The organism is Nocardia violaceofusca NBRC 14427 (assembly GCF_963869435.1).
Lineage (GTDB): Bacteria > Actinomycetota > Actinomycetes > Mycobacteriales > Mycobacteriaceae > Nocardia > Nocardia aobensis.
The window spans coordinates 1-115343 of sequence record NZ_CAWMPM010000014.1; the positions used below are offsets into that span (position 1 = coordinate 1).

General features: G+C 67.1%; 107 protein-coding genes, 2 tRNA genes and 2 pseudogenes (1 of these 111 running past the window's edge). 60 read left to right on the plus strand and 51 right to left on the minus strand.

Annotated features, from left to right (window positions below; genetic code table 11):
- Both AC5592_RS13725 and AC5592_RS13730 read right to left on the minus strand, forming a co-directional pair.
- Positions 1–240: pseudogene (locus AC5592_RS13725) on the minus strand (transglycosylase SLT domain-containing protein); the annotation flags it as partial.
- 581 nt (positions 241–821) lie between these two features.
- Positions 822–2216, minus strand: a complete 1395-nt coding sequence (locus AC5592_RS13730; protein WP_036505091.1) for a cystathionine beta-synthase — start codon at positions 2214–2216, stop codon at positions 822–824.
- 106 nt (positions 2217–2322) lie between these two features.
- Here AC5592_RS13730 and AC5592_RS13735 point away from each other — a divergent pair, with 106 nt between their 5' ends.
- The 4 genes from AC5592_RS13735 (at position 2323) to AC5592_RS13750 (ending at position 5612) form a co-directional block, all read left to right on the plus strand.
- Positions 2323–2775 (plus strand): hypothetical protein, encoded by a 453-nt coding sequence (locus tag AC5592_RS13735; RefSeq protein WP_232329356.1) that lies wholly within the window; start codon positions 2323–2325, stop codon positions 2773–2775.
- A 168-nt stretch (positions 2776–2943) separates the two neighbouring features.
- The gene (locus tag AC5592_RS13740) at positions 2944–3816 is read left to right on the plus strand and encodes an SGNH/GDSL hydrolase family protein (protein ID WP_063064409.1); all 873 of its coding nucleotides are present in this window, start codon (positions 2944–2946) and stop codon (positions 3814–3816) included.
- Positions 3817–3894: 78 nt separating this feature from the next.
- The gene (locus AC5592_RS13745; protein ID WP_036505095.1) at positions 3895–5115 is read left to right on the plus strand and encodes an acetyl-CoA C-acetyltransferase; all 1221 of its coding nucleotides are present in this window, start codon (positions 3895–3897) and stop codon (positions 5113–5115) included.
- Between the two features lie 161 nt (positions 5116–5276).
- A complete protein-coding gene (locus AC5592_RS13750) occupies positions 5277–5612 on the plus strand; it encodes a DUF1330 domain-containing protein (protein ID WP_063064410.1) in 336 nt (111 codons plus the stop codon).
- Positions 5613–5728: 116 nt separating this feature from the next.
- On the opposite strand, the gene AC5592_RS13755 is transcribed toward AC5592_RS13750, so the two are convergent.
- Both AC5592_RS13755 and AC5592_RS13760 read right to left on the minus strand, forming a co-directional pair.
- Positions 5729–6580 carry a Bax inhibitor-1/YccA family protein gene (locus tag AC5592_RS13755; protein WP_063064411.1) on the minus strand — a complete coding sequence of 284 codons (852 nt, stop codon included), beginning with the start codon at positions 6578–6580 and terminating at the stop codon, positions 5729–5731.
- A 129-nt stretch (positions 6581–6709) separates the two neighbouring features.
- The gene (locus tag AC5592_RS13760) at positions 6710–7861 is read right to left on the minus strand and encodes a class I SAM-dependent methyltransferase (RefSeq protein ID WP_036505101.1); all 1152 of its coding nucleotides are present in this window, start codon (positions 7859–7861) and stop codon (positions 6710–6712) included.
- A gap of 72 nt (positions 7862–7933) precedes the next feature.
- Between AC5592_RS13760 and AC5592_RS13765 the strand changes: the two genes are divergently transcribed.
- The 3 genes from AC5592_RS13765 to AC5592_RS13775 are packed head-to-tail and all read left to right on the plus strand — an operon-like array spanning position 7934 to position 9805.
- Positions 7934–8524: an AMIN-like domain-containing (lipo)protein gene (locus AC5592_RS13765; protein ID WP_036505104.1), complete on the plus strand. Its 591-nt coding sequence runs from the start codon at positions 7934–7936 to the stop codon at positions 8522–8524.
- A 53-nt stretch (positions 8525–8577) separates the two neighbouring features.
- Positions 8578–9111 carry a DUF6153 family protein gene (locus tag AC5592_RS13770; protein WP_157121840.1) on the plus strand — a complete coding sequence of 178 codons (534 nt, stop codon included), beginning with the start codon at positions 8578–8580 and terminating at the stop codon, positions 9109–9111.
- A 52-nt stretch (positions 9112–9163) separates the two neighbouring features.
- Positions 9164–9805, plus strand: a complete 642-nt coding sequence (locus AC5592_RS13775; protein WP_063064413.1) for a DUF305 domain-containing protein — start codon at positions 9164–9166, stop codon at positions 9803–9805.
- A gap of 123 nt (positions 9806–9928) precedes the next feature.
- On the opposite strand, the gene AC5592_RS13780 is transcribed toward AC5592_RS13775, so the two are convergent.
- The 3 genes from AC5592_RS13780 to AC5592_RS13790 form a co-directional block, all read right to left on the minus strand.
- Positions 9929–10216 (minus strand): hypothetical protein, encoded by a 288-nt coding sequence (locus tag AC5592_RS13780; RefSeq protein WP_036505109.1) that lies wholly within the window; start codon positions 10214–10216, stop codon positions 9929–9931.
- Positions 10217–10416: 200 nt separating this feature from the next.
- Positions 10417–11763 carry a lipase family protein gene (locus tag AC5592_RS13785; protein ID WP_063920306.1) on the minus strand — a complete coding sequence of 449 codons (1347 nt, stop codon included), beginning with the start codon at positions 11761–11763 and terminating at the stop codon, positions 10417–10419.
- A complete protein-coding gene (locus tag AC5592_RS13790) occupies positions 11760–12887 on the minus strand; it encodes an esterase/lipase family protein (protein ID WP_063064414.1) in 1128 nt (375 codons plus the stop codon). Before AC5592_RS13790 ends, AC5592_RS13785 begins: the two co-directional genes overlap by 4 nt.
- A 187-nt stretch (positions 12888–13074) precedes the next feature.
- Here AC5592_RS13790 and AC5592_RS13795 point away from each other — a divergent pair, with 187 nt between their 5' ends.
- From AC5592_RS13795 to AC5592_RS13805, 3 genes are read left to right on the plus strand one after another with little or no spacing between them, the layout of a single operon-like run.
- Positions 13075–14304, plus strand: coding sequence for a PucR family transcriptional regulator (locus AC5592_RS13795; RefSeq protein ID WP_063064518.1), 1230 nt, complete (start codon positions 13075–13077; stop codon positions 14302–14304).
- 22 nt (positions 14305–14326) lie between these two features.
- Entirely contained in the window at positions 14327–15556 is a 1230-nt protein-coding gene (locus AC5592_RS13800; RefSeq protein WP_051024984.1) for a PucR family transcriptional regulator, read from the plus strand.
- An 18-nt stretch (positions 15557–15574) separates the two neighbouring features.
- Positions 15575–16213, plus strand: a complete 639-nt coding sequence (locus AC5592_RS13805; RefSeq protein WP_063064415.1) for a hypothetical protein — start codon at positions 15575–15577, stop codon at positions 16211–16213.
- Here the strand turns inward: AC5592_RS13805 and AC5592_RS13810 are convergent.
- The 3 genes from AC5592_RS13810 to AC5592_RS13820 all read right to left on the minus strand — a co-directional run bounded on the left by AC5592_RS13810 (position 16126) and on the right by AC5592_RS13820 (position 20342).
- Positions 16126–17637, minus strand: coding sequence for an amino acid permease (locus AC5592_RS13810; protein ID WP_063064416.1), 1512 nt, complete (start codon positions 17635–17637; stop codon positions 16126–16128). The two genes, AC5592_RS13805 and AC5592_RS13810, sit on opposite strands and share 88 nt — an antisense overlap.
- Before the next feature lie 88 nt (positions 17638–17725).
- Positions 17726–18967 (minus strand): phosphotransferase enzyme family protein, encoded by a 1242-nt coding sequence (locus AC5592_RS13815; protein WP_157121842.1) that lies wholly within the window; start codon positions 18965–18967, stop codon positions 17726–17728.
- 10 nt (positions 18968–18977) lie between these two features.
- Positions 18978–20342, minus strand: a complete 1365-nt coding sequence (locus tag AC5592_RS13820; RefSeq protein ID WP_198163827.1) for a purine-cytosine permease family protein — start codon at positions 20340–20342, stop codon at positions 18978–18980.
- Between the two features lie 84 nt (positions 20343–20426).
- Here AC5592_RS13820 and AC5592_RS13825 point away from each other — a divergent pair, with 84 nt between their 5' ends.
- Complete coding sequence (locus tag AC5592_RS13825; protein WP_084506652.1) at positions 20427–21731, plus strand: glycosyltransferase 87 family protein; 1305 nt, start codon at positions 20427–20429, stop codon at positions 21729–21731.
- Between the two features lie 137 nt (positions 21732–21868).
- The gene (locus AC5592_RS13830) at positions 21869–22732 is read left to right on the plus strand and encodes an N-acetyltransferase (protein ID WP_063064419.1); all 864 of its coding nucleotides are present in this window, start codon (positions 21869–21871) and stop codon (positions 22730–22732) included.
- Between the two features lie 31 nt (positions 22733–22763).
- Here AC5592_RS13830 and AC5592_RS13835 read toward each other — a convergent pair whose 3' ends face one another.
- The gene (locus tag AC5592_RS13835) at positions 22764–23588 is read right to left on the minus strand and encodes an alpha/beta fold hydrolase (RefSeq protein WP_036505122.1); all 825 of its coding nucleotides are present in this window, start codon (positions 23586–23588) and stop codon (positions 22764–22766) included.
- Between the two features lie 117 nt (positions 23589–23705).
- Here AC5592_RS13835 and AC5592_RS13840 point away from each other — a divergent pair, with 117 nt between their 5' ends.
- A complete protein-coding gene (locus tag AC5592_RS13840) occupies positions 23706–24566 on the plus strand; it encodes a DUF1266 domain-containing protein (protein ID WP_063064420.1) in 861 nt (286 codons plus the stop codon).
- Between the two features lie 34 nt (positions 24567–24600).
- Here AC5592_RS13840 and AC5592_RS13845 read toward each other — a convergent pair whose 3' ends face one another.
- Positions 24601–25482, minus strand: coding sequence for a hypothetical protein (locus AC5592_RS13845; protein WP_063064421.1), 882 nt, complete (start codon positions 25480–25482; stop codon positions 24601–24603).
- A gap of 408 nt (positions 25483–25890) precedes the next feature.
- Between AC5592_RS13845 and AC5592_RS13850 the strand changes: the two genes are divergently transcribed.
- Both AC5592_RS13850 and AC5592_RS13855 read left to right on the plus strand, forming a co-directional pair.
- Complete coding sequence (locus tag AC5592_RS13850) at positions 25891–26913, plus strand: phosphatase PAP2 family protein (RefSeq protein ID WP_063820422.1); 1023 nt, start codon at positions 25891–25893, stop codon at positions 26911–26913.
- Between the two features lie 239 nt (positions 26914–27152).
- The gene (locus AC5592_RS13855) at positions 27153–28622 is read left to right on the plus strand and encodes an MDR family MFS transporter (RefSeq protein WP_036505124.1); all 1470 of its coding nucleotides are present in this window, start codon (positions 27153–27155) and stop codon (positions 28620–28622) included.
- Positions 28623–28677: 55 nt separating this feature from the next.
- Here AC5592_RS13855 and AC5592_RS13860 read toward each other — a convergent pair whose 3' ends face one another.
- On the minus strand, positions 28678–29895 hold the full coding sequence (locus AC5592_RS13860) for a cytochrome P450 family protein (RefSeq protein WP_084506656.1): 1218 nt from the start codon (positions 29893–29895) through the stop codon (positions 28678–28680).
- 216 nt (positions 29896–30111) lie between these two features.
- Here AC5592_RS13860 and AC5592_RS13865 point away from each other — a divergent pair, with 216 nt between their 5' ends.
- Positions 30112–31329: an acyl-CoA dehydrogenase family protein gene (locus AC5592_RS13865; protein ID WP_036505128.1), complete on the plus strand. Its 1218-nt coding sequence runs from the start codon at positions 30112–30114 to the stop codon at positions 31327–31329.
- Positions 31330–31445: 116 nt separating this feature from the next.
- On the opposite strand, the gene AC5592_RS13870 is transcribed toward AC5592_RS13865, so the two are convergent.
- The gene (locus tag AC5592_RS13870) at positions 31446–31826 is read right to left on the minus strand and encodes a DoxX family protein (RefSeq protein WP_063064423.1); all 381 of its coding nucleotides are present in this window, start codon (positions 31824–31826) and stop codon (positions 31446–31448) included.
- A gap of 91 nt (positions 31827–31917) precedes the next feature.
- On the opposite strand from AC5592_RS13870, the gene AC5592_RS13875 reads away from it, so the two are divergent.
- Positions 31918–32520: a class I SAM-dependent methyltransferase gene (locus AC5592_RS13875; RefSeq protein WP_269750187.1), complete on the plus strand. Its 603-nt coding sequence runs from the start codon at positions 31918–31920 to the stop codon at positions 32518–32520.
- 387 nt (positions 32521–32907) lie between these two features.
- On the opposite strand, the gene AC5592_RS13880 is transcribed toward AC5592_RS13875, so the two are convergent.
- Positions 32908–33759: an alpha/beta fold hydrolase gene (locus AC5592_RS13880; protein ID WP_063064426.1), complete on the minus strand. Its 852-nt coding sequence runs from the start codon at positions 33757–33759 to the stop codon at positions 32908–32910.
- A gap of 209 nt (positions 33760–33968) precedes the next feature.
- Between AC5592_RS13880 and AC5592_RS13885 the strand changes: the two genes are divergently transcribed.
- The gene (locus tag AC5592_RS13885) at positions 33969–34541 is read left to right on the plus strand and encodes a hypothetical protein (RefSeq protein WP_063064427.1); all 573 of its coding nucleotides are present in this window, start codon (positions 33969–33971) and stop codon (positions 34539–34541) included.
- A 167-nt stretch (positions 34542–34708) separates the two neighbouring features.
- On the opposite strand, the gene AC5592_RS13890 is transcribed toward AC5592_RS13885, so the two are convergent.
- Entirely contained in the window at positions 34709–35050 is a 342-nt protein-coding gene (locus AC5592_RS13890) for an endonuclease domain-containing protein (RefSeq protein ID WP_084506660.1), read from the minus strand.
- A 777-nt stretch (positions 35051–35827) separates the two neighbouring features.
- Here AC5592_RS13890 and AC5592_RS13895 point away from each other — a divergent pair.
- Both AC5592_RS13895 and AC5592_RS13900 read left to right on the plus strand, forming a co-directional pair.
- Positions 35828–37084: a helix-turn-helix domain-containing protein gene (locus AC5592_RS13895; RefSeq protein ID WP_063064428.1), complete on the plus strand. Its 1257-nt coding sequence runs from the start codon at positions 35828–35830 to the stop codon at positions 37082–37084.
- 642 nt (positions 37085–37726) lie between these two features.
- On the plus strand, positions 37727–38023 hold the full coding sequence (locus AC5592_RS13900) for a hypothetical protein (protein ID WP_036505139.1): 297 nt from the start codon (positions 37727–37729) through the stop codon (positions 38021–38023).
- A gap of 96 nt (positions 38024–38119) precedes the next feature.
- Here the strand turns inward: AC5592_RS13900 and AC5592_RS13905 are convergent, their stop codons facing one another.
- Both AC5592_RS13905 and AC5592_RS13910 read right to left on the minus strand, forming a co-directional pair.
- Positions 38120–38620, minus strand: coding sequence for a DUF5994 family protein (locus tag AC5592_RS13905; protein ID WP_051024999.1), 501 nt, complete (start codon positions 38618–38620; stop codon positions 38120–38122).
- Positions 38617–39285 carry a TetR/AcrR family transcriptional regulator gene (locus AC5592_RS13910; RefSeq protein WP_371507211.1) on the minus strand — a complete coding sequence of 223 codons (669 nt, stop codon included), beginning with the start codon at positions 39283–39285 and terminating at the stop codon, positions 38617–38619. Before AC5592_RS13910 ends, AC5592_RS13905 begins: the two co-directional genes overlap by 4 nt.
- Before the next feature lie 621 nt (positions 39286–39906).
- Here AC5592_RS13910 and AC5592_RS13915 point away from each other — a divergent pair.
- Both AC5592_RS13915 and AC5592_RS13920 read left to right on the plus strand, forming a co-directional pair.
- Positions 39907–40326 carry a hypothetical protein gene (locus tag AC5592_RS13915; protein WP_232329347.1) on the plus strand — a complete coding sequence of 140 codons (420 nt, stop codon included), beginning with the start codon at positions 39907–39909 and terminating at the stop codon, positions 40324–40326.
- Positions 40327–40791: 465 nt separating this feature from the next.
- A complete protein-coding gene (locus tag AC5592_RS13920) occupies positions 40792–42519 on the plus strand; it encodes a DUF262 domain-containing protein (RefSeq protein ID WP_084506662.1) in 1728 nt (575 codons plus the stop codon).
- A gap of 697 nt (positions 42520–43216) precedes the next feature.
- On the opposite strand, the gene istB is transcribed toward AC5592_RS13920, so the two are convergent.
- Together istB and istA are read right to left on the minus strand one after the other, a co-directional pair.
- Positions 43217–44023 carry an IS21-like element helper ATPase IstB gene (gene istB / locus AC5592_RS13925; protein ID WP_063064432.1) on the minus strand — a complete coding sequence of 269 codons (807 nt, stop codon included), beginning with the start codon at positions 44021–44023 and terminating at the stop codon, positions 43217–43219.
- A gap of 2 nt (positions 44024–44025) precedes the next feature.
- A complete protein-coding gene (gene istA / locus AC5592_RS13930; RefSeq protein WP_063064433.1) occupies positions 44026–45288 on the minus strand; it encodes an IS21 family transposase in 1263 nt (420 codons plus the stop codon).
- Between the two features lie 131 nt (positions 45289–45419).
- Here istA and AC5592_RS13935 point away from each other — a divergent pair, with 131 nt between their 5' ends.
- Entirely contained in the window at positions 45420–45794 is a 375-nt protein-coding gene (locus AC5592_RS13935; RefSeq protein WP_063064434.1) for a hypothetical protein, read from the plus strand.
- Positions 45795–46030: 236 nt separating this feature from the next.
- Here the strand turns inward: AC5592_RS13935 and AC5592_RS13940 are convergent, their stop codons facing one another.
- From AC5592_RS13940 to AC5592_RS13955, 4 genes are all read right to left on the minus strand, one after another.
- Positions 46031–46204, minus strand: coding sequence for a hypothetical protein (locus AC5592_RS13940; RefSeq protein WP_157121844.1), 174 nt, complete (start codon positions 46202–46204; stop codon positions 46031–46033).
- Positions 46205–47068: 864 nt separating this feature from the next.
- Entirely contained in the window at positions 47069–48019 is a 951-nt protein-coding gene (locus tag AC5592_RS13945) for an HNH endonuclease (RefSeq protein ID WP_063064435.1), read from the minus strand.
- A 172-nt stretch (positions 48020–48191) separates the two neighbouring features.
- Positions 48192–48866: an HAD family hydrolase gene (locus AC5592_RS13950; protein WP_371507212.1), complete on the minus strand. Its 675-nt coding sequence runs from the start codon at positions 48864–48866 to the stop codon at positions 48192–48194.
- Positions 48863–49708, minus strand: a complete 846-nt coding sequence (locus tag AC5592_RS13955; protein ID WP_063064437.1) for a GntR family transcriptional regulator — start codon at positions 49706–49708, stop codon at positions 48863–48865. Before AC5592_RS13955 ends, AC5592_RS13950 begins: the two co-directional genes overlap by 4 nt.
- A gap of 137 nt (positions 49709–49845) precedes the next feature.
- Between AC5592_RS13955 and AC5592_RS13960 the strand changes: the two genes are divergently transcribed.
- From AC5592_RS13960 to AC5592_RS14010, 11 genes are all read left to right on the plus strand, one after another.
- On the plus strand, positions 49846–50307 hold the full coding sequence (locus AC5592_RS13960) for a hypothetical protein (protein WP_063920307.1): 462 nt from the start codon (positions 49846–49848) through the stop codon (positions 50305–50307).
- Positions 50308–50322: 15 nt separating this feature from the next.
- The gene (locus AC5592_RS13965) at positions 50323–50556 is read left to right on the plus strand and encodes a hypothetical protein (RefSeq protein ID WP_157121846.1); all 234 of its coding nucleotides are present in this window, start codon (positions 50323–50325) and stop codon (positions 50554–50556) included.
- Complete coding sequence (locus AC5592_RS13970) at positions 50556–50732, plus strand: hypothetical protein (RefSeq protein WP_157121848.1); 177 nt, start codon at positions 50556–50558, stop codon at positions 50730–50732. Before AC5592_RS13965 ends, AC5592_RS13970 begins: the two co-directional genes overlap by 1 nt.
- Before the next feature lie 35 nt (positions 50733–50767).
- Entirely contained in the window at positions 50768–51340 is a 573-nt protein-coding gene (locus AC5592_RS13975; RefSeq protein WP_232329348.1) for a DUF2637 domain-containing protein, read from the plus strand.
- Between the two features lie 302 nt (positions 51341–51642).
- Positions 51643–52947, plus strand: a complete 1305-nt coding sequence (locus AC5592_RS13980; RefSeq protein ID WP_063064443.1) for an FtsK/SpoIIIE domain-containing protein — start codon at positions 51643–51645, stop codon at positions 52945–52947.
- Between the two features lie 104 nt (positions 52948–53051).
- Positions 53052–53255, plus strand: coding sequence for a hypothetical protein (locus tag AC5592_RS13985; RefSeq protein WP_030518994.1), 204 nt, complete (start codon positions 53052–53054; stop codon positions 53253–53255).
- Positions 53252–53416, plus strand: coding sequence for a hypothetical protein (locus AC5592_RS13990; RefSeq protein WP_198163830.1), 165 nt, complete (start codon positions 53252–53254; stop codon positions 53414–53416). Before AC5592_RS13985 ends, AC5592_RS13990 begins: the two co-directional genes overlap by 4 nt.
- Entirely contained in the window at positions 53413–54039 is a 627-nt protein-coding gene (locus AC5592_RS13995; RefSeq protein ID WP_063064444.1) for a hypothetical protein, read from the plus strand. The genes AC5592_RS13990 and AC5592_RS13995 overlap by 4 nt, the downstream gene beginning before the upstream one ends.
- Positions 54039–55718: a replication initiator gene (locus AC5592_RS14000; protein WP_198163831.1), complete on the plus strand. Its 1680-nt coding sequence runs from the start codon at positions 54039–54041 to the stop codon at positions 55716–55718. Before AC5592_RS13995 ends, AC5592_RS14000 begins: the two co-directional genes overlap by 1 nt.
- 14 nt (positions 55719–55732) lie before the next feature.
- Positions 55733–55948 carry a helix-turn-helix transcriptional regulator gene (locus AC5592_RS14005; protein WP_084506667.1) on the plus strand — a complete coding sequence of 72 codons (216 nt, stop codon included), beginning with the start codon at positions 55733–55735 and terminating at the stop codon, positions 55946–55948.
- Entirely contained in the window at positions 55948–57213 is a 1266-nt protein-coding gene (locus tag AC5592_RS14010) for a tyrosine-type recombinase/integrase (RefSeq protein WP_084506669.1), read from the plus strand. Before AC5592_RS14005 ends, AC5592_RS14010 begins: the two co-directional genes overlap by 1 nt.
- Here the strand turns inward: AC5592_RS14010 and AC5592_RS14015 are convergent.
- The 7 genes from AC5592_RS14015 to AC5592_RS14045 form a co-directional block, all read right to left on the minus strand.
- Positions 57214–57287: transfer RNA gene (locus AC5592_RS14015), tRNA-Leu, on the minus strand.
- A 56-nt stretch (positions 57288–57343) separates the two neighbouring features.
- Positions 57344–58819 (minus strand): peptide MFS transporter, encoded by a 1476-nt coding sequence (locus AC5592_RS14020; protein ID WP_063064445.1) that lies wholly within the window; start codon positions 58817–58819, stop codon positions 57344–57346.
- Between the two features lie 136 nt (positions 58820–58955).
- Positions 58956–59903, minus strand: a complete 948-nt coding sequence (locus tag AC5592_RS14025; protein WP_063064446.1) for a Ppx/GppA phosphatase family protein — start codon at positions 59901–59903, stop codon at positions 58956–58958.
- Complete coding sequence (locus AC5592_RS14030; RefSeq protein ID WP_083871236.1) at positions 59896–60489, minus strand: DUF501 domain-containing protein; 594 nt, start codon at positions 60487–60489, stop codon at positions 59896–59898. Before AC5592_RS14030 ends, AC5592_RS14025 begins: the two co-directional genes overlap by 8 nt.
- A complete protein-coding gene (locus AC5592_RS14035) occupies positions 60486–61133 on the minus strand; it encodes an FtsB family cell division protein (protein WP_036505231.1) in 648 nt (215 codons plus the stop codon). Before AC5592_RS14035 ends, AC5592_RS14030 begins: the two co-directional genes overlap by 4 nt.
- 222 nt (positions 61134–61355) lie before the next feature.
- Positions 61356–62645 carry a phosphopyruvate hydratase gene (eno, locus tag AC5592_RS14040; RefSeq protein WP_036505145.1) on the minus strand — a complete coding sequence of 430 codons (1290 nt, stop codon included), beginning with the start codon at positions 62643–62645 and terminating at the stop codon, positions 61356–61358.
- A 207-nt stretch (positions 62646–62852) separates the two neighbouring features.
- A complete protein-coding gene (locus AC5592_RS14045; protein ID WP_232329349.1) occupies positions 62853–63590 on the minus strand; it encodes a lytic transglycosylase domain-containing protein in 738 nt (245 codons plus the stop codon).
- Positions 63591–63815: 225 nt separating this feature from the next.
- On the opposite strand from AC5592_RS14045, the gene AC5592_RS14050 reads away from it, so the two are divergent.
- The 7 genes from AC5592_RS14050 to AC5592_RS14080 all read left to right on the plus strand — a co-directional run bounded on the left by AC5592_RS14050 (position 63816) and on the right by AC5592_RS14080 (position 70848).
- Positions 63816–64913, plus strand: a complete 1098-nt coding sequence (locus tag AC5592_RS14050; protein WP_063064447.1) for a TauD/TfdA family dioxygenase — start codon at positions 63816–63818, stop codon at positions 64911–64913.
- A gap of 25 nt (positions 64914–64938) precedes the next feature.
- Entirely contained in the window at positions 64939–65928 is a 990-nt protein-coding gene (locus AC5592_RS14055; RefSeq protein ID WP_174372333.1) for an ornithine cyclodeaminase family protein, read from the plus strand.
- A gap of 127 nt (positions 65929–66055) precedes the next feature.
- Entirely contained in the window at positions 66056–67432 is a 1377-nt protein-coding gene (locus AC5592_RS14060; RefSeq protein ID WP_198163833.1) for a type III PLP-dependent enzyme domain-containing protein, read from the plus strand.
- A gap of 34 nt (positions 67433–67466) precedes the next feature.
- A complete protein-coding gene (locus tag AC5592_RS14065) occupies positions 67467–68513 on the plus strand; it encodes a PLP-dependent cysteine synthase family protein (protein WP_036505148.1) in 1047 nt (348 codons plus the stop codon).
- Between the two features lie 25 nt (positions 68514–68538).
- On the plus strand, positions 68539–69933 hold the full coding sequence (locus AC5592_RS14070) for an MATE family efflux transporter (protein WP_036505149.1): 1395 nt from the start codon (positions 68539–68541) through the stop codon (positions 69931–69933).
- A 133-nt stretch (positions 69934–70066) separates the two neighbouring features.
- On the plus strand, positions 70067–70543 hold the full coding sequence (locus tag AC5592_RS14075) for a pyridoxamine 5'-phosphate oxidase family protein (RefSeq protein WP_036505151.1): 477 nt from the start codon (positions 70067–70069) through the stop codon (positions 70541–70543).
- Positions 70544–70548: 5 nt separating this feature from the next.
- Positions 70549–70848: an MTH1187 family thiamine-binding protein gene (locus tag AC5592_RS14080; protein WP_036505153.1), complete on the plus strand. Its 300-nt coding sequence runs from the start codon at positions 70549–70551 to the stop codon at positions 70846–70848.
- Positions 70849–70882: 34 nt separating this feature from the next.
- Here the strand turns inward: AC5592_RS14080 and AC5592_RS14085 are convergent, their stop codons facing one another.
- The 4 genes and pseudogenes from AC5592_RS14085 to AC5592_RS14100 all read right to left on the minus strand — a co-directional run bounded on the left by AC5592_RS14085 (position 70883) and on the right by AC5592_RS14100 (position 76985).
- Positions 70883–71551: a nucleoside triphosphate pyrophosphohydrolase gene (locus AC5592_RS14085; RefSeq protein WP_083871239.1), complete on the minus strand. Its 669-nt coding sequence runs from the start codon at positions 71549–71551 to the stop codon at positions 70883–70885.
- A gap of 95 nt (positions 71552–71646) precedes the next feature.
- On the minus strand, positions 71647–75261 hold the full coding sequence (mfd, locus tag AC5592_RS14090) for a transcription-repair coupling factor (protein ID WP_051025003.1): 3615 nt from the start codon (positions 75259–75261) through the stop codon (positions 71647–71649).
- 245 nt (positions 75262–75506) lie between these two features.
- A pseudogene (locus AC5592_RS14095) lies at positions 75507–76154 on the minus strand (TetR family transcriptional regulator).
- 216 nt (positions 76155–76370) lie between these two features.
- On the minus strand, positions 76371–76985 hold the full coding sequence (locus AC5592_RS14100; protein WP_051025005.1) for a TetR/AcrR family transcriptional regulator: 615 nt from the start codon (positions 76983–76985) through the stop codon (positions 76371–76373).
- A 339-nt stretch (positions 76986–77324) separates the two neighbouring features.
- On the opposite strand from AC5592_RS14100, the gene AC5592_RS14105 reads away from it, so the two are divergent.
- The 5 genes from AC5592_RS14105 to AC5592_RS14125 all read left to right on the plus strand — a co-directional run bounded on the left by AC5592_RS14105 (position 77325) and on the right by AC5592_RS14125 (position 81346).
- A tRNA-Gln gene (locus AC5592_RS14105) sits at positions 77325–77395 on the plus strand.
- 201 nt (positions 77396–77596) lie between these two features.
- Complete coding sequence (gene glmU / locus AC5592_RS14110) at positions 77597–79087, plus strand: bifunctional UDP-N-acetylglucosamine diphosphorylase/glucosamine-1-phosphate N-acetyltransferase GlmU (RefSeq protein WP_036505162.1); 1491 nt, start codon at positions 77597–77599, stop codon at positions 79085–79087.
- The gene (locus tag AC5592_RS14115; protein WP_030515237.1) at positions 79084–80064 is read left to right on the plus strand and encodes a ribose-phosphate diphosphokinase; all 981 of its coding nucleotides are present in this window, start codon (positions 79084–79086) and stop codon (positions 80062–80064) included. The genes glmU and AC5592_RS14115 overlap by 4 nt, the downstream gene beginning before the upstream one ends.
- 270 nt (positions 80065–80334) lie before the next feature.
- Positions 80335–80649 carry a hypothetical protein gene (locus AC5592_RS14120; protein ID WP_051025008.1) on the plus strand — a complete coding sequence of 105 codons (315 nt, stop codon included), beginning with the start codon at positions 80335–80337 and terminating at the stop codon, positions 80647–80649.
- Between the two features lie 61 nt (positions 80650–80710).
- A complete protein-coding gene (locus AC5592_RS14125; RefSeq protein WP_036505166.1) occupies positions 80711–81346 on the plus strand; it encodes a DUF2461 domain-containing protein in 636 nt (211 codons plus the stop codon).
- Between the two features lie 27 nt (positions 81347–81373).
- Here AC5592_RS14125 and egtD read toward each other — a convergent pair whose 3' ends face one another.
- Genes egtD through egtA form a run of 4 tightly spaced genes read right to left on the minus strand, consistent with a single transcriptional unit; the run spans position 81374 to position 85869 of the window.
- The gene (gene egtD / locus AC5592_RS14130; protein WP_036505168.1) at positions 81374–82345 is read right to left on the minus strand and encodes an L-histidine N(alpha)-methyltransferase; all 972 of its coding nucleotides are present in this window, start codon (positions 82343–82345) and stop codon (positions 81374–81376) included.
- Positions 82342–83187, minus strand: a complete 846-nt coding sequence (gene egtC / locus AC5592_RS14135) for an ergothioneine biosynthesis protein EgtC (RefSeq protein ID WP_063064448.1) — start codon at positions 83185–83187, stop codon at positions 82342–82344. Before egtC ends, egtD begins: the two co-directional genes overlap by 4 nt.
- Positions 83187–84524, minus strand: a complete 1338-nt coding sequence (gene egtB, locus AC5592_RS14140) for an ergothioneine biosynthesis protein EgtB (protein WP_036505171.1) — start codon at positions 84522–84524, stop codon at positions 83187–83189. Before egtB ends, egtC begins: the two co-directional genes overlap by 1 nt.
- Before the next feature lie 58 nt (positions 84525–84582).
- Positions 84583–85869 carry an ergothioneine biosynthesis glutamate--cysteine ligase EgtA gene (egtA, locus tag AC5592_RS14145; RefSeq protein WP_036505172.1) on the minus strand — a complete coding sequence of 429 codons (1287 nt, stop codon included), beginning with the start codon at positions 85867–85869 and terminating at the stop codon, positions 84583–84585.
- A gap of 355 nt (positions 85870–86224) precedes the next feature.
- Here egtA and AC5592_RS14150 point away from each other — a divergent pair, with 355 nt between their 5' ends.
- Together AC5592_RS14150 and AC5592_RS14155 are read left to right on the plus strand one after the other, a co-directional pair.
- Entirely contained in the window at positions 86225–87412 is a 1188-nt protein-coding gene (locus AC5592_RS14150) for an aminotransferase class V-fold PLP-dependent enzyme (RefSeq protein ID WP_063064449.1), read from the plus strand.
- A 148-nt stretch (positions 87413–87560) separates the two neighbouring features.
- Positions 87561–89207, plus strand: a complete 1647-nt coding sequence (locus AC5592_RS14155) for a fatty acyl-AMP ligase (RefSeq protein ID WP_063064450.1) — start codon at positions 87561–87563, stop codon at positions 89205–89207.
- A 12-nt stretch (positions 89208–89219) separates the two neighbouring features.
- On the opposite strand, the gene AC5592_RS14160 is transcribed toward AC5592_RS14155, so the two are convergent.
- From AC5592_RS14160 to AC5592_RS14175, 4 genes are all read right to left on the minus strand, one after another.
- Positions 89220–90317: an ADP-ribosylglycohydrolase family protein gene (locus AC5592_RS14160; protein ID WP_063064524.1), complete on the minus strand. Its 1098-nt coding sequence runs from the start codon at positions 90315–90317 to the stop codon at positions 89220–89222.
- A 26-nt stretch (positions 90318–90343) separates the two neighbouring features.
- Positions 90344–90922, minus strand: a complete 579-nt coding sequence (gene pth / locus AC5592_RS14165) for an aminoacyl-tRNA hydrolase (RefSeq protein ID WP_036505176.1) — start codon at positions 90920–90922, stop codon at positions 90344–90346.
- A 22-nt stretch (positions 90923–90944) separates the two neighbouring features.
- Positions 90945–91553: a 50S ribosomal protein L25/general stress protein Ctc gene (locus tag AC5592_RS14170; RefSeq protein WP_036505178.1), complete on the minus strand. Its 609-nt coding sequence runs from the start codon at positions 91551–91553 to the stop codon at positions 90945–90947.
- Positions 91554–91834: 281 nt separating this feature from the next.
- Complete coding sequence (locus AC5592_RS14175; RefSeq protein WP_036505180.1) at positions 91835–92497, minus strand: lysophospholipid acyltransferase family protein; 663 nt, start codon at positions 92495–92497, stop codon at positions 91835–91837.
- Positions 92498–92731: 234 nt separating this feature from the next.
- On the opposite strand from AC5592_RS14175, the gene AC5592_RS14180 reads away from it, so the two are divergent.
- Entirely contained in the window at positions 92732–93286 is a 555-nt protein-coding gene (locus AC5592_RS14180) for a TetR/AcrR family transcriptional regulator (protein WP_063064451.1), read from the plus strand.
- Positions 93287–93421: 135 nt separating this feature from the next.
- Positions 93422–95041, plus strand: a complete 1620-nt coding sequence (locus AC5592_RS14185) for a peptide chain release factor 3 (protein WP_036505182.1) — start codon at positions 93422–93424, stop codon at positions 95039–95041.
- Positions 95042–95050: 9 nt separating this feature from the next.
- On the opposite strand, the gene AC5592_RS14190 is transcribed toward AC5592_RS14185, so the two are convergent.
- Together AC5592_RS14190 and AC5592_RS14195 are read right to left on the minus strand one after the other, a co-directional pair.
- A complete protein-coding gene (locus AC5592_RS14190; RefSeq protein ID WP_036505183.1) occupies positions 95051–95611 on the minus strand; it encodes a nuclear transport factor 2 family protein in 561 nt (186 codons plus the stop codon).
- 89 nt (positions 95612–95700) lie between these two features.
- On the minus strand, positions 95701–96573 hold the full coding sequence (locus AC5592_RS14195) for a DUF4393 domain-containing protein (protein WP_062995501.1): 873 nt from the start codon (positions 96571–96573) through the stop codon (positions 95701–95703).
- Between the two features lie 418 nt (positions 96574–96991).
- Here AC5592_RS14195 and AC5592_RS14200 point away from each other — a divergent pair, with 418 nt between their 5' ends.
- Both AC5592_RS14200 and AC5592_RS14205 read left to right on the plus strand, forming a co-directional pair.
- Entirely contained in the window at positions 96992–98314 is a 1323-nt protein-coding gene (locus AC5592_RS14200) for a DUF445 domain-containing protein (RefSeq protein WP_083871237.1), read from the plus strand.
- Positions 98311–99246 carry an Abi-alpha family protein gene (locus AC5592_RS14205; RefSeq protein ID WP_232329350.1) on the plus strand — a complete coding sequence of 312 codons (936 nt, stop codon included), beginning with the start codon at positions 98311–98313 and terminating at the stop codon, positions 99244–99246. The genes AC5592_RS14200 and AC5592_RS14205 overlap by 4 nt, the downstream gene beginning before the upstream one ends.
- A 58-nt stretch (positions 99247–99304) precedes the next feature.
- Here the strand turns inward: AC5592_RS14205 and AC5592_RS14210 are convergent, their stop codons facing one another.
- A complete protein-coding gene (locus AC5592_RS14210; RefSeq protein WP_063064452.1) occupies positions 99305–101107 on the minus strand; it encodes an ABC-F family ATP-binding cassette domain-containing protein in 1803 nt (600 codons plus the stop codon).
- A gap of 576 nt (positions 101108–101683) precedes the next feature.
- On the opposite strand from AC5592_RS14210, the gene AC5592_RS14215 reads away from it, so the two are divergent.
- On the plus strand, positions 101684–102640 hold the full coding sequence (locus AC5592_RS14215; protein WP_232329351.1) for an LLM class flavin-dependent oxidoreductase: 957 nt from the start codon (positions 101684–101686) through the stop codon (positions 102638–102640).
- Positions 102641–102711: 71 nt separating this feature from the next.
- On the opposite strand, the gene AC5592_RS14220 is transcribed toward AC5592_RS14215, so the two are convergent.
- Positions 102712–103638: a 4-(cytidine 5'-diphospho)-2-C-methyl-D-erythritol kinase gene (locus AC5592_RS14220; protein WP_036505192.1), complete on the minus strand. Its 927-nt coding sequence runs from the start codon at positions 103636–103638 to the stop codon at positions 102712–102714.
- Between the two features lie 285 nt (positions 103639–103923).
- Here AC5592_RS14220 and AC5592_RS14225 point away from each other — a divergent pair, with 285 nt between their 5' ends.
- From AC5592_RS14225 to AC5592_RS14245, 5 genes are all read left to right on the plus strand, one after another.
- On the plus strand, positions 103924–104130 hold the full coding sequence (locus AC5592_RS14225; RefSeq protein ID WP_036505193.1) for a heavy-metal-associated domain-containing protein: 207 nt from the start codon (positions 103924–103926) through the stop codon (positions 104128–104130).
- Positions 104131–105009: a DUF8832 domain-containing protein gene (locus AC5592_RS14230; protein WP_063064454.1), complete on the plus strand. Its 879-nt coding sequence runs from the start codon at positions 104131–104133 to the stop codon at positions 105007–105009.
- The gene (locus tag AC5592_RS14235; protein WP_063064455.1) at positions 105006–107243 is read left to right on the plus strand and encodes a heavy metal translocating P-type ATPase; all 2238 of its coding nucleotides are present in this window, start codon (positions 105006–105008) and stop codon (positions 107241–107243) included. Before AC5592_RS14230 ends, AC5592_RS14235 begins: the two co-directional genes overlap by 4 nt.
- A gap of 145 nt (positions 107244–107388) precedes the next feature.
- Positions 107389–107790, plus strand: a complete 402-nt coding sequence (locus AC5592_RS14240) for a hypothetical protein (RefSeq protein WP_063064456.1) — start codon at positions 107389–107391, stop codon at positions 107788–107790.
- A gap of 385 nt (positions 107791–108175) precedes the next feature.
- Positions 108176–108877 carry a VOC family protein gene (locus AC5592_RS14245; RefSeq protein ID WP_063064457.1) on the plus strand — a complete coding sequence of 234 codons (702 nt, stop codon included), beginning with the start codon at positions 108176–108178 and terminating at the stop codon, positions 108875–108877.
- A gap of 61 nt (positions 108878–108938) precedes the next feature.
- Here AC5592_RS14245 and rsmA read toward each other — a convergent pair whose 3' ends face one another.
- On the minus strand, positions 108939–109820 hold the full coding sequence (gene rsmA / locus AC5592_RS14250) for a 16S rRNA (adenine(1518)-N(6)/adenine(1519)-N(6))-dimethyltransferase RsmA (protein ID WP_063064458.1): 882 nt from the start codon (positions 109818–109820) through the stop codon (positions 108939–108941).
- 22 nt (positions 109821–109842) lie between these two features.
- A complete protein-coding gene (locus tag AC5592_RS14255) occupies positions 109843–111027 on the minus strand; it encodes an alpha/beta fold hydrolase (RefSeq protein ID WP_083871238.1) in 1185 nt (394 codons plus the stop codon).
- A gap of 193 nt (positions 111028–111220) precedes the next feature.
- On the opposite strand from AC5592_RS14255, the gene AC5592_RS14260 reads away from it, so the two are divergent.
- Positions 111221–111982 (plus strand): SDR family NAD(P)-dependent oxidoreductase, encoded by a 762-nt coding sequence (locus AC5592_RS14260; protein WP_036505254.1) that lies wholly within the window; start codon positions 111221–111223, stop codon positions 111980–111982.
- On the opposite strand, the gene AC5592_RS14265 is transcribed toward AC5592_RS14260, so the two are convergent.
- Entirely contained in the window at positions 111983–113110 is a 1128-nt protein-coding gene (locus AC5592_RS14265) for a resuscitation-promoting factor (protein ID WP_036505257.1), read from the minus strand.
- Between the two features lie 195 nt (positions 113111–113305).
- Positions 113306–114142 carry a TatD family hydrolase gene (locus tag AC5592_RS14270; RefSeq protein ID WP_036505201.1) on the minus strand — a complete coding sequence of 279 codons (837 nt, stop codon included), beginning with the start codon at positions 114140–114142 and terminating at the stop codon, positions 113306–113308.
- A gap of 113 nt (positions 114143–114255) precedes the next feature.
- Here AC5592_RS14270 and metG point away from each other — a divergent pair, with 113 nt between their 5' ends.
- Positions 114256–115343, plus strand: partial view of a methionine--tRNA ligase gene (gene metG / locus AC5592_RS14275; RefSeq protein WP_063064459.1) — the 5' portion only. The gene runs 475 nt beyond the window's last position; only the first 1088 of its 1563 coding nucleotides appear in the window; its start codon is at positions 114256–114258; the stop codon falls past the right edge of the window.

Below are 115343 nucleotides of genomic sequence, written 5' to 3' on the forward strand. Positions count from 1 at the left end.
GATGGCGGCGGCGGGGGCGGCCGGCGCCGGGGCGGCCGCGGCGATGGGCTCGGCGGCAGCGGTGGGCTGGGTCTTCTCGGCGGCGGCGATCAACGTGGACGCCAGCGCGACCGGCTTCACATCGTCGCTCTTGTGGCCACCGGCGGAGGTGATGGCGGCGAAGGCGGCAAGGGCCAGGGTGGCTGATCCGGCGGTACGCGCGACCGCCTTGGCTCTACTGCTTGTCGTGGTCTTCGACATTCGATGTTCTTCCCTACTGTGCGTCGGCCTCGGTGGCCTGCGGCAGGCAGCACTGAACCAGGGCGGGCCCTGTGGACTCACCTCGCGTACTGCATGCTTTTTTCGGATGGCGATCCGGCTACTGACTCAGACTCGACGTCTGACAACCAACGAGGTCACAGGATGGTTGCGGTAGGTGAACGTAAACTTAACTCAAAATGAACAAGCGGTGCCGCTTCTCGCATTTCGCATCGATTGCCACTCGCTATATAGCGCTGACCTGGGGATCTCACAGTCTCGAGACAGTGCTGCGCATCACAGAAAAATAACGAGTGTCGTTGCAAGTCAGGGCGATTTGTCCGCTTTTTCGCCTGTTCGGCAACTGTTCGGTAACGATCGATAACGCTCGGTAACCGCTACCGAGACGCGCTCGATAGACAGGGTTTGCGGACTGATCGGATTCGCCCGCGAACACATGTCGCCGCGGCGACACGGTGAACGGCCGCAGATCGGCCACGGAAACGCCCGAAACGCGATCACCCGGCCGCGTGTACGCGGCCGGGTGATCGAGGGCGAGATGTGCTGTTGTGCGCCGAACGGGATCAGTGCGTGGGCAAACCCGATCCGCTGAGGAATCCGAGCAGATCGTGGCGGGTGATGACGCCGATCGGCTTACCGTCCTCGACGACCATCAGCGCGTCGGTGGATTCCAGCTCCTTCGTCGCCGCCGACACCGGCTCGCCGGATCCGATCAGCGGGAACGACGGGCTCATATGCTTCGACACCGGATCGGTCAGATGCGCCCGGCCCTCGAACACCGCCGACAGCAGATCGCGCTCGGTGACGCTGCCGGCCACCTCGCCGGCCATCACCGGCGGCTCGGCGCCGACCACCGGCATCTGGGACACGCCGTACTCGCGCAGGATCTCGATGGCGTCGCGGAGCGTCTCCTGCGGATGGGTGTGCACCAGATCCGGCAGCGCACCGGACTTGCCGCGCAGGACGTCACCGACCGTCGGCTCGGCGGTGCTGCCGTCGAGGCGACTCTGCAGGAAGCCGTAGGAGCTCATCCAGTTGTCGTTGAAGATCTTCGACAGATAACCGCGGCCGCCGTCGGGCAGGAGCACCACCACGACCGCCTCCGGATCGCGCTCGGCCACGCGCAGCGCGGCGACCACCGCCATACCGCAGGAGCCACCCACCAGCAGCCCCTCCTCGCGGGCGAGGCGGCGGGTCATCTCGAAGCTGTCGGCGTCGGAGACGGCGATGATCTCGTCCGGGACCGCGGGGTCGTAGGCCGAGGGCCAGAAGTCCTCGCCGACCCCCTCGACCAGGTACGGCCGGCCGGTGCCACCGGAATAGACCGACCCCTCCGGATCGGCGCCGACGACCTTGACCTTGCCGCCGGACACCTCCTTCAGATACCGGCCCGCACCCGTGATGGTGCCGCCGGTGCCCACACCGGCCACGAAATGGGTGACCTTGCCCTCGGTGTCGCGCCAGATCTCGGGACCGGTGGTCTCGTAGTGGCTGGCCGGACCGCCCGGGTTGGAGTACTGGTCGGGCTTCCACGCGCCCGGGATCTCACGGGTCAGCCGGTCCGAGACGCTGTAGTAGCTGTCCGGATGCTCCGGCGGGACCGCGGTCGGGCAGACGACCACCTCGGCACCGTAGGCACGCAACACGTTGCGCTTGTCCTCGCTGACCTTGTCCGGGCAGACGAAGACGCATTTGTAACCGCGCTGCTGGGCGACCAGGGCCAGACCCACTCCGGTGTTTCCGGAGGTCGGTTCCACGATGGTCCCGCCCGGCTTCAGCAATCCCTGCTCCTCGGCGGCGTCGATCATCCTGACCGCGATGCGGTCCTTCGAGCTGCCACCGGGGTTGAGATATTCGATCTTCGCGGCCACCACCCCGGAGTTCGGGCCCACCACAGAGTTCAACCGAACGAGCGGGGTATTTCCGATCAGGTCGACGACGTGGTTCGCGATACGCATAGCTACATCGTCGCAGAGCCGCGCGGGCGGCTTGCGTTTGGTACGTCGAGCGCTGCGTTTGATCCGGCGAGGACATGGCCGTGCGGTTACTATGCGGATCGTGAGGATGCCGAAGACCGCTCGCGCCGCCGCAGTGGTGAGCGCGACCGTCGGGGCCGTGACCGCCATCGCGTCCGCCTCGGCCAGCGCACAGACCGTCGAGTTCCCGCAAACGCCGAGTGTGTTCTACGGCGGATTGTGCGGGGGCAATATCCGGACCTGGGTGGATACCAGTCCCGATTGGCCGGGCCGGGCGGTGTTCAACGTCCAAGCCCTGGCGATCCAGGGGGTGGGCCCGGGACAGTATCCGCTGGCCCCGCTGTGCAACGTCGACACCACCGTCGCGTGGCGCAACACCAATACCGGTGCCGCCGGCGAGTACCGCCTGAACGTCGTCTCCGGGATCTACGGCAGCATCCTGTACGCGGAGTTCCAGAACACCGGGCCGGGTCATATCGAGGTCACGGTCACCACGAACAACCTCAGCATTCCCGCGCACGGCGCATTCGACGTTTCCTGACGCGCGCCGCCTCGTCCCTGGTCGGCGCGTCGCACGCACCGCATAATCGGTAGGACCGGACCGGGCGCGCCCCTCGTGGCCGCACCGGATTCGCGCCGCCGCGGGCACCGGGCCCGCCGCGGAAGGTCCGGTCGGTGGCAGCGTCGGAGTGAGACGGGAGGTTGGCGCGTGGCTTCCAGGACGTGGCGGACGGTCGCGGCGAGCGCGGCCGCCGCGGTGGCGGTCGGCTCCGGGGCGGGCACCGCGGGCTGGGCGACCTATCGCCTGCTGATGTCGCAGGCGCGCGCGGCGCGCACCGTGATCGGCCGCGACACCTCCAAGCCGCCGGAGGCCGACGGCGTGTACACCCGTGACTGTGTGGCTCCGGAACCGTGGCGCGCGGGCGTGCCGTTCGAGCTGCATCTGATGATCTTCGGCGATTCGACGGCCGCCGGAGTGGGCTGCGCCGATGCCGAGCAGGTGCCCGGCGTCCTGGTGGCCCGGGGTCTGGCCGATGCCACCGGATGGCGAATTCGGCTGAGCACCAAGGCGATTTCGGGCGCCACCTCGAAGGGCCTGGCCGGTCAGGTCGACGCCATGTTCATCGCCGGCCCGCCGCCGGACGCCGCGGTGATCCTGGTCGGCGCCAATGATGTCACCAAGAAACATTCGATCTGGCGTTCGGCGCAGCGGCTGCGGCACGCGGTCGGACGCCTGCGCGAGGCGGGCGCCGTCGTGGTGGTCGGCACCTGCCCGGATCTCGGCACCGTGGCCGCGATCCCGCAACCGTTGAGCACGGTCGTGCACCGCTGGAGCGCGCGGCTGGCCCGGGCCCAGGTCGGCGCGGTCCGTTCGGCCGGCGGCACGCCCGTGGCGATGGGCGATCTGCTCGGCCACGACTTCCGCAGCACCCCGGAGGTGCTCTTCTCCGCCGACGGGTTCCATCCCTCGCCCGCCGGATACGCGCTGGCGGCCCGGCACCTGCTCCCGGCACTGCTGCGTGAGCTCGATGAACGGGATCCATCCCGACCGGGTGTTCCGAGCCACACCGCGGCGACGTAGATTCGGGGTTGAATTGTCGTACCCCTGTACCGAAACGGTCGGCTGACCGATTCGGCGACCCCGATATAAGGAGTCCTCATGCCAGAGGCCGTCATCGTTTCGTTCGCCCGCTCCCCCATCGGCCGCGCAGGCAAGGGTTCGCTGGTGACCATGCGTCCCGACGACCTCGCCACCCAGATGGTCCGCGCCGCCCTGGACAAGGTTCCGGCGCTGAACCCCGCCGACATCGACGATCTGATGCTCGGCTGCGGACAGCCCGGCGGCGAGGCCGGATTCAATATGGCCAAGGTGGTCGCCACCCAGCTCGGCTATGACTTCCTGCCCGGCGTGACCCTGAACCGGTACTGCTCGTCGTCGCTGCAGACCACCCGGATGGCGCTGCACGCCATCAAGGCCGGTGAGGGCGATGTGTTCATCTCCGCCGGTGTCGAGACCGTGTCGCGGTTCCCGAAGGGCACCTCCGACGGCTGGCCGGACACCCACAACGAGAAGTTCGGCGAGGCCGAGGCCCGCACCGCCAAGCGCGCCGAAGGCGGCTCCGACGGCTGGGCCGACCCGCGCGAGGGCGGCGACCTGCCCGACATCTACATCGCGATGGGCCAGACCGCCGAGAACGTGGCGCAGTTCACCGGTATTTCGCGCGAGGACCAGGACCACTGGGGCGTGCGGTCGCAGAACCGCGCCGAGGAGGCCATCAAGGCCGGCTTCTTCGAGCGTGAGATCACCCCGGTGACGCTGCCCGACGGCACCGTCGTCTCCACCGACGACGGCCCACGCCCCGGCACCACCTACGAGAAGATCTCGCAGCTCAAGCCGGTCTTCCGCCCGGACGGCACCATCACCGCCGGTAACGCGTGCCCGCTCAACGACGGCGCCGCCGCGCTGGTCATCATGAGCGACACCAAGGCCAAGGAGCTGGGCCTGACCCCGCTGGCGCGCATCGTGTCCACCGGCGTGTCCGGTCTGTCGCCGGAGATCATGGGCCTGGGCCCGATCGAGGCCGTGCGGAAGGCGTTGAAGATCGCCGGCAAGACCATCGACGACATCGACCTCTACGAGATCAACGAGGCCTTCGCCGTGCAGGTGCTGGGCTCGGCTCGTGAGCTGAAGATGGATCTGGACAAGCTGAACGTCTCCGGCGGCGCCATCGCCCTCGGCCACCCGTTCGGCATGACCGGCGCCCGCATCACCGCCACCCTGATCAACAACCTGCAGACCCACGACAAGCAGTTCGGTCTGGAGACCATGTGTGTCGGCGGTGGCCAGGGCATGGCCATGGTCATCGAGCGCCTGAGTTAGTAGTACCGCAGTCGGCCGGTTCCGCACCGAGAGGTGGGGAGCCGGCCGATTCGCGTTGCGGGTTCGCACGCGTGTGCTCGTTACCCATCAGGTAATCGACTCCGCTACCCGGACGCGGAAATATCAATGGCGTCAACACCACTCGGTTCGAGGAGTTCGAGATGCCTGCCTACGCTGTGGCCCACTTGTACGACGTCGACATCAATGCGGAGATCGTCGAGTATCTGCGGCGCATCGACGGGACACTCGCGCCGTTCGGGGGGAAGTTCATCGTCCACGGTGGGCGGCAACTGGTGGCCGAGGGGCCCGCGGACGCGATCGCGATCGTCATCGAATTCCCGGATTACGCTGCGGCGCAAGCCTGGTACGCCTCGCCGGAGTATCTGGAGATCCTGCCGCTGCGACTGGACAATGCCGCCGGCGTCGCGATTCTGGCCGACCACTGCGGTGACGACCACGTCGCCACCGACGTGCTCCCGGCCGAACTGCTCGCGTGAATCCCGACCTCTCGTGACCCCGGCAACCCCGATCGGCCGGCCCGAAACACGAACGGGTGGCTGCCCGCGAGCAGCCACCCGTTCATCGTCGGTCCGGGAGCGGATCCCGGCAAGGATCAGTCGTTCTGCAGATAACTCAGCAGGCGCAGGATCTCCAGGTACAGCCAGACCAGGGTGACGGTCAGGCCCAAGGCGACGCCCCACGCGGCCCTCTCCGGCGCGCCGGCGCGGATCAGCTGGTCGGCGGCATCGAAGTCGAGCAGGAAGCTGAAGGCCGCGATCGCGATGCAGACCAGGCTGAAGATGATCGCCACGGTGCCGCCGTCGCGCAGGCCGAAGCCGCCGGGGGTGAAGAAGGCGGCGACCAGGTTGCCCAGCATCAGCACGATCACGCCGATCATGGCGCCGACGAGCATGCGGGTGAAGCGCGGGGTGACCCGGATGGCTCCGGTCTTGTAGACCACGAGCATGCCGAAGAACACACCGAAGGTGCCCAGGACGGCCTGGGCGATCAGACCGCCACCGCCGACGCCACCGAATTCCACATTGGTGAACATGAACGACAGCGCGCCGAGGAAGAAGCCTTCGGCGGCCGCGTAGCTCAGCACGATGGCCTTGTTGTCCTGCTTGCGGCCGAAGGTGGCGACCATGACCAGCACGAAGCCGACCAGACCACCGACGATCACGAACAGCGGGGCCAGCGCGTGGTTGGCCGCGGTGGCACCGTAGGCGACGATCGCGGCGAGGGTGACCACGCCGAGGGTGATGCCGGTCTTGGTGACGACATCGTCGATCGTCATCGGCCGGGTGGCCGGCGCCTGCTGATACGGCTGCTGGACACCGTACGGGCTCTGCTGTCCGTACTGCGCGAACTGCCCGGCGCCCGCTGCCGCCGAACCGAATCCCGCGTATCCACCGCCCTGTTGTTGCGGCAAATTTTTGAAGATCGGGTTACTTGTGGTGCGCAAGGTCCCGTGCCTTTCCGAAGTAGCGGTCCACGTCCGTCGTGTCCGTTCTGAGTATCCAACGATCCGCTCCGGGAGCAAGTTCCCGAACCGGACATCAAATCGGACATATCAGACTGTACTGCCCGTAATCTACTCCCGCCGGGCAGTGTGCAGGCCACACACGGACCGAGTCACGGTGAATTTGCGATTACGGCCGACCACGTCGGTCGTGCCGACCAAGCGGTCCATGACGCCGCGATAGTTGAGATGGCTGTTGTATACGGTCCACAGCTCGCCGCCCGGGCGCAGAACCCGCCCGGTTTCGGCGAACATCTTGATCGCCGAGCCGGTGTGCACGGCGGCGCCGACATGGAAAGGGGGGTTGCACAGCACCAGATCGGTGCTGTGGTCGCCCACCGCAGCCATCGCGTCGTCGCGGACCACGGTGACCCGGTCGCCGACCCCGTTCGCGGCAGCGGTGGCGCGGGCCGAGGCGACCGCGGCCGCGGACTGGTCGGTCCCGACCACGGTGATGTGCGGGCGCGCCTTGGCCAGGGCGGTGGCGAGTATGCCGGTGCCGCAACCGAGATCGATCGCCTCGCGCGCGTCGGGCTTCATCCGATCCAGGTGTTCGAGCAGGAAGCGGGTGCCGATGTCGAGCCGCGCCCCGGAGAACGCCGCTCCGTGCGCGACCACCCGCAGAGCGATGTCGTCGAGTTGCTCCCGCAGCGGAAACTGCGGTGGCCCCGGCATTTTCGGCCCGGTCGCCGTGATCGTCCGCGACTTCTGCCGGCCCCGGCTGGCCTGGACACCGGAAAAGTATTCCGCCAATACGTCGTTCATCGCCGGTGTCAGATACTTGTCGCGGCCGCCGGCGATCACGGTGACCTGTGGATCGGCGTACCGGGCGACGGTCTCGGCGATTTCGGCGAGACCGGACAGCATGCGAGGTAATCGCAACAGGACGACGGTGACCCCGTCGAGCAGATCCGGCCCCAGATCGTGCGCGGTGTAGCGATCGGCCAGATCGATGGCGCGGGCATTGTTGGCCAGCGCCTGCTCACCGGTCAGCAGATCCTGGTGCACCCGGATATCGAGCAGGTCGTGGGCGGCGGCCGCGCCGAGAGTCAGTGCGCCGTAACAGTCGTCGATCACCGCGACCCGGCCCGGGCCGGCCGCCGCGAGCAGTTCCGCGGCGGTATCGAGGATCAGGCGATCGGCGGCATCGACGGCGTAGAGGTTCACTGCTTCCACATCCGGATAGCGCCGCAATCGGCTCAGTATGTCGTCGACCTCCAGCATTCCTACAGTGTGCTAGACCGTTGCCGTGTCGTCACCACGACCCCTGGCGCCCGACGGCATACCATCGGCCCCATGCGTAACAGGCTGGCATTGACGGTGGTTGCCGGACTCCTACTGCTGGCGGGTTGCTCGGACGGCGGCTCGAATCAGACCGGCCGAACGCCGATGCCGCCCGCGACCGGCGCCGTCACGGCGACGCCCGAGCCGAGCCAGGCGCCGCCCTCGGGCACCTCACCGCAGCAGGCCACCCCGGCCACCGACACCCGGCTCACCGTGACCGATGTGCGTATCGGCCACCACGACGGTTTCGACCGGGTGGTGTACGAGTTCGGCGGCACCGGCGGGGCGCCCGGGTGGACTGTGCGCTACACCGACCGCGCGGTGCAGAACGGCAGCGGCCGGGAACTGCAGATCGCCGGCGCCTCCATTCTCGAGGTCCAGATCCTGGGCACCGCGTACCCGTGGGACAGCGGGGTGACGCCCTACAGCGGTCCGGACCCGGTCACCGATCCGAGCGCGCCGAATATCGCCGGCGTCTACGGCGCCCAGGATTACGAGGGCACGACGCAATCGTTCATCGGCGTGAACGCGGACCGGCCGCCGTTCTCGGTGACCGCGCTGGACCGGCCCGTACGGCTGGTGATCGACATCGCCACCGGGTGATCGTCGCCACCCATACCGCCCGGGGGTAAGTGAACGGTGCGTAGACTGGGGCCGTGCTCGCAGTGGGTCGCCTCCGTCGCGTGCCCGGACTCGTCCGGGTGCTCGGTGTGCTGACCCTGCTGATCGGCGTCGCAGTCATGCACGCGGTGGTCTTCTCCACCGGGCACGCGATGGCCGCCGAACCGGCCGTATCGCCTGCCGCCGTCGCACCGGCGATGACGGGCCCAGCACCGATTGCGCTTGCCACACAGAGTATTTCGCCAAACCGTCACGGCAACCATTCCGTACCGGGCACCGTGCCCGCCGGGGCGATCACGGACCGATCGATGGCCGCGCCCATGCGGCCCACCCCCGCGGTAGCCGACGGCTCCGACTGCGACGGCTGCACCACCCACGCCGGTATGCACGCCTGTGTCTTCGTGCTGGTGACCCTGGCGCTGGCCCTCGGTCTGGCGGTGATCGCCTGGCTCGGCGCCGATCGGATTCTCGGCGCCGGGCACCTCGCGCGCGCCGGCCTGCGCCGGCGCACCCGGCCACCTCCGTGGACCGTGCTCTCCCTGGCCGACTTGGCGATTCTGCGGATCTGACCGGCCCGCCCCGACCGGTCATCGCCCATCGCAATTCCCCAGGAGCACATTCATGTTCACTTCTCGTATCCGCATGCTGTCGACCGCCGCCCTCGCCGCTGCCGCCCTGATCGTCGCCGGTTGCGGCAGCGACGACTCCGGCAGTTCGAACACCTCCGCACCGGCCTCGTCGTCACACTCGCCGATGGCCGATATGCCCGGGATGAATCACACCGGCGCACCGTCCACCGCGACCCGCACCGATTACAACGACGCCGACGTCAGCTTCCTGACCATGATGTACCCGCATCACGCGCAGGCGGTGGAGATGGCGAAGCTGGTACCCGGCCGGTCGCAGAATCAGGAATTGATCACCCTCGCCGCGAACGTGGAGAAGGCACAGGCCCCGGAGATGGAGCAGTTCGCCGCGCTGCTGCACAGTTTCGGCAAGCCCGCGCCGCAGGCGACGATGAACCATCCGATGGACGGCGTGATGACGCCGGAGCAGATGACACAGCTGCGCGACGCGTCCGGCGCCGACTTCGACCGGATGTGGCTGCAGATGATGATCGCGCACCATCAGGGCGCGGTCGATATGGCGAATACCGAGATCGCCGACGGCACGAACGCCGACGCGAAGGCGCTGGCGCACAACATTCTCACCGCGCAGCAGGCCGAGATTCAGCAGATGCGCGGGATGCTCGGGCAGAACTGATCGCCCGCGGTCGCACCGTTGCGTTCGCGCTCGCACGGTGTCGACCGCGGCTCGCGGACGAGCCCGGAAACCACACGCAGGCGGGTGTGCCGGATATCCGGCACCCCCGCGCGGGTGGGTCGGTCAGCTCCCGAGGACGGCGTTCATGATGGTGCCCGCACTGGTCGCGACACCACCACCGATCATCGCGCCGGCCACCATCTTCGGCGACTCCAGCGCGCCGCCGCTCCACTTCTCCCAGGCGAAGCGGCCGCCGCCGTAGGTGATGGCGGTGACGCCGGACAGCAGGACGAACCAGGTGAAGTAGCGGACCAGCTTCAGCAGTTTGTCCGCGGCCGGCGGAGTTTCCGGCGTGGGGTTGCCGACCTGAGCCAGCACGGTGGTGTACATATCGTGTACGGCGAGAACCATGCTCACGTTCGTTGTCCTCTCGGATGCTGAGGTGATGCCGGTACGGCGGTGATGCCGGTTGGAGCGCAGAGCATGCAGTGACAACTCGTCAAACAGAACCAATTGAACCGCACCGGCGCCTCGCCCGCAGCCGGACACACCGCATTCGCGAAAGCCGCCACTACCTGCGGTTCCAGGTCAACTGACCGGTCCGCCGACGATCATGCGCGCGAGCGGCCGCTCTCGGCGATCGAAGCGCGGCGGGAGCGCACCGCCACCGCATCGACACTTTCGCCGATGTCTCTCGGCGGCGCACCCCGGATTCGGCGTCCGGTCAGCAGCCGAACGCTCAGCGCGGCCAGCCGGCGGTGCCCCGCGAGCGCGCGCCGGGTCCCCGCCACCGACCACACCGTGCGTGTCCCGGGAGTCGTCGGCCGTCCGGCGAACCGGTCGGCGAGCCAGTCGACCATCACCGGGATGGCCAGGAATTCCAGCGGCAGATGTGCGCTGAGCCGATCGCGCAGATAGCCGATATCCGCTCCGGCCGCTTCGTAGCGCCGTACGAGAGCGTCCACGTCGTCGACGGCGATCACCTCGTCGTGGACGCCCTGCACGATCAGCATCGGCATGCGTGGCGCCCGGCGACCGGGCAGGATGTCGGCGAGTACCGCACGCAATTCGGCGGTGTCCAGCAGGCCGGGCAGTCCGCCCGCGGCGTAGCGCCCGACATCGCGGCGGGCGAGCCGGGCGAGCAGCGGAAAGGTCGCCGACACTTCGGCTTCGGCGAGCATCGCCAGATAGCGGGGCTGCAGGGTCGCCCGCAGTGCGGTATCCAGATCCGGATAGCCGCGACGCAGCCCCGCGGTGAAGACCATGGCGAATCCGGCGAACACCGTGCCGTTCAGGCGCTCGAACGCCGCACCGGGATCGCCCACCGGCGAGCCCGCCACGGCGCCGACGATATTCAGTTCGGGCGCATGGGTTTCCGCGAGTTCGGCAGCCCAGGCGGTGGCCAGGCCACCGCCGGAGTACCCCCACAGGGCGATCGAGGTGCGCGAATTCAAGCCCAGCGGAACGAAATTCAGCGCCGCCCGGATGCCGTCGAGCGCGCGGTGGCCCGGCTCTCGCGCCACCCCGAATCTGCCTTCACTACCACCATGGTCGGGCACCGACACCACCCAGCCCCGATCCAGCGCCGCCGCGATCAACGGCAGTTCGAGTTGCGGGATCGCGCCGATCGCCCGGGCGCCGCGCCGCAGCGCGTAGGACGGAAAGCACTGCGGTGCAACGGCATCGATCGCGCAGTGAAAGGAGACCAGCGGCCGCCCGGGCGCGCAGTCCCGAGGCAGCAACACCGTGGTGACCGCCGCCTCGGCCCTACCGTTCAGATCGCTGGTGCGATAGAGCAGCTGCCAGGCCGAAATCCGCAGCGGGACAACACCGAAGGCCGCCAGCTCCACGACCCGGCTGCGCAGGATGGCGCCCGCCGGCTTCGCTTCGAAGCCTTCCGGCGCTCGATGGAAGGGATCGACGTCCGGCCGCGGCGGCAGCGGCCGACGGCCGCTCACAGTCCGCCTCCGCCGCCGACGAGCCACGGGTTGAAGCTGCAGCTCAGCGTCGGCTTCCGCTGCGGATCGAGCGCGTGCAGCGCGATCGAGAGCGCCCGCGGGGAATACATCATCGTCAGGTGATCGGACAGGTCCTGCTCGCAGCCGTCCTGCAGGGTGATGTCGTTCACCGTGGCATCCGGCCCGGCCCGCAGATACGCCAGCTCCACCGGATTCATCACCTCGTCGTAGCGGGAGGCCACCACGGTGTACGCCACGCCGGGCACCGTGTCGCCGGCGACGTTGAGCTGGTTCAGAAACGGGGAGCCGACGGCCTGCTGAATATTCGCCGGGCCGATCAGCGGACGGTAGAAACCGAGGATATCGATACCCAGATTCGTGATGATCCGGCCCAGCGTCGCCATGCCCAGCAATGTCGTTCCGTGGTGGGTGCCGCCGAAACTGACCAGCTGTCCGACCTTTTCGGCGCCGCCGCCGAATTTCAGATATTGATCGGCTACCGGCGCTCCCTGGGAATGCGCGACGATGTCGACGCGATCGGAATGTGTGGTAGCCCGTACCCGGTCGACGAAGGCCGCCAGTTGCCGCGCCGAATCCTCGATCGGCCCGACCGCATAACGGCCGGGAAGTACCGCGCCGAGACCACCGCCGTCGAGCAGACCGGACCGTCCGTAATTGAAAGCGAAAACACAAAAGCCCGCCCGCGCGAGTTTCGGCGCCATATAGGCGAAACTGTCGTAGGCGTTGAGCCAGGTTCCGTGCACCAGCACGATCGGCTTCGGATGGTCGGCGCTCGGCACACAATCCCAGCGGTTCGTGCCCGGCGGGGCGGCATCCGGATGGGTCAGGCCGTAACCGAATGCGCCCAGGTAGGAGGTCATTTCGGGTCCTTCGCCCACCGCGTCGCTGGCGTGGCTGGCGGCCCGGCCGCCGGAACCGGAACTGCTGCCGGTGTCCAGAACCGGCTGCGGCACAGCGCCGTCCGCGGAATGCAGTCCCGCGGCGATCAGTTCGGCCAGCTGTGTTTCCGGGGTGTCGGGCGGCGATGCGGTCGCTGTTCCGGAGCCGATGACGGCCGCGCAGATCAGGACGGCGAGCGCCGGGATTCGATGACGAAGCTTCATTGCAACCTTCCCTACCGGCACGCCGACAAACGTTTTCGGCGGCCGCATTCAGCGTCATCGGCAGGGGCGGGAAAGTCACTGCACTCGCATACACAGATCCGGTGGCGGGATTTGTCGCCGGAAACGAATTCCGGTCGCGACGCCGCGACCTCTTGCCGATGCTCATGTGGCCCGCGACAATCGGCGCATGCCGGTTGCCGTGAATTCCGCACCCTCGAGTCTCGCCGCGCGCATTCTCGAACGCCTGCCGCAGTTCGCCGAACGTGTCCTGGCCTCCGGTCTGGGTACCTCCGCATCGGCCGTCGATCTGCCCGCGGACCATTTCGTCGAGGTGCTTCCGGCCATCTACGGATGTGCGCACGCCTTCCTGCACGCCATGGCGCAGCGGCGGGAATTCACCCGCGCCGAGATCGCGGCCTTCGTGCAGCCGGTGATCGAGCGGCATGCGGAGGACCGGCTGCCGCTGCCGCTGCTGATGGAGGCGGTCCACCACTCCGCCCAGCAGGTTCTGCAGGAGGCGGTGGCGGTGAGCGGGCCCGCGGATGTCGACCAGCTGATCGAGTTCGGTTCGCGCACACTCGAATTGCTCATGCACATCAATCTGATCACGGTCGAGGGGTACGCGGCGGTCGAGCACTCGATCTACCATCCGGAACGGGAGGCCAGGCGCGCCCTGTGCGCGGCGCTGGTGGGCGGGCAGGCCGCCGAGGAGCAGGCCGCACGCGCCGATACCGCTCTGGCCGAACGGTATTCGGTTCTCGCCGTCCAGGTACGCACCGATCCGCAACCGGCCGCGGCCGCGAATCTGGTGGTCCGTCGCCGCATTCGCATCCTGCAGCGCGTTCTGGACCGGGTAGCGGGGCCGACCGCGCTGCACACCTTCGACGGCGAGACCGCGGTCGTGCTGCTCCCCGGCGTCCTGGGATGGCCGGAGAGCGCCGGCGCGGAGTTGGCCACCGAACTCGCCGAACAGTTCGGCGCCGATGTGGTCGTCGCCGAAACCCCTGGCACCAGGCGCGAAGCCGTGCCGGAGGCAGCGCACCAGGCCGCGGAGGTGGCGCAACTGGCACACCTGTGCGGGCGGCCGACCGGTGTGTACCGGCTCGACGACCTGCTGCTGGAGTATCAGCTCACGCGGCCCGGCGTGGCCCGTGACCGGCTGGCCGAGCGGATCGAACCGCTGCGCCAGGCACCGCATCTCATGGAGACGCTCGACGCCCATCTGCGCCACGGCTCCGATCGCAAGGCGGCCGCCGCCGAAATTCACGTCCACCCCAACACGTTCAGTTATCGACTGCGCCGCATCGGCGAACTGACCGGCGCCGACCCGAGCGATCCGAACGGATCACGATTGCTGTCCGCGGCGCTGGTCGCCCATCGATTGCGTCCGGCGCCCGGCCGGCCGATCACATCCTGAGCAGTGAGAAGGTAGTACGACGATGAACGCCCGCCCCCGCCACGACGTCCGGGTGCTCTCCCGCCAACTGGTCGGGCATTTCGCCGAACACGTGGCGCCGTGCTCGACGTTGCCCGGTGACGCCCTGCACGGCGACATCACCGCGGTGACCAGGGTCTGCCTGGAACTGACCGTGGACATCCTCGAGGGCCGCGAACCGGACGAGAAGGTCGGGCGCCTGCAGCGCGCGGCCGCGAACTGGGCACGCGAGGGTATCCCGATCGACACCGTGCACCACGCGGTGCACGAGGGCTTCCGGCTGGCCTTCGATCTGCTGCTCACCCAGACCGATCCGAAGCAGCGGCCCGAGAATCCGGCGCAGCTGCTGTTGCGGATTCTCGACACCATCACTCCGGCGGTAGCGCTCGCCTATGTGCGCGAACATCAGGCCGCGGTCACCGAACACCACACCGCGGTGCATACGCTGGTCTCGGCACTGCTGGCCGGGCACCCCACCTCGACCATGGCCCGCGCGAGCGGGATCGAGATCGAACCGGCGTATGTCGTGGTGGCGATGAGCATTCCGCCGCATCCCGACGAATCCCATCCGAACGTGGACGGGAAAGTGGTGGCGCGCCGCAAACTGCGCCGGTTGCAGACCGCCCTGGCCAATCGCAGTGGTGGACGGGTGCTGTCGTTGCTGAGCGTGGACGGCGGCACGATCCTCGTCCCGGAGGCGATGTTCGGCGAGCACGAACTCGACGAGCTGATCGCCGAACTGTCCGAGGCGGCCCAGGTCGGGCTCACCGCCACCGCGCTCGCGACGCCCACCGAGCAGATCTCCGCGGCCGCCGACCGCGTGCACGAACTGCTCGACACGGTGCTGCGGCTGGCGGGCCCGCCCGGGCTGTACCGGTTCGCCGACCTGGCGATGGAATACCAATTGACCCGTCCCGGACCGGGTTTGGAACGCCTGGGCACACTGCTGGATCCGCTCGACGACCATCCGGATCTGCTCGAGACGCTGCGGCGGCATATGGCCACCGGACTCTCCCGCCGCCGCACCGCCCGGCAGCTGCAGGTGCACACCAACACCGTCGACTATCGGCTCAAACGGATCGGACAGCTCACCGGGCTGGACCCTTCGCAACCGAGCGGCCTCTGGTATCTGCGGGCCGCGCTGGTGGCGCGCACCTATCGGGACGCCGAGGGACCGCCGGTGACCGAGGTCGCGGATCATTCGCCGCGACGGTATGGGCAAAACGTTTGCTAGGAGGTAGCCTCTGACGCGATGGCTACCACTGCGCAACTGCGGGCCGCGCTGGCGGTACTGCACGCCGATACCGACGAAGCCGCCGAGCAGGCCCGCATTTCGGAAATGTCCGGAACCGATTCGGCCGCGGTCGAACACGCCCTGCTCGCCGGTTTGCTGTACCGCATGATGGGCGATGATCTGCGGCACTCCCTGACCGGGGCCCCCGACCTCACCGCACTCGAGGAACGGGCCCGCGCCGCCGGGCCGGGTACCGTCACCGACGCCACCGACGATCCCGAACACCGCGAAGAGCACTGTGCGCAAGCGCATTTCGAGGCGTATTGGCTCGCCCATCGGATCGCCGGCCTGCATTTCACCACCGTGCCCTCGGCCCCGGCGCTGCAGGCGGCCGCACACACCGCGGAGGCCACCCGCACGCTGCTGCGCATCCATCGCGATCTGCTGCGCGCGCCGGACGCCGGTCACCCGGCCTGGGAGGTGGTGATCGATCAGCTCGATCGAGCCCGCGAGCTGGCCCTGGCGGCGTTCACCGGTGGCCGGCCCTCCGATCCTCAGCCCCCGGGCACTCAGCCTTCCGACGCGTGGCCCCCGGACGCCGGCGCGGGAGTGTCGGAGACCGGTCGCGACCGCAGCACCGAATGCCGCACACCGTAGGTGAAGTAGACGACCAACCCGATCGCCATCCAGATCACGAATCGCAACCAGGTCTCCACCGACAGGTTCAGCATCAGCCACAGGCACGCCAGCACGGCGAGGATCGGAATCAGCGGCACCAGCGGCACCCGGAATCCGCGCGGCAGTTCGGGACGGGTGCGGCGCAGGATGATCACACCGACCGACACCAGTACGAAGGCGAACAGCGTGCCGATGTTCACCATTTCCTCGAGCGTGCCGAACTGCACGAATCCGGCCAGTACGGCACAGACCGAGCCGACGCCGATGGTGAGCGTAGCCGGAGTGCCGAAGCGACCGGTCCGGGCCAGGCGACGCGGGAGCAGGCCATCGCGCGACATCGCGAACAACACGCGGGTCTGGCCCAGGTACAGCACCATCACCACGGTGGTCAGACCGGCCAGCGCGCCGACGGAGATGACGTTCTTGGCCCAGGTGACCCCGTGCAGTTTGAACGCGGTGGCGAGGGTGGCGTCGTTGCCGGCGAGCTCGGTGTAGGGCACCATGCCGGTCAGCACCAGCGTCACGGCCACATACAGGATGGTGCAGATCAACAGCGAGCCCAGGATTCCGCGCGGCACGTTGCGCTGTGGATTCTTCGTCTCCTCCGCGGTGGTGGCCACGACATCGAATCCGATGAACGCGAAGAACACCAGGCTGGCCGCGGCCAGCAGTCCGTACCAGCCGAAGTTGCTGTCACCGGCGCCGGTCAGCCATTGGAACAGCGTCTGGTGCAGGCCCTCCCCGGTACTGCTGGGCTGCGACGGCGGAATGTAGGGCTTCAGATTGGACGGCTTGAAATAGGTCAGCCCCACCACGATCACCACGGCGATCACCGACAGTTTGATCGCGACCGCGATCGCCGACACCCGCGAGGACACCTTGGTGCCGATCACGAGCAGCACCATCAGGATGACGATCAACAGGGCCGCGCCCCAATCGAATGCGACCGACCCGAAATGCACGATCGGCGAACGCGATCCCATCACCTCGCCCAGGTATTGCGACCAGCCCTTGGCGACAACCGATGCGGCGAGGGCGAATTCGAGGATCAGGTCCCAGCCGATGATCCACGCCACCAACTCGCCGAAGGTGGCGTAGGAGAAGGTATAGGCGCTGCCGGCGACCGGAACGGTGGAGGCGAATTCGGCGTAGCACAGCGCGGTGAGACCGCAGGCGATGGCGGCGAAGACGAAGGCCAGTGAGACCGACGGCCCCGCCACGTTGCCGGCCGTGCGAGCGGTCAGCGTGAAGATGCCCGCACCGACCACGACGGCGACGCCGAAGACGGTGAGATCCCAGGCGGTCAGATCCTTGCGGAGTTTGGAATCGGGTTCATCGGTATCCCGGATCGATTGTTCGACCGATTTGGTTCGTAGCAGTCCACCCCACCGGGGGTTCGGCACCGATCCGGCCGTGTCCTGCGTTGGCGTCGGCTCAGCCACACCCGTCTCCTCCGTTGTCACCGTTCCCCCGTGACCCGCAGACAGCAACCTAACAGCACTCGGCAGTCAGTCGTCGCAACATGGTCGTGAAGGCCTTGCCCTCGGCCGATGCGGCCCAAACCGAGCGACCGAGAAAGTAGTTACGGTAAGCGATCCGGGCATTGCGCACCTGCCGACGAGGCGGAATCGTAAGAAAGTAATCGATTTCGGACAATTCGTAGACGATGTGCACGAGTGGGAAGAGGTCCGGCAAGACATCGCGCTCGACCCGATGCAGCGGCCGGATCTCGCCGTAACCCCGCAGGAACGCGGCGAGCTGCGCGGCCTGCACGCGGGCCGGGCCGCCCGCCGCGACCGAGAGCCAGTCGATCGCGAAGCGTTCGATCGCGGTGGCGATATCGAAGACGGCCACGGTCCGGTTCGCGAGACCGAAATCCAGGACGGTGGCGATCCCGCCGTCCGACCAGAGCAGGTTCGTGCCGTGCCAATCGTTGTGGGTCCACAGCGCGGGCAGGGTCGCGACCGCGGCGGACAGGTCGTCGACTGCCGGGCCGTCGGGGGCCGTATCCGCCGACGTGTGGCCATCGGCGTACTGCGCGACGATCGGTTCCCAGTCCGCTCGCCAGTGTCGCGCTGCCAGGAATCGGGCGACGGGCGGGCGGTGCGCGGCGTATCGCTCGATGCCGGCGATGGGATCGGTGCACAGCGCGGCCGAGAGCGAATGCGGCGGGCGCTCCGGTGCCTCGAATCCGGTGGCCGCCAGATGCAGGCGGGCCAGCATCGCGCCGGCCGCGGTCGCATCGGCGAGCGAGTGATACGGACTCCACGAGAAGTCGTCGCGATAGCGGTCCGCACCGATCCCGAGTTCCTGGATCTCGTAGGTGAACTCACCGTGCTGCTGTACGGATCGCACCCGCGGAATCGGGATGCCTTGTCCGCGAAGGTGATTCATGAACGCATATTCGGGAGCGAGGGTGCCGGGATCGCGCAGGGCCGAGGGCATCCGCTTCACCACCACGCGCGTGCCGTCGCCGAGGCGCACCCGCGCCGTGGCGGACAGCGGACGGCGGCTGTGCCATTCGATCACGAGAGCGCCGCCGGACTCGGCCCCGGTGGCGATATCGCCGCGGGCGGTGCCCATCCGGCCACGCGGAACCTCGGCCGTTTCCGCCAGCAGCGTTGTCAGCTCCCCGGTCGTCAGCGGCGGGAAATCGGGTGCGGCCGAACCGCTTTCCCCCATCGCGAAGACCGAATCAGCGGCGTTCGCGAAGTCACCGGACGGGGAGTTCATGCCCTGCAACTCACGACGTGCGCGCGCGCTCGCGGACGCCCCGCACACGTTCGAGACGGGCCAGCACACCGGTACACGCGGCCGCGGCCAGGAACGAATACAGGGACGCGGAGGACCACCAGCCCGGGTGCACACCGGCGATGTCCTGTACCCGCAGCCAGATCCGCGCCCACCAATCCACCGAGCCCGGATTGAGCACCTGGTACACCACGAAGCCCAGCAACCACGGCAGCAGCAGCAGCGGTCGGGCCGGAGCGGTTTCGGACAGATCCCACCCGCGCCGGCCGCGACCGAAGAAGTAGTCGACCACCAGCACCGCGCACAGCGGAACGAACACCGAGCCGATCAGCAGCAGGAAATTCGAGAATCCGGTGAAGTCGTGCACGCCCATCGCCAGCACGGTCGCGAGCGCACCCACCGCCGCGGCCAGGACGCGCCGATCCACGCGCGGCAACAGATTCTGCAGCGACATCGCGGTGGAGTACACATTGGCGAACGACTGATCCGATTCCCGCAGCACGAGCACCGCGAAGAACAGCCATCCGGCCGCGACGCCGAGGAAGGTGTCGAAGATCCGGTCCGGATCGCCGCCGGCCTGCAGCAGCGCGACGATGCCGAGCAGATAACACCAGGTCTGCGCGATCGAATAGCCGACCATCGTGGCTCCGGTGGCGGCGCGGGCGCCGCGAGCGTGCCGGGTGTAGTCGGCGGCCAGCGGCACGAACGACACCGCCACCGCCAGGGCGGTGTCCACGCCGGGGAAGAATCCGCTCCACGACGTGCCCGTCACCGGCGGCAGCGGTTGACGCAGGAACTGAATCGTGAACCAGCCCATGGCCACGGCCACCGCGACCGTCACGTACTTGCGCAGAATGTGCAGCACGTTCAACGGCCAGATCGCCATCGCGGTACACAGCACGCCGGCGCCGATGATCACCGCGCCGTGCGGCAGCTTCCCGTGCGTGAGGGCCGCGACCCCGCCCGCGATCACGGTCAGCTCGAACACGCCCCATCCGATGCACTGCACGATGTTGGCGACGGTCGGCACATACGAGAGCCGGGTGCCGAACAGTCCGCGGAAGTTCGCCATCGCGGGCGCGCCGGTGCGCGCGCCGACCGCACCGGCGGCCGCCACCATCGCGGTGCCCAGCACGGTGCCCACCGCGGTGGCGAGTACGGCCGCCGCCACCGGCAACTGCGGATGGCCGGCCGGCTGCAGCACGTAGAAGGCCCCGGTGAAGCCGATCAGGCTCACCCCGAGGTTGGCCCAGAACGCGGCCTGGTCCCCGAAGGACAGGGTGCGTGGCGGCGCGGTGGTCAGCAGCAGCGGGGCCTCGGCCGAGCGGTCTCCCGGCTGCTCGGGCAGAGTCGTCATAGCGGCATTCATGCTATCGGGATGTCCGGTGGAAATTCGCCCCCAGCTTCGCTCCGGCGCCCGGAGTCGGTAACCTCGTCCCGGATGGTTAGCGTCTCCACATCCGCCCGGCCGCTGCCGGAGCCTCGCGTGCCGGGAGCCCACCGCATCGGTCGGCTCGTCTGGCTGGTTCCGGTACTGCTGGTCGCCCTGAGCGTTTTCTGGCTGTTGCGGCCCAGCTGGCCGCTGCTGCCGATCAAGCGCGAATTCATCGACCTCCAGGTGTATCGCCTGGGCGTGCAGGCGATGTGGGACGGCGCCGATATGTACGGCAGCCTGCCGAAGACCACGCTCGGGATCAGCCTGCCGTTCATCTATCCGCCCTTCGCCGCGGTGGCGCTGGGACCGTTCGCGCTGCTGCCGTGGAATGCCGCGGCGATCAGTTTCTTCGTGGTTTCCACGCTGGCGCTGGCGATCACTCTCTATCTGGTGGCACGCCGGGTCTGGGGCAGCGGCGGCACCGAGGTGGTGCTGTGGGCGAGCGCCTGCGCGATTCCGCTGGGCATGCTGCTGGAACCGGTGCATTCGACGCTGGATTTCGGACAGGTCAATCTGCTGCTGATGGTGCTGGTCGCCGCGGACTGCCTGCCCAAACGCACTCGCTGGCCGCGCGGCATGCTGGTCGGCATCGCCGCGGCGATCAAACTGACACCGGCCGCGTTCGTCCTCTATTTCCTGGTGCGGCGTGACTATCGCTCGGCGATCACCGCGGCGATCACCGGTGCCGTCGCGAGCGGTATCGCCTTCGCCGTGATGCCGCACGAATCGGTGAAGTACTGGTTCGGCGGGATGGGCAATGTCTCCGGGCTCAGCGGTTCGGCCTTCCGGACCAATCAGTCGATCCAGGGCGTGCTCTCGCGCTTCCAGGTCCCCGAACCGGCCTTCACCGCCCTGTGGGCGCTGCTGAGTCTGGCGCTGCTGGTCCTGGTGGTGGCGGCGATGCGGCGCGCGGTGGCCGATCCGGCGCTCGCCCTGGCCTTCAATGCCGTCTTCACCCTGCTGGTTTCGCCGATTTCGTGGTCGCATCACTGGGTCTGGATCGCGCCGGGCCTGCTCGCCGCCGTCGGTGTGGCGACTCGGCTGCCGCGGCGGCCGGCGATGATCTGGTACGCGATCATCATCGCGACCGCGGTCGTGTTCACCATAGGCCCGCAGAACTGGGAACCCGGCGACAACAACCGCGAACTGGCCTGGACACCGTGGCAGCATCTGGTCGGCGACACCTATGTGTGGCTGAGCGTGCTGCTGGTCGCCCTGTACGTCGTGACCGGACCGCGGCCCACGACGCAGGAACCGCTGTTGCCCGCGTCGCTGCGTTCGCTGCGGACCAAGGTACCCACCGAGTCCTGAGTCCGACACGCCAGGCGCAATCGATCGGTAAATCTCCCGGCCACCGTCCGCCAACTGCGACCCGGTGACGGCGACACACCACCGGTGATTCCACAACACCCCGGTCACGCTGCATTTCCGTCGTACCGTAGATAAATATGGACGACAACACGCCGACCGCGGAAGGTGACGCCACCCGCCCGGATCGGCAGCTGATCCAGCGGCGAGAGCAAGCTTGGAGCAACTACCAGCGGGCGTGCGCCGAACTCGCCGGTACCCGGATCCGCGCCAATCTCGACGGATGGAAACGCTGGCTGCGCATCCTGCCGGGCGCGGCGGTCGATCAGGCCGAACGCCGCCGCGACGAGATCCGGGCCGAACTGGCCCGCCATTGCGTCGGGGCCGACGACCAGGTGTGGGGCGTGCTGTCGGGCGGCGACACCGGAACCTTCGGCGGCTGTTTCGGACTCGAGCACACCATCGGTCAGCTGGCCGAGCTCTACGGCAAGACCGACTCGCACTGGGTGCGCGCACTACGCGAGACGGCCCGCCGGACCACCGATATCCGGCCGCTCGCCGCCGACGGGGACCGTTCGGCCGTCAGCGATCTCACCGAGCGCGTGGTGCAAGCCGTCCGCATGGCGCCCGACGACGAGGCCCGGCGCCGGCTCACCGTCCACTTACCCGGCGAGGTGCGGCCGGTGCCCGCGGATCCGGCGGCGCTGGCCGAGAAACAGGGACCGGCAACGGTCCAGTTCGAGATCTATGCCAGCACGATCAAACTCGACCACATCGATGTGATTCCGCCGCTGCGCCGGATGGGCCTGGGCACCGCGACGCTGCGCCATCTGTGCCGGACCGCCGACGCGCACGGCATGCATATCGTCGCGCAGCTGGTGCCCACCTTCCGCGACGACGATTCGGCGGTCCCGATTCTGGCGCGCTGGTTCCGCGAACAGGGTTTCGAGGTGACCGAACGGCTGGGCGGGCGGGTCGTGCGGGCCCCCGCCAGCATCCGCTAGCCGGCCGTCGCGAACCTGGTGCCGCGTCCGATCACCTTGTGCGCGTGAGGAATTCACCGATCGCCGGGGCGAGTTCGGCGGCGACCGGATCGTTGCTCACGCCGGGCAGCTCCCGCAATTCGGCATTGGGGAGCACCTCGGCCATCTTCTTGGCTCCCTTGGTCAGCGCCGGAGCGGAGCGATCACCGATCAGCAGCAGCGTCGGCTGGGTGAGCGTGGCCCAATCCTCGGGCTGGATGGTCTGTCCGCGCGAAAACGGTTTCAGCACAGCGAAATCGTGGGCCGTCGAATCGGCGGTGGCGACCAGCTTCTTCCACACCGACGACATCCGCATCACCGCGACGACCAGTTCCGGCACGCCCATCACCTTGGTCATGTAATACCGGACCGCACCGCCGCGTTTGCCCGCCGCGATGCGCTCGCGCAGCTTCTCCTCCGCATCCTTGGGCGGCACGTGATCCTTCGGGTCGACCACGAACGGCGGTTCGAAGGCGACGACGTCGGTGACCCCCGTGATCGCGCCCGAGCGCGCGGCCAGCAGCGCCAGTATCGCGCCCGAACCCCAGCCGAACAGGGCGGCCGATCCGCCCTCGGCCTCGACCAGCGCGCGAATGTCGGCGATTTCGTTGGCGCTGTCGTAGACACCCGGGGAGTCCGCGCTGTCGCCGCGGCCGCGCCGGTCGTAGTTGAGCACGCGCAGGCCGTAGTTCTCCGCCAGCGCCTGCGCCAGCTCGACGGTGTTGGGGACCTCCCGATAACCGAACGCGCCGCTGATCAGCACGACGGTTCCCGCACTACCGGAACCGATCCGGTCGAAGGCGATGGTGGTGCCGTCCTGCGACGTCACGGTCTGCATGTCCTACTCCTTCGCGGGCCGGGGTTCGGTTCGAAAGTACGCGATGGGTTCGCGAGCACCGGCAGGGCCGGTCGGTAGGCTCGCACGGACAGTATTCACGGGCGAGGGGGTGCACTGGTGACGATCATCGCCGGACCGCACGGACTGCCGCGCATCAGCGGATTTCCGAGTTCGGATTTCGATCCCGGCTCGGACAAGTGGTCGGGTGTCGCCATCGGCGAGGACCGCATCCGGGCACTGGCCATCGGCGCGTACTACGGCCGCAGCTGGAGCTCCTACAACGACACCGTCGCCTTTCAGCCCGAACACCCCGGAAGTTCGGAGACCCGGCGCGAATCCACCATCGAGGGCCTGCACGAATCGTGGGGTGTCGACAACGCCGAGGATGCGCGCGACACCATCGGCCGGCTGCTGAGCGGGATGCACGCACCGTTGTTCGCGATGGTGCATCCGCTGGCGACCGCGGCCGCTCAGGACACCACCCGCGTCGACCGCACCGGCCTCGCCGACAGCCACCGCGAATTCCTGCACACCGTGTCCGAGGTGCGCGGCTATCGCGGTGTCAACGGGATCGACCGCGACTACGACGCCTGGTTGCAGGCCATCAAATTCGGCATCGTCGATCGGCTGCCGCAGCCGCTGAACACCGACGCGACCGCCTGGGACCTCTCGCGCATCGTGTTCATCGCCCGGGCCGCGCACACCGCCGGATATCTGGACGAGGACGAGGCGTGGACGCTGCTGGGCCGCGCGCTCGCCAAAGCCCAGCAGCACTACCGCAATTGGCGGCAATTCGCGGCCGGCTTCCTCACCGGCGCCATCTTCTGGGCGGCCACCCAGGACCTCGCCGCGGCCAAGGAGCAGGTCGACGAGCGCCGCTGGATGATCCGCGGACTGCTGATGCGCCCGTCGAGTCCGTGGCGGCGGGTGGCGCTGCATCCGGGCGCGCCGGTGTTCGGGCTCTCCCCGTTCCACTGAGAGGTTCCACTGAGAGGCGGCTACTGCGGGGCGGTTACTGCGGCATCGCGCGCAGAATGCCGACGCCCTCCCATTTGAACTGCTCGGTGTCGACCATGCCGAGTTTGCGCCGCTCCACCAGCAACTGCCATTCGCCGAACAGGTCCAGCGAGGACGGGCGCGCCATCACGATCGAGCCGTCGACATGTTCGATCTCGCAGGCCAGCCGCACGGCGCCGTCGACGCGCAGCAGATCCTCGGCCTCGGTGGAGACGAATTCCAGATCCGTATTGCCGTCCGAAATGCGCAGCGTCGCCACCGATCCGGGCGGCGCCGCCACATCGGTGCGATCCAGCGCGGCCACCGGGAACTCGTAGGTCGCCCCGGCCGAGACGAACAACAGCCGCAGGGTGGTGATCACGACCAGCCCCGGCGCCCCGCGATGACCGCACGGCGCGCATTCGAGGACGTATTCGTCCGGGCGGGCGTAGGCGTGCAGGGCCGCCAGCTCGCGCGCGCACAGTTCCGGTGTGCGCATCCGCTCGGCCGCACGCGACACATCGGGGCGGATCGGACCGTACTGCCCCGGAACCGGCCGGGGCGGAGCCAGATTCGGCCGCTGCCGCACGATCCGTCGCATCTCGAGCAGATCGTCGCCGATCGCGCGGACGAGTGTGGCCGCCTGCGTGAATACCTCGGATTCGAGGAAGATCGTCGCCGGATTACGCCGGGTGGCAACGTTTTTGATCACATAGTCCGGCGCCCGGAAATACAGCAGGATCAGCAGGTCACCGCTGTCGGCTTCGGCGAGGCAGGCGTCGCGCAGATCGCAGACCCGCACATCCATGGCGACATCGTCGTCGACGCCCAGCGGTGTGGTGGTGATCCGCCCGTCGGCATATCTGACCGCGGTCCGACGCCCCCACACCTCCAGCACTGCCGCATCCTCCCCACTCCGACCCGGTGAGACCTCATCGGGGACGGATTCTACCGAGAGACCCCCTCGTTCCGGGTATCCGGGAACGCCGATCAGAGGTTACCGGCGAACATGCTCGCGAGGCCGGTGGCGGTCGCCACGGCGGCGCTGCCCGTACTGAGTGCGGCGATGAGAAGTGCGATGATCACGGTCCCGACCTTTCGATATGGTGCATACGCTCGAAACGTACTGCGGCCCAAGGCTCTTCACCAGCGCCCGGGCGCGATTCACGGCAACCTCCCCGCCCATCGACAGCACATTGCCAGCAAGGCCGGCGCCGCGGTGTGTCGCCCGGGATCGCCGGTCCGGCGCGACACGCGAACCGGATGAGCGTGTCCGGCCCGTGAACTGGAATGGCACACTGGCCGAATGCTCGGTGTACAACCGGAGACCACCGAAATCGCGGAGCCGACCGTCCCACGGCGGGTGATCCGTTATGCCGTGCGGTTCGCCTACCTGGCGGCCCTGGCCGTGGCCCTGATCACCGGAGCACTTCCCGGTGGCCGCGTCCAGGAGGCGGCATGGATGATCGGCGGGGTCCTCGCCTTCACCATCGATCGGCCCTGGCGCCAGCACATCCGGGTACTGACCGACTGGCTGCCGCTGATCGCGGCGCTCATGGTCTACGACTACACCCGCGACCTCGCCGACAAACTCGGCATGCCGCTGCGCATGCACGAACTCGTCGACATCGACCGCTGGATGTTCGGCGGCACCGTGCCGACGATCTGGTTGCAGGACCATCTGGCCGGCGACGGTCAGCCCTGGTGGACACCGATCATCGGCGTCGTCTACACGACCCACTTCATCCTGCCCTGGGCCGTCGCGGCGATCTTCTACGTCTACTCCCGGCCGCTGTGGGTCCGGTACATGCGCCGGATTCTGCTGCTGTCGTATCTGGCGCTGGTCACCTACGTGCTGGTGCCCGCGGCGCCGCCCTGGTACGCCGGGCGCGAAGGAGCCATCCCGGAACACGTCCGCCGCATATCCGGTTTCGGGCTCGGCGTGGTCGATCCCGATGTGAGCGCGCAATGGCTCGAGGATCACGGCAACTACTTCGCGGCCGTGCCGTCACTCCATACGGCGTTCTCGGTGCTGGTGGCCGCCACGCTGTGGCCGCTGACGCGACAGTGGTGGCTGCGCGCGATCCTGGTGGTCTATCCGTGCGCGATGGGCTTCACTCTCGTCTACGGCGGCGAGCACTGGGTCTTCGATGTGCTGCTCGGCGGTGTGTACACCGCGGTCACGATCCTGATCACCCGCATGTGGGAGAACTGGCGGGCCGGCCGGGCCCTGCTCGGTCCGCTCCCCGAGGTCGGCCGCGGTGACGGGCCGCGGACGACCCCGGCGGCGGCATCGCGGGCGAACGGCGCCGAACTCGACCCGGTGTGACGAGCGTCTCTCCGCTTCGCGCTCTGTGGAACAGCCGCAGGTCGTTCCCTGTTTCTCGCGGCTATCGCCGCACTTCGGAGCGGAAAATCGGGTGCTCGCGTGCGCGATGCGCCGGAATACTTGCGCGACACCGATGAGTTGAGTGGGTCACGGTCGTCAGGTCTGGTGTGGCGTTCGAGGCACAGACGGTGACTCGACGTCGGTCAGACATTCCGCGTTCGCGACACCCGGAGGTACAGATGCCCGCCGAACCAGTCCATCGCCCGGCTGGACGAAGAACCCCCGCGGTGATCCGGCTGCTGGTCCTCGCGACGTTCGTGGTGATCCTCAACGAGACCATCATGATCAACGCGATCCCCCGCCTGATGACCGATCTGCACGTCACCGAGCGGTCCGCGCAGTGGGTGTCGACCGCGTTCATGCTCACGATGGCGGCCGTCATCCCCGTCACCGGATGGTTCCTGCAACGCGTCACCACCCGCCGCGCCTATGCGCTCGCGATGGGCGTCTTCCTCGCCGGCACTCTCTTGTCGGCCGCGGCGCCGTCGTTCGCGATCCTGCTGGTCGGGCGCGTCGTACAGGCCGGCGGCACCGCCGTGATGATGCCGCTGCTCATGACGACCCTGATGACCGTGGTGCCCGAACACGACCGCGGCCGCGTCATGGGTAACGTCACCCTCGCCATCTCGGTCGCTCCCGCCATGGGTCCGGTCATCTCCGGTCTGGTGCTCCAGATCGGTTCCTGGCGTTGGCTTTTCCTGCTGGTACTGCCCATCGCCGGCACGGTGACCTTCTTCGGCCTGCGCAAACTGGAGAACGTCGGCGAACCGGAGAGCGGCGCGATCGATTGGGCCAGTGTCGTTTTCGCGGCCCTGGGCTTCGGCAGCCTGGTCTACGGCCTCAGCAGGTTCGAGGTCGGCAACATCGTGATCCCGGCGCTGATCGTCGCGGCCGGTGTGGCCTTCATCGCGGTGTTCGCGGCCCGGCAGATCCGCCTGCAACGCACCGGCTCTCCCCTGATGGATCTGCGAATCCTGTTGTCCGGCACCTACACCAAGGCGCTGGTGCTGATGGCGGTCGCCTTCCTGGCGATGATGGGCTCGATGATCCTGCTGCCGCTGTACCTGCAGAACCTGCGCTCGCTCTCGCCGCTGGAAACCGGTCTGCTGGTGATGCCGGGCGGGCTGGCGATGGGTCTGCTGGGGCCGACGATCGGTCGGCTGTTCGACCGTTTCGGCGGGCGCATGCTGGTGATTCCCGGCGCGATCGGCATCACCGCGGCCCTGGCCGGTTTCACTCGCATCTCGCTGACCATGCCGTACTGGCAGCTGCTGGCGCTGCACATTCTGCTGATGGTGTCGCTGGCCGCGGCCTTCACCCCGGTCTTCACCCTGGGCCTGGGCGCGCTGCCGCAGCATCTGTACTCGCACGGCAGCTCGATGCTCGGCACCCTGCAGCAGGTGGCCGCGGCCTTCGGCACCGCCCTGGTGGTGACGGTGATGACCGCCCGCGCCACCACGCTCACCGACCGCGGGATCGAACCGCTCGTCGCCCATCTGTCGGGTATGCGGCTGGCCTTCGCGATATCCGCCGGCCTGGCGGTGATCGTGATCGTGATGGCGGTGCTGCTGCCCAACCGCTCGGCCTCGTCGGAGGCGGTCGTCCTCGATTCCGAGGACGTCGAGGACCCCGAGATGGTCCGCGGCTGACCACGGACCCAAACGCCCGCGAGACCGGCTGCCGGTCTCGCGGGCGTTGCCGTGTTCAGCCGCGATCAGGACCGGGGCTGACCGGCACCGACAGCGGTCCCACCGTGAAGAACGAAGGGGTGTAAGGGATTTCGGCCGGATCGACGGCCAGTGTCAGATCGGGGAACCGGCGATACAGGCTCGACAACCCGAGCCGGCCTTCCAGCCGGGCCAGTGGTGCGCCGATGCAGTAGCGCGGTCCGTGGCCGAATCCGAGATGCGGCCGCGGCGGGCGGGTGATGTCGAATTCGCCGGCGGTGTCACCGTGGTACGCGGTGTCCACTCCGGTCGCCTGGTAGACCACACCGACCGCATTGCCCTTCGGAATCGGCACCCCGTCGATGGTCACGTCCGCCAGCGTGAATCGGAAACTCGTCATCATCACCGAGTGCCGATAGCGCAGCGTCTCCTCCACCACGTCGGCCCACCGATCTTCCGCCTTCACCAAGGCCAGCTGGTCGGGGTGCCGGCCCAGCGCGACCACCGCGTTCCCGAGCAGGTAGACGGTGGTTTCGTGGCCGGCGATCAGCATCAGCCACAGCACGGCGACCAGTTCGTCGGTGGTGAGCCGGTCGCCCTCGTCGCGTGCCCGGACCAGATCGGAGGTCAGATCGTCGCCGGGCTCGCGTTGTTTGCGTTCGACCAGCTCGTAGAGGTAGCCGCGCAGCGCCACCTGCGTCGAGAACGCCTCCTCGGCCGAAATCTCCTGCGACAGTGAGGTCAACGTCCACTGCCGCAGCTGCGCCCGCTCCGATTCGGGTACACCGAACAACTCGCTGATCACCGCCATCGGCAGCGCGTCGCAGAACGCGGGCACCAGATCGACCCGATCACCCGCGGCCGCCACACCGTCGAGCAGGCCGTCGATGATCGCCTGGATCCGCGGTTCCAGAGCCCGGACCCGGGCCGGCGTGAAGCCCTTGCCGACCAAGCCGCGCAATCGCCGATGATCGGCGCCGTCCTTGGTCGACAGATGGTCGCCCTGCACGATCGCCCGGAACGGCCAGTCCTCGGGGATCGACCCGTCGTAGAGCGCGGGCCAGTGTTTCGGATCCCGGGCGAAGGTCTTGTTGTCGCCCGCGAGGATCTCCTCGACCGCCCGATGGGAGAGCGCGAGATAGGCCGGAACGCCGCCCGGGAAGTCGACTTCGACCACCGGAGCGGTCTTGCGTAGGCGGAGGCAGGTATCGAGGGGACGTTCGTTCGCATCGGGAAAAGCAGGTCGGTTCGTCATCACGGAACCCTTCGACTGTCGACGTGACTGCGCACGCGCGGGATGAGACCTGTTGCCCGCGAAATCATCTCAGAGTGCCGCCGCGGCCGGGCCGAGTCGGGCACCAGCCGTGGGGAGAGTGCGCACCACGGCGCGAAGGCGACGCGGCGGCGGTCTTGAATTAGAACGTGTTCTATATTCGAGGGACCGTTCCGGCCATCCTCGGGAGTTGACGACATGTACAAGTGGTCCGACGAAGATCTGATGCTTCGCGACGCCGTGCGCGGCTTCATCAAGAAGGAAATCGAACCGCATGTCGACCGGCTCGAGAGCGGCGCGCTGCCGCCGTTCGACATCATCCGCAAGCTGTATGCCACCTTCGGCCTCGACGAGATGGCGCGCGAGGGGCTGGCGAAATCCCTGGCTCGCGAGGAAGCCGGAACGCCGGGCAAGTCCGGCGGTTTCAGCGGGTCCGGCAGTATGGGCGTCATCCTCAACAGCGAGCTGGCCGGAGTGAGCCTGGGCCTGGTCGCGTCGATGGGCGTGAGCCTGGGCCTGGCCGTCGGCACCATTCGCAGCCGCGGCACCCTCGCGCAGAAGAAGCGCTGGCTGCCGGAGCTGGTGACGTTCGAGAAGGTCGGGGCCTGGGCGATCACCGAACCCGATTCCGGCTCCGACGCATTCGGGGGTATGAAGTCCTACGTCCGCCGCGATGGCGAGGACTACATCCTCAACGGCCGCAAAACCTTCATCACCAACGGTCCGTACGCCGACGTGACCGTCGTCTACGCCAAACTAGACGAGGAGGACGGCACCGACCGGCGCGACCGCAAGGTGCTGACCTTCGTCCTCGACAAGGGCATGCCCGGTTTCGTGCAGAGTGCGCCGTTCAAGAAGATGGGCATGAATTCGTCTCCCACCGGCGAGCTGGTCTTCGACAACGTCCGCCTGACGCCCGACCGCCTGCTCGGCGAGACCGAGACTCCCGCCAAGGGCGACGGCAAGGACAGCGCGAAGGAATCCTTCGCCGCCGAACGCATCGGCATCGCCTCGCTGGCACTGGGCATCATCAACGAATGCCACCGGCTCTGTGTCGATTACGCGAAATCGCGCACGCTGTGGGGTAAGGAGATCGGCCAGTTCCAGCTCATCCAGCTCAAGCTCGCCGAGATGGAGATCGCCCGGATCAATGTGCAGAACATGGTCTTCAACGCCATCGAACGCACTGCCGCCGGCGAATCCGTCTCCCTCGCCGAAGCATCCGCGATGAAGCTCTACTCCTCCCGCGCCGCCACCGAGGTCGCCATGGAAGCCGTCCAGCTGTTCGGCGGCAACGGATACATGGCCGAGTACAAGGTGGAACAGCTTGCCCGCGACGCGAAGTCGCTGATGATCTACGCGGGCAGCAACGAGATCCAGGTGACGCATATCGCCAAGGGCTTGTTGAACGGCTGAACTTTTCGTGCAAACCTGCGACGGAATGCGAGAAACCCGCACAATCAGGCGAGGTTTGCACGACCAGTTCACCTCCCGGCTCCGGTTCGAGTCCGCCCCCGGCCGATCTGTCCGGTTCAGATGCGCTGGTCCGCGAGCTGCAACACCAGGCAGGCGACGGCCAGGGGCAGGAACAGCCCCACAGCCAGATAGAAGGTCTGCGCATAGTCGGCGACACGGATGTGGGTATAGACCGCGCAGACGAAGTAGAGCACCAGGCCGATCGCGGCGGCCGTACCTACGTACGGCACCCCGAGCACACCCAGCAACAGCCCGGCCGCACCCGCGAGTTTCATGGTGCCGATCGGGAAGGTGAGCCACGACTGCGGAATTCCGGCGGTCTCCATCGCGGGCGCCAATGTGGCCATGACCGGGGTGAATCGGGTGACGGCGGCGACCCCGGAGAAGGTGTTGGCGGCGATGGTGACGAGCATGACGGTCAGATAGGCGACGTACATCAGGGCCTCGCTCGATCGATAACTAATACGGTTTCCCAATTATATCGTTCTCGTACGATATGAGATAGAGTGGATCCGTACCCGAGCAGATATCGGCCGCGCCCAACCGCTCCTCATCGCCCTGGAACGCGCCGGCCGGATTACCGGCGAGGTGCTCGACATCGGGTGCGGCCCGGGAGACACCGCCGTCCACCCGGCCGAACGCGGCTACCGAGTGACCGGTGTCGACATCGCCCCCACCGCGATCGACCAGGCCCGCACCCGCGCCGCGGGCCACGACCTCCCGGTCACCTTCCCCGTCGCCGACCCCGCCACCCTCGCGGGCTACGACAACCGCTTCGACACGATGGTGAGCAGCGCCCTCTTCCACTGCCTCTCCCCGCCCCAGCGCCGCTCCCACATCTCCGCCCTCGCCCGAGTAACGAAGCCAGGCGGCCACTTCATCCAATTCAGCTTCGCCGCAACAGAACACGCGCGCCTTTACGCGCCCTACCCGCTCTTCGAATCCGAGCTACGCAGCGACTTCACCACACCGGACTGGAACATCACGACCCTGAGGCCGGAGTACATCGAGGCAGTGAATCCACGGGAGAGGATCCGAGAATTGTTTGCTTCCAAGGGTTTTCATCCGGCGACAGACGAGGCGGCCGGGCTACGACTGCCCGTCCACCTACTGGAGGCTCAGCGGGTATAGCCGATCCGCTCGCCGCCACCACGGCAGAAGGCGTGGTCGAGGATCCGGCAGCCGCAGGATCAGATCGCCTGCAGGGCAGTACTGGACGGCCGGCCACCGCCCCCACGGCACACCGGAAGCCGAGTTGCCGGCCGACCTCCCGAACGCCGGCCACCGCCCCCACCATGGCACGCTCGATCGAGGTGCCGGCGGGCGTCGCCGATGCACGCCCACCACCGCGGCGCGCTCGGCCGGCTTCCCGGCGGGCATCGCCGAAGGTCCGAAGTGGTCGAAGGACCATCAGCGAGCTCCCGAGTCGGCGGCTTATCTCGTCTCGAACGACTCTCGCGAGCAGCGGAATCCAGTCGGGGCAGCCGAGACGACTCCCGGCCTCCATGTCGCCCTCGCTCAGTGGGAGTCCCGGGCCGCCTGTTCGATCACCCCGGCCACCACCTCGGGGTGGGAGACCGCGACGGAATGCGATGCGGCTACCTCGGTTACATGGGCGTGCGCGCGTTCGGCCATGAAGCGCTGGGCCGCCACCGGGATGTTCTTGTCCTCGGTCGTGATCACATCCCAGCTCGGCTTCTCGGTCCACGCGGCGACCGTGGCCTGCTCCTCCAGCGCGGACTGCGCGATCGGCCGCTGGGTCGCCGCCATCAGGGCGGCGCGGTCCGAGGCGACGTCGGCGGCGAACTGGTCGCGGAACTTGTCCTGCTGAATGTAGAGGTCGGTGCCGCTGCTGCCGTCGATGTTCGTGACCGGCACCGGATTCAAGGTGCCGGGCAACGTGGAGCCCGGGAACCGATTGGTCAGCCCGAGTGCCGTCTCCCCCGGCGCCGGCAGGAACGCCGCCACATAGACCAGCCCCTTGACCTGATCATTCCCAGCACTCGCCGCGCTGATCACAGAACCACCGTAGGAGTGCCCGACCAGAATCACCGGCCCGTTGATATGGCTGATCAAGCCGCGCAAACCGGTGGTGTCGGCGGCAGGACCGCGCAGCGGATTCGCCGCGGCGACAACCGAATAGTGTTCACCGCGCAGCTTCTCGATGACACCGTCCCAACTGGAGGCGTCCGCGAACGCGCCGTGCTCCAGCACGATCGTCGGCTTCGGCGCATCCTCGCCGGGCCCCGCCTGGGATGTCGTTTCGGCGGCGCAGGCAACGGCCACACTCCCCGCGACGACAACCGCCGCGACCGCCGAAACCGTCCGGACAACGCGCCGCCGCGTGCGGCCACGTCCGACTACGACCATGTGATTACGCCCTTCGAACAAGTGGTGCGGATACGGGTTCCACTGTGCGAGGCGGGCCCGTCGCCAGGCATCCGTCAGATGACGCTGTCGGCGACGTAATCGGAGCCGACGCGAGTGATTACGTCGTCATCAGCGTCATGCGACGGATGTCGCGACCGGATCCCCGGACGACAGTGAAGTTCTGTTCGTTCCCAACCGAGGAGAATCCGATGAGCACCCTTGCCGTCACGAAACCCGAACGCGCCGCCCTGATTCGGCTGTACCTCGGCCGCGGCGTCCTCGCCGTCGCATGGGCGGCCGTCTTCGCCGCAGCGCACGAAACCCTCGACGCCCTCGCCGTCGGCCTGCTGGTCGCCTACCCGTTGATCGACGCCGTCTCCTCGCTGATCGACTACAAGGCGACCGACGCCGGCCCCGAACGTCGTGTCACCGCCTTCAACGCCACCCTGAGCACGCTGGCCGCCGTCGCGGCCGGGACCGCCGCAGTCACCGGCGGCGTAGCCGCAACCCTCGCCACCTTCGGCGCGTGGGCGGTCCTCTCCGGTGCGGCCCAGGTCGCCGTCGGCCTGTACCGTCGTGGTCCCGAACTCGGCAAACAGTGGCCGATGCTCATCGCCGGTGGCCTGTCGTTCCTGGTCGGCATGTTCTACATCGGCCAATCCCTGGGTGACGCACCGAGTTTGGACGTGCTGTCGGTGTACGCGACGGGCGGTGGCGTGTTCTTCATCGTCCAGGCCGGACTGCTGGCCCGGAAGGGACGCTCGACTTCGCTCGCCGGATGATCATCCACGACAGCGGCCACACCCTCGCCCACGTATCCGCAGCCGACGCCCCGGATACGTGGGCAGTCGTGCGCTCGGGTGCGGGCGGAGAGATCTTGCACCGCCCCGCGGATCATGAGCGCGTTCCGGCGGACCAACGAGCCGCAGTCGTGATGGGATGGACGCTCCTATCTGCGGCTTCTGCGCCGACGCCGAATCACCCGCACGGCCTCCTCGACGCACGCGTCGAGGTACGAGTACACATCGGCGGCGGCATATCGCAACACGAACCAGCCGGCGCCCAACAGCGCGTTCTGCCGCCGCCGATCACGACGGAAGGTCAGCGAATCACTGTGGAATTCACGACCGTCGATCTCGATGATCGTTCGCGACCGTTCATCGACGAGGTCGCCGACGTACTGTCCGATCGGCTGATTCGGCAGCAGATGAAGACCGCGCCGCGCCAGCGCGAGCGAACAACCGTTCCGGCTCCGAGGCCGCATCGAATGCGGCGCAACGTAATTGCTCACGCAAATGCGGCGAGCCGTACTGTCCGGTGGTCAGGCCCGACAACGCGGATGCCACCGCGCGGGCATGATTGTCGACCATGCGGCCCGCCTCGGCGTCCGGCAGGATCGGCACACAATCGAGCAACGTGCGAGCCCGGGTGGTCACGGGAAGCCCCCAGACCTCATCGATCGAATCGGGTCGTAATTCGCGGCGGCTCAACCGAAGCCACTCCGGTGTGGCTCGATACCGGCCCCGGGGCACAGTCGCTTCGACCGATTCGGGTTCCGGCAACATATCCCACAGCCACGCCGCGGTGCGATGACTCAACACCGCCTCGGGCAACCAGGCGAGCACGGCCTCACACCTGGTGCGCTGGGTAACCGTCCCGACCGCATAGATCCCCGGCAACACGCGCGCATATTGCCCGCGGCGACAGCGAGCGGCAATCGCGGCCGCCGAAACTTCGCGCATCAGTTCCGCCCTCGTTCGAATCACGGATACCGATGATTCCGGGCGGTCGACAGTGCACCCCGAAGCTCACCTGGGCGAACGACAAACCTGTGGATCAGTGCGGGCCTGTGGATGGGTGAACAGATCGTGCAAACCTCCGCACGAATGCGAGAAAACCGCAGAATCAAGGCCGGTTTGCACGAAAAATTCACCACTCCACGCGATACCGGTGAGACCGGACAGTGCCGAGGTGCAGCGGCGCGGGGCTTCGAACCACCGCCTCACGATCACCGCGCATACCAGTGGACTCGCTGCACGAACGAGCCGCTGGTCGTAGCGTGGTAGCCATGGGTGTGGGGACGAAATACGACGACAGCGGCATCCCGCCGAACGACCTCGGCCGCCGCCTCCGCGAAATCCGCGCCTGGCGCGGACTGAGCCTCGAAGCCGCCGCCGGACTAGCCGGAATCTCCTACGGATACCTCGGAAAACTCGAGCGAGGCGAGAAGTCGCTGGAGAACCGTCGCACCCTCGAGGCGATCGCGGCCGCATTGTGCGTGGCGCCGAGCGAGTTCACCGGGCGGCCATGGGAAGTTGCCGAGGGCCCCAGTGCGGAAGCCTATGGGGGAATCGCCGCCGCAGAACAAGCGCTCGACGTCTGCGAACTCGGAGATGATCCCGGTGTGGCAGTGAGGGCATGGGACGAGGTTGCCGCTGATCTGGATACGCTCGAGGAGCGACGCGGTGCTGGCGACTATCGGAACATCGGGAAGATGGCACCGCCACTGCTGCTTGAATTGCATGCCCTGTTTGTCCGCCGCCCGGAGTATCGCGAGCCGATCCTGCGCGGCATCATCGGTACCCTTTACGCGGTGATGGTGATGACCAAGCACCTCGGTGCCCGTGGCCTGCCGCTACTGGCTGGGAAAGCGGCACAAGCCACCGCCGACGAACTTGGTCGCCCCGAGTGGCGCGGCGCAGCGATGTGGATGCGGAACAACGTGACCGGCTCCCTGTCCCGCCCGCAGCATTACGCGCGGGCGGTCTCGACCGCCGATCAGATGACATCGTCCCTGAACGATGAAACCGTCTTGCAGTCCTACGGAATGCTTCACCTTTCGGCGGCGCTTGCCGCAGCTGTGCAATCGGACCGGACGACCGCGACAACGCACCTTGATGAGGCAGCCGCCGTGGCCGAACGCATGGATTCCGATGTCGGCACCTTCGGACGTATGTGGTTCGGGCGTATCAACGTTGCCGTCTGGCGGGCTTCGGTCGGGATAGAACTCGGCGACGGGCCGAGGGCACTCGAGGCCATTTCGGGAATCGGCATCGAGACGATTCCCGATCCTGCCCGGCTCGCCGGTTTCTACTCGGAGGCCGGACGCGTCATGCTCGCCGAACCGAAGACACGGGACTCGGGGCTAGCAACACTGTTGCGGGCAGAAAAGCTTGCACCGCAACGCATCCGCAGTGACCTGTTCGTGCGCGAGGCGGTGGCCGACCAACTCCGCGCCGCCCGTCGCGATGCCGGCGGCCGCGAACTACGCGGCCTGGCATGGCGGATCGGCATCGCCCCGGACTCCGGCGAGCCCCGCCGCTGACCGAACTCGCCGAATCCGCGCGCTAACCCCACACGGCGAGCCCGAGCGCCGAGTCCGCATGCCGACCCCACACGCCAAATCCGAAGCCCAGCCCACACATCAAGTTCGAACGCCGAACCCCCACGCCGAGAATTACTCACGTGCAAGCACAACACTCTGCGCCACAACGCATCCACGCCCACGTCGTTGTGCGGAAGAGGTAGCCGACAACTTCGCACCGCCCGCCGCGATGGCAACGGTCCGACCTAGAAGCCCCACATGACGGATCGGCATGGCTCGGACTCCGGCGGATCCGCCGCCTACTTCGCGCGACTTACCCGAGCACCGAAACCGAGCACCCGAGGCCGAACGCTGCCCGTGAGCGCGGGCCTGCGCGCATTCCGCTGTCGCACTTGTCCTTTCAGCACAGAAGGCGCGTGACTCGTCTCATACCTTGAGCTACGGCCCCATCGCCGGGTCCGTAGCCGGCCGAACCCCGGCTCCTCGGCGGTGGGCGCTCTTGCCGACCGAGGGGATGAAGGGGTGCGTCATGAAAGGCTGTGACTGGATCCTGTTGCTGCTCATCGCAGCACTGCTCGGACTGACCTTCGCCCTAGCGCGCCTACCCCTGCGAGGTGAACGCCGCCGCAAGGACTCCCAGCGGTGACGCCCGCCCACCCGATCGCGCTCGGCTGGGTCCATCCCGAATCCACCTCCCCGGACTGGGACACCGCCCAAGTCCGCCGCCTGGCCACCCGCCTCGGCTACCGCCTGGTCTGGCCTCCGGAATCCAGCCGCATCCCCCTGCCCGACCAGGTCCGCGCCACCGGCGCCGAAGCCGTAATCGCCCCGTCCACCCGACATTTCGACTTCCTCACCCTGAACGCGCTGATGACGATCGCCGACGTGGAAACCGTCCACCCCAGGCTCTCCTTCGCCCGCTGGGCCACTCGCCGATAGCCGAAAAACCGCTGCTGGACAACCAATTCGACAGCACCTTGGGCGCCCTCACGTGCCTGTCTGAAGGGCCCGCGCCGACGCGCGTCCGTCACGATCTCAGTATCTTCCGGCGCCTCCCTCGGATTCCCAGCGCTGCTCGCGGACATCGGTTTCCGCGTCACCGCTTCGTACGGTCATCGCCATGAGGTCGGCGACGGTCGCGGTGCAGGTCGGGTCGGCGGCCGCGCTCATGGCGGCGCGGGCGAGTTCGGCATTCGTGCGGGGCGGGACGATCAGCAACGCGATGGCCCGGCCCCCGCTTCCCAGCAAGCCGATCGTATGCGCCGGGCGGTGCCGATAGCCGTCGAGCCGTACTCGATGCTCCGCGGTGTTGAACGCCTTCGGGGCATCGGACCATTCGTCGAGGCAGTAGACCATGCGATGGATCGCGCCGTATCCGGGTTCGAACGTCGCCAGCAGAGCCGGAAGTTCGGCTACGAGATCATCCCCGTACGGCCACCATGCCCCGTCGAGGCCGCGGGATTCGTCGGCGTCGATCGTGTATCGCAGGCGCAGCGGTGGGCGCCGCGGCTGGGTCGAGGTGGATTGCAGCATCATTGTCGATTCTCCGATCCCGGTCGCGGCGCGACCGGTGCGATGGCCGCGAGGCCGGTGAGCAGAATGTCGAGGCCCCGTTCGAGCTCGGTGCCACCGTCGTAGGAGGCCAGGTCCGAGGCGACGCCGCGAAGCCGCGGAAACTCGGCCGGCGGTAGGCGTTGCAACCCGATCCGCAGCAGGTCGGTGGCTTCGCCGGGCTGCTCGATGAGCTCCTGGAACTCATCCAGCAGGTGACCGTAGAGAAATCCGAACAGGGCGCGAGAGATACGCAAGGCGTCCGCACCACTGAATTCGGCTCGGGCGAGCAGCTCCAGAATATGTTCCAGCGGCCGGAGACTGCCCAGGGGGCGTAGCCCGAAGGGGGTCACCAGCGGCCTGGTGACCAACACCGGTACCACGTTGGGGTGCGCCACGGCCAAGCGCCGGAAATCACGTGCGACAGCGCGGATTTGGTGCCGCCAGTCGGGATCGTCGGTGTCGACGACCAGTTGGTCGAGCACGACCTCGGTGACGCCGTCGAGGAGTGCCGCTTTGGAGGCGGTGTGGCGGTACAGCACCATCGGATCGCGGTCGAGAGCCTGACCGAGGCGGCGCATCGACAGCCGGCCGGCGCTGTCGCGGTCGACGATCTCGAGGGCGGCGGCCAGGATCGTGGCGCGGGTCATCGGGCGCTCGGAGGGGCCTGCTCGCGGGTCGTTCATCGTTTTCGCCGGCTTTCATCGCCCCATACTTACGCTGTAAGTCTACGCCGTAGACATACATTGTAGAAGGGCCTAGGCTGGACTCGACCGACCGCCTTCGGCCGTTCGATGGGGACGCCATCGTCGGCGAAGACGGTCGATGACCCCCTGGACGACGACACGGACTGCGCACCGCGCCCCGGACATATCGCCAGTGGAACGAAGAGTCAGCGATACAACGCATGTGACCGCGCCGAGGACACATCGTCGACTGATTCGCAGCATCGGCCCACTGCGGCCGAGACAGGAGCGTCGAATGACGCGGCACGACAACAGCATCCGCAGCGCGAAGCGATGATCATCATCCTGCCCCTGCTCGCCGGTGTAGCGATCGGAGCGGTCGTGACGGCCGTCGTCGATCGACGACGCTGCAACGCACATCATTCGGATCGCCGACCGAACCCCACCCGGCGCGAGGATACGGCGATCAGCCGGGATCTGAACGAACGCCGGTGGCTCGAGACATATCCGCACCCACCCCAGTTGGCGTGACCGGCTCGAACAACCGCACACCATCGGGCAAACCAACCGATTCGAGGAATCGTCATGATCGTCATCTTCGGACTCGTCATCCTGGTCGCCGCCGTAATCATCGGTGTCGTAGGAGTATTCGCCAACAGCGGCAACGACCACCTCCTGACCGACAACTTCGCGGTATTCGGCTATCACGTCACCGGATCCACCGGCGTGCTGTTCCTCTATGGCATGGTCGTCGGCGCCGTCGCGCTCGCCGGGCTGGGCCTGCTACTCGCCGGCGCCCGCCGCACCGCCCGTCGCGGACGCGCCGCCCGCGACGAACTCCGGTCTACTCGGCCGGGAACACCCGTCTACTACAGCCACACCGGCACAACCAGCGCGACAACCGAACCTGCCGAGGTCCCCGAGGAACGCACCCCCGGCCGCCGGACCTTGGCCCCCCGGCGCGGTATGGGAAGGATGTTCGGACGCCGCCCGGCGGTTCACTGACCACGGCCCGATTCGCAGGCCACGAACCCTATCCACCTGCACCTTCTCGGTGCCCCCGGTCGGACTCGAACCGACACTGTGCGGATTTTAAGTTCGCCTCCCGGTGTCCTTGCAGGTCATGGCGTCATTGGTCAGCGTTGGCTCAGTTGCGTGAACAGGGAAAATGAACGTTTGCCACGTTGGCAGCCGTTGTCAGACGGCTTAGCGTTGCGGACTGTCTGCGGACCAACGTCGCTTGCCTTCGTGGGGAACGTGATCGCTATCGAGCTGCCAGGTTACGAGCACAAGGGGCACACCGGTGGACTTGAGCCGTTTTGACACATGGATGCTGAGAAGAACGCTGCGGGTACGCGGAAGTCGGCTGTAATCTCTTGGCATGCGCGCACTTTGGGGCAGGAGCCCATCTTGTCTGCTGCTTCTGACAGTTAGAAGTTCCTGCCAACGTACCAAGCGGGTTAGCACCCGATGCCGGCCCAGCATCGATCGCGAGGGGGAAGCACAGTGAACGCCCAGCCATCAGGAAGCGCCTTGACTCAGCTGACGAGCAAGACTCTGACGATTGCGCAACTCTTTTCGCAAGAATACTTTTTCAGGGTGCCTGAATATCAGCGGCCTTTCTCGTGGGACGCGGATAATCTGCGAGACCTAATCGATGACCTGATGACCGCACGGCGCGACGCCGATTATTTTTTAGGCACCTTGGTGCTACACAACACCCACGGGCACGACTACGATATCGTCGACGGGCAGCAGCGCTTAACTGCACTTTGTATTCTGTTGGCATGTATACGAGATCTCCCTTGCATCAAGCATGACGATCAGATTCGTACAGAGATACAAGAGAAGATCCAGCAGCCTCGAAAGCGAATTGAAAAAGTACCTGCTAGGCATCGATTGGTTGTGCGCGACACATCCGTCTTCAATGGGATGGTCATCGCAGTCAACGGTACCGAGGATCACGCGGTTTTGACAAAGCCGACCCCGATCGAGCAAAGGTACCTGCTGGCGCGAGACATATTCCAAGAGCGTCTTGCACCTATCGGCGAAGATGAAGTTCTCCAACTTCTCGAATTTATCTACAACCGATGCGTTATCATATTTCTTGCCGCAGCAGAGTTCGCTCAAGCATTCCGATTGTTTACTGTCGTCAACGATAGAGGCAAGCAGCTGCGCAGGATAGATATTCTGAAAGCAAACAACATCGACCCAGCACTCATTCCCGATGACGAAACCCGCAAGAGGTACGCTCAGGAATGGGAGACGATGGAGAACAATCTCGGAGAAAAGGACTTTGAAGAGCTGTTTCATCTTATGCGGCTCATCTTTGTTAAGGACAAACCTCAGCATGATCTCGTCAAAGAGTTCGAGAACAGAATATTCAATAAGCCCGGGTTTCCCACTGCCGGCAGAAGGTTCATCGACGAGCTTGCAGTCTACGTGAAGTTGTACGATGAGCTATTCATAAGCCGAGACTTTCTTGAGAATGACGAGGACTCTACAAAATTCAATATTATGATGTCGGCGATGGTGGCCAACTTTAACGCGTCTGAGTGGCAAGCGTGCGTGCTCGCGTATGCGAAGAAGTTCGGAAAAGAAAGGATATACGAATTTGTACTTGCCCTAGAGAAAGTGTATCTCACCCATTGGGTTGCAGGGATGCGCAAGGATGAACGCTACTCGGTGTATACAGACCTCCTAAGGGCTATTGATTCCAGCCCCAGTCCCGAGGCGGCCTTCGATACCGCAAAAGACAGGTCCGACACCGGGGCCATCCAGGATGCATGCCTGGTGGACAACTTCTATTCGGTTGGGTACTGCAAGTACCTACTTCTCCGGGCGGAGTTCTCGGCCGGCGAGAACCATGCCATCAGAGAATTTACCGTTCGCTCGATCGAACATGTACTTCCGCAGAATCCCAAACCAGGTAGTGAATGGTTTCAATGGTTCACTAGGAGTCAAGCATCCGCAGTTGTCAATAAGGCAGGAAACCTCGTCCTGCTCAGCAAGGGGAAGAATTCCTCCGCGAGCAATAAAGAATTCTCCGAAAAGAAGGTCGCCTACCTCAATCCACGTGTATCCGACTTTCCAAGAAGCGTGCAAGTTTTGAACTACTCCGCCTGGACCAAAGATATAATCGAGCAGCGTACAGCCGATTTTTCAAAGCTCGTAATCCAGGATCCCTGGCAGCAGTGAATAGTGAATCAACCGCATTTGAGGATTTCTCGAATCACAACGAGTGAGTAAAAGATATCGACACCCTGCGGTTGGCCTCGCTGACGCGACGGTGTCTACTTGCGCCGTAGAGGGGTTCAGCTCCGTTCGTAGATCTGGGTGATCTCTCAGCGCGTTCCGACTGAACAGCAGTTTCAATCGAAAAACCACTCCCGAGCTGCACAAATGCATCTCGGGAGTTCTCGCGTGTTCTGGGGTGTTTCTGGCACCGGACGGCCTATAGACGGCCTGCTGTCCGGACCGCCGATGGCCCTGGTTGTGGTCGGGATGCGTCACAAGGTGGGCTGGCTCCCGCCTGCCCGATACGGCCTGCCCTTCTCGCGTAGAGGCTCCGGGGTCAAGGGTGGGGCGAATGCCCATCAGCGAAGCTGACGCCATCGGCGCCCTTGAGGCTGGAGGGGCGCGGGAACACAATGCAGGCCGACCACCACCAGGGCCACGCGGCCGAAGGTCGCGCAGGGAGATGACCAGAACGGGTCGGCCACGTGGATTAGTGTTTACACAGTGAGCGGGCAAGTGTCAGTGTGGGTTCCGATCATCGTGGGGGGCATTGGCATGCTCGGCACGGTAGTTGGTGCGCTTGGAGGGCAGTGGCTTGTCAATGCCGACCCAATCCTGAGCGGATGTTGCCGTCTCAAATTTGCGCAGCCCGGGTTGGTTAGTTGCTGGTTGTCCGGTCTTTGGCGAGGAGCTCCCGCCGCTGCCGGGTCCGGTAGGAATCACCAGTCAGGGTCAGGACCTCGGCGTGATGGACCAGGCGGTCGATCATCGCGGCCGCCACGACATCGTCGGAGAACGTCTCGCCCCAACGCCCGAACGGCAGGTTCGAAGTGACCATCATCGAACCCTGCTCGTAGCGGGAAGCGACGAGCTGGAAGAACAAATTCGCTGCGTCCTGGTCGAATGGGATGTAGCCGACCTCGTCGACAATGACCAGCCGGTAGCGGCGGATCTTCTTCAGCTCCGCCTCGAGCTGCCCCATCTGATGCGCAGCCGATAACCGAGTAATCCAGTTGTTCGCGGTGTCGAACAACACCGAATGTCCTGACTGGGCGGCCTTGACGCCCAGCCCGATCGCGAGATGGGTCTTCCCGATCCCCGGTGGGCCGAGCAGGATCACATTCTCCGCTTTAGCGACAAACGTGCTGGTCGCCAAGTGCGCCAACACATCCCGCCGCAGCGAGGGCAGGTGGTCGAGGTTGAAATCTTCGAGGGTTTTGACCTGCGGGAAATGCGCTGTCGCGATCCGCATCGCGGTGCCCTTGGCTTCGCGGTCGGAGACCTGACGCTGCAGGACCGCGGCCAAATACTCTTCGTGGGACCAGTTCTCGTCGCGGGCGTGTTCTGCGAGCTCTTCCCAGCAGTGCCCGATCGTCGGGGTCTTCAGGACCCGGGTCAGGTAGTGCAGCAGCGACGGGATCCCTTCGGCCGGCTGCGTTCGCGGTGCGGCGGTGAACTTGCTCATGACTACTGGTTGCTCGCTTCGGTCGGTGGAACAGGTGTGAAATCGACGCCGAACAGGGCGTCGTAATCGGGCAGCGGCCGCAGCATCACCGGATGCCCGTCGGTGTGGTGGCGGGCCGCGCGGGCGCGGCTGTCGCGGTCGGTGGCCAGTCCGGCGCGCAGCTGCTGGGCCAGCTCGACGTGAGCGGGATCGGTGATGACAACTCGCTGCGCCCAGCAGCGCTCGTGCTGGGCAACGACCTCACCGTCGCAGCGGGCGACCACCGCCGTCGGTGAGGCGGTGACATCGACGAACCGACCGATCACGCGCGGGTCGACCGAGTAGTCGACAGTGTCGACGCGAACGTAATAGTCACGCGCCAAACGGATCCGGTGGCTGAGCCCGACGATCGGGTCGACCGGCGGCAACGGTGTCATCGCCGCGTAGTCGATGTCGAACACCTCGACCGGGCGGCCTCCGATCGCGCGGACCGTGCGGTTGTTTGCGCGGACCAGCCATTCACTCAGCTGCGTGTTGAAATCCGCGGGCGAGGTGAACCGGCGGCCGGGCAGGAACGAGGTCTCCAGAAACCCGTTGCAGCGCTCGACCATTCCCTTGAACTCCGGGTCCCGCGGCGGCGCCAAGACGATCCTCGTCGCCAGAGTCCCCGCGAACGCCGCGGCCGGCTCGGTCACTTTCCCGGTGCCGCCGATTGCTGCTTCCCGGTCCCAGACAAGGGTTTTCGTGACCCGCCCGATCCCGGCGATCAGCTGCCACATCCCCGACAGCAAGTCCCCGGCTTGGCGCGACGGCAACATCACCGCGGTCAGCCACCGCGAATACGCCGACGTCATCACCAGCACCGGCAAGACCCTGGACTGGCCGTGACCGACCGGGATCTTCGCGGCGGGAAACCACAAGTCGCACTGGGTGGTCCGACCCGGCTCGTAATGGACTCGGTCGACCGGGTCGACACCGGCGTATTCAGGTCGGATCTTCTGGATCCGCGCCCGCAGGATCGACGACGAGTGCTTCCACCCGATCCGCTCGGCGATCACCGTCGCCGGCATCCGCGGAAACTCGGCCAGCAGTGCCCGGATCCGGGGCTCGACCTCGTCGGTCAGCGACCCGGCCGGTTTGCGCTCGTATTTCGGTGGCCGGTCCGACGCCAACGCAGCCCGCACCGTGTTCCGTGCGATCCCCAGCCGCCTGGCGATCTCGCTGATCGACACACCCTCAGACCGGTACAGCCGACGGATCTCGGCCCAGTCCTCCACAGAAATCACCCTCCACAGGAGTACAGGGCTGTTCAAAATTGAGTCGGCAGTTCCTGATCAGTATTGGGTCGGCACCGACATGGCTGTCTGCTCGGTTTGCTCGCATCAGGGAACACGACCACTACTGGCAGCAACAGCGCGTGGACATCTACGGCGAGTTCTTGCTGGCCCTCAAGACATGGGCGCAGACCCTGAGCGAGATGTGCGATATGTGGATGCTTGGCAAGAAGCCGTCGGATGCGTTGGAAACAGCCGCGGTCGATCAGCAGCTTGCGGTTGCTCGAGTGCTGGCGCGCCTGGAACTGGTGGCGTCACCACCCGCTGCTCGGACGTGCCGAGAGGGTTATGTGGTCTGTTTGGTTCGGTGGCGGGACCTGACTCGGTCGCAACCGTGGTCTGACAAGCCACCCGAGCCGAAGGACATCCAGGCGTACCGCGTGAGCTTGAGCCAAGTGCCAGATCTCGTGTGCGACGGCCTGCGCTGGTCACTCGGTTTGCCAAAGAATCCTGGGTAGGGCGACTGAGGCGCTCCTCTATCTATAGATATAAGGCGAATTCGGCAGCACACGAACTGAAACCGTGGCGGTTCCCCGGTGCGGACGGAAGGACCGTCGTCCGCACCGGGTGACCAGTGTCCCCGGTGTTGACCAGCACCGGGGCGATCGGCCCGGAGTCGACGTCGTTGGCGACTCACTCACGGCGGCGCTGCCGGTGGCCGAAGCGGTGGGAAGGGGCCGAAGCCCCCTCGGGGTCACTCGTAGGCGGCTGCGGGATCGTAGGCGTCGGCGGCTGCCTGACTGGTGAGGTCCTGGAGCTGGTGCGGTCGGCAGCGGTAGGTGGTGCGTCCGAACAGTGCGGGCTGGATTTCGGTGGCGGGGGCGTCGCAACCGCGGATTCCGCAGACGGAAGTGGTGGTGGTGCTCATCGGGAGGTCCTTCCTCGTTGCTGTGGTCGATCTGGGCTTGTCCAGACCACCGGTGTGGGGTGCGGAAAAGGGTGGGCGAATGCCCATCACGAAGTGACGCGAATGCGCCCTTTGCAGTGCCCTGCGCCGGTGGTATGCCTTCGGCAGATCGTCCACTGCAATGGGGAAGGATCGGTGAGCGCCGGAACCTGCTGGTGTGGAACCGAACTGCGCCGGCACCGTTACCGGAATCCTGGTGAGCTTCCTCGGGGATCGGCTACCGGTGGTGACCACAGCCGGTCGACTGAGCTGGTGGCCGGCTGATTCGGTCCCGACTGCGGGAGGCCAAGTCGGGTACGGCATTCGACGTGCCCAGCACTGCCTCGGTTGTTCGATGCAGGAAGTGAGCCAGTCAGGTACTCAGGCGTAGCGCGCTCGGGGTGGCGCCGACGCACCGACGCGCCCGCTTGCCGTAGCTTGCGGAGGCGGGCGGCTGCGCGGCGAAGTGCGGCGGCGGCGCGCCGTGCGCGCCGCCCTTGATCCTGTATGGCTGAATTCGGCAACGAGTACCGAGCAATCTGGGCGGCGAAGAATAAGCCATCCCCGACACGGGGTGCGGCTGTCGAACCGAAGGAACCGCGCAGCCTGGGCCTTCGTCGTACCGGTATGGACAGTGGACAACGCCGCGCGATCGCGGAGAGGTGGACACAGGCAAGGATGCGCAACTTGCTGGCAAAGATCTACGGCAGACCGCAACTGGTTCGTCGCAAGCGGTTGACGTATCAACGTGAGCTGTCGACCTACGTAGAAGGTCTCCGCTGCGAGGTATCGCGCACACCTTCTCGGCCGACCAACCTCATGGGGCACCGCCTTTAGATGGGCAGGTCACCATCTGGAGGTCGCTTCCTGGTGGTGGTCTGCCAAGGCGCTCTCGTATGTTCCGCTGGCGATAGAAGTCCCCTCCAGCGCACCATAGTCCGGGTACTTCTCCTTGATGGTGGGCGCCACCACGACTGCCATGGTCACCGGGTCAACCGCGATCAGACCAGCGTCGAAAAGTCTGTGGATGTCGGACCTCAGCAGCAAGCCCTCGTCCACATCGTGTATCCCGTGTGTAGCGAACGCTCGCAGATGCGCGGCATCTAGCGCCTTCACAGGGCATGGCCCCGTGATCGCACACACCAGTCCATAGCGTTGTAGCAACCGCTCGCGAAACTCCGCCTGTCCGTTCCGAACTCGCACCATGGACGTACGATGTCCACCCTTCGGAGGCGTCTGCTTCACACCTTCCATCGGCACATCGGAGACGGTTACCGAGATGCGATCCAGAAGCTTCCTGAGTCCCTCGAAATCGCATGGGCGGATCGCATTTTGCTTCGAGTTGTCCAGCAACAGTTCGAGCTCCGCAGCAGGCACGGCACCGTCAAGCGCTTGCCACTCGGCGCCATAGCTGGCGACATACAGCGCGACCGGGTCGTTGACCGTGAAGGCGACATCGAATTCGTACCGGCATCCTTTGGCCCTGCACAAGTAGTTCGTCGGCTTCCCGCTCTTACGATGAGACAAATCCGCCTTCCCGCACTTCGGACACCTGTGAATGGTCTTCGTCCCCGGTTCCGCGGTCAGTCCATCCACACGGGATACGCCATACACGTAGCTGGTATCCCGCAGCACGACCGTGTCCCCGATCTTGACCTGCAAGTGGTTGGCCACGTTGCTGTCGTAGGCGTAGTGCGACCCGAGGGCGTCCGGGTAACCGTCGTTGCTCACCCACGAGCGATCTTCCATCTTGGTCAGCAGCGACCAAGCCTTCATCTCTTGCTGTTCGCCGGCCACAAAGTCTCCGATCTACGCTGGGGCGCACCAGCTTACGGTCGGGGTACGACACTTCCGGCATGCAATAAGACAGTCGGCTAGCCTCCCCGCCCGTTCCGAAACTCTTTCCCAAGAGCGGAATCGTTGCTGCGACTAAGCACGTGCGACCCGTCTAGAAGCGGAGCAGCTAGGCCTAAGCCTTAAGCCGCAGTGCTCCGACCAAGGCGGTCATATGCGTGATGACTGCGTCTGGCGAATATACAGCGAACCGATCGAGCTTTTCGGGGCGGTTTGCAAGCGCGACGCATGCGACCTCCGCAGAGCGGGCCGCTTGGATGTCGGTTGTCGAATCGCCCACGAAAACAGCGTCTTTGGGCTCGACGGACAGGCTCGATATCGCGGCATTGAGGAGGTATGGGCTCGGCTTCAGCTTTGACAGGTCGGAGCTGGTGCGACCAAATATCCCCGAAACGTACTGGCTCAGCTCGTGCTTCGCGAGGTACGACGAGATGGCTCCGACAGAATTGTTACTCACGATCGCAATCGAGTAACCGCGGCTCGCAGCGCTACGGATCGCGTCCCCTGCACCGGACGTCGGGCGAGCAATCGCCACTGCCTCCAACTCGATGAGAGTGAACTCTCGGTCTATCCGTCTACCAGTCTCGGGTCCGACACTCACGGCGTAGTGCAGGACGTCGAACGGGTCCGCCGTGCCAGCAATTTCATCAGTGACCGCACCACCGAGGTGACTCAGTAGTCGTTCGGAAGCCTCTCGATTGGTAAGTCCTGAAAAGACGGCGCAAATTGGGCCATCGAAGTCGAGAAGCAAGGAACGCCGGCCGCTGAGTAGTGCGGATAGCCCGCTCACGGCTGGTAGTCCCTCGCGACCGTGGTCCAGATGCTGTCGAACCAAAGTTGGGATTGGCTCACAAACTGGCTGTCCTTCGAGTCTGGATCGACGTCACGCGCATGCTGGAACAGCGTTGCGTCTTTGCCCATCAGATCCCAGATGGCAGTGCTCTCGCCATCCAACTCAAGCTTGTGCTCTCGCACCGGGTAGTAGCCGAAGAATGCCTGTTCTCCGTTGAGGATGTACAGCTTGAACAACGGCACCGATGGGAAGGTGCGTATCTGAGCTGTTGCGGTCGTCACCAGGCCGAGCGACGCCAGTTCGTGCACCGAATCGATGATCGCGAGACTATGTCGCTCCATGATTCGATTCGCTCGTTTTCGGAATGCGGGGCTGTCGCTGAGGTCGTCGGTCTTCGACGGCAGATGCCACGGAATCGAGGCGTCCGGAACAAGCAGCCGAATCGCAAGCGAGTCCGGCCGTAGCCGACCTTCACGAATGCGGTCAAGTGGCTCCGCTATCGCTCCGTGAAGCGTCTCACCGGAGAAGCCCGCGAAATCAATTGTGACGGTAGGAGCTTCAAACGAGCGTTCGATATGTGGCCGAAGACCCACCGGACGTTCTGTACGTTCGCGCACGAAGACCCCAGAGCCCTTGCGCGATACCACTAGCCCCTCTTCGCGCAGTATCCGGATCGCCTGCTCGGCAGTCGTTTTCGCTACGCCGTACCGCTCGACAAGCTGAGGCCCGGACGGCAACTTCTCGCCCGGCGAGAACTTCCGGGTGAGGATTGCGGCTCTGAGCACATTGGCGATCTGCTGCGATGCGGGCCGGGGGTCATCGGGGTCTATGGCGTCCACGCTGCGATTTTACCGGTTTACCTAGGTTCCCCAGGAAAGTATTGACCTCCCTAGGGAGGTGAGGTAAATTGAAACCTACCTAGGGAGACTAGGGAGCATGAGGTTTCAACCCTCCAAACTGGCTAGGAGTGAGTGCGATGGCTTTGAAGGATGTTTGGTTCACCCCGGAGTTCAGCGATGCGTTCCCGATGGGCTTGTTCCTGCTGGGCGAGATTCAGCCGATCACCGAGTTCAGCAACGACCGCAACGCGCCGAAGATCCAGAAGTCTGACTGGGACCGGGACGGTAACGGGACCGGCCTGCGGCTGTGGAAGGGCACGGTGATGGACCCCGCCGCGATGAACGCGCGAAACGCTGGCTTCGACGTCACCTTCGTGACCAATCAGCGCCCGGTTCCCTCGGCGCCGGCCATCTCGGAAGGCGTGTACCCGATCGTGCTGGAGGGCTTGCAGGTCAAGCCGAAGGTCGCCGGTTCGGGTGAGTACAAGACGCTGGGTTTCAACATCCGCGCGAGCGGCATCAAGGGCGACAACTCCGGTGCCAAGCAGCCGCCGAACAACGTCGGGGCCTCGCGTCCGGCCGACGAGAAGGCGGCGTGACCGGCTATGTCGCACATGACGATTACCCGTTCGGGCTGGGATGGCGTGGCAGTTGAGTACCGTCCCGCCCGCCGGATCGAAGGTATCAACGTCAGCGCGGGTGTCTCGGTCGAGTTGACCGTCGAGACCGGTGCTGCGGCGTTGGTGTTCTCGATCGCGGATGCCCGCACGGTGTCGGCGGCTCTGTCGCAGATTCTGATGCTGCACGATGCGGCGGAGCGTCTGGCTGCTGAGAAGGCGGTGGCGTGATGGCCGACCGTGAGTTCAATCGGCTGGTGTCGGAGGCTCTCGTGCGGATGCTCGATCGCGCGGACTGTGACGGCGTAGGCCGGTACGCCTCGATGACGCTGTTCGATGGCGAGGCGGAGTCGGCGATCAGTTGGCCTCGTTTGGCTTGCGCGGCGGCTGAGAAGGCCGTGGCGTGATGTTCACGGCTGAGCGGGGAATGCGTGCGGCGCGGGTGTTCGCGGTCCTGGTGATCGTGGGCGTCGGTGCCGCCGCGTTCCGCCTTTCCTTCGCCACCTTGCGCGACCTCGCGCAACTGGCACATATCCCGCGCTCGGATGCGTGGCTGTTCCCGCTGATCATCGACGGCACGATCGTGCAAGCCACCGCCGGCGCGCTGGTGCTGGCGAAGTCCCCGGAACGCAAGTTCTTCAACTGGGTTCTCGCGGTGGGCGCGGTGGTGTCGGTGGCGGGCAACAGCATTCACGCTGTCGCCAATGGTCATCCGCTTCCGCCGTGGTTGTGCGCGATCGTCGCGGCTATCGCCCCTATATCGCTGCTGGTGGACACGCATGGTCTCGCGGTGCTGTTCCGCACGGCCCGCAATCCCGAACCTGTCACGGAGTCCGAAGCGGCTCCCGTGTCGGAGCCCGTCTCCGAACCCGTTGCGGCACCGGATGTTCCGGAGCCGACCGAAGTTCCCGCGCCCGAGCCCGTACCGGCACCTGTTCGTCCGGTGGCGCGCTCTGTTCGTTCTGTGCGACCGGTGCAAGACATGCTGCCGATCGCGGTCCCGGTGGGGAGCTGATCTGTCATGGATACCCGTATCAATGGTGCTGCCACGGTGGGCATTACCGCTCTCGGCGCGACTGCGGCGGTTCTCGGGGTCGCTGGGTTCTTGGCCTTCGGGCCGCGTCACGAGGTGGCCCCGGCCGCGGTGCAGCACTCCACGAATCCGGCGGGATGCGTCATGTTCTGCGACGAACCCGCTCCCCCGCCGGCGGACGGGCACGGGTGCAGCTTGTTCTGCAACGATCCCGCCTTGCCCCCGGCTACCGACAACGGTTGCCGCCTGTTCTGCGAACTCGAAACCCTGAAAGAGGAAAACCGATGACCGCCGTCGACATGGTGCCCTACGCGGTCGCTGCGGGCGGTGCCCTGGTCTTCATGGCTTACCTGCTGCCGTGGGGCCGCCGACCCGCCACCACCACCGCCCGTGCGCTGGAACAGATCATGGAAGAAGCGCCCGCGACGCTGCGGCCGGCGGTGCTCGCGTTCGCCTCCACCGCCCATGCGTGGCAGATGTTCGCCGACCTGAAACTCGGCTCGATCGAGACCGGGTTCCCGCGGGTCGAGTGGTGGGACTACAGCCCCCACGGCATGACCATCGATCTGCTGATGCGGGGCGGACAGACCTTGTCGGATTGGTCCAATGACGACACCCGTAACCGGCTGGCCGACTACATCGCCGTTCCGGCCGTCACCGCGTCATCGCCGGCGCCGGGCTGGGTGCGGTTGGAAATCCGCGTCCATGACACTCTCGCCGAACCGGCTACTACTTCGATCCTGGAGGCGACCGGGGTCGATCTGGAAGCGGCGATGGTCGGTGTCCGTGAGGACGGCACCCCGTGGCTGCTGCGCATCCTCTACACCCACATCCTGCTCGCGGGTGCCACCGGTTCGGGTAAGGGTTCGGTGCTGTGGTCGATCCTCGCGGCGCTGGGTCCGGCGATCAAAGCCGGGTACGTGGATGTGTGGATGATCGACCCGAAGGGCGGTGTGGAGTTCGGCAAGGGCGAAAACCGCATCTTCGTCGAGTTCGCCACGAACGCCGAAACCATCCTCGCGGCGCTGGAAAAGGCCGTGAAGGTGATGGACGAACGGCTGGCACGCATGCGGGCTGCCGGGTTGCGGAAGCTGGTTCCCACGCCGGATGAACCGTTGATCCTGATCATGATCGATGAGGCGGCGTCGCTGTCGTCGTACGCGGAGAAGGACGAACGCGAGAAGTTCCGGCGTCTGACGGGCATGTTGCAGTCCAAGGGCCGCGCGGCCGCGGTGTCGGTGGTGGCTGCGTTGCAGGACCCGAGCAAGGAGACCATGCCCAACCGGCAACTGTTCCCCGTCCGGATCGGGCTCCGGCTGGACGAACCGAACCAGGTAGCCATGGTCCACGGCCAAGGCGCACGAGACCGCGGCGCGTTGTGCGACCAGATCTCCGAACACACGCCCGGGGTCGGATACGTCGGCGAAGACGGCACCACCGAATTCACCCGTGTCCGGGCGTTCTGGATCACCGATGACCAGATCAATCAGATTGTCGAAACCTACTCGCTGGCAACGGATTTCGCGCCGACTGAGGACTATTCCGGTTTCGATCCCGATGACCTCGGAGACGGTCTCGAAGCGGCCTGACCGCAATTCTTCGGGGGATTTCTGACCTTCTGCCCAATTCCGGGCTTCGTTCCGCGCGCCTTCATCCGATGGTCGCGCACCACCTTTGAACAGGAGAAACCATCATGAAGCGCAACCGCCGCCCCGCCCTCGTCGCCGACGCCGGATACGAGGAGGACGTGATCGACCTGCAAGCCCACCGCCGCTGCCGTCTGGAGCGCCGTGGACTGGATCCGGTGTCGATCGCGGTGCACCTGCTCGCCGAAACCGGGTCAGCTCCCTCGGGCTGGGACTTCGACCCCGACGGCGGAGAGGACTGGGCCGCATGAGCACCAAACCATCTGCCTCGCAGGTCAATCCGATCGTTCAGGCCGCGGCCGACCAGGTAGAGGCCAAGCGGCGTCGCCCCGCCAAGGCGAAGGACCTCCCGCGCTGGGAGTGCCGAGACCAACTCTCCTTGTTCGATCCCTCAGAAGTGGTGGAGAAATGACCAACCATCAGCAGTCGCAGTCTCAGAAGTTGGATGTGTTCGACCTGTTCGCTCTCGGGGTGTTGCAGGGGATCGGGTTCGTGTTCGTGGCCGCCTGGTGGGCGGTGCTGTTCCCGATGATCTCGATTCCGGTCGGGATCGCTGTTGCTGCTTGGGTTTTGGTGTCGTGGGTGCTGGGTGTCGTGGTGGTCGGGGTGTTCATCGCGGGGATGGTGCTGTGGCGACTGCGGAGCCCGCAGACCTTCGAGCGCTGGATCACCTCACGGGCACGACACCGGGCCGTCTCCTGGTGGCGATACCGCCGGCACTGGGCCAGACTCGCCATCGCCTGTCACTTGGGCGTACGAGACATCGACGGCACTATGCGCGCTCCCCGGCTGATCGGGATCACCACCTCATCCTCGGTGGATCGGTTGCGGGTGCGGATGCTGGAGGGCCAGTGCCCCGACGACTACGCCGAACGAACCTCCCGGATCGCGCACACCTTCGGAGCCCTGGACTGCCGCGCCACCATCGTCGGCCCGGGAACAGTGGAACTGGTTCTACGGCACAAGGATTCGCTCGCCGAAACGGTCACTCTGCCCCGAATCGGCGGCGAGGACCGGCGGAAGGACGCAGCCTGATGAACGCAACAGCACCGGAACCGCGGTTGACCGCCCAGCAACGACGTTCCATCCCGAACCTGGTGGAAATCGCCCAGGCCACCGCCGAGAAGTTCGATGTGTGCCAGCGACCGATCCCGATGCGGATTGAGGACCCGAAAACCGGCACCGTCACCTACGAGGGCGCTCCGTGCAAGTCCACGATGGAATCGGTGTGCCCGGCCTGCGCGAAAGCCAACCGCGCCCTGCGGATTCAGCAGTGCCGCGAGGGCTGGCACATCGCCTCCGAACCGGTCGAATACAAGCCCGAACCCACCGAAGCACAGACCGCGATCATCGCCGCTCGCTCCGATCTGGCCGAGCAGTATCGGACCGCGGTCGCTGACGGTGACGAGGACGCCGCGGCCGGTATCAAGGAAGTGGTCGCGGACCTGGATGCGGAACTGCGGGAACTGGGTGTGCGTGGTCGGTTGCCGAGTCTGGATGAGACCGGGAAGGATCGCCGGCGGCGTTCTACTCGTCGGCGCCAGGATGTGCCGGACCTGCCTCGCCGCAAGGTCGAAAAGCGCACCCTGGGCAAGGAAATCGGCGGCTACCTGTCCAGCATGTTCGTCACCCTCACCATGCCCTCCTACGGCCGCATCAACCAGGACGGCGCGACCGACGACAAGGGCCAACCCTGCTCGGACGGCTCACCGGTCCACCCCGGCAGCTACGACTACCAGCGCCAGGCCCGCGACGCGGTGTTCTTCTCCAAGCTGGTTGATCGCTGGATTCAGAACCTGCGGCGTGCTGTCGGTTGGGACGTGCAGTACTTCGCGGTGGTCGAACCCCAGAAACGCGGCGCACCTCACCTTCACATCCTGATTCGTGGCGCAATCTCCCGCGAACTGCTCAAGCAGGTGACCGCGGCGACCTACCACCAGGTGTGGTGGCCTCGCTTCGATCAGGAGAACCGCGTCTACGGCGGTGACTATCAGCCGATCTGGGATCACCGCCAAGCGACCTTCGTGGACCCGGCCACCCATCAGCCGTTGACGTTCTGGGATGACGCGCTGGACATCCTCGACTCGGTAGACGATCTCGAGCCGGCGCATGTGGTGCGGTTCGGGACCCAGATGGATCGCCAGCAGATCAAGGGCGTGATCGCGGAGAAGGCCGGCAAGACCATCGGCTACGTCACCAAATACCTGGTGAAATCGATCAGCGAAATCATCGAACCTCGCTCCGATCGGGCGGCCGACCACTACGACCGGTTGCACGCCGAGCTGCAGAACGTTCCATGCTCACCGCGCTGCCCGGTCTGGCTCGAATACGGCATCGTCCCCCAAGGCGCCACCAGCAAGACCATCCCCGGCCGCTGCAAGGGCAAAGCGCACCGCCGAGACACCCTCGGCATGCCCGGCCGCCGAGTCCTCGTCTCCCGCCGATGGACCGGCAAGACGCTGCCGGATCACAAGGCCGACCGCGCGGAATTTGTTCGGCAACTGCTCGCCGAAGTCGGAATCCAGCGCCCCGACACCTCACACCTGCGAATCACACCGGTAGAGCCGGGCGACAAGGAACGGCCCTTGCGTGAGCACCTGATCATGGGCGCGATCGCCAAGCGAACGAAGTGGCGAGCCGAGTACTTGAGAGCCCAGCTCGCATTGGCACCGGATGGGTCGCAACAAACTTCGGCAATCGACCACGCAGCATAGGAAGGGGACTGGCGATGGATACCAGCGAGCAAGAGATGTACCTACGCGCCAAGCAGTGCGAGGCGTTGACCGGGATTCCCGAAGCGACCTGGCGGTGGTGGGCACACGTCGGTTACGGCCCGGAGAGCTTCAAAATGGGTCCGCGGCGGCGGGTTTGGAAGAAGTCGACCGTGCTGGCGTGGATCGCTGAACAGGAGCGTCTGACCGCCCGTGGCGGGGAGGTGGCCTGATGGCAGCGAAGCGTAACCAGCGATCGGGTATCGAGGATCGCTGGTATGTGACTGTGGTGGAGGTCGATCCCGTTACGGGAAAATCCTCGAAACGGCGCGAGAAGTCCACGGAGCGATACGGCAAGGGTAAGCGGTGGCGTGCGCGCTACGTCGATCCCAACGGTGTGGAGCGGGCTCGGTCTTTCGCGTCGAAGGTTGAAGCTCAGCGCTACCTCGACAGCGACGTCACCACGAAGGTCGTGACTGGAAGTTGGGTTGATCCTGACCGGAGTGGCGTCCTGTTCAAAGTGGTGGCCGAAAAGTGGTTCACCACCAAAAAATTGCGCAAGCCCAAGACGGTCGCGGGCTATCGTTCGCTACTGGACACGTTGGTACTGCCCCGATGGGGTGAAGTGCCGCTGCGTGATGTCGAGTTCGAGGACATCCAGACGTGGGTGATCGAACTCAGCGAATCCGGTGGACACCGGTTCAAGGGCAAAGGATTGTCCGCCTCCCGCGTGATCCAGGCGTATCAGGTGGTTGATCAAGTACTTCGGTTCGCCATCAAGGCCAAGCGGCTCGCTGTGAATCCAGCGGAAGAGATCGACCTTCCGAGCAAGTCGCCGGCCGAGAGACGGTATCTGTCTCATCGGCAGGTCTTGGAGCTGGCGGTGGCAATCGAACGGTTTCGGCCGCTAGTTTTCGTGCTGGGCTACACCGGGATTCGGTTCGGTGAAGCGGTGGCATTGCGCGTCGCCAGCGTGGATTTGGACCGCCGCCGGATCACCGTTTCTCGTTCGGCAACTCACGTGGCAGGGCTCGGGATTGTCGAGACGACCACCAAGAACCACACCACGCGTACCGTTCCGCTCCCCTCGTTCCTCGTCGCCGAGCTGACCGACCTTGTCGGTGAGCGCGATCCCGATGCGCTGGTGTTCGAGAGCCGAGACGGTGGCATTCTGCCTCTGGGTGAATTTCGGTGGGCCTTCGATCGGGCGACCCAGACGGTGGGTTTGGCCGGCCTCGTGCCTCATGGCTTGCGTCATACGGCTGCCTCGCTGGCGATCAGCGCAGGGGCCAATATCAAGGTCGTACAGCGGATGCTCGGCCACAAAACGGCCACCCTGACCCTGGACCTCTACGGGCATCTGTTCGATGACGACCTCGACCCCGTGGCCGACGCGATGAACCGCGGAGCGACAGCAGCTGCGGACGAACTGCGGACGGACAACAACGAAAACGACCCGGGCACAGACGAGAACCGTGGGCTACCTGCGGCTTCGTAGTGCCCCCGGTCGGACTCGAACCGACACTGTGCGGATTTTAAGTCCGCTGCCTCTGCCAATTGGGCTACGGGGGCGGCTGGGATAGCGTACCTAAGTCGTACGTCCGTCTCGGAATTGTCCGGGGATTTGCTCAGTGCACGCCTTCCATCAGGCGGCTGACCTGCGGGGCTAGGAAGTAAACGATGATTCCCACTGCGATCGCGACCAGGCCGGTGATGCCGAAGTAGGCGACTTCGTGGCTGGTGTCGTAGAACTCGGACAGGACGCCGGACATCGAGGTGCCGATGCCGACGGAGAAGAAGTAAAGCGCCATCATCTGGGCTCGGAAGGCCTCGGGGGCGAGCTGAGTGGTAACCGCGAGGCCGATCGGGGACAGCAGGAGTTCGGAGATGGCGAAGCCGGCCAGGATGACGAAGACGAGCAGCGCGGGAACGGTTGCGTCGTCGAAGCCGGCCAGGGGGACGAACAGGAGGAACGATGCGCCCATCCCCATCACGCCGTAGGCGAACTTTCGGGGGGTGGTCGGGGCTCGGGTGCCCAGGCGGGTCCACATGAGCGCGAACAAGGGCGACAGCACGATGACCCAGATCGGTTCCTCCGAGCCGATCCAGCTCGCCGGCGCGGTCCAGCCGAACAGCGTCCAGTTCATCCGTTCGTCGGAGTAGACGGCCAGCACCGTGAAGATCTGCTGGAACAGCGACCAGAACACGGCGTTGGCGATGAACAACGGTATGAAGGCCCGCACTCGGACTCGTTCCACCGCAACCACTTTCGGACTGGTCAACATCAATCCGAAATAGAGTATCGATACCGCCGCGATCACGCCGGTGGTTACCCACGACAAATTCGACAACCGGACCAGCCCGGTCCACATCGCGAGGGCGACCACCACCGCGACGACCAGCAAGAAGGCGATCACCTTCCCGATCTGGCTGCGCGGCAACGGGTTCGGCACTTCCCGCCCGTGGGTACCCAGATTGCGCCGGAAGATCACGTACTGCGTGAGTCCGAGCGCCATGCCGACCGCCGCCGCCCCGAATCCGTAGTGGAATCCGAGGTGGGTCTGCAGCAGCCCGGTGATCAGCGGACCGACGAACGCGCCCAGATTCACACCGAGATAGAACAGCGTGAAACCGCCGTCGGCCCGCGGGTCACCCTTCTCGTAGAGCGTGCCCAGCAGTGAGGACGCATTGGCCTTCAACGCGCCGGAGCCGAGCGCGACGAGCACCAGACCCACGCCGACACCGGTCAGTCCGGGCAGCACCGCCAGCGCGATATGTCCGGCCATCACCACGACGCCGCCGTAGAAGACGGTCCGCTCCATCCCGAGCACCCGGTCGGCCAGCCAGCCGCCGAGCACGGTCGACAGATACACCAGCCCGCCGTAGGCGCCGACGATGCCCGTCGCGGTGGATTTCTCCAGCCCCAGCCCGCCGTCGGTCACCGAGTAGTACAGGTAGTACCCGAGGATGGTGAGCATGCCGTAGAACGAAAACCGTTCCCACAGCTCCACTCCGAACAAGTTGACCAGCCCGATGGGATGGCCGAATATCGTGCGCGTCTCCGGCGACGCCTGCTCTCCCGGGACGGGTTCCACCCTGCTCATGAGACGCAATTGTCCAGCAACGAGGTACGCCGCTCGGGGGAATCGCCGATCACGCGGGGTGTCGGGGCGGCACCGTCAGACGGTTCCGAGCGCGCCTGAGGACCGGACCAGTGTGGTAGCGCTGCGCGGCCGCCCCTCAGGCGATCGACAGCGCGATACCGTCGAGAATGTCGTGCTCGCTCACGATCAACTCCGCGATCCCCGCCCGGCGTGCCAGTTCGTCGGCCAGCACCTCGGTGATCACCGCACCGCCGCCGATCACGTCGACCCGGCCCGGATGCATGGGACCGAGGGCGGCGCGTTCGTCGTGGTTCATCCCGATCAGGCGGTGGCAGACCTCGCGGAGCTGATCGAATGTGAGCCGGGTCAGATGCACCCGATCCGAATCGTATTCGGGCAGGTCCAGCGCGACGGCGGCGATCGTGGTCATGGTGCCGGCCACGCCGACCCAGGTTCGGGCGCGCTCGACCGGAACCACGCCGAAGGCCTGGGCCAGCTGCTGCGAGGCGAAGAACCGCGCGGACGCGACCTCCTCGCCGGTCGGCGGATTGCCGTGCAGGCAGCGTTCGGTGATCCGCACACAGCCGATATCGGCCGAGTAGGCCTCCTGCACACCGGAGCTGTCCCCGAGCACCACCTCGGTGGATCCGCCACCGAGGTCGACGACCACGAACGGCCCTTCGGCACTGGACAATTCGCCGACCGCGCCCGCGAACGAGAGCCGCGCCTCCTCGTCGCCGGTGATCACCTCGGCCTGGGCGCCGGGCACGACGCGGCCCAGTTCCAACCCGGTCATGGTGAAGAAGTCGTCGCGATTGCGTGCGTCGCGGGTGGCGCTGGTGGCGACCATGCGCACCCGGCTCACCCCGGCGTCGATCATGCGGTCGACATAATCGTGCAGGGCGACGCGAGTGCGTTCGATCGCCTCCGGATTCAGTTCCCCCGTGGCGTCCACGCCCTTGCCGAGCCGCACGATCCGCATCTCACGGTGCACGTCGGTGAGGTGGCCGTCCGCGCCGACGTCGGCGATCAGGAGCCGGATGGAATTGGTGCCGCAGTCGACGGCGGCGACCCGATCACTCATCACTGGCTCCCGCGTCGGCATTCGGTTGGTACTGCTCGTATTTCGGCCAGTCCTGCGGAATCGCGGTGCCGCGCAGTCCGGTATCGGCCGCCAGCGCGACGGCCTCGTCACCGAGCGGGTTCAGCCCCGGCCCCTTGGCCAGCGAATGCGCGATCAGCACGTGCAGGCATTTGACCCGCTCCGGCATCCCGCCACCGCTGAAATCCGTTCCCAGCGACTCGATTTCGTCGCGCTCGGACAGGTAGCTCTCGTGCGCGGCGCGGTAGGCGGCGGCCAGTGCCGGGTCGGCGGCCAAGCGCTCGGTCATGCCACGCATCAGTCCGGCGGCTTCCTGCCGGCTCGCCTCGGCGGTCAAGCGCGGATCGGTGAGGTAGTAGAGCGTGGGGAACGGCGTGCCGTCGGGCAGCCGCGGCGCGGTCTTCACGACCGCCGGTTGACCGTCGGGTGTGCGATAGGCGATCGCGAGCACTCCGCGCGGCTCCCGGCCGAGTTGACGGGCCACGATCTCGAGATCCGCCGCGGCGGGCGCACCCCGCTCGGCACGCGCCTCGCCGGACGAGGGCTCGGGCGTAGCGGGGTCGGTCAACGGTGTTCTCCTTCGGGCGGGGGTGGCGGCGGCGGGGGTGGCGGCGGTGGCGGCGCCTCGGTGGTGGACTGCGGCTCGGACATACTGCGCCACAGCTGGGTGTACCAAGGATCGGGACGGCGGGCCTGACTCGTCGGCACCGGCACCGCGGGCTGCTCGATACCGGGCACCTGCACGATATAGGCGGTGTCGCCGGGCATCACCAGCCGCAGCCGGTCGCGTGCCTCGGAGCGGATGTAGGCGGGATCTTCCTGTTGGGCGCGGCGGTCGCGCAACCGCGTCAGATCGTTTTCCAGATCGCGGCGCTGTTCGGCCAATTGCACCGATTCCGAACGCTGACTGAAATAGGTGCGCATCGGCACGGCGAGCGTCAACGCGAGCGCGCACAACACCGCGGCCAGGATGACCGCGCGCCCGGTGGACAAGCCCAGAATCCGGTGATCGTGGCGATCCTCGGACTTCTTCGACTTCGCGCGTGTGGTGCGCGGTTCGGATCTCGTGCCGGCCGGACGACGTTGCGCGGCCCGTTTGCCGGCGGACGTGCGCGCGGAGCCGTTCGCGGCCCGCTCGGGTCTGGGCGACCGCGTCGAGCGGCGGTCACCGCGTCCTGCCGGACTGGTGCCGCGCGCCCGTCGCTCCGTCATCCCCACACCTCGAAATCGCCTGCCTCCGCAGCGGTGCTGCGAATCTGTGCCGCAGCGGTGCTGCGAATCTGTGCCGCAGCGGTGCTGCGAATCCGTGCCGCAGCGGTGCTGCGAATCCGTGCCGTAGCGGCGCTGCGATTCGACCACACCGCGCAACGGCTTCGCGCGGTGACCGGCCGCGGTATCGACCGGCCCCGCACACCACACCCGTTGTCGAGGCTACTACCCCTCGAAGACGAACCGGGGGAATGCGACGTCACCGGCGTAGCGAGCCGAATCGCCGAGCGCGTCCTCGATGCGCAGCAGCTGGTTGTACTTGGCGACGCGTTCGCTGCGGGCGGGGGCGCCGGTCTTGATCTGACCGCTGCCGACCGCGACCGCCAGATCGGCGATGGTGGTGTCCTCGGTCTCGCCCGAGCGGTGGCTCATCATGGTCTTGTAGCCGTTGCGGTGGGCCAGTTCGACCGCGTCCAGTGTCTCGGTGAGGGTGCCGATCTGGTTGACCTTCACCAGCAGCGCGTTGGCGGCGCCCTTGGCGATGCCGTCCTCGAGCCGCTCCGGGTTGGTGACGAACAGGTCGTCGCCGACCAGCTGGATCTTGTCACCGATCAGATCGGTCAGCGCGACCCAGCCGTCCCAGTCGTCCTCCGACAGCGGGTCCTCGATCGAGACCAGCGGGTACGCGCCCAGCAGGTCGTTGTAGAACTCGGCCATCTGCTCGGCGGTGCGCTCGGCACCCTCGAACTTGTAGCCCGTTCCGGCGGTGTAGAACTCGGTCGCGGCGACGTCGAGAGCCAGCGCGACATCGCTGCCCAGGTTGTAGCCGGCCTTGCCGATCGCCGACGCGATCAGGTCCAGCGCCTCGCGGGTGCCGCCGGCCAGATCCGGGGCGAAACCGCCCTCGTCACCGAGACCGGTGGACAGGCCCTTGGTCTTCAGCTCGGCCTTGAGGGCGTGGTAGACCTCCGCACCCCAGCGCAGCGCCTCGCGGAAGGTCGGCGCGCCGATCGGGGCGATCATGAATTCCTGCACGTCGACACTGGTGTCGGCGTGGGCGCCACCGTTGAGGATGTTCATCATCGGCACCGGCAGCACATGCGCGTTCGGGCCGCCCAGGTAGCGGAACAGCTCCAACCCCGAGGACTCGGCAGCCGAGCGGGCCACCGCCAGCGACACACCCAGCAGCGCGTTGGCGCCGAGGCGGGACTTGTCCGGGGTGCCGTCCAGATCCAGCAGCACCTGGTCGACGGTGCGCTGCTCGACCGCGTCCAGGCCGATCACGGCCGGTGCGATCTCGTCCAGCACGCCCTCGACAGCTTTGCGGACACCCTTGCCGCCGTAGCGGTCGCCGCCGTCGCGCAGCTCCACGGCCTCGTGCTCGCCGGTGGAGGCGCCGGACGGCACCGCCGCGCGGGTCAGTGTGCCGTCGTCGAGAGCGATCTCGACCTCGACGGTGGGGTTACCGCGCGAATCCAGGATCTCGCGAGCTCCGACCTGTTCGATGATGGCCACGAAACGACACTCCTTCGGCTGCTGGCGATCAATTCAGGGCCCTGCCCACCGCCGTCCATGAGCAGGTCGCACGGCGGGCCCGTGCGTCTGCGAGCCTAATGGGTGCGGTCCGGATCGCACGACACAGGTGGGCGCGCGGTCGCGGTCGTTCGCGCGCGCAACGAATTGCGGCGGCGCCGAAGCATGTGCGTGGCAGCGGGGTGGGTCTCAGGCGCGGCGGCCGACGCTGTACGCCGCCGCCTTAGTCCGCACCGTCGCCATATAGGTGGTGGACTGGTTGTAGGTCAGCACCGCCTTCTGCCACCCCTCGGGGGTGCGCAGATCGCCCCCGCTGGCGCACAGGTAGCGCGCGGCGGTCAGCGAGGCGTCGTCGATGCTGTCCGGATCCGCGCGGCCGTCCCCGTTGGCATCCACACCCCAGTGCTGCCAGGTTTCGGGCAGGAATTGGAACGGCCCCTCGGCGCGCACGTAGACCGGAGCGCCGGCGCGGGCGGTGGCCGCGTCGTCGAGAATCCTTGCGACACCGGGTGATCCGTCCAAGGGGATGCCGCGGATGGGCGGGCGGACCTCACCGTCGGCATCCAGGTCGGAACCGCCGTGGCGGCCGTGCTTGCTCTCCACCCGCGCGATCCCCGCGATCGTGGTCCAGCCGATGCCGCAGTCGGGACGCGATCGGTCCATGACCTCGGCGGCGTATCCGTAGGCCTCGAGCGCGACCGTGGGGATGCCGAGCGCGTCCGACTGCCCTTCCGCCCAGCCACGCAACTGTTCGGCACTACGGCCGGGCGCATCGAGGTCGATCAGCGGAACCGGGCTGCCCGCGCCGGGCGGGAAACCGTCCGGAATCGGGGGCAGGTTATCGGTTCCCGCACATCCGGACAGCAGTGCGACCGCCGCGGCAGCGGCGAACGCGAGGGGCCGGAATCCGGGGATGGTCGAACGCACCTCTCCATCATCCAGATTCGCGCGCGGATGGCACGCATCGTGACGGTGCGCTCCATCCGACTCCGCATACGATCAGCTACCTTTCCCGGCAACCGTTCGATACCGAAACGCTATGTCCAATGGCGCACTTTAGGTAAGCCTTGCTTAAGATCAACGGAGCGACTAACTTCGCAGTCCGAGTCTTCACCACCTGCTTCATCCCCATTGCGAGGAAGGGAACTCCTGGTGAAAAACGTTCTCCGCGAACGTAAGACACCCCAGCACGAAGAAACCGAACCGATCGACCGCCGTACGCTTCCGCCCGAGGCCGCGGCGGCCGTGTTCTGTTCGGCCGAAGAGATCGCGATCACACTCGACCGCACACCCGGCGGTTCCGAACCGGTCCGGCGCACCCTCTACGATCCGGCCCTGATCCGGCTCGTCGACGCCTATGCCGCCGACCTTCCGGCGGCGGTGCGGACCGCGTTGCGACCGCCCGACACCGCCGCCGGCGCGACGATCATCGGCCGCCTGCCGGTGCGCGACGACGAACTCGGCCCGACGCCGCCCGACTGGACCCATGCCGCCGAACCGGCGTGTCCGGCATCGTTTCGCCTGGATATCGCCCTGTTACTGCTCGCCCGCTGCGCCGGCGAACCGTTCGGCTGGCATGGCCAGCAGGGCGGGCGGCTGGTCAACAACATCCTGCCCACGCCCGGCCACGAACACGAACAGTCCGGCGCCAGCAGCACCACCCTGCTGAGCCCGCACACCGAGGACGCCTTCCATCCCGAACGCGCGCATCTGCTGCTGCTCGGCTGTCTGCGCAATCCCGATCGGGTGGGCACCACGGTGTCCTCGGTCCGCAGGGTGAACCTGGACGCGGACGCGCGGCGGTTGCTCGCCGAACCGACGGTGCCGATCCTGCCCGACATCTCCTACGGCGAGGATTTCAGCGGGCATCGCCCCGCTCCCGTGGCCACCGTCGCCGCCGGTGACGGTGGGCCGACCCTGCGCTACGACCCCGCCTACACCCCGCTCGACGAGGCCGCCCCCGAATACCGTTGCGCCTACGCCCATCTGGGTGCGGAATTGGAACGAGTCTGTCACCGTGCGGTGTTGGAGCCCGGCGAGTTGCTGCTGATGGACAATGATGTCGTCGTGCACGGCCGGGTTCCGTTCACGCCCCGTTACGACGGGACCGACCGCTGGCTCAAACGGGTCAACATCCGGCTGGCACGCCGCCGCGCACCGGCCGAAACCGGCGAAAGCGGATACGGGCAGCGGACGGTGCGACCGTTCGCCCCAGATCTCGTTGTGGCACCGATGATTTCGCACCGATGAACCTACCAGTGAACCGAGGAACGCAGTGAGCAGCCGCCCCACCCCGTTGCGCGTACTCAGCCGCAGCGATCTCGCCGATGTCCCGATCGCCCCCAACGAGGTGGTGCGCGCCGTCGAGGACGCCTATCTGGCCCTGGCGCAGGGGGATTCGGACAACCCCCGCAAGCTCAGTGTGGCGCATCCGGACGGCTGGTCGGTGGCGTACGCGATGCTGGGGCGCGACGGGCGCCGCCGGGTGGTGGCGATGAAGACCTCGTACAAATTCGATCCGAGCCACGACCGCAGCACCAAGCGCTACTACACCACCATCACCCTCTACGACGACGCCACGGGCACCCCGATCGCGATGATGGACTGCGCGCGGGTGGGTGCACTGCGCACGCCGGCGGTGTCGGCGCTGCTGGTGCGTGAGACGGTGCGGCCGGGCGCGCGCAGCGTGCTGCTGATCGGCACCGGTACCCAGGGCCGAAACGCGTTGCCGCACTTGCTCGCCGCGAATCCGCAATTGAACCGGCTGATGGTGTACGGCACCCATCCCGAGGGCCTGGAAGCGGTGGGCACTCACTTGCGCGCGCACGCTCCGCACCTGGATCTGGACGTGGTCGACGATCCGCGGGCCGCGGCGGCGACGGCCGATGTGGTGCTCGCGACCGCCGGACCCGGCACACAGGTCGCCCTCGAATCCGATGATCTGGCACCGGGTTCGGTGGCGGTGCTGGTCGGTTACGGACTGGCCCCCTCGACGCTCACCGGCGCCGATCGCGTGGTCGCGACCAGCGCCGAGCAGATGGCGCTGACCGGCACCGATATGGCGGGACCGGACGGGCGGCTGCGCTCGGTCGACGCCGAACTGCCGGCGATTCTGGGCCGCCGCGCGACCGCGCGCACCAGCGCCGAGGAACGGCTGTTCGTCTACAACAGCGGCCTGGTCCTCACCGATATCGCCGTCGCGCACGCGCTGGCCGAACGCGCTATCGCCGAGGGCCGGGGCACGGAGGTGCCGCTGTGGGACTGACCGGGGCGCACTTCCCCGGCGCCGCGCGCTCCCGGCCTACCGCGAACCGGACGACGATCCGGCCGCCCGCGACACCGAGCGCGGGCCGGCGCGTGGCACCGCGTGCGGGCCGGTCGGAGACGACGCTGTGACCGCGAGCCGGACTACGCGAGCGCCCGACGATGCGCCGAATTCCGCCTCGATCACTGCGCCTCCCCTCCCGGCACACCGGGACGAATGGGAGCGCCGCCTGCTCGCCGACGCCCATCTGCTCGACGACATCGCCTACGCGGTCGGCGGCCCGTTCCACCTGCTGTACCCGGAGCGAGTGGGCGTGAATATCGACGGCTTCCGTGACCAGTTCCGCCGCCACGGCGTCGACGGCGCGATCTACTACGGCAAGAAGGCCAACAAGTCCGCAGCCGTGGTGCAGGTCTGCGCCGAACACGGCGCCGGCGCCGATGTCGCCAGCGTCGGCGAGCTGAGTTCGGCTCTGGCGCACGGTATCCGGGGCCACGATCTGGTGGTGACCGGTCCGGCCAAATCCGATGAACTGCTGTGGCTGGCCACCCGGCACGGCGCCCTGATCGCCATCGACGAACCGGGCGAACTCGACCGGCTCGCAGGCCTCGGCGCCACCGCCCGCGTGCTGCTGCGGGTACTCCCGCCGGAATCGACCAGCCGATTCGGCATGACCGACATCGAGCTCGACACGGTCCTGCACCGCACCGATCCGGCGCCGATCAAGGTGGAGGGCTTCAGCTTCCACCTGTCCGGCTACGACCCGATCGCCCGCTCGGAACTCGCGGCGGCGCTGGTCGACCGGTGCCTGCACGCCCGCGCCCTCGGACATCCGGTCACCACCCTCTCCATCGGCGGCGGATTCGGCGTGGACTATCTGCCGGATACCGCCTGGCGCGCCTTCACCGAGGGCCACGATCCGCACTGGTTCCACGCGGACAAGACCTTCGATTCGTACTATCCCTACCACCAGCGTCCCGCCGGACCGGCCGCGCTGGCCGCCGTCCTCGACCACGACGACCTGGCGAAAGTCCTACGCGCCCAGGCTATCCGGCTCGCGATCGAACCCGGGCGCGCGCTGCTGGACCGCGTCGGAAGCACGGTGTTCCGCGTGCAAGGCGTGAAAACTCGCACGGCACAGTCACTTCCCTACCAGCTGCTCACCGTCGACGGCACCAGCCTGAGCCTGTCCGAGCAGTGGTTCGACAGTGAATACCTGCCCGATCCGCTGCTGTGGCCGTCGCGGCCGGGTGCGATGACCCCGGCCTGTGTCGGCGCGGCGACCTGCCTGGAATCGGACATGCTGAGCTGGCGGCGCATTCCACTGCCGCGTCCGGCGGTCGTCGGCGATCTGCTCGTCTATCCGAATACCGCCGGATATCAGATGGATTCGAACGAATCGTCGTTCCACGATCTCCCCCTCCCGCCGAAGGTGCTGCTGTCGAGCAGCCCGGACGCGGATCCGGCGCGGCCACCGCGGCTGCGCTGGACGCTCGAACGCTGACTCCCCTTCCCATCACACTCTCGAGGAGACTCGCATGCCGATCGTCACGCGCGTGACGGACCTGATCGGAAACACTCCCCTGTTCGAGCTGGCCGTCACCGAGGGCGGCACCCGGCTACTACTCAAACTCGAACAGTTCAATCCGACCGGCGCGGCGAAGATCCGGATGGCCCGCGAAATGGTGCTCGACGCCGAACGCCGAGGTTTGCTGAGAGATGGCGGACATATTATCGAGTCCACATCCGGGAATACCGGACTGGGACTGGCGGTGGTCGCGGCCGAACGCGGCTATCGATTCACCGCGGTCGTGGACCACCACGCCTGTAAGGACAAACTGCGCGCGATGCGAGCCATGGGTGCCGACCTCGTCTACGTCGCCGCCGAGGGCGACGACAGCCTGGCCACGTCCGCCCGGGAGGACCTGGCCGAGGCGATGGCGGCCGCGCGGCCGGACGCCTACTTCACCGAACAGCACAACAACGAGGCCAATCCGGTCGGCTACTACGCGGTCGCGGAGGAGTTGCTGGCCGATCTCGGTCATGTCGACATCCTGCTCTCCGCGGTCGGCACCGGCGGATCGCTGTTCGGCACGGCGCGGCGGCTGCGCGACCTGGGCCATCCCGCGCGGGTGATCGGCGTGGAACCGGTCGGGTCGATCGCGTTCGGCGGCCCCGGCGGACCGTACTGGCAGTCGGGCACCGGCACCCCGCCCGGCGCGACCGTCGGTACGGCCGTGGACTACTCACTGCTGGACGAGGGAGTCACCGTCTCGGATGTGGACGCCTTCGCCACCGCCCGCGCGGTCGCGCAGCGTTCCGGTCTGATGATCGGCGGGTCGGCGGGCGGGTCGGTGTACGTGGCGCTGCAGCGACTCGAGGAATTCGAACCGGGCTCGACGATCGTCACCATCGTCTGCGACGGCGGGGAGAAATATCTCGACACGGTCTTCGACGACGAATGGATGAGCGACCGCGATCTGCTCGACCGCACCGCCGAGCACGCGGTCACCGACCTGCTGGAGCGCCACGCACCCGCAGCCCCGACGGTGTCCGAGACACGAAATCTGGTGGGGGCCCGATGAATCCGGCCGCCACGGAGGCTCGGGCATGACCGCCGCCGCACCCCGCGGCGACGGGCGCCGGCTGACGGCGCTCGCGACGCCCATCGCGCTGACCCAACTGGCACAGGTCGCGATCTCCACCACCAATATCGCGCTGATGGGCAGTCTCGGCGTCGACCAGGTGGCGGCCGGCGGGCTGGCGCTGGTGCTGTTCAACCAGATCCGCACCATGTGCGTCGGATTGATCACCGCCAGCGGCAATCAGGTGGCAACCGTGGTGAGCCGGGCCGAGAAGCAGCGTCGCGACCCCGAACACGAGATCCGCGATGTGGTCCGATCGAGCTTCCTCATCGCCACGGCCGCGGGGGTGCTCGGCGGTCTGATCCTGGTCGGCCTGGGCTGGTCGCTGCAATGGCTCGGCCAGGACGCCACGGTGCTGGCCGAAGCGCGGCCGATGATGGTGGCGCTCGCCCCGGGTCTGCTGCCCTGCCTGTGGTTCCAGGTGCTACGGCAATACACCGTCGGCATGCAACGGCCACAGGCGCTGCTGGTGGTGACGCTCGGCTCGGTGGCCGTGAACGCGGTGGTCGCGCTGGCACTGATCCACGGCTGGGCCGGACTGCCCGCCCTGGGCCTGACCGGGGTCGGCGTGGCGTCCTCGGTCGTCTTCCTCGTCACCTTCGCGGTGTTCTGGGTGATGGTGCGTCGCGACGCGGCGCTGGGACCGACGCTGCCGGTGCGGATGTGGCCGGTACGCCGGCGAACGGTCACCGCGGAGCTACGGCTCGGCGCGCCGATCGCGCTCACCTACGGCTCCGAGGCCGGCATGTTCTCGGTGCTGGCCCTGGCGATGGGCACACTCGGCCCGGCGGCGCTGGCCGCGCACAACGTGGTTTATCAGCTCGTCTACATCGTGTTCCAGGTGGCGGTGGGGCTCTCGCACGGGGTCTCGATCCTGGTGAGCCGGGCCGCGGCCCGCGAGGAGTTCCGCCGCGCCCAGAACCTGGCCTGGCTGGCGTTGCGGCAGGCGGCCGTGGTGGGTGCGGTCGTCGGCGTGCTGTACGTCGCGGCGCCCGATCTGGTGCTGCGTCCGTTCCTCGCCGGTCGCGACGGCGCCACCGTCGAGCTCGCGCACAGCCTGCTGCTGATCGCCGTCGTCCTGCAGTTCTTCGATGCCGCGCAGAACATCGGCAACGGGCTGCTGCGGGGGCTCGAGGACACCCGGGCCGGTTTCCGGTTGTCGCTGGTGGGTTATTGGATCGTCGGTCTGCCGACCGCCTTGCTGCTCGCCTTCCCGCTGGGACTGGAGGCGAGCGGTGTCTGGTGGGGTCTGACCGCGGGCCTGGCCGCGACGGCCGCGCTGATGTTGCGGCGTTATTTCTCGCTGCTGCACCACCGACGGGCCGCCGAACCCCGCCAATTGGCCGACAGCCTCAACTGAACCGTCCGCATCCCTACCACCAGCGGAGTTCACATCGGCGGCTCGCACCCCAGCATGTAAGCGGCACAACGGTTTACACTGGGGTGCCAGTCGCGGCCGACGCCGCCGCGTGAGCCGACCGTGAGGTGACGAGATGGTAGCCGGTGCCGGAGAACGTCAACAGCCCGCGACCGAGCATCCCGAACTGGACGTCCTGCCGACCTGGCCGCTGGACACCATCGCCGTCCTGGTGACCACCGATCCGTCGCCGCACGCGATACCCGTGAGCTGGCCGGTGCGTGCCGACGATCGGCGAATCCTGTTGAGCCTCAAGTTCGATCGCGGTTCGCTGGCGCGGCTGCGCAAACGTCCCGATGTCGCGCTGCTGATCCTCGGTGGCGGCAATGTGGCACTGTGCGCCCGCGGTCGCGCGCGCGTCATCGCCGATCCGATGCCCGGCGCGGAGGACTACGTGGCCGTCGCCATCGATGTCGAGGTGATCGACGACCACCGCCAGGGCGCGTTCGAGGTCGAAGCGGGCATTCAGCGCACGGTCCTCGACGAACCGGAACTCGAATACCTCCGCTCGCGTGTCGCCACCCTGCAGGAGATGGTCGACGCGAAGAATTGACGCCCATGATCGCCGCCTTCTCGGTCACCCCGCTCGGCACCGGCGCCGATGTGGGACGCGCCGTCGCCGAAGCCGTCCGCATCGTCCGCGCCAGCGGGCTGCCGAACGAAACCAACGCCATGTTCACCACACTCGAGGGCGAATGGGACGAGGTGATGGGGGTCATCAAACAGGCCTCCGACGCCGTCCTCGCGGTCGCGCCGCGCTGCAGCCTGGTGATCAAGGCCGATATCCGTCCCGGCGTCACCGGCGCCCTGACGTCGAAGGTCGAGACCGTCGAACGCTATCTCGCGGAAGGGTCCTGACGACCCGGCACGGGCGAGCCGACCGGGCGCGATCTCACGGGCGGCGCTGCCGGTCCCCCGACGAGTCGGCGAAGGTTTCCCAGTGGGCGCGCCACTCGTCGGGACCCAGCGGTCCGCGTACGCCGCGGGTCCGCTCGGCCGCGTCCTCGGCGGCCCGGATTCGCGCCGCGAAGTCGAGCGTGGCCTTGCGGAGCCGTTCCTCGGCACTTTCTGGTCCGCCCAGGTGAACCACCCGAAGCTCGTCCGGAACCAGATCCTCGGGTAACCCGGCCTTCGCGCTGCGGGAGCGAATCTTCTCCGCCAGCGCCAGCGCGGGTTGCGCCATCGCGATCCCGTCCAGGCAGGAGCGGCGCGCCTTCTCGGTGAGTTTGCGTTCCTCCCAGGCTCGTTCCTGCGCGGCGACCTTCGCGGCCACATCCGCTCCGGCGTCCACCGCCGGATCGGACAGATGCGGACTGCGGTGCACCAGTTTCGCGACCAGCGCGGCGGCCACCTCGTCGACGGTGAATTCGCCCGCCGCCTCGGCGATCCGGGAATGGAACAGCACCTGTAACAGCAGGTCGCCGAGTTCCTCCTTGATCGTCTCCGCATCGCCGTGCTGAATGGCGTCGAGGAGTTCGTAGGTCTCCTCCAGCAGATACGGCCGCAGCGAATCGTGGGTCTGGGTGACCTCCCAGCCACCGAAATTCCACAGCCGGTCCATGACCTCGACGGCCTCGGTCAGGCCGTGCGCGACCCGTGCGGAATCAGCCGCGGCGTCGTCGGATCCACTCGGCGGGCGCTCGCCCCCGACCTCGCTCACCCGACCGCGACCTCCGCGCGCACCGCGAGATCGACCATGCCCTTCGGCTTCCCGTCGAGCGCCAGCAGCAGATCGGCGACGAACTGCAACAACTGCACATCGCGCACCCGCGCCGCGCCCACGCTGTCCTCCACGCGAGGCAAAGGCAGCTGCACGATGCCGGTGGTGGGCCGATAGCTCGCACTCGGATACAGCCGCTTGAGCCGCATCTGCTTCGAATCGGGCAGTTGCAGCGGCGACACCTTCAGTGTGGTGCCCGTGACGCCGACCTCCTGGATGCCGTACTCGCGGCACAGCAGTCGCAACTTCGCGACCGACACCAATCGGCCGACCTCCACCGGCAGCGGGCCGTACCGGTCGACGAGCTCCTCCACCACGGCGGCGAGCGCCGAATCATCCTGTGCCGCAGCCAGTTTGCGGTACGCCTCCAGCCGCAGCCGGTCGCTGGCGATGTAGTCGGGCGGAATGTGCGCATCCACCGGCAGGTCGATCCGCACCTCCTTGACCTCTTCCTCGGTCGTGATCGGGCGGCCGTCGGCGGCGGCGCGATAGGCCTCCACCGCCTCACCGACCAGTCGCACATACAGATCGAAACCGACGCCGGCGACATGGCCGGACTGTTCGGCGCCGAGAACGTTTCCGGCGCCACGGATTTCGAGGTCCTTCATCGCCACGGCCATACCCGCGCCGAGATCGGAGTTCTGCGAGATGGTGGCCAGGCGGTCGTAGGCCGTTTCGGTGAGCGGCTTCTCGGCCGGATACAGGAAGTAGGCGTATCCGCGTTCCCGGCTGCGCCCGACCCGGCCGCGCAGCTGGTGCAGCTGCGAAAGGCCCAGGGTGTCGGCCCGTTCGACGATCAGCGTATTGGCGTTGGAGATGTCCAGGCCGGTTTCGATGATCGTGGTGCACACCAGCACGTCGAATTCGCGCTCCCAGAAGCCCTGCACGGTCTTCTCCAGCGTGTCCTCGTTCATCTGGCCGTGCGCCACCGCGACCCGCGCCTCGGGCACCAGATCGCGAATTCGCTGGGCGGCTTTGTCGATCGAGGACACGCGGTTGTGCACGTAGAAGACCTGGCCGTCGCGCAGTAGTTCGCGGCGCACGGCCGCGGCGACCTGTTTGTCGTTGTAGCCGCCGACATAGGTCAGGACCGGGTGGCGCTCCTCGGGCGGGGTGAGGATGGTCGACATCTCGCGGATTCCGGCCAGGCTCATCTCCAGGGTGCGCGGAATCGGGGTGGCCGACATGGTCAGCACGTCGACATGGGTGCGCAGCGCCTTGATGTGTTCCTTGTGCTCGACGCCGAACCGCTGTTCCTCGTCGATGATCACGAGGCCGAGTTCCTTCCACCGCAGACCGGTCTGCAGCAGCCGGTGCGTACCGACCACGATGTCGACCTCACCGGTGGCCATACCGTCGATCACCTCGCGCGATTCGGCCGGATCGGTGAAGCGCGACAGGCCCTTCACCGTGACCGGGAATCCGGCGACGCGTTCGGTGAAGGTCTGCAGATGTTGCTGTGCCAGCAGCGTGGTCGGCACCAGCACCGCGACCTGCTTACCGTCCTGAACCGCCTTGAACGCCGCCCGCACCGCGATCTCGGTCTTGCCGTAACCGACGTCGCCGCAGATCACCCGGTCCATCGGCACCGGGCGTTCCATATCGGCCTTCACCTCGGCGATGGCGGTGAGCTGATCGTGGGTCTCGGTGAACGCGAACGCGTCCTCCATCTCCTGCTGCCACGGCGTATCGGAGGCGAACGCGTGACCGGGCGCGGCCTGGCGCGCGGCGTACAACTGCACGAGTTCGGTGGCGATCTCGCGAACGGCCTTGCGCGCCTTGCGTTTCGTATTCGCCCAGTCGGATCCGCCGAGTTTGGACAGACTCGGCATCTCCCCGCCCACGTAGCGGGAGAGCTGGTCGAGCGAGTCCATCGGGACGTACAACCGGTCGCCGGGCTGACCGCGCTTACTGGGGGCGTACTCGATGACCAGGTATTCGCGTCGCGCACCACCGACGGTGCGTTCGATCATCTCGACGAACCGACCGATGCCGTGCTGATCGTGCACGACCATATCGCCGGAACTCAACGCCAGCGGATCGACCTGATTGCGCCGGCGAGCGGGAAGTTTCTTGCCCTCACCGGGCGCGGTGACGCGGTTGCCGGTCAGATCGGATTCGGCGATGACGACCAGTTTCGCGTCGTCGAACACGATGCCGTCGTGTAGTGAACCGCACAGCACACCGACCAGCCCACGCACCGGTTCGGCGCCCGGCTCGAGCGCCGCGGCCGGAACCTCGGCATCCGCTAGCCGCTCCTGAATACGTTGTGCCGTACCGTGTCCCGCGACCACGATGACCGCGCGTCCACCGGTGGTGACGTGTGCGCGCAACGAGGCGAAGACGGTCGCGACCAACTCCTCCGAGCCGCGGGCCGCCGGCGCCGACAGCACGGGCAGCACGACCTCCGCGGGATCGTCGGCGGCCAGCGGGCTCAGCGTCCACCACGGCAACCCGCGCGCCTCGGCATCGGACCGCACGACATCCAACCCGCGATACGCCGAGGACGCCAGATCCAGCCCGTGCGCGCCCAAGGGGGCCGCCCCGCCGAAGGATGCTGCCGTCCACGACGCCTCGAGGAATTCCTGTCCGGTGCGGACCAGATCGGCCGCGCGGGTGCGGATCTTCTCCGGATCGCACAGCAGCACATGCGATTGCGTCGGCACCACATCGGTGAGCAACTGCAGCTCACCCGGGCGCAGCACCGGCAGCAGCGCCTCCATCCCCTCCACCGGAATGCCCTGCGCCAGCTTCTCCAGCATCTCGACCAGCGCCGCATCGGCCGGATTGTCCGCGGCCACCTTCGCCGCCGATTCGCGCAGGTCCTCGGTCAGCAGCAGCTCCCGGCAGGGCTGCGCCACCACGAGATCCACCTCGACCTCGGTGAGCGAACGCTGATCGGCGACGGAGAACGCGCGCAGTTCACTGATCTCGTCGCCCCAGAATTCCACGCGCACCGGATGATCGGCGGTGGGCGGAAAGATGTCGAGAATGCCGCCGCGCACCGCGAATTCGCCGCGCTTGCCGACCATATCGGCGCGCTCGTAGGCGAATTCGACCAGCCGCGTGGTCAATTCGTCGAAATCGAATTCGGCACCGACGCGCAGCACGATGGGTTCGATCTCACCCAGTCCCGGGGCCATCGGCTGCATCAGCGACCGGACCGTGGTCACCACCACCTGCAGCGGTTCCGGATGACCCGGATCCTCCGGATGCGCCAGCCGCCGCAGCACCTGCAACCGGCGGCCCACGGTGTCGGCACTGGGCGACAGCCGCTCGTGCGGCAGCGTCTCCCAGGACGGGAACAGCGCGACCCGATCGCCGATGATCTCGCTCAACTCGACGGTCAGATCGTCGGCCTCGCGCCCGGTGGCGGTCACCACCACCAGCGGCCGCGCCGCCGCGACGGTCGCCGCCACGAACGGCCGGATCGCCGACGGCGCGACCAGGTGCACCGAGGAGCGCCCGATCAGTTCCCGAACCTGGCTCAGCGCGGCATCGGCACCGGCCACCTCGGCCAGTCCCGCAAGAGGTGGGCGATGGCTCGGCATGAAAGAAACTCCCGCTGCACAGATCGGCGATTCAGAGCGACCAATCGAGTCTATGTTTTCGGCCTCCGCTCCGCTCCGGCGGGGTTCTCGGCCCTTAAGCCTCGATTTTTCCTCCTCCGCTCAGTCGCTGCGCTCCCTCGCTCCGTCAGTCCGAAATCGAGGCGGCCGAGAACCCACCGAGGCGTACATCTCGCAGACGCGCGCGGTGGCGTTCACAGGTACCGCTCGTCCGGCCATGCGACCGGTTACGGCACGTACCTGCGCAACCGCCGCGCGGCGAACTCCCGGAAATAGGCCACCTTCTCGTCCGGCACGATCGAGGGCAGCAGGAAATACCACATGCGTTCCATGCGCACCGCCATCTGGTCGATGGATTCGGTGCCGACGGCGGTGATGTGGACTCCGGAGGTCATCTCCTGCAGGAGAAGACCGATGGTTTCGGGGTCGAGGTCGGGTTTGAGGTCGCCCTGCGCGATGGCCCGCTCGGCGAGCAGGATCTGGGTTTCGCCCCAGGTCTTGGTGATGTTCTCGCCCGAGGCGCCGCGGTAGTCGCCGATCTGGTGGGTGAGTTTGAGCATCGCGCCGACCATCGGATCGTTCATGGTCAGGTCGGCGACGACGTAGGTGATGCCGATGGCGGCTTCGAGTGCGGGTACGCGCGGGTCGAAGAAGCCCTGACAGGCGCCGCGCAGTCGTTCGTTGCCCTGGTCGACCACGGCCCGCGCCAGTTCTTCCTTGGATCCGAAGTGGAAGTACAGTGCGCCCTTGGTGACGTTGGATTGCGAGATGATCTCGCTGAGACTCGCATTCGCGTAACCGAGTCACAGAAAGACGTCGGCCGCGCCTGCCAGCACCGAATCGCGGGTGATTTCCGCACGCGCTTGCCTAGCCATCAGATCCGCCTGTCCTCAAACCAGCCATCCTGAAGTAGACCGATATCCCGAAGTTGACCGACATCACAGCTCGAACAGCACTTGAAGGATGGGTGAACCGTACCATCCGACCGGCCGTCGCCAGCGGAATCGAGCATTAAGACCAGTCTCCTTCGCAAACAATGGGCTAACCGTCCAGTTCGGCCCCCTATCACCCCCGGGCGGCGCCACCGCCGGTCAGCCGGATGTCGTGCTCGGCCATTCGGAGCCGAGCTGCGGATCGGCCTCGAGGTGGGTGAGTCCGTTCCAGCACAGGTTGACCAGATGCGCGGCGACCACCTCCTTGGACGGCTGCCGTTCGTCGAGCCACCAGGTGGCGGCCGTGGCGACCATGCCGACCAGGGCCTGCGCGTAGAGAGTGGCGAGACTGGTGTCGAAGTCGCGGCGTTCGAAATCGCCGGCGAGGATGTGCGCGACCTGGTTGACCGCCTCGTTCAGCAGGCTCGAATAGGTGCCGGCGGCGGCCGAGGCGGGCTGATCGCGCATCAGGATGCGGAAACCATCGGTGCGCTCCTCGATATAGGTCAGCAGCGCGAGGGCGACCTGTTCCAGCCGGACGCGGGAGCGGTTCTGGGTCAGCGACGAGGTGATCATGTCCAGCAGCGTCGACATCTCGCGGTCGACGACCACCGCGTAGAGGCCTTCTTTACCGCCGAAGTGTTCGTACACAACGGGTTTGGACACCTGGGCGCGCTGGGCGATCTCCTCGATGGAGGTGGCGTCGTAACCTCGTTCGGCGAACAGCGCCCGGCCGATCTCGATCAACTGCTGCCGGCGCTGCGTTCCGGTCATCCGCGGACGCGGCGCCCGTATCGGGTCGCCCGAAGTCATCGCTCCGCTCCCCCGCCTCTCCGCGTATTTTGCCGGTCGTAGGTGCCTGGAGATTTCTCGGCCGGGCCGGCGGTCGGCGACTACCCGAGGTCAGGGCGTGCCCGCCGAGTTACCCATGCGCTTTCGAAATCAATTGTTGCGTTGCGCAAATTTACCCGATCGCGACCGGGCCATCTCGTCGACCCGCGACCCGCGCAGGGAAATCTGCCCGTAATTCGCGAAGCGGTGGGGAAACGTGCGAGGATATTGCGCGCATGCCGTGGCGCAGCGGTGGATCCATGGGGTTCATCGGTGCGACGATCCGCCGTAGTGTAATGGCAGCACCACTGATTTTGGTTCAGTTAGTTCAGGTTCGAGTCCTGGCGGCGGAGCTGGCGATGGGGCTGTGACCTGCGTGAATATCGGGCAAAGCCCCGAGCCGGTGCTCAGGCCCGGGTGGACTAGGGTGTGGGCGGACGGCCAGCCGCCGAGCCCGCCGCAGACCGAGCCTGCGAAGGCCCGGCGCAGGCAGAGACAGCCGCAGGCAAAAGACAGCGCAGACCAGCACGATGACAGGCAGCCGAGGGAGATCCATGCCACAGCAGACCGCCGTCGTCGTTCTTGCCGCCGGTGCCGGAACTCGAATGCGGTCCAAGACACCGAAAGTGCTGCATTCGCTCGCCGGGCGCAGCATGCTCGAGCACGCCCTGCACGCGGCGAACGAGATCGACCCCACCGACCTGATCACGGTGATCGGCCACGACCGCGAACAGGTCGGCGCCGCGGTGAATTCCGTTGCGGCAGAACTGGGTCGCGAGATCACCTCCGCGGTACAGGAACAGCAGCTGGGTACCGGGCACGCGGTGCAGTGCGCCCTGTCGGCTCTGCCCGCGGACTTCACCGGGGATCTGCTGGTGACCTCCGCCGATGTGCCGCTGCTGGACGGGCACACTCTCTCGGCGCTGCTGGACGAGCATCGCAGTTATCAACCGCGTTCCGCGGTCACGGTTCTGACCTTCGTTCCCGAGGATCCGAACGGTTACGGCCGGATCGTGCGCGATCCCGACGGCGGCGTCCTCGAGATCGTCGAACACGCCGATGCCACCCCGGAGCAGGCGGCGATCAACGAAGTCAATTCCGGCGTCTACGTTTTCGACGTCACCGTGCTGCGGACGATGATCAGCCGGCTGACGACCGCCAACGCCCAGCACGAGCTGTATCTGACCGATGTCCTGAAGCTGGCGCGCGAGGGCGGCCATCCGGTACACGGCGCGCGCCTGGTCGATGCCGCCAAGGTCACCGGCGTCAACGACCGGGTGCAGATGGCGCAGGCGGCCCGCACCCTGAACCGCTACATCCTCGAGCGCCATATGCGCGCCGGAGTCACCGTCATCGATCCGGCCACCACCTGGGTGGACGCGAGTGTGCGCATCGGCCGCGACGCGGTGCTGCGCCCCGGGGTCCAACTGCTCGGCAACACCGTGATCGGCGAGGATGCCGAGGTGGGACCCGATTCGACCCTGACCGATGTGCTCGTCGGCGAGGGCGCGAAGGTGGTCCGGACCCACGGCGAGGGCGCCACCATCGCCGCCGCCGCCACGATCGGGCCGTTCGCCTATCTGCGTCCGGGGACGATCGTCGGCGAATCCGGCAAGATCGGCGCATTCGTGGAGACCAAGAACGCCTCGATCGGCGCGCATTCGAAGGTCCCCCACCTGACCTACGTCGGCGACGCCACCATCGGCGAGTACAGCAACATCGGCGCATCGAGCGTGTTCGTCAACTACGACGGCGTGAAGAAACACCACACCGTCGTCGGTTCGCATGTGCGCACCGGCAGCGACACGATGTTCGTCGCGCCGGTGACCGTGGGCGATGGCGCATATTCGGCAGCGGGTACTGTGCTGCGTAGAAATGTTCCGCCGGGAGCGCTGGCAGTATCCGGCGGGGCGCAGAAGAACATTGAGGGCTGGGTGCAGCGGTATCGTCCCGGGACGGCCGCGGCGCAGGCGGCGGCGGAGGCGATCGCGGCCGATGACAGAGCGAGTCAGGCAACCGAGCAAAAGGATGGCAACACAGAGTGACCGCGTTCTCCACCGATAACCAGAAGAACCTGATGCTGTTCTCGGGGCGCGCTCACCCCGAACTGGCCGAGCAGGTCGCGAAGGAACTCGACGTCGCGATCACGCCGCAAACCGCCCGCGAGTTCGCCAACGGCGAGATCTTCGTTCGCTTCGAAGAGTCGGTGCGCGGCTCGGATGCCTTTGTGTTGCAGAGCTTTCCGGCTCCGCTGAACCAGTGGCTGATGGAACAGCTCATCATGATCGATGCGCTCAAGCGCGGTTCGGCCAAGCGGATCACCGCCGTCCTGCCGTTCTACCCCTACGCCCGCCAGGACAAGAAGCACCGCGGTCGCGAGCCCATCTCCGCCCGCCTGGTCGCCGATCTGCTCAAGACCGCCGGCGCGGACCGCATCATCACCGTCGACCTGCACACCGATCAGATCCAGGGCTTCTTCGACGGCCCGGTCGACCACATGCACGCCCTGGTCCAGCTGTCGGAGTACGTGCGCAACCACTACAGCACCGAGAACGTCACCATCGTCTCCCCCGACGCCGGTCGCGTGAAGGTGGCCGAGAAGTGGGCCGACGCGCTCGGTGGCGCGCCGGTGGCGTTCATCCACAAGACCCGCGACCCGCTGGTGCCGAACCAGGTCAAATCGCATCGTCCCGTCGGTGACGTCGCCGGCCGCACCTGCATCCTGATCGACGACATGATCGACACCGGTGGCACCATCGCCGAGGCCGTACGCGTGCTGCGCGAGGCCGGAGCCGGCGATGTGGTCATCGCCGCCACCCACGGCGTGCTGTCCTCCCCCGCGGCCGAGCGCCTCGCCTCCTGCGGAGCCAAGGAAGTCATCGTCACCAACACCCTGCCGATCACCGAGGACAAGAAGTTCCCCTCGCTGACCGTGCTGTCGATCGCCCCGCTACTGGCGCGGACGATCCGGGAGGTCTTCGAGAACGGCTCGGTGACGGGCCTGTTCAACGGCTCCGCATAACCGCCTCTCCGCGTATTCAGCGGGCCGTTGGGGGGGCGGTGACGTTGGCAGTCGGTCTCGCTCTGGGTGCGTGTGGGCCTTTGGGCGTGCCCGGGGAGTTACCCATGTTCTTGCGAAATCAGTCGTTCCGTCGGGTGACTATCCGTCGGGGCGACTGATTTGTATTGGGGGTTGTTCTCTCCTCTTCTTTGGTGATCAGCGGTAGCGTTGGTTGTAGGGTGCACCGCGAAAGTTCAGGGTGTGCCGGCCTGCGAGAGAGGTGGGCGACGGATGGCCGACGACGACACTTACCCGTTGATGGACGAGGTGTTCGAGATGGGCGATGACGAGCGCGAAGACCTGGACTACGACCTCGGGGACGATGAACAGGCCGACGAGATCCGCGAATATCAGCGCTACATCGATGATCCGCCGGCCGACCTGGAAATCAGGTATCACGAGAACGACGACGACGGCCGCCTGGGGATCCGCAGCGAACTCGACCAGGAATGGACTCGGCGCCGGCATCGTCAGGAGTTGCGTGACGAGGACGAGCGGCCCGCCGAAGTCGCCGCCATCGAGGTCGTCGACGAGCCGGGCGACTGAGCGGCGCCCGGTCGGGGCGGGCGCCGCGGAACGTGTCCGCGGCGGTCGCTAAGTTGGCGGTATGAGCGGATTCGCGGGGTTCCCGTTCGCCGGGCTCGACTTCTACGAGGATCTGGAAGCCGACAACTCGAAGGCTTTCTGGACCGCCAACAAGCATGTCTACGAGCAGTCCGTGCGGGCGCCTATGGTGGCGCTGACCACGGAACTGGAGAACGACTTCGGACCGGCGAAGATCTTCCGGCCGTATCGCGATGTGCGGTTCTCCAAGAACAAGGCGCCCTACAAGGACCATCAGGGCGCGGTGGTCCGCACCGCCCCGGGAGCGGGCTGGTACGTCCAGATCGGCGCGCCCGGACTGTACGTGGCCGGTGGGGTGTACGCGCCGACGCCCGAGCAGCTCGCGCGGTTGCGCACCACGATCGACGACGAGGTGCGCGGTCACGAATTGCGGGCGCTGCTGGACGGGGTGGCGGCGGTCGGCTATGTGATCGGCGGGGAGCAACTGAAGACCCGGCCCAAGGGATTTCCCGCCGACCATCCACGCATCGACCTGCTGCGCCACAAATCCCTGGTGGTCCACAAGGACTTCGGCGCGCCGCCCTGGCTGGAAACACCCCGCGCCGCCACCGAAGTCCGGGCCGCGTGGGAGGATCTGCGGCCCGTCGTCGAGTGGCTGGCCGCGGTCATCGGCAACTGACCCCGGCGGACAATCCGGGCCGGGCGATCAGCGTCGTTCGGCCAGGACCAGCACGAAACGCTCGTCCGGATCGCTCCACACCTCTTCGGTGGCGAATCCGGCGCTGTCCAGTTCCCGGCCGAGGCCGTCCACGCGGAACTTGGCCGAGATCTCGGTGCGCATCTGCTCACCCTGCGCGAAGTCCACGACCAGGTCGAGATCGGCAACGGTGACCGTCATATCCCGGGTCGCCGCCAACCGCATCTCGATCCACTCGTTCTCCGCGTCCCAGTGCGCGATATGCGCGAAGGCTTCCGGGTCGAAGTCGGCATGCAGCCGAGAGTTCAACACGTGCAGGACATTTCGATTGAATTCGGCCGTCACGCCCGCGGCATCGTCGTAGGCGGGCACCAGCACCGCCGGATCGGTGACCAGGCCGGCCCCGAGCAGCAGCTGCTCACCCGGTTCGAGGACCTGCTGAATGCCGGCCAGGAATTCGGCCCGCTCCTGCGGAACCAGATTGCCGATGGTGCCGCCGAGGAATGCGATCATCCGCCGACCACCGCGCGGGAGATTGTGCAGGGTTTCGGTGAAATCGCTGACCACCCCGTGCACCGCGAGATTCGGGAATTCGGTACCGATCTGCTCGGCGGCACCGCGCAGCGCCGAGACCGACACATCCTGCGGCACATAGGTTTTCAGTGGGCCCTCGGACAGCAGGGCCGACAGCAGCAGACGTGTCTTGGCCGCCGAGCCGGCGCCCAGCTCCACCAGCACCTCGGCCTGGGCGGTGCGTGCGATATCGCCGACCACGCGCTCCAGCAGCGCGCGCTCCGTGCGGGTCGGGTAGTACTCCGGAAGTTCGGTGATCGCTTCGAACAGTTCGCTACCGCGCGCGTCGTAGAACCACTTCGGCGGCAACGTCTTCGGATCGGCGGTGAGTCCGGTCCGAGCGTCCGACCGCAGGGCAGCGTCGAGATCGTCGTCGGTGAGATGGATGTCCAGCGTCGGTTCGCTCATGAACGGGCCCTTTCGGATTCATCAGGTCCTGCGGAGAGAGTGGGTTGTGCTGTGTCCAGCGGCTCGACCACGAGAAGACCGGGCCGCACCGTCACCACCTGCCGGTCGGTGATCGCCTGCCAGCGTGGATCGTCGTCGTACGGTTCGGAGGAGACCACCGCGACCTCGTCGGTGACCAGCACCGACAGCGAGTGGTGAACAGTTGTCGCCCACAGTGTTTCGCCGTCCCCGAGTAGCAGGTTCAGCCGCGCGCTCGGCGCCTGCGCCAGTACGGCGCGCACCGTCGCCGTCACCGCGGCCGCGACGGCCCGGAGCCGGGCATCGGACTCGCTGCGTCCCTCGAACGACGACGACAGTGCGCCGATTCCGTCCAAGGCGGCGCGCAGCACCACCCAGAGCGCGGCGGAATCGGTCGCGGATTCGGCATCCAGCAGATCCGGCGACCCGAATTGCTTTGCCGCCACGGGTAACACCGTGCGCCAGTTCTGAATCACGCCGTTGTGGCTGAACGCCCATCCGCCGTCGGTGAACGGGGCGCAGGCGGTCCGCTCCACCGGCATGCCGACCGTGGCCGAACGCACCGCGGCCAGCACCGCCGGTGACGACAGTTGCGGCAGCACCTCCTCCACCACGGGGTCGGTCCAGATCGGTGCGGCATTGCGGTAGCGGCTCGCGGCTCCTTCACCGGTCCACCACGCGACCCCGAAACCGTCGGCGTTGACGGTTCCCCCGTGACGCATATCGTTCGGCGCCCACGACTGGGTGCGCAGCGAATGCGTTCCGCGAGTGAGCAGTTCACCGACCGGAGCCGGTGGTCCCAGATAGCCGAGATGTCGGCACATCAGCGCTCGTCCGGTCGCAGGTCGCGGGCGAGGCGGAAGCCGGAGAAGATCTGCCGACGGATCGGGTGGTCCCAGTTGCGGAAGGTACTGCGGCAGGCGACCGGGTCGGTGCCGAAGGATCCGCCGCGCAGGACGCGGTAGTCACCGCCGAAGAACACCTCGGAATATTCGCGGTAGGGGAAGGCGGCGAATCCCGGGTACGGCTCGAAACCCGAAGCGGTCCATTCCCATACGTCGCCGATCAGCTGATGCACCCCGGACGGCGACGCACCGGCCGGATAGGCGCCGACATCGGCCGGTTCCAGATGGCGCTGCCCCAGATTGGCGGTGGTGTCGTCGGGTTCGGCGTCGCCCCAGGGATATCGACGGGATCGCCCGGTGGCCGGATCGAACCGCGCGGCCTTCTCCCATTCGGCCTCGGTGGGCAAGCGTTTGCCCGCCCAGTTGGCGTAGGCCTCGGCCTCGAACCAGCACACGTGCACCACCGGCTGCTGCGGGCGCACCGGCGCCGGCGTCCCGAAACTCCGCCGCCACCAGCGATTGTCGCTGTCGCGCTCCCAGAACTGTGGCGCGGTCAGATCGGCCTCCATCCGGTGGGCCCAGCCCCGCTGTGACCACAACTCGGGCCGGTGATAACCGCCGTCCTCGATGAACGCCAGATATTGCGCATTCGTCACCGGCGCCGCATCGATCGCGAAGCCGGGCAGGTGCACACGATGTTCGGGCCGCTCGTTGTCGAGGGCCCACGGATCCGAGGAGGTGCCCATGGTGAATTCGCCCGCGGGCACCACGACTTCGTCGCCGACCGCGACACGCGCTCCCGGTGCGGGCGCGGCGGTCAGCACCGCGGCGCCGGCGCGCAGCTGATGGGTGGCGAGCATGGTCTCATCGTGCTGCTGTTCGTGCTGGGCGATCATGCCGAAGGCGAAACCACTGTCCACCAGGCGGTTTCCGCGCAACGGGCTGGAATTCAACACATCCAGCACCTTGTCCCGCACCGTGCCCACGTACCCGCGTGCCTGCGCGGGATTCAGCAGCGGCAGCGCAGGGCGGTCGGCGCGGGCATGCCGGAAGGCGTCGTAGAGGTGGTCGATATCGGCCCGGACCGGCTCACGCCCGCCGACATCGCGGACCAGCCACAGTTCCTCCTGGTTGCCGATATGCGCCAGATCCCACACCAGCGGGCTCATCAGCGGCGAATGCTGGGCCACCAGTTCGGCCTCGTCGACCGCCTCGGTCAGCACCGTCGTGCGGGCGCGGGCGCGAGTCAGGACCTCCGCGATCTGTGCGCGTAATCGCTCGGTGGCGGCGTGATCGGTTCCCGTGTGAACGGTCATCAGTGCTCTCCCAAGGGTCGTGCCCGGCGGCCTCGTCGCACCGAGGCGCCGGTCGTACTCATTCGGCCGTCTCGGCGGGTGCGCAGCGGGCAATCTCCCCGTCCGGAATGCGCCCGCTGCGACATCGCCGTACCGCGGCCCAGATCTGCTCGGCGGCCTCGTCGCTGCGGGCATGCTCGGCGGCGAGGGTCAGCAGTTCGACCGCGACGGAACGGATCTGGGGGTCGGCCAGGCCACAGCGGGCGGCCGAGGCCCATTCGTCGGCGACCGGTTCGGCCAGCGCGGTCGCCTCCTCGACCACCGCCGGAGTCGACATCAGCGCATCGATGGCGTGGATCGGCACGGTCCACTGCTCACCCGGCTGTGCGTCCAGATAGCGGACCTCCAGATGTCCGGACGCGCGCACGGGAGGAAAGACCGTGGTCAGGTGGTAGTCGAGATCCTCGACCTCCGGGCGGCGGCCGATCTCGTCGTCGAGCGCACCGCACAGCCAATCCGCGAAGGTGGCGCCGGGCGGCGCCGTCCAATCCGCCTCGGCGGGGCCGCGCCGCACGCACAGCAGCGGGGTGTCCAGCGCCCAGCGGCCGTAGTCGGTGACCGGATCGGCCCAGCTCCGCACCGGCGGCCGGGTGCGGGCGTGATCGAGCCGCAACCAGGTGCGCATCCGCTGCGACGCCCAGGCGCCGGTGGGAGCACCGTGCAGATCAGGGGAACAGGCGAAGGCCGCCACGAGAGCCGGACCGACCGCGTAGAGCGCGTTCCAGCGGGCCGCGATCTCGGCGGGGTCGGCCCCCGCGTCCACGCTGACCTGCGTGGCGGCGGTATTGCACATCATCAGCTTGCCGTACGGGCCGAGGCCCGCGAACGCCCGTTCCATCGCGCGATAACGCGGCAGGCGAAGCACCCGGCGGGCCTGCCGACCGGCATCGGCGGCGGCGGAATACGTTCGGATGGATCGGGTTTCGAGCAAGTCGGAGAGAAAGCGAGAATCCTCGAGCAGCCGGGCGCAGAGTTGCGCGGCATCGGCGAAGGGGGCGCTGGACAATTCGATCTGGCCACCGGGTTCGAGGGTGATCCGGCTGCCACCGGGAAGTGCTTTGGCGGGTGAATCGGGCGAAACAGACTGCGGGGCATAAGGCCCCAGCGCATCCGCGAACATCGACAGACGCGGACGCGAATCCGGCGCCGACAGCTCCCCGCGAGCGGTGAGCCACTCCAGTTCGGCACCGATCAGCGTGGGCGGGCCCTGTTTGAAACAGACACCTCCCACATAGGCCTCCGCCGCGGCGCGCGAAGACAAACCGGCACCCAATCCGGCCGGCGCCTTGTCCACCGTTACCGCCATGCCAACCTCCGCTCGAGCCTACGGGGATCACCCACCGCGTTCCGCCCACCCGGAGCCGATATCGGCGACAGTGCCGCATCGACCGAGTGCCGGTATTGCGTGTAGCAGTGCAACGAGAGACCGCGCCCGGTTCTTCCGTCGCTCGAACCAGGGTAGCCGCGCGCACCGACACAGAATCCGTCGAAACGGTGAACATGCTGTTCGCAGCGGCACCACCAGCACCACAGCCCCCAGCCGGCCGCCGCTGTTTCGCCTCTCGCCGGCCCCCTCGGCGGCGGCGCCCGCGCAGCCGATCCGGCCGGTTCCCGGGACGGCCTCGGGCGTCGGCGGCCGACGATGGCCTACCGTCGACAGGGTGCTCGATATTGACCGACTGCGCGCCGACATACCCGCCTACGACACCGCCGGACCGCCGCCGGTCTTCCTCGACAGCGCGGGGTCCTCGCTGCCCCCGCGGATCGTCGTGGACACCGCCGTGGCGCATCTGCGGCGCGAGGCCGAGATCGGCGGATATCGCGCCGCCTCGGAGCGGCTCGACGATCTGGCGGCGGTCAAGACCGCGATCGCCACACTGATCAACGCCGACGCCTCCGCGATCGCCCTGAGCGACAGCGCCTCCCGTTCCTGGTCGGATTTCTTCTACGCCGTACCGCTGCGGCCGGGCGATCGCATTCTGGTCTCGGGTTCGGACTACGCCAGCAATGTGATCGCGGCTCTGCAGCGGGCGCGGGCGGCGGGTGCCACCGTGGAGGCCATTCCCAGCGACGAGACCGGGCAGATCGACCTGGTGGCCCTCGACAGCATGCTCGACGACCGCGTGAAGATCGTCTCGCTGCTGCACGCCCCCACCAACGGCGGGCTGGTCAACCCGGTCGCCGAGGCCACCCGGATCGCCCATCGCGTCGGTGCGCTGGTCCTGCTGGACGCCTGCCAATCCGCCGGTCAGATCGGCATCGACGTCGCGGAGCTGGGCGTCGATGCCATGTCGGCCACCGGCCGGAAGTGGTTGCGCGGCCCACGCGGCACCGGCTTCCTCTACGTCCACCCGGACGTCTGCCGCGAACTCGAACCCAGCCGCCTCGACCTGCACAGCGCCGCGTGGACCGGGCCGCAGGACTACCGTGTGGCCTCCGATGCGAGCCGCTTCGAATTCTGGGAATGCGACGTGGCGGCGCGATTGGGTCTCGGCGCGGCGGTGAACTACCTGCTGGATCTGGGACCGGAGAACGTCTATGCCGATGTCGCCGCCAAGGCGCGGCATCTGCGCGAGAATCTGCCGTCGATCCGGGGAATCACGGTGCGGGACCTGGGAACCGAACATTCCGGCATCGTCTCGTTCACCGTCGAGGGCGTCGATCCGGGCGAGGTGCGCGAGACGCTGCTTGCCGCCGACATCACGGTGACGGTCAGCTACCGTAGCTCCACGTTGCTCGACATGTCCGCGCGTCGGCTCGAATCGGTGGTGCGAGCCTCGCCGCACTGCTTCGTCACCCTCGAGGAGCTCGATCGCTTCCTCGAGACCGTCGACCGCCTCGCGGGTTGAGGCGGCCGAACCGAGTTCCGATTTTCATCGTGTTATTCGTAGTGCGACGCTGAAACGATCACGCTCCGGCGCCGGCTAACGCCGCGCCCGCGCACCGAGATAGTGCAGATGTGCCGACCGCCGGTCGGGTGGAGACGGGAGTTCGAGGGTGAGCCGGTTCACCGAGGAAATGTTCGCGACCGCACAGCGTTCCCGCCGGGGGCTGATCACCGGGGAGCCGGAGACGCCGCTGCGCCGGGGTTGGGACGAGATCCACCGCCTCGCCCGGCGAATGGCCGGCGGGCTCGCGGCGGCCGGGATCGAGCACGGCGACGCCGTCGGTGTGCTGGCGGGTATGCCCGCCGATATCGCACCGGCCTGCCAGGCGATCTGGATGCGCGGGGCGTCGATCACCATGCTGCATCAGCCGACACCGCGCACGGATCTGCAACTGTGGGCCCGCGACACCGAAACCGTGCTGCGGATGATCGAGGCCCGTGCGGTGGTGCTGGGCGCGCCGTTCGAGGTGGCGGCGCCGCTGCTGGCCGAACGCGGCATCACCGTGGTCCTGACCGACGAGCTGGCCACCGGACCCGACACCGATCCGGTGCCGACCCAGGAATCCGATATCGCGCTCCAGCAGCTGACCTCCGGTTCCACCGGATCGCCGAAGGCGGTGCGAATCACCCACGAGAACTTCTACGTCAACGCGTACGCCATGTTCGATCGGGTGAAGTTCCAGCTCGATCAGGACGTGATGGTCAGCTGGCTGCCGCTGTTCCACGATATGGGCATGGTCGGATTCCTCAGCGTGCCGATGCAATTGGGCGCCGAGGTCGTCTGTGTGACGCCGATGGATTTCCTGAAACGGCCGATCCTGTGGGCCGAACTGATCTCGAAATACCGCGGAACGGTCACGGCCGCACCCAATTTCGCCTATTCGCTGCTGACCCGCCGCTTGGCACGCGCCGAGGACGGCATCGTGGATCTGAGCAGCGTGCGGTACATGTGGAACGGCGCCGAACCGGTCGATCCCGACACGATGGACGCCCTCGCGGCGGCCGGGAAACGTTTCGGGCTCAGCGCGTCCGCGCTCACGCCGGTGTACGGCATGGCCGAAACGACACTGGCGGTGTCGATTCCGGATCCGGGCGTCGGGCAGGTCGTCGACATCGTCGACGCGGATCTGCTCGAGGCGCTCGGCAAGGCGGTTCCGGCGACGGATCCGGCGGCCCATCACGGCAATCTGCGCCGCCTGCCGCTGCTGGGCCGCCCGGTGGACAATCTCGAGATTCGGGTGGTCGACGACGAACACCGGCCGTTGCCGACCCGAACGGTGGGCGTGCTCGAGGTGCGGGGACCCGCGGTCACCACCGGATATGTGACCGTCGAGGGCTTCCGGCCCGCTCGCGACGCCGAGGGCTGGCTCGACACCGGCGATATCGGCTACGTGACCGAAGACGGATCCGTGGTGGTCTGCGGCCGGATCAAGGACGTGATCATCATGGGCGGGCGCAACATCTTCCCGACCGATATCGAACGCGCCGCGCTGCGCGTCGCCGGGGTGCGGCCGGGCAACGCGGTCGCGGTGCGCCTGGACGCCGGGCAGAAACGCGAGAGTTTCGCGGTCGTGGTGGAGAGCAACGACTTTCAGGATCCCGAGACGGTGCGCCGGATCGAGCACGACGTCGTGCACGAGGTCTTCACCGCGGTCGGCGCCCGCCCGCGCAGCGTCACCGTCCTCGGCCCGGGCGCGCTGCCGAAGACGTCCTCCGGCAAGTTGCGCCGCTCCGCCACCGCGGCGCATCTGAGCTGATCGGCACGAGAGTTACCGCGGTACCGGATCTTCCGACGCGTCCACCGGATAGCGGTCGCCGAGGGGGTTCCGGTCTCGGTACACGAAAGCGGCGACCAGATCGTCGGCGACGCGGGCCAGATCGTCGCGGCCCTCGACCGCACCGCACCAATCCAGCGGCAGCGCGTCGAGGCCGTGGCGAGCGCCGAGGATATTGCCGGCCACCGCACCGGTGGAATCGGAATCACCGGAGTGGTTGACCGACAACAGGAATGCGCGGCGCACATCCCCGGTGCGCTCGGCATCCAGCGCGCAGTAGACCCCGACGGCCAGACATTCCTCGGCCACCCAGCCCGCACCCACCTGTTCCACGCCCTCCGAGGTTCCGGCGCCCGCGTCTGCGGTAGCCACGGCCTTGCGCAGGGCGACGGCGGTTTCCGCGCCACCGGCCATCACCTCGACCTGACTCGTGGTGTCCTGCACCGCCGTTCGCAGATCGGCGCCGTTCACCAGCCGGTCGATCAGGGCGGCGAACGCCCCCGCGGCCAGATATCCGGTGGGATGGCCGTGGGTGAGCTGGGCACACCGCGCCGACGCCTGGAAGGCGGCCTCGGGTCCGAGGGCGGCCAATCCGAACGGCGCGGACCGCATGACCGTGCCGCATCCCTTGGAATCCTCGTTCACCGGCCCCGGGACGCCGAAGGGCTGTGGTTCGCGATAACTCTGCGCCTGCCGGTTCAGCCCGCGCATACACGCGTTGCCCGGTGCGCGCACCGCGTACAGATAGGGCAGACTCGCCAGCCAGCCGTCGGGACGCGGGTCGGGCGCGTGTTCGCGTTGAGTCCGCAGCCAGCGCAGATAGGCGCGGCGCAGGGCCGGCGCCGGATCCGCCCCCGGAGCACACCGCAACAGTCCCTCGGCGGTGAACAGCGTCATCTGGGTGTCGTCGGTGATCTGCCTGGGCGCGGATTCGTCTGCCGCCGGGGCGAATCCGGTGAGCCCGTCGGGCCCGAACCGGTCGCGGATCTGTTCGAGTTTCAGGAATTCGATCGGCCAGCCCAGCGCATCACCGACCGCCCCGCCCAGCAGCGTGCCCCGATACCGATCGAAAATCGTCGTGTAGTCCTGCACGGCCACCGATCTTCGCAGAGGATCGCTCAGTGCAGTTGGTTCTGGGCGGTTTCCAGACCCACGCGCAGCAGCAACTCCACCGCGTCGGCGGTCTGTTCGACCAGCACCGGAACCTCTTTGCGTTCGGGCGCGGAGAACGGTTTGAGCACGAAATCGGCCGGATCCTGCCGGCCGGGCGGGCGGCCCACACCGAACCGCACCCGCAGATAGTCCTTGGTGGACAAGGCATTCGAAATCGAACGCAGCCCGTTGTGACCACCTTCACCGCCGCCGCGTTTGAGCCGGATGCTGCCGAACGGCAGATCCAGTTCGTCGTGCACGACGATGACCTCGGTGGGCGGGACCGAGAAGAACCGGGCCAGCGCCGCGACCGGGCGGCCGGACAGATTCATATAGGTGCGCGGCTTGGCCAGCAGCACCTTGCGCCCGTCGAGCCGGGCCTCGACGAGGTCGGCGCCCGACTTCTTGTGGACGGTGAACCGGCCGCCGATGCGCTCGGCGAGCACATCGGCGACCAGGAAACCGGCATTGTGCCTGGTGCGCTCGTATTCGGGCCCGGGATTACCCAGCCCCACCACGAGCGCGGGGGCAGTAGATTCCGTCATCGAAACCCGTTGAACGACCGAATTATTCGGCGCTCTCGGCCTCGCCCTCGGCCTCGCCTTCACCCTCGCCCTCGACGGCCTCGGCGGCCGGAGCGACGATGATGTTGACGATCAGCGCCTCCGGGTCACCGGACAGGGCGGCGCCCTTCGGCAGCTCGACCTGACCGGCGGTGATCTGGGTGCCGGCCTCGGCGCCCTCGATCGAGACCTCGATGGATTCGGGCACGTTCAGCGCGTCGACCTCGATCGACACGGTGGTGGCCTCCTGGGTGACCAGGGTGCCCGGGCCCGCGTCGCCGGCCAGCGCGACCGGCACGTCGACGACGACCTTCTCGCCACGCTTGACGATCAGCAGGTCGGCGTGCTCGATGTAGCGGCGGATCGGGTGCACGACCACGGACTTGGTCATGGCCAGCTGCTTCTTGCCGTCGATCTCCAGGTTCAGGACGGCGTTGGTGCCGTGCTCACGCAGGATCGCGGCGAAGGCCTGGGCGTTGACGGCCAGGTGCTTCGGCGCCTCGCCGTGGCCGTACAGGACGGCGGGAACGTTGCCGTCGCGACGGGTGCGGCGCGCGGCGCCCTTGCCGAATTCGGTGCGGGTCTGAGCTGCGAGAACGCTGACGTCGGACATGACTGAAATACTCTCCTACGGCTTTCCGGGGCGGACGGTGTGCTGGCCAGGTACTGTCCTGAATTCGGACGGACCTGACGAAAGGGTCTGCTCGTCGGGCGATGACCGCACGACAACGGCCGGAAGCCGAGCCGCGTCGATCACGGTGTGCACTGGGTGCGACACCCTCGCCGAGACAACCTGAGAACAATAGCATGTAGCGGAAATCGCTTCCGCGCAGCACCCCGATGCGGTAATGCACGCCGGACGGGCAAACTTCCGCACCCTCGGCCCCGGCCGGTTCAGGCGGATCCGGCGCGGAAGTGCGCCGCGTAGCAATCCACGTAGCGGCGGCCCGAACGCATCGCCAATTCCACCATGAGGTCGTCGGTCGCGGTGCGGACCGCGTCCCGATCGACCGGCAGGAAGGTGCGAGGCGCACCGAAGACGATGCGAACCTTGCCGAAACGCAGCAGCCGCCGCCCACGCCGATTCACCAGATCGGTGCCGTTCAGCGCCACCGGCACGACCGGCGCGCCGGTCTGCATCGCCACCCGGATCACCCCGGTGCGGCCGCGATAGACCCGGCCGTCCGGCGAGCGGGTCCCTTCCGGGTGAATGCCCCACACCCCGCCCGACTCCAGAATCCCGACCGCCGCGGCGAGCGCATCCGCCGAGGCGGAACCACCGGAGCGATCGACGCGCACCTGCCCGGTCGCCGTCATCACCCAGCGATTGATCCGCCCGCGCCACCCCGGCTCGTCGAAATACTGGCTCTTGGCGAGAAAGGTGATCCGCCTCGGCAGCACGAGCGCCAGATAGAGGGAGTCGATCGCGGCCAGATGATTCGCCGCGATGATCACCGGACCGTCCTTCGGAACATGATGCAGCCCTTCGACTTTCGGCCGCCCCAGGATCCGCAGCACCGGTCCGATCAGAACGAACTTCAAAAGCCGATACCACATACATACCCTCCGCGCCGGGTCGTAGACACTGTCTACTCACAAGTCTAGTAGACAATGTCTACGCGGTCATGTCGCTTCTCGTCACACTCCGTACCGGTGGGAGCCGTCCCCGGTAATCGATGCCGTGCGGTGGCCCCGTCACTCGACCCACGCACCCGCCCGCGAATGCCGAATCGGCATGCGACCGGCACCGCTGCCGAACGGGGGCGGAACCCGCACGCGACAATGTGCGGCATGGGTGTGGACGAACCGGTGCGGGAACGGCTGGTGAGTGCGGGTGTGGGGTTGCTGGAGGAGGTCGGTGCCGCACAGCTCGGATTGCGGGCCATCGCCCGGGAGGCGGGGGTGTCGCACGGCGCGCCGCGGCGGTACTTCCCGACCCACAACGCTCTGCTGGCCGCCGTCGCGGTGCACGGATTCGCAGATCTGAGTGAGCGTTTCGCGGCACACGAGAGCGAGATCCCGCGGATGCGAATCGACCGGATGGCCGGTGAATACATCGACTTCGCGGCACGGCGGCCCGAGATGTTCACCCTCATGTTCCGACACGATCTGCTGCAAGGCTCGGGAGAGAACCTGCGCCGCAAGACGATTCCGATCTACCGGACGTGGGCGGAGCTGGTCGCGAACTGCGTGCGTGACCGTGCGGAAGAACGCGCCTTCGGGCTGTGGACGAATCTGCACGGCATCGCCACCCTCGTGGCGAACCGGAGTGTGGAACTGATCGCGCCGGGCATCGACCTGGACCGGCTCGTGCTGCGCACGGTCGCCCAGCACCTGTCCGACTGACCAGGACCGCGATGGGGCCTGCGCACCCGTCCTGACCGGCAGTTTCCCTGGACCGCCGCCGTCCCCGGTGCGAGCCGAAGCCGCTCACTCACGTATTCTGATGCTTTGCCCTGTCCCGCGAAGAGGAGCCGATCGGTGAATTCCCCCTCAGCCAGCACGACCACATCCGGGCGGGTGGCGCAGGAGGCGGAACGGCGGCGCACCTTCGCGGTGATCTCGCATCCGGACGCGGGTAAATCGACGCTGACCGAGGCCTTGGCCCTGCACGCGAAGATGATTTCCGAGGCCGGCGCCATTCACGGGAAATCCGGCCGGAAATCCACCGTTTCCGACTGGATGGAAATGGAGAAGGCGCGCGGTATTTCCGTCAGCTCGACGGCGCTGCAGTTCGAATACGGCGAATGCGTGATCAATCTGGTCGACACGCCCGGCCACTCCGATTTCTCCGAGGACACCTACCGGGTGCTGACGGCCGTCGACGCCGCGGTCATGCTCATCGACGCCGCCAAGGGCCTGGAGCCGCAGACGCTCAAACTGTTCCAGGTGTGCCGCCACCGCGGCATCCCGGTGATCACCGTGATCAACAAATGGGACCGTCCCGGACGGGCGCCGCTGGAACTGCTCGACGAGATCAGCGAGCGGATCGGCCTGACCCCCACGCCGCTGTTCCTGCCGGTCGGCATCGCGGGCGATTTCCGTGGGCTGCTGCGCCGCGGTCCCGAGGGCGCCGCCACCGAATACATCCACTTCACCCGGACCGCGGGTGGCGCGACCATCGCGCCGGAGGAGTCGTACACGCCCGACCAGGCCGCCGCCCGCGAAGGCGAACCGTGGGAGACCGCGGCCGAGGAGAGCGAACTGCTCTCGGCCACCGGCCAGGACCACGATCAGGAACTGTTCCTCGCCGGGCAGACCTCGCCGGTCATCTACGCCTCGGCGATGCTGAACTTCGGCGTGCGGCAACTGCTCGACACGCTGGTGGCGCTGGCCCCGCCACCCGGTTCCCGGGCCGACGTCGACGGCTCGCCCCGGGAACCGGCCGACCCGTTCAGCGCGGTCGTGTTCAAGGTGCAGGCCGGAATGGACGCCGCGCATCGCGACCGGCTGGCGTTCATGCGCATCGTCTCCGGGGAATTCGAGCGCGGCATGGTCGTCACGCACGCTCAGACCGGACGCCCGTTCGCGACCAAATACGCGCTCACCGTCTTCGGCCGCGAGCGCGCCACCGTCGACACCGCCTATCCGGGCGATGTGGTCGGTCTGGTCAACGCGACCGCGCTCGCTCCGGGCCACACGCTGTTCGTGGACAAGAAGGTGGAGTTCCCGCCGATTCCGTCCTTCGCGCCGGAACATTTCGCCACCCTGCGCGCGCGCAGCGCGGGCAAGTACAAGCAGTTCCGCAAGGCCATCGATCAACTCGACTCCGAGGGCGTGGTGCAGGTGCTGCGCAACGACCTGCGCGGCGACGCCTCCCCCGTCCTCGCGGCGGTCGGCCCGATGCAGTTCGAGGTGGTCACCGCCCGCATGCAGGCCGAATTCAACGTCGAAACGCAGCTGGACTTCCTGCCCTATCAGCTGGCCCGGCGTACCGACGCCGCCTCGTCGGCGGAGCTGGACCGCCAGCGCGGGGTCGAGGTCTTCACCCGCAGCGACGGCGTCATCCTGGCCCTGTTCAGCGACAAGTGGCGGCTGCAGTACATCGAGAAGGAAATGCCGGAACTGACGCTGGAACCGCTGGTCGCGACCGCGGACTGAGAGGGCTTGTCAGCCGATCGCCTCGTCCGGTTCTTCCTCGACCGGCCCGCCCGGAGTGTCCTCGATATTCGACACCACGGCCGGGATATCGGGCGCCGAACCCGTCTCCCCGGTGATCACACCCCACCGGCTGGCGGTCAGGCGCAGACTCGGCAGGTCCGACAGCGACAGCACGACCTCGTAGGTCCGCTCGTAGCCGGTGTGGGCGATGCGCCAATGGCCGTCGTCGCAGCGCACATACCGGTCGTTGTAGAACGCCGCCCCGCGCAGCAGCATGTTGTGACCGGGGATGAGTACGGTGTCAGCCAGGTACCAGGTGCCGGTCGCCGCATCGCCGTCGATATCGATCTCGGGATGGTCGCACCGATGTTCGGTGATGACGTGGGGCCCGAGGGTATTGCGCATGAATGCCAGGAACGCATCACGCGACTCGAACTGCAGGTACTCGCTGTAGGTCGCCGTCGCCTCCGGGATCATCGTGTCGGCGAAGTCTTCCCACGATTTGGTGTCGAGCGCTCTCAGGTACCGGAACTTCAGCCGGCTGATCGCGGAGACGGCATCGGAATCCATACCTCAACAATCCCACCGGATCCGGCGAATCTGCGCAGATCGGAAAATAGGTATCGGATCGCTACACACCGTTGACCGGCAGTCGCAGGTCAGGACCCGTTGATGGTGAAGCAGGTCTTGCAGAAGTCCTCGCCGAATTCGGTGAGGCGCAAGCTCTTTCGCACGATCTTGGGCACCCGGCCGGCTTGCTTGAGCGCCGATTCCACGATCGGCTGCACCTCGAGCACCATATAACGGCTCAGCACCACCGGATCGTCGGAGGTGGTCAGCAGACCGAGGCGGTTCAGATTGATCAAATACAGCCGCGACCGGTCCGGATACCGCACGCCGGCCTGCTCCGGAACCGAGGTCAGATCTCCGGCGACCAGCTCGGAACCGATCCCGAGCGGCCGGTTGGTGCGCACGTCGACCGAGGGCTGCGGCCCGTTGATGGCCATGAACCGCAGAATCCGTGCCTCGTCCGAGGACAGCTGATCGAGGATGCGGTCGTAGGCCGGATGCACTTCCTCGGTGAAGTACACGTCGGCCGAGCGCGCGAGCAGGTTGTCGCCGCGGCGGCGCAGATCGACCAGGGTCGACGAGCGGACCAGCCCGCCGGCCGACGGGCCGGGCGCCTGGCCGTTGGTGGGGACGTAGCTGACGATCTCGCGCACCGAACCCTCGGTGACGCCGAGGACGCTGCGGGCGACGGACTGCAGTGCGGCTCCGGTGCGTTCGGCGATCTCGGTGGAGGATTCACCGTCGAGCGCGGCCTGGGCGATCTGCTTGGTGACCTCGAGGCCGGTGCCGACGGCCCACTGGCCGCCGCGGACCGCGGTCCCGGCAGCCAGGCCGGCAGCCCGGAAGACGCCGCGGATCATGCGGGCTTCGTTGCTGATCTGCCGCTTCTCCACGTCCGAGCTGCGTTCCACAGCGCGGGAACCGGGTCGGACCACATCCTGTCCGGTCCTGTCGTCTGTCACGTCATTCTCCGAATATCGCCAGGTGAACGAGTCCGCTCACATATTCTTACCGCACCCCGAAGGCCACCGGCCATGTTCGGCGGCTCTCGGCCATGAGCGCCGACACCCGCCCAGCGATAGCGGCATGAATGTGGTTCCGGTCATTCTTGCGGCTGCCGCTGTCCGGTGCGACATTCCAATCACGCGATGTGATCGAAGTCTCCGCCATACGCTACCGCGTACAGCTTTCCCACCCGAATTGGATCGCGACTTCCGCGGCGGCCTCCGTGGTTACGCAGGCTGCCGCCTCCGGCCGCGTCGCTACAGTCGCCAATTGGACCCGTTTCCGGAATTCACAGTAAGGTTCGCCTGGCCGACGGGGTACGTTGTAGTGCCGGTGTGACGGCGGTCACCGGTAAGGGGTCGGCAGGAGGGTGTCGTGCTGGATAGTTTGCTGGGTTTTCACCCGACGATTTTGCTGGAACTGATCACGATCCCCCTCTTCACGGGTGTCATCGGCTATATCACCAACTGGACCGGCATCCTGATGCTGTTCAAGCCGCTACGCTTTCACGGGTTTCGGGTACCGGGTCTGAAATGGTTGTTCCCCTATCTTCCCAAGCGCATTCAGGTGCTGCCGTTGCTGCAGTACGACGGCCGCATGGGCTGGCAGGGAATCGTACCCTCGCGCGCGGACAAGATGGCCTCGATCGCGGTCGACAAAGGGCTCTCGAAACTCGGTAGCGTCGCCGACTTCTATCGCGAACTCGAGCCCGATGAACTGGCCGCGCATCTGACCGATATGGCGCAATCGCAGATCCGCGACATCGTGGAGGAGATTGCCCGCCGCGAACATCCGCAGCTCTGGTACAACCTGCCCGCGCAGGTCCGGGAGTTGGTACACGAGCGGGTCCGGGAACAACTCCCCGAGATCCTCAAGGAACTGACCGACGAACTCGGGTCGAACATCGAACAACTGCTCGATGTCAAACAGATGGTGATCCGGTATTTCCAGTCGCGGCCGCAGTTGCTCAACACCGTTTTTCAGGTGCTGGGCGCCAAGGAGTTGCGGTTCATGCAGAACTTCGGCTTCTATTTCGGCGCGCCGATGGGTCTGGTGCTCGTCGCGGTGCTGCATCTGACGCATTGGTCGCCGCTGGTGGTGCTGCCGGTCGGCGGTGTGATCATCGGCTGGGTGGTCAACTGGATCGGGCTCAACATGATCTTCGAGCCCGCCTATCCGAAGTGGTGGTGCCCGTGGCGGCAGGGCTTGCTGATCAAGCGGCAACCCGAAATCACCGAGGGCTACGCCGAATTGGTGGCCACCCAGATCATCACGATCGCCAATGTCGGTGACGAACTGCTGAACGGGCCGCGCTCGGACCGCACCATGCAGGTCCTCGAGGACACCCTGCGCCCGGCCACCGACCGCGCGCTCGGGCCGATGCGCGGGGCGCTGAAGTTCATGATCGGCAGCCGGGACTACGCGACCCTGCAGACCCGCTTCACCGACGAGGCCAAATCGCTGGCGCCGGCCGCCTTCGCCGATCCCGGGTTCAACGCCCAGCAGAGCCGGCAGGTCAGCCAGTACATCGCCAAGCAGATGGCGGCGCTGAAGCCGCCGGACTTCGTCGACATGTTGCGCGCGGCGATCAAACAGGACGAGTGGCTTTTGTTCGTCCATGGCGGTGTGCTGGGGCTCATCGCCGGTTACGCTCATCTTCTGATCTTCGGAACGGAAGTAGCGAACGTATGGCTGTGAGCGGATCCGCACCGGAAAACGGTGACGGCGCCGAGTTTTCGATCGAATACGCCGAGGTGGTCGCCGAGTCCGGCGACGCGGCGGCCGGTACCGGTGCGACCGAAATCGAGACGGTCTTCCCGGAACCGGACGCCCGCACCACCGACCTCGTCGCACGCCGGTCGGCCGAATTGATGCTGCCCGAGGATGCCCGCCCGGGCTGGGCCGGTCCCGTGCGCACCACGACCGGTGTGGTGCGGGTGGCGCTGTCCGCCGTCAGTGAGGCCGCGGCCTGGAGCCTGGGCACCGCGGTCGGCGTGACGGCCACGGTGGTGCGCGGCAGTATGTCCGGGCAGCCGCCGCGCCATGTGCTCTCCGAGGCCGGTGAGCAGGTTCGCGACTCGCTGCGGCGCGCACTCGGCATCGATGCCACCTCCGGCGGCGCCCCCGCCCCGACGGCGCCGAGCCTGCGCGATCGCGGCGCCGAACTGCTGCGCCGCTCGGCCGATGTGCACTGCGAGGACAGCGATCATCCGGCCTTCGCGCGCATCCTGGCCGAACTGGCTCCCGACGAGGCCCGGATCCTGCGCTTCCTGTATCTCGACGGGCCGCAGCCGGCGCTCGACATCCGCACCGGGCGGCCGCTGAGTTCGGGCACCCAGCGCATCGAGGTCGGCATGTCGCTGATCGGTGAGACCGCGGCGCTGCGCTTCGCCGACCGCGCGATCACCTATCTGACGAATCTGCGCCGCCTCGGACTCATCACCGTCGACGGCGATCAGCTGGACAATCCGGTCCGCTATCAGCTGCTGGAATCACAGCCGGAGGTGCGGCGGTTGCTCAAGCGCGGATTCGGCACCAAGGTCGCCTACCGCAGCATCGCGCTCACCTCGTTCGGCACGGATTTCACGTGTGCGTGCCTGCCGGTGCCGCCCCTGGGCCACGCCCTCTGAAAACTCCGGACACGTTCTGCGAGGGTCGGCCCGCCCGGGCCGACCGCACCACATACGCTCAGCCGACCTCTTCGGCGAGTTCGAGCCAGCGCATCTCGGTCGATTCCTTCTCGGCCTGCACCTGCTTCAGTTCCGCGCCGAGGCTCACCAATTTCTCCGGGTCGGTGGCGGCTTCGGCCAGCGCGGTGTGCAGGCGTTCCTCCCGCTCGGTGAGTTTCTCCAGCGTCCGCTCCAATCGGCCGAACTCCTTGCGCGCGGCGCGATAGGCCGCGGAATCTGTTGCGGGAGAGGATGTTTCGGCCTGAGCCGAGGCTCCGGAGGGACGCCGAGAGGTGTCGGCGAGTGCCGCGCGACGACGCAGGTATTCCTCGATGCCGCCGGGCAGGTTGGTGAGCTTGCCGTCGCCGAACAGGGCCCAGGTGGAATCGCTGATGCGCTCGATCAGATACCGGTCGTGGGAGATCACGACCAGAGTGCCGGGCCAGCCGTCGAGCAGATCCTCGAGTTGCTGCAGGGTGTCGATATCGAGGTCGTTGGTGGGCTCGTCGAGCAGCAGCACATTCGGCTCCCCCATCAGGATGCGGGTCAGCTGCAGACGGCGGCGCTCACCGCCGGACAGATCACCGACCGGAGTGCGCTGTTTGGCCGGTGTGAACCCGAGCCGCTCGGCGAGCTGACCGGCGCTGATCTCCTTGTCTCCCAGCATCGTTCGCTCGGCGACCTCGGCCACCGCTTCCAGTACCCGCATATCGGTGGGCAAATCGTCGAGTTCCTGCCGCAACCAGCCGATCCGGACGGTCTGGCCCTGAATTCGCTTACCCGCGGCCGGTTCCGCGTCACCGGCGAGAGCGCGCAACAGGGTGGTCTTGCCCGACCCGTTCACACCCACCAGGCCGACTCGCTCCCCCGGCGCCAACCGCCAGGTCAGATCGCGCACCAGTTCGCGGCCGTCGGGAGTGGTGAGCGTGGCGTCCTCGAGTTCGATCACGACGCGGCCCAGGCGTTTCCGCGCGAAGGAGGCCAGCTGCACGGTGTCGCGCGGCGGCGGCACATCGGCGATCAGCGCCTCGGCGGCCTCGACCCGGTAGCGCGGTTTCGAGGTGCGGGCCTGCGGGCCGCGTCGCAGCCACGCCAATTCCTTGCGGGCCAGATTGCGCCGGCGCGCCTCGGTGGCATCGGCTTGGCGGGCCCGTTCGGCGCGGGCGAAGATCCAGTCGTTGTAGCCGCCCTCGTAGCTTTCGACCTTGCCGCCCACCACTTCCCACGTGCGAGTGGCGACGGTGTCGAGGAACCAGCGGTCGTGGGTGACCACCACGAGTGCGCTGCGGCGCGCGAGCAGATGTTCGGCCAGCCACTGCACGCCCTCGACGTCGAGGTGGTTGGTGGGCTCGTCGAGCACCAGCAGATCCAGTTCGCGCACCAGCGCGGCGGCCAGCGCGACGCGGCGGCGCTCGCCACCGGACAGATTCGCGACCGAGGCGTCCATCCCCAGATCCGCGATGCCGATACCGTCGAGCACGCTGCGGATACGTGGGTTGGCGGCCCACTCGTGCTCGGCGACACCGTCGGTGCGCGCGTCTTCGGCGAGCCCGGCCAGTACCACCTCCCCGACCGTGGCCCCTTCCGGCAGCACACCGCGCTGGGTCACGACCGCCATGCGGAGGCCGTTGATGCGGCTCACCCGTCCGCTGTCGGGGTGTTCGAGCCCGGTCAGCACCTCGAGCAGTGTGGTCTTGCCCCCACCGTTGAGACCGACGACCCCGATCCGCTCACCCTCCTGCACGCCGAGGGACACCGTGTCCAGCAGCGGGGTGATTCCGAAGCTCTTGTCGACCTGCTCCAGATTGATCAGATTCGCCAAGGGGTCAGTCCTCTCCGAGTACGGCGGGGCCTTCGGGTGTGCCACGAGCTCGGCGCAGGTCCGGCCGCGTCGCGCGCGCCGGCTGCGCTTCCGCAGCGGCGGGACCACGCCCGTCGGCTTCACCCGTGAACATTACGGCACGAGGGCGCACCCTTCCGGCGCGGGTGAACCGGCCCTCGGTCTTGCGCTTGCTCGGGATCGCGTCCTTCCGAGCGACCGAACACCGGTGGCGCGTGAGTTTCGTGGACTCCCGGCTGAGCCGGGCCGCACTCGCACGCCGGCCTCCGAGGTCGCGCAGGCGGTGGCCGTGCGAATGGGCGGTCACCTTCATCGGTGACCGGAGGAGCGTCCGGTGCGCGACGACCGCGCGGTGTCGGAAGCCGCCGAGTAGATGTCGGCCGTGGCGAGCAGTGGCTCACCGCCGCGCACTGCGGTTGCGAAACGCGTTGAGGCATAGGTAGTCTGCTTGCAATCCACATGGGTTCTCCAGAAGTATGGCCGTAGTGCGGGAGCCCCGCCTCATGAGGCGCGGAGTGGGCGGCGCTGATTTGTCGACCCCACATTCGGAGGATTCTCATGACCGACTCGTCATCTGCCATCGCCTCGTCGTCGTCCGTTTCGACGTCGCACGACCGTTCCCCCGGGAGTTCCGGGCTACCGGACGCGATGCGCGCGGCCCACGGCGTCAAGGTCGGCATCGGGTTGCCGATCGCCGATCCGCAATCACTCGTCGAATGGGCCGAGCGGGCCGAATCGGGCCCGTTCTCCACCCTCGGACTGCTCGACCGACTGGTCTACGACAATCCGGAACCCCTTGTGACACTTGCCCTTCTGGCCGGTGCGACGCAGCGGATCCGATTGCAGACCGAAGTGCTCATCGCGCCGCTGCGCGAGACCGCGCTGCTCGCGAAACAAACCGCCACCCTCGACCGGCTCTCGGGCGGCCGGTTCACCCTGGGTCTCGGTGTCGGCGGCCGCGCCGACGACCATGAAGCGTCCGGCACCGAATTGCGCACGCGCGGAAAGCGTTTGGACGAGCAGGTCGCGACGATGCGCAGGCTCTGGTCCGGTGAACCCTACAGCGAGAGCTGCGCCGCGATCGGCCCGCAGCCGCAGACCCCCGGCGGCCCGGAGTTGCTGTTCGGCGGGTTCCAGACCGCCGCCTTGGAACGCGTCGCGCGCTGGGGCGGTGGCTTCCTCGCGGCCGCCGCACCCTCGTGGGCGCCGGGCCTGTTCGACACCGTGCACCGCTTCTGGCGCGAATACGATCGCCCGGGCGAACCTCGCATCGTCGCGCAGGTCAACGCCGCACTCGGCTCGGACGCGGTGATCGACGAGGCACGCTCGGCCATGGCCGCCTACTACGAATTCAGCGGTCGCGCCGAGTTCATGGTCGAGGGCATGCTCACCACCCCGGACCAGATCCGCACGGTCACAAAACAATTCGCCGATCTCGGCGCCGACGAAGTGATCTTCTACTGCTACGGGCGAGACCCGGAACAGGTCGACCGCCTCGCCGACGCTCTCGCCTGAGGGACGTCATCGGTAGGGCCGGGGGCGAACGACGCCACTCGCGCGCCGATCGGCACCGGCCCGTCAGGCTGTCAGTGCCGCCCGTCGGCTAGTACCCGCGCACCCGGCACCGGCCCGGTCGCGATACGAACGCTGCGGCACACACCCGCGCCGGAGAGTTCGGCCGATACCGCCACCGCATCGGCTTCACTACCGCACAGGAAGGCGCAGGTGGGCCCCGAACCGGAGACGATTCCGGCGAGGGCGCCCGCCTCGACGCCGGCCCGCAGGGTGCGGCGCAGTGCCGGATTAAGCGACAGGGCGGCGGCCTGCAGATCGTTGCCGAGCAAGGGTGCGAGCTGGGTGGCGTCGCCGGAGGCCAAGGCCTGCAACAGTTCCTGCGGATCGCCGAGACGCGGCGGTTCGCCGTTCTCCCGCAGCCGGTCCAGTTCGCCGAATACCTTCGGCGTCGACAACCCCTCCTTGGCCAGCGCCAGCACCCAGTGAAAGGTGTTGCGCGACAACACCGGCAGCAGTTTCTCGCCACGGCCGCGCCCCAGTGCGGTGCCGCCGTGCAGGGCGAAGGGCACATCGCTGCCGAGTTCGGCCGCGACATCGGCCAATTCGTCGCGCGACATCTCCAGACTCCACAGCTCGTTGAGTCCGACCAGCGTCGCGGCGGCATCCGCGCTGCCGCCGGCCATCCCCCCGGCCACCGGAATACCCTTCTCGATCTCGATCTCCACCAGCGGAGCGCGGCCGGCCAGATGTCCGAGCCGGACCGCCGCCTGCCACACCAGGTTCGTGCGATCGGTCGGCACCTGTGCGGCACCCTCCCCGTGCACGCTCACGGCCAGCGATCCGGCCGGGGCGATCCGCACGTCGTCGGCGAGCGACAGTGCCTGGAAGACCGTGGTCAGTTCGTGGTATCCGTCGCTACGCAGGTCATCGACCCCTAGATGAAGGTTCACCTTCGAAGGGGCGCGCACAACCACGGAACTGGGTACTACAGACAGCACGGGGCTAGGTTATCCGGCCGCGCGGCAAACGGTCGGTTTGCCGCGCGACGCGGGGCTCCCGCGGCTGGGAACTCGCCGATGCCGGGCGGCTGCCGCGAACCGGCGGCGCCGGACCAGTGGCCGATGACAGGCCGCCACCAGGGCAGACAGGCTCCGGCGGGGATACGCATCACCGCGGCCGGAATTCCTCGCCTCTCACCCTTGCGTAGGGTACCCATGGGGGGTATGTTCAGACGTGTCAGGGGATACCCCCGCACCGTATAAGAGCGAGCGAAGGAAGCGATCATGGCTACCAGCACCTACACCGTCACCGGGATGACCTGCGGCCACTGCGTGGCGTCGGTGCAGAAGGAGATCGGCAAGATCGACGGTGTCACCAGTGTCGACGTAGACCTCACCTCCGGTCGCGTCCAGGTCGAATCCGCCGCACCGCTGACGGACGCCGCGGTCCTCGCCGCCGTCGACGAGGCGGGATATCAGGTGGCGAGCTGAATGAACGACAGACTGAAGTTCGCGGCCTTCGGCGGCGGACTGGTCGTGTTGTTCGGGGCCGCGCTCGGCATCGGCGCCCTGGTGGGCGATCCGGCCGAGCCGGCCCCCGGGCACGGCACCGGACTCCAGGCCACTCAGGAGGGTTACACCCTCTCCGAGGTGGCCGCACCTACCGAACCTCGAACCCCCGGCACCCTCCGATTCCGGATCACCGGCCCCGACGGCGCACCGGTCACCCGATACACCGATCTGCACGAGCGGGACCTGCATCTGATCGCGGTCCGCTCCGATGCCACCGAATACCGGCACGTGCACCCGGTCCGCGACGACACCGGCACCTGGTCGATCGATTGGCAGTGGGCCCGGCCGGGCACCTACCGCATCTTCGCCGATTCCCGGCCCGCCACCGCACCGGACGAACTGGTGCTCAGCCGCACGGTCACCGTGGCCGGCGCGACCGCCGATCGGCCCCTGCCGCCTGTATCCCGCACCACCACCGTCGACGGCTACCAGGTCCGCATGGACGGCGATCTGTCGACCGGCGGCGGCGAGGTGGGATTCACCGTCACCCGCGACGGACGGCCGGTCACCGATCTGCAACCCTATCTGGGTGCCTACGGGCATCTGGTCGCACTGCGCGGGAACGATCTGTCCTACCTTCATGTTCATCCCGAAGGAGAGGTCGACTCGACTCCCGCCGGGCCGCGGGTCGCCTTCCATGCCCAAGCGCCCAGCGCCGGCGCCTTCCGGCTCTACCTGGACTTCGCCCACGGCGGCGCGGTGCACACGGCGGAATTCACCGCCGAGGCGGTAGCCGGGCAGCAGAGCGGGCAACACGACAACGAGCACAACGGACAGCACGGAGGAGGTCACCAATGAGCGCGCCCACGACAGAGCGCTCCGTCGAGCTGGATATCGGTGGGATGACCTGCGCCTCGTGCGCCGCACGCATCGAGAAGAAGCTGAACCGGATCGAAGGCGTCACGGCCACGGTCAACTACGCGACCGAGAAGGCGAAGGTCAGCTTCCCGGACACGGTGACGGCGGATCAGCTCATCGAACGTGTCGTCGACACCGGCTACACCGCCACCGTCCACGACACCCGGCCCGCGGAAACAGCTGCGGCCGAGGAGCTTTCGACCGATTCACCGTTGCGGCAGCTGCGGCATCGACTTCTCGTCAGCCTCGCACTGGCGCTTCCGGTCATCGCACTGGCGATGATTCCGGCACTGCAATTCCGGAACTGGCAATGGTTTTCGCTGACGCTGGCCACGCCGGTCGTGTTCTGGGGTGGCGCCGCGTTCCATCGCGCCGCCTGGATCAACGCGCGGCATGCCACCGCCACCATGGACACCCTCATCTCGCTGGGCACGCTGGCGGCCTACTCGTGGTCGGTGTACGCGCTGTTCTTCGGCGATGCCGGGATGCCGGGAATGAAGCACGGCTTCAGTTTCGCGGTCGAACGCTCCGCCTCGGCGTCGAATATCTACTTCGAGGTCGCGGCCGGTGTGATCGTGTTCATCCTGGCCGGGCGGTATTTCGAGACCCGGGCCAAGGAACGAGCCGGTTCGGCGCTGCGAGCGCTGCTGGAACTCGGCGCCAAGGATGTGGCGGTGCTGCGCGACGGCGCCGAACATCGAATCCCGGTGTCGGAGTTGCGGGTCGGCGATCTGTTCCTGGTGCGTCCGGGTGAGAAGGTCGCCACCGACGGCGTGGTCACCGACGGCAATTCGGCCGTCGACATGAGCATGCTGACCGGCGAATCGGTGCCGGTCGAGGTCGGTCCGGGCGATTCCGTGATCGGCGCGACCGTCAACGCCGGCGGTGTGCTGACCGTGCGGGCCACCCGCATCGGCGCCGACACCCAGCTGGCCCAGATGGCCGCACTGGTGGAGGACGCGCAGAACGGCAAGGCGCCCGTGCAGCGCCTCGCCGACCGGGTCGCCGGGGTGTTCGTGCCGATCGTGATCGCGATTTCGGTGGTGACGCTGGGCTTCTGGCTCGGCAGCGGCGCCGCGGTGGCGGTGGCCTTCGGTGCGGCGGTCGCGGTGCTGATCATCGCCTGCCCGTGCGCGCTCGGCCTGGCCACGCCCACCGCACTGCTGGTCGGCACCGGCCGGGGCGCGCAACTCGGCATCCTGATCAAGGGTCCGCAGGTGCTGGAATCGACGCGGCGCATCGACACCGTCGTGCTGGACAAGACCGGCACCGTCACCACCGGCACCATGTCGCTGGCCGAGGTGATCCCCGCCGAAGGCCAGGATCGCGACGAGCTGCTGGCCGTGGCCGCGGCGGTGGAACACGGATCCGAACATCCGGTGGCCCGGGCCGTGGTGCGCGGCGCCGCCGAACAGGGTCTGGCCGGGGAGCCGGTGCAGCAGTTCGTGAGCCACGGCGGTAAGGGCGTGCAGGGCCTGGTCGGTGAGCGCGCGGTCGTGATCGGCCGCACCGAACTGCTCGCGGACTGGTCGATCACGCTGCCGGAGTCGTTGGCGCAGGCCAAGTCCGAGGCCGAGTCCGCCGGTCGCACCGCGATCGTGGTGGCGTGGGACGGGCAGGCGTGCGGCGTGCTGGTCATCGCCGATGCGATCAAGGCCTCGAGCGCCGAAGCCATCGCGGATATGCGGTCGCTGGGACTGACGCCGGTGCTGTTGACCGGTGACAATGCCGCCACGGCTCGCACGGTCGCCGATCAGGTCGGCATCGACGAGGTGATCGCCGAGGTGCTGCCCGCCGACAAGCTCGACGTGGTGAAGCGCCTGCAGGATCAGGGCAAGGTCATCGCGATGGTCGGCGACGGCGTCAACGACGCGGCCGCTCTCGCCCAGGCCGACCTGGGTCTGGCGATGGGCACCGGCACCGACGTGGCGATCGAGGCCGGCGACATCACCCTGGTCCGCGGCGATCTGCGGACCGTGGGCACGGCCATCCGGCTCTCCCGGGCCACCCTGCGCACCATCAAGGGCAACCTGTTCTGGGCCTTCGGCTACAACGTGGCGGCGATCCCGCTGGCCGCGGCCGGACTGCTCAACCCGATGCTCGCGGGTGCGGCCATGGCACTGTCGAGTGTGTTCGTGGTGAGCAACAGCCTGCGCCTGCGGCGCTTCCGCTGAACGAATCCGCCGAATGTCCCGTCCGATCGGACGGGACATTCGGCGTTCCCGCGCCGGTCCGCCATACTTTCCGTCCGAAGAGATGAATGCGCCGCCGCGTCGACCGGATACCCGACGCCGCGCACGAGGACAAGGCAGGGACCACATGAGCATCCTGTTCGCGATCGGTTTGGTGATCTGGTTCGTCAGCATCGCCGCGATGTTTCTCGCACGCGCCCTCGACGACCTCAGACAGCAGGCCTTCCGCGCGAGCCTGGGAATGTGCGCGGTGGGGTCGCTCCTCCTCGCCATCGGCACGCCGTTCGTCAGCGGTAATTCGGCAGGGAAGAACATCCTGGTCAGCGGCGGATTCGTCGTGATGGCGACGCTGTGCGCCTACTCGGTGGTGATCATGCGCGACCGCCCCGCCACTCCCCCGGTTCCGCTGCCGATCCCGTTCACCCCGCAGAGCGACAACCCCACCGATGCGCCGCAACCCCCGTCACAGGACTCGCAGACCCGCGTACCCGTCGCGGACTCCCGCCCCCACGATCCGAGTCGCATGTGACCAGCGTCGTACCGCATCGGCGGAGTGGGGTGCGCTCACCTCACGGAGGGCGGCGAGTCACCATCGCGCCGGCCCATGGAATGGCGGCACCACCGGGCACGCACAACGACGAGTTCGCCGTGCGCGTGCGCAAGTCGGGCACTCTTCGCGGCTGACCGTGTACTGAGCGTGCAAACCGCCCCCAATTTTGCGGATTTCGCGCATTTTCACGCAGGTTTGCACGAATAGTTCAGCCGAGCACGGCAAGGCGCCCAGTACGTTTCGCCGCACACCCGCCGCGATCCAGTAGCTCGTGGCCGGCTTCGCACCCCGACGACCACTTGATCTGAACCGCAGTTGAGGTTCTAGCGTCGGAAACGACAGTCGTCCACCGAAGGGAACCGCGATGAAGATCCTCGAAGTCGAGCTCACCACAACGAATCTCGCCGCCTCGACCGAGTTCTACCGCGATCTTCTCGGCCTTACGGTCACCACGCAACCCGAGGGCATCGTCGTCGACATCGGCTCCAGCAGACTGAGGGTGCGGGCGGGCGCCGCTTTCGACGGAGTGCATCACCTCGCCTTCGGCATCTCCCCGCTCGACTTCGACTCGGCCCGCCGATGGTTACGGCAGCGGACCGAGTTGATCACCGTCGCCGGGTCGGACATCATCGACGGCCCGGAAGGTTGGGACTCCCGATCACTGTATTTCCGAGGCCCCGAGGGGATCCTGCTGGAATTGATCGCCCGCCAGGCCGACCGAGCCGTCCCGCGCAGCGCCGACGAAACCCCGCGCCTGTTGTCGATCAGCGAGGTCGGCATCGGCGTGCCCGATGTCCGCCAGACCGTCCGTCACCTCGCCGAAGCGTTCGAAATCCCGCCCTTCCCACCGCAACTACCCGGATTCGCCCCGGTCGGCAGCCACGACGGATTACTCATCCTGGCGAATTCCGGCCGAATCTGGTTCCCCACCGAGCAGGACATCCCCGCCACCGGACCGCTCTCGATCCACATCGAATCCGCAACCCACAGCGGAAAGCTCACCCTGACAGACGAAGCCGTCGTTCAGTGCGCTCAGACGCAGCCCGCATCGAGTACGTACGGATAGACCTTGCCGTCGAAACCATGTACGTACAACACCCACGGTTCGGAAGTCCGCTGCTGGCTGGTCATCCCTGCTCGGCGAGGCGGACGAACGCTGCGGTGTCGAGTGTTTCGCCGCGGGCGGTAGGGGCGATTCCCGCGGCGAGCAAGCGGCGTTCCGCCTCGGCGGGAGATCCGGCCCAGCCCGCGAGGGCGGCGCGTAATGTCTTGCGGCGCTGGGCGAATGCGGCGTCCACCACGGCGAAGACCCGCTCGCGGTGGGCGGTGTCCAGTGACCAGGGTGGTTGGTCGAATCGTTCGATGCGGACCAGTCCCGACTCCACCTGGGGGACGGGCCAGAACACCTGGCGGCCGACGGCTCCCGCGCGGCGGACGGTGCCGAAGAAGCCGGCCTTCACGCTGGGGACGCCGAAGATGCGGGAGCCGGGTTCGGCGGAGAGGCGGTCGGCCACCTCGGCCTGCACCATCACCAAAGCCGTTCGGATGCTGGGCAATTCGGCGAGCAAGTGCAGCAGCACGGGTACCGCTACGTTGTAGGGCAGGTTCGCCACCAGTGCCGTCGGCTCGCCCGGGATATCGGTGGCCGACACGCGCAGCGCATCACCGTGGACCACGGTCAGCCGGTCGCCGAGCTCGGGGGCGCGGTCGGACACCGTTTCCGGAAGATGCTGCGCGAGAACGGGATCGAGCTCCACCGCGATCACCCGATCCACGACGTCGAGCAGTGCCAGTGTCAGCGAACCGAGGCCGGGGCCGACCTCGAGCACCACGTCGTCGCGTCCGACGCCGGCCGTCGCGACGATTCGCCGCACGGTGTTCGCGTCGTGTACGAAGTTCTGTCCGAGCTGTTTGGTGGGGCGCACACCGAACCGCTCCGCCAGCACCCGCACTTCGGCGGGGCCGAGCAGTTCGGCCAGGCCACGGGCTTCGCTCACAGGTTCGGACACGCCCGACAAGGTATCAGTGCGATCAGGGCACGTACGGCGTGGACTGCACCCGCGCGACGAACGCGTCCATCGCCGCCCACATCTGCGGATTCAGGTCGCAGTGCTGCCCGGTGCCGACCACCGACCGCGCATCCACGCCGTTCGCGGCCAGCTGGGCGGCCAGCGCGGCGTGCAGCGGCGACGGCACGGTGCGGTCGGTGGCGTTGAGCAGCAACAGAATCGGCGCGTCGTAGCCGCTCGTGGGCACGGCCAGATAGTCGGTGAGAGCGGCCGTGAACCGCGGATCGCCCAGCGGTCGCGACAGCAGATCGCCGAGCGAGGCGCCGTTGACCTGCTCGATCATCCCGTCCAGGCACAGGGTGCCGATACTGTCGAGCAGTTGGCGCCCACGGGGGCTCAGATAGCTGTCGACATCGATATCCGGCCGGGTCTCCCGCATTCCGACGAGCACCCCCGCGATGAAGGCGGTACTGCCGTCGCCGAGCTGCGGGATATTCGGCACCCACGGCCCGGCGATGGGCAGCACATGTTCCAGATCGGATTCCGGGTCGACCGCGATGGTCCCGCGGAAGTCCAGCTCGGGCGCATAGCTCTGCTGGAGATGGCCCGTTCCCAGCGCGGCCTGACCCCCCTGCGACGCGCCGACGGCGATCCACGTGCGCGACAACTGCGGATAGGTCGCCCGCGCCGCCCGCAGCAGGTCGATGGTGGCGGTCGCCTCGGATTGCCGCTCCAGATACGGATGCGGCCCGGTGTCGAACGCGCCCAGCCCGAGATAGTCGGGCGCGACCACCGCGAATCCCTTGGACTGGAAGTACTGCAGGATGCGGTCTTCCTTGGCGCGACCGGACGGATAGGGCGCGGTGCCCGGATTCGAGATGCCGCTGCAGCCCATGCCGAGTCCGCTCGTGCCGTGGTCGTAGGCGACCACCGGCCAGCCACCCGCCGGCGGCTCACCCGGCGGCAGGAACACCGCACCGCTGGCCGGAACGGACGCCCCCTGCGAAGTCGTCGTCCGATAGTCGAGCAGCGCCCCTCCGGTCATACCGTGCCAGCCGTCCGGCTGCGCGGTGACCGACATCGTCGTTGCGGCCGGCTCGGCTGCGGCTTGCGGCACCGCGACGACCGAGGCGGCCGCCAGTGCGGTGAACATGGCCGCGGCCGTCAGCGGCCGACGGATCCGAGCCGAACATTTCGACAACCGCATGGGGCACCTCACATCGTCGGGATCTGCTGATTTTACGGTGCGCACACCGCACGGTCCGGAAATCCCCAGGCCGGGGCGTCGCGGAGCGTTGACGTCAATTGATACACGTTCTAGTTTCGGTGTACTCGCGGAACAGGCGGTGGCACATCCGGTCTCACCGCGCGCGACGCAGCAGGAGAGGACGGCCGCAATGATGCGCAGGCACGAGGGACGACGGGTGGTGGTGACCGGGGCGGGCTCGGGCATCGGGCGGGGCATCGTGGTGCGCATGCTCGCCGAGGGAGCACACGTGGTCGGCGCCGACATCTCCGAGCCCGGGCTGAAAGAGACTGTGGCGGAGGTGGGTTCGGACCGCGATCGGCTGCATACCGTCACCGTCGACGTGGCCGATCCGGAATCGGTGCGCCCCGCCGTCGCCGCGGCCGTCGATCATCTCGGCGGATTGGACGTGCTGGTCAACGCGGCCGGGATCATGCGCACCGCGCATACCCACGAGATGGCGTTCGAGAGCTGGAATCAGGTGATCGGCATCAATCTCACCGGCACCTTCCTGATGATGCAGGCGGCCATCCCGACCCTGCTGCAGTCCGACCATCCGGTGATCGTGAACTTCTCCTCCACCGCCGCACTCGGCGCGAACCCGTACATGGCCGCCTACGCCGCATCCAAGGGCGGCGTGAACGCGATGACCCATGCGGTCGCGCTGGAGTATTCGCAGAAGGGCCTGCGCGCGGTGAACATCGTCCCGGGCGGCATCACCAGCGGTATCACCAACAACCTGCAAACCCCCGAGGACGCCGACTGGAACCTCTTCTCCCGGCTGACCGGCTGGCTCAACGGCGGCGCCCTGGGCGAACCGGCCGACGTCGCGGGCGTGGTCGCCATGGTCGCCTCCGAGGACGGCCGCTACATCACCGGCTCGGAGATCCGCGTCGACGGTGGCGCGCTCATGTGACTAGCTGATTCCCAGGCGACTCGTGCACGCGGGCCAGGCACCCCAGCCCTGCCGGGCCCGCGTCACCTCGGCGATCGCGATCTGCTCTTCCCGGGTGGCGAGATCCGGCCGCTCGGCGTACTTCAGACCACCCTGCCGGGACCAGGTGCTCTGGTCGAACTGAATGCCGCCGAAGTACCCGTTGCCGGTGTTGATGGCCCAGTTGCCGCCCGATTCACATTTGGCCAGCGCGTCCCAGACCGCACCGTCGCGCACGGGCGGCACCTCGGTGCCAGGCTTGGCGCCCTTGCGGACCGTCTTGGGCTGAGCGGGCACGACGACGGTATGCCCCACGGCCTCACGCGACTCTTCCCTGCCGTTGACGATCGAGACCGCGTAGGTGACGTCCTGCACCCCGGCCTTGCCGGGATTCTCGACGACGGTCCGGCTCATGTTGAGGTCGGTGTCCTCGATGACGTTCTCGGTCGGGTCGAGCGGTTCGCGTTCGGTGACCTTCTCGGTGTGCTTGCGGGTGACGGTGATCTTCATACCGTCGTGCAGCGGGGTGACGGCCGCGGGCTGCACGGTGTCCTCGCCGGTCAGCGGCACGCCCTGCACCTGCAGAAGCTCCCCGACCGTCGGTGCGGCCAGCCGCACGTAGCTCATCGGTTCACCGTTGTCGGACAGCTGCACGGTGCGCGGGCTGGTGACGGCCAGCGCGGCGCCCTGCAGCGGCAGCGGGGTGGGGCGCGAGGGCGAGACGAAGACGTCGCCGGGCAGCTGCAGTTGAGTCAGCGCGTCGGCGACGGTGTAGGCGGTGGTCCACACCTGTTTGGTCTTGCCGTCGAAGGTCAGCGCGATCTGCCGGGCACGGTTGAGCGTGATGGTGGCGCCGTCGGTGACGCCGGCATCCCCGGACGGGGACACCGAATCCTTACCGGCCAGCTTGTAGCCACCGGCCTTGAGCACGCCTTTCACACTGGCGGCCATGGTGGTGACGGTCGTGCGCTGACCGTCGACGACCAGGGTGACGGTCTTGCGGCTGACGATCGCCAGACTCGCCCCGATGATCAGGGTGATCAGCATCGCGGCGATCGCCGCATACAGCAGCGGCGAGCGCGACGCGTTGATCCGCTGGAGAGCGGATATCCGAAACTCCGGCATGGTCACAATACGATAACGAGGGGGTCAGTCCCTGGCAACTACATGCCGTGGAACAGGGGATTTCCACATCACGATTCGATATCGACGATCCGGAAATATCACGACCGCGCAATCGTAAGTGAACTGGAGCACACCTCGCATTCCGGTCGCGTTTTATGTGACGCACCGCACGCGCCGGGCTCAGCGCCTCGGCAACCGGTAGACCCGCTCCGCATTGGCGGTGGTGATCTCGGCCAGCGCCGCCGGATCCTGTTCGCGCAGCTCGGCCAGGGCCCGCACGGTGTAGGGCAGACAGTACGGCTCGTTCGGCGCGCCCCGGAACGGGTGCGGGGTCAGGAACGGCGCATCGGTCTCCACCAGGATCAACTCGTCCGGCACCAGCTTCGCGGCCTCGCGCAGTTCGTGCGCGTTCCGGAAACTCACCGTCCCGGAGAAGCTGAGCAGATACCCCTCGGCCACGCAGGCCAGCGCCATATTGGCGTCGGAGGAGAAGCAGTGGAAGATCACCGTCTCCGGCGCGCCCTCGTCCAGCAGGACCGCCAGCACGTCGTGATCGGCCTCGCGGTTGTGGATCATCAACGGCTTACCGAGTCGTTTCGCGAGGTCGATATGCCAGCGGAAGCCCTCGACCTGATCCTCGATATCGGCGCAGCCGTCGAGTTTGCCGGGCCAGTAGTAGTCGAGCCCGGTCTCGCCGACGGCGACCACCCGGGGGTCGGCGGCCAGCTTCTCCAGTTCGGCGCGGGCGGCATCGTCCAGGGCGTTCGCCCGGGTCGGATGGAGTGCGACCGCCGCGTACACGCGCGGATCCCAGTGCGCGGCGTCGACGGCGAAGCGGGCGGCATCGAGGTCGTCGGCGATGGTCACCACCCGGCCGACACCTACGGCGGCGGCCCGATCCACCATGGCGGCAACCGATTCCGCGTCCTCGGCGCCGCAGGCATCGAGGTGGGTGTGCGCGTCGATCAACGGCGACAGCGGTTCGGGCGGCTCGGGTGCGGGTCGTTTACCGGGCATCGGACCAGATTAGACACACCGCACCGACGGCAGGTGAACCCGGCGGGAGCGCCGAGCGGACGACGGGATATCGACGCGAGGGATTATCGGCGGCGGATTAGAGTGGACACACCATGAGCGCACCCGAACGCACCTCACCGGCCTTCTACATCACCACGGCGATCGCCTATCCCAACGGCGCGCCGCATATCGGCCATGCCTACGAGTACATCTCCACCGATACGCTGGCACGGTTCAAGCGGCTCGACGGCTACGACGTGTTCTTCATGACCGGCACCGACGAGCACGGCCAGAAGGTCCAGCAGGCCGCGCGCGCCGCCGGCGTCTCCGTGGAGGAATACGCCGCGCGCAATTCGGATGTGTTCGAACGCATGGACAAGGCGCTCGACATTTCCTACGACCGGTTCATCCGCACCACCGACGAGGATCACCTCGCCGCCAGCATCGCGATCTGGGAGCGCATGCAGGCCAACGGCGATATCTACCTCGACACCTATTCGGGCTGGTACTCGGTGCGCGACGAGGCCTTCTACACCGAGGAAGAGACTACCGTCGCCGAGGACGGGACGCGCCTGGCGACCGAAACCCGGACCCCGGTGGAATGGACCGAGGAGTCGAACTACTTCTTCCGGTTGTCGAAATATCAGGACCGGCTGCTCGAACTGTACGAGACCACACCGGATTTCATCCTGCCCGCGACCCGGCGCAACGAAATCGTCAGCTATGTGAAGGCCGGTCTGAAGGATCTGTCGATTTCGCGCACCACCTTCGACTGGGGTGTGCCGGTGCCCGGTGATCCGGCGCATGTGATGTACGTGTGGGTGGACGCGCTCACCAACTATCTGACCGGTGTCGGATTCCCGAATACCGATTCGGCGGCGTTCCAGCGGTTCTGGCCGGCGAATGTGCACATCATCGGCAAGGACATCACCCGCTTCCACACCGTCTACTGGCCGGCATTCCTGATGTCGGCGGGTATCGAATTGCCGAAACGCGTTTTCGTGCACGGCTTCTTGTTCAACAAGGGCGAGAAGATGTCGAAGTCGGTCGGCAATGTGGTGGATCCGCTGGCGCTGGTCGACCAGTACGGTCTCGACGCGGTGCGGTTCTTCCTGCTGCGCGAGATCTCCTACGGCCAGGACGGTTCCTACAGTCACGACGCCATCGTCGGGCGGATCAACACCGATCTGGCCAACGAGTA

Coding starts and splice junctions, on each gene's coding strand:
- AC5592_RS13730 (WP_036505091.1), bottom strand. CDS start 2,216: ATGCGTATCGCGAACCACGTCGTCGACCTGATCGGAAATACCCCGCTC.
- AC5592_RS13735 (WP_232329356.1), top strand. CDS start 2,323: ATGCCGAAGACCGCTCGCGCCGCCGCAGTGGTGAGCGCGACCGTCGGG.
- AC5592_RS13745 (WP_036505095.1), top strand. CDS start 3,895: ATGCCAGAGGCCGTCATCGTTTCGTTCGCCCGCTCCCCCATCGGCCGC.
- AC5592_RS13750 (WP_063064410.1), top strand. CDS start 5,277: ATGCCTGCCTACGCTGTGGCCCACTTGTACGACGTCGACATCAATGCG.
- AC5592_RS13760 (WP_036505101.1), bottom strand. CDS start 7,861: ATGCTGGAGGTCGACGACATACTGAGCCGATTGCGGCGCTATCCGGAT.
- AC5592_RS13765 (WP_036505104.1), top strand. CDS start 7,934: ATGCGTAACAGGCTGGCATTGACGGTGGTTGCCGGACTCCTACTGCTG.
- AC5592_RS13775 (WP_063064413.1), top strand. CDS start 9,164: ATGTTCACTTCTCGTATCCGCATGCTGTCGACCGCCGCCCTCGCCGCT.
- AC5592_RS13780 (WP_036505109.1), bottom strand. CDS start 10,216: ATGGTTCTCGCCGTACACGATATGTACACCACCGTGCTGGCTCAGGTC.
- AC5592_RS13790 (WP_063064414.1), bottom strand. CDS start 12,887: ATGAAGCTTCGTCATCGAATCCCGGCGCTCGCCGTCCTGATCTGCGCG.
- AC5592_RS13795 (WP_063064518.1), top strand. CDS start 13,075: ATGCCGGTTGCCGTGAATTCCGCACCCTCGAGTCTCGCCGCGCGCATT.
- AC5592_RS13800 (WP_051024984.1), top strand. CDS start 14,327: ATGAACGCCCGCCCCCGCCACGACGTCCGGGTGCTCTCCCGCCAACTG.
- AC5592_RS13805 (WP_063064415.1), top strand. CDS start 15,575: ATGGCTACCACTGCGCAACTGCGGGCCGCGCTGGCGGTACTGCACGCC.
- AC5592_RS13815 (WP_157121842.1), bottom strand. CDS start 18,967: ATGAACTCCCCGTCCGGTGACTTCGCGAACGCCGCTGATTCGGTCTTC.
- AC5592_RS13820 (WP_198163827.1), bottom strand. CDS start 20,342: ATGACGACTCTGCCCGAGCAGCCGGGAGACCGCTCGGCCGAGGCCCCG.
- AC5592_RS13825 (WP_084506652.1), top strand. CDS start 20,427: ATGGTTAGCGTCTCCACATCCGCCCGGCCGCTGCCGGAGCCTCGCGTG.
- AC5592_RS13830 (WP_063064419.1), top strand. CDS start 21,869: ATGGACGACAACACGCCGACCGCGGAAGGTGACGCCACCCGCCCGGAT.
- AC5592_RS13835 (WP_036505122.1), bottom strand. CDS start 23,588: ATGCAGACCGTGACGTCGCAGGACGGCACCACCATCGCCTTCGACCGG.
- AC5592_RS13850 (WP_063820422.1), top strand. CDS start 25,891: ATGCTCGGTGTACAACCGGAGACCACCGAAATCGCGGAGCCGACCGTC.
- AC5592_RS13855 (WP_036505124.1), top strand. CDS start 27,153: ATGCCCGCCGAACCAGTCCATCGCCCGGCTGGACGAAGAACCCCCGCG.
- AC5592_RS13860 (WP_084506656.1), bottom strand. CDS start 29,895: ATGACGAACCGACCTGCTTTTCCCGATGCGAACGAACGTCCCCTCGAT.
- AC5592_RS13865 (WP_036505128.1), top strand. CDS start 30,112: ATGTACAAGTGGTCCGACGAAGATCTGATGCTTCGCGACGCCGTGCGC.
- AC5592_RS13870 (WP_063064423.1), bottom strand. CDS start 31,826: ATGTACGTCGCCTATCTGACCGTCATGCTCGTCACCATCGCCGCCAAC.
- AC5592_RS13880 (WP_063064426.1), bottom strand. CDS start 33,759: ATGGTCGTAGTCGGACGTGGCCGCACGCGGCGGCGCGTTGTCCGGACG.
- AC5592_RS13885 (WP_063064427.1), top strand. CDS start 33,969: ATGAGCACCCTTGCCGTCACGAAACCCGAACGCGCCGCCCTGATTCGG.
- AC5592_RS13895 (WP_063064428.1), top strand. CDS start 35,828: ATGGGTGTGGGGACGAAATACGACGACAGCGGCATCCCGCCGAACGAC.
- AC5592_RS13905 (WP_051024999.1), bottom strand. CDS start 38,620: ATGATGCTGCAATCCACCTCGACCCAGCCGCGGCGCCCACCGCTGCGC.
- AC5592_RS13910 (WP_371507211.1), bottom strand. CDS start 39,285: ATGACCCGCGCCACGATCCTGGCCGCCGCCCTCGAGATCGTCGACCGC.
- AC5592_RS13915 (WP_232329347.1), top strand. CDS start 39,907: ATGATCGTCATCTTCGGACTCGTCATCCTGGTCGCCGCCGTAATCATC.
- AC5592_RS13920 (WP_084506662.1), top strand. CDS start 40,792: ATGCCGGCCCAGCATCGATCGCGAGGGGGAAGCACAGTGAACGCCCAG.
- istB (WP_063064432.1), bottom strand. CDS start 44,023: ATGAGCAAGTTCACCGCCGCACCGCGAACGCAGCCGGCCGAAGGGATC.
- AC5592_RS13940 (WP_157121844.1), bottom strand. CDS start 46,204: ATGAGCACCACCACCACTTCCGTCTGCGGAATCCGCGGTTGCGACGCC.
- AC5592_RS13960 (WP_063920307.1), top strand. CDS start 49,846: ATGGCTTTGAAGGATGTTTGGTTCACCCCGGAGTTCAGCGATGCGTTC.
- AC5592_RS13965 (WP_157121846.1), top strand. CDS start 50,323: ATGACGATTACCCGTTCGGGCTGGGATGGCGTGGCAGTTGAGTACCGT.
- AC5592_RS13970 (WP_157121848.1), top strand. CDS start 50,556: ATGGCCGACCGTGAGTTCAATCGGCTGGTGTCGGAGGCTCTCGTGCGG.
- AC5592_RS13980 (WP_063064443.1), top strand. CDS start 51,643: ATGACCGCCGTCGACATGGTGCCCTACGCGGTCGCTGCGGGCGGTGCC.
- AC5592_RS13985 (WP_030518994.1), top strand. CDS start 53,052: ATGAAGCGCAACCGCCGCCCCGCCCTCGTCGCCGACGCCGGATACGAG.
- AC5592_RS13990 (WP_198163830.1), top strand. CDS start 53,252: ATGAGCACCAAACCATCTGCCTCGCAGGTCAATCCGATCGTTCAGGCC.
- AC5592_RS13995 (WP_063064444.1), top strand. CDS start 53,413: ATGACCAACCATCAGCAGTCGCAGTCTCAGAAGTTGGATGTGTTCGAC.
- AC5592_RS14000 (WP_198163831.1), top strand. CDS start 54,039: ATGAACGCAACAGCACCGGAACCGCGGTTGACCGCCCAGCAACGACGT.
- AC5592_RS14005 (WP_084506667.1), top strand. CDS start 55,733: ATGGATACCAGCGAGCAAGAGATGTACCTACGCGCCAAGCAGTGCGAG.
- AC5592_RS14010 (WP_084506669.1), top strand. CDS start 55,948: ATGGCAGCGAAGCGTAACCAGCGATCGGGTATCGAGGATCGCTGGTAT.
- AC5592_RS14020 (WP_063064445.1), bottom strand. CDS start 58,819: ATGAGCAGGGTGGAACCCGTCCCGGGAGAGCAGGCGTCGCCGGAGACG.
- AC5592_RS14025 (WP_063064446.1), bottom strand. CDS start 59,903: ATGAGTGATCGGGTCGCCGCCGTCGACTGCGGCACCAATTCCATCCGG.
- AC5592_RS14035 (WP_036505231.1), bottom strand. CDS start 61,133: ATGACGGAGCGACGGGCGCGCGGCACCAGTCCGGCAGGACGCGGTGAC.
- AC5592_RS14065 (WP_036505148.1), top strand. CDS start 67,467: ATGCCGATCGTCACGCGCGTGACGGACCTGATCGGAAACACTCCCCTG.
- AC5592_RS14070 (WP_036505149.1), top strand. CDS start 68,539: ATGACCGCCGCCGCACCCCGCGGCGACGGGCGCCGGCTGACGGCGCTC.
- AC5592_RS14075 (WP_036505151.1), top strand. CDS start 70,067: ATGGTAGCCGGTGCCGGAGAACGTCAACAGCCCGCGACCGAGCATCCC.
- AC5592_RS14080 (WP_036505153.1), top strand. CDS start 70,549: ATGATCGCCGCCTTCTCGGTCACCCCGCTCGGCACCGGCGCCGATGTG.
- AC5592_RS14085 (WP_083871239.1), bottom strand. CDS start 71,551: ATGGACCGGCTGTGGAATTTCGGTGGCTGGGAGGTCACCCAGACCCAC.
- mfd (WP_051025003.1), bottom strand. CDS start 75,261: ATGCCGAGCCATCGCCCACCTCTTGCGGGACTGGCCGAGGTGGCCGGT.
- AC5592_RS14100 (WP_051025005.1), bottom strand. CDS start 76,985: ATGACCGGAACGCAGCGCCGGCAGCAGTTGATCGAGATCGGCCGGGCG.
- glmU (WP_036505162.1), top strand. CDS start 77,597: ATGCCACAGCAGACCGCCGTCGTCGTTCTTGCCGCCGGTGCCGGAACT.
- AC5592_RS14120 (WP_051025008.1), top strand. CDS start 80,335: ATGGCCGACGACGACACTTACCCGTTGATGGACGAGGTGTTCGAGATG.
- AC5592_RS14125 (WP_036505166.1), top strand. CDS start 80,711: ATGAGCGGATTCGCGGGGTTCCCGTTCGCCGGGCTCGACTTCTACGAG.
- egtD (WP_036505168.1), bottom strand. CDS start 82,345: ATGAGCGAACCGACGCTGGACATCCATCTCACCGACGACGATCTCGAC.
- egtC (WP_063064448.1), bottom strand. CDS start 83,187: ATGTGCCGACATCTCGGCTATCTGGGACCACCGGCTCCGGTCGGTGAA.
- egtB (WP_036505171.1), bottom strand. CDS start 84,524: ATGACCGTTCACACGGGAACCGATCACGCCGCCACCGAGCGATTACGC.
- egtA (WP_036505172.1), bottom strand. CDS start 85,869: ATGGCGGTAACGGTGGACAAGGCGCCGGCCGGATTGGGTGCCGGTTTG.
- pth (WP_036505176.1), bottom strand. CDS start 90,922: ATGACGGAATCTACTGCCCCCGCGCTCGTGGTGGGGCTGGGTAATCCC.
- AC5592_RS14170 (WP_036505178.1), bottom strand. CDS start 91,553: ATGTCCGACGTCAGCGTTCTCGCAGCTCAGACCCGCACCGAATTCGGC.
- AC5592_RS14175 (WP_036505180.1), bottom strand. CDS start 92,497: ATGTGGTATCGGCTTTTGAAGTTCGTTCTGATCGGACCGGTGCTGCGG.
- AC5592_RS14180 (WP_063064451.1), top strand. CDS start 92,732: ATGGGTGTGGACGAACCGGTGCGGGAACGGCTGGTGAGTGCGGGTGTG.
- AC5592_RS14190 (WP_036505183.1), bottom strand. CDS start 95,611: ATGGATTCCGATGCCGTCTCCGCGATCAGCCGGCTGAAGTTCCGGTAC.
- AC5592_RS14215 (WP_232329351.1), top strand. CDS start 101,684: ATGACCGACTCGTCATCTGCCATCGCCTCGTCGTCGTCCGTTTCGACG.
- AC5592_RS14225 (WP_036505193.1), top strand. CDS start 103,924: ATGGCTACCAGCACCTACACCGTCACCGGGATGACCTGCGGCCACTGC.
- AC5592_RS14230 (WP_063064454.1), top strand. CDS start 104,131: ATGAACGACAGACTGAAGTTCGCGGCCTTCGGCGGCGGACTGGTCGTG.
- AC5592_RS14235 (WP_063064455.1), top strand. CDS start 105,006: ATGAGCGCGCCCACGACAGAGCGCTCCGTCGAGCTGGATATCGGTGGG.
- AC5592_RS14240 (WP_063064456.1), top strand. CDS start 107,389: ATGAGCATCCTGTTCGCGATCGGTTTGGTGATCTGGTTCGTCAGCATC.
- AC5592_RS14245 (WP_063064457.1), top strand. CDS start 108,176: ATGAAGATCCTCGAAGTCGAGCTCACCACAACGAATCTCGCCGCCTCG.
- AC5592_RS14255 (WP_083871238.1), bottom strand. CDS start 111,027: ATGCGGTTGTCGAAATGTTCGGCTCGGATCCGTCGGCCGCTGACGGCC.
- AC5592_RS14260 (WP_036505254.1), top strand. CDS start 111,221: ATGCGCAGGCACGAGGGACGACGGGTGGTGGTGACCGGGGCGGGCTCG.
- AC5592_RS14270 (WP_036505201.1), bottom strand. CDS start 114,142: ATGCCCGGTAAACGACCCGCACCCGAGCCGCCCGAACCGCTGTCGCCG.